Raw genomic sequence first — 111,780 nt, 5'->3', positions numbered from 1 at the left:
GATCGCATCAGCCGTTTCGGCCATCTGCTGGACAATGCCCCACAGTTGCTGATTAAAGCCTATCTCTACGCACAGAAAGGGGAGTACAGCGAGGAAAATCTGTACGCACCATTTTATCTGTGGAACAGCAGCGCCGGCATGAGTGACTTTCTGATCGGTGAAGGTTTTAAAGGCCTCAGCCGGGCCTTTGGCTGGCCACAAGTCAGGCAATGGCTGCCCTGGGTGACGCATTTTGACCGCCTGCGACTCTCTCAAGCTACCTGCGCCACTCGCCAAACATGGCCGATTGCGCCCTATAGCGATCTGAACGTACTGCAACAACGACAGTGGGTGGCTCCCGGTGCTCTGGCCAGCATCGTTGCGTTTGACCCTACCTTATGGCAGTTAGTACGGCTGGATTTATGGCAAGCACTACCGACAGAGATCGCGCCAAACGCCCAGTGTTACCGTATTGGCCACCTTTCCACTCCCTTTGACCACACAGCGCCGCGGGTTGACAGCCTGACTTGATATTGATAATCATTATCAATATTGAGTTTTCAATCAGGATCGGCAGGATGCGGATCCTTAAGGCCAACCGCTATGTCACAGCCACCGATCACACCTTACACCACCGCTTGCTGCATCGTTGGCGGCGGCCCCGCCGGGCTGATGCTCGGCTATCTGCTGGCCCGGGCGGGGATAGAGGTCATAGTGCTGGAAAAGCACGCCGATTTCCTGCGCGACTTTCGCGGCGATACCATTCACCCTTCAACGTTGGAAATCATGCATCAGCTTGGCCTGCTGGAGGAGTTGCTGGCACTGCCGCACCAGCGCGCAGAAACGCTGCATGCCGAAATCGCCGGGCGTGACATTACGCTTGCCGACTTCACCCACCTGCCGACGCGCTGCAAATTTATCGCCTTTATGCCGCAGTGGGAGTTCCTTAACTTTCTGGCGGAAAAAGCCGCCGCCTTTCCTGCGTTCAGCCTGATCAAATCGGCGCAGGTACACCAGTTATTGTACGATCGCGGCCAGGTCTGCGGGGTGCTGGCAGATACGCCGGAGGGTCCAATCCGCGTCCGCTGCCAACTGGTAATCGGCACTGACGGACGTAACTCGGTGGTACGCGAACAGGCGGCACTCAGCAGTCACAGTTTTGGTTCGCCGCGCGATGTGCTGTGGATGAAGATCGCTAAAAAACCCGGCGATCCAGCCTGGTCGATGGGTCACACCGGGCCAAAACAAAACTTCATTATGATCGACCGGGGCGAATACTGGCAGTGTGGCTATTCAGTCGACAAGGGCAGCTTCGAGGCGATCCAACAGGATGGGCTGGAAAAGTTTTTGCTGCATCTCGCCGAGGTCGCCCCCTTCCAGGACCACCGCCTGCAGGAGATCCTCAGTTGGGATCAGGTGAAATTATTAAGCATTCGTATCGATCGACTGGATCAATGGGCCAAACCGGGCGTGCTGTGCATTGGCGACGCCGCGCACGCCATGTCGCCGATTGGCGGCGTCGGGGTGAATCTGGCGATTCAGGATGCGGTTGCTACCGCCAACGTGATTATCCCTCCGTTACGCAGCCACAGTTTGCAGCTCAAGCACCTGTTGCGCGTGCAAAAACGCCGTAATTTCCCCACCAAAGCCACCCAGTTTCTGCAAATAAAAATGAGCCAGCGCAGACCGAAAAAACGCCGAGGTGGCAGCGGATCCAGTCTGATGACCCGCGTCGGTAACAGCCGCTGGCTGCCACGCTTATTTGGTCGGATTATCGGACTGGGATTCCGGCGGGAATCGCCGAAACATCTTGCAGATTGAGGGTTTGCTGCGGTCAAAAATACGTAATGGGCAGAATCGATACATTAATCATCTTCCAGCAGGGTAATACCCATTTTATCCATGCTGCGCTCCCGCCTTTTCTATAAGAGCGGCATGTAACACCGCAGCAGGATCTTGCTTCATCAGATCTTTGGGTTTTTTACCCTCCAACCAGCTATTGGCCGTGCCCATCCAGCTCGCAATCGACCAGGCGCTGGTGCTGTCACCAAAAACGGTCAATATGTCTTTGAGGATTTTTAGCGGCTGGTAAGCCTCATCCAATGCATAAGCCGGATAGCGGTCGTGCCCCTCAACGTTGATCGCAAAAATCTTCCCGCGTTGCTTCCAACCGTTTGGGCCTGCGCTACGGTTGCGATTTTTAAAACCTGCCCGGTCAGAGAGTTCGGTTGATGTCAGCCAGTTGGCATCTGCCAGAAGGTACTGGCGAAGGTCCTGTTTCCTTTCTTCATTGCGGGCCTGAAACTCGGGAAAACCGGCAAAGATACTGGCGGCAGGCATAGCGTTATCGACATCCACTCGGGCCGCCGGTATCTTCCCTGTTGCAGACTTGGCGACCCTATCCCAGGCAATCTCCAGCATTTGCATCGCCGCTTTGGGATCTACTGCAGGATCATTGATCATGTCGGTAAGCTTTTTTCTCAGGGCGCTATTGCCGGCGTCATTGTTACGATCCGAATCGGTGGTATGAGCATCGGGATCAATTTCAATCACCAAAAATCGCGCCGAAGGCTTACTTGGCTTAAGCTGTTGCAGCTGATCGGCAGTAAGCATTTGCATAACAGTACGATGTCCCTGACGACGATGGGTTTGCTGTTTGAGTGTCATACTTCCTCCGGCATGCAGATATTGCGTATATTGAGTATATCTCGTATGCATTGGGTTGTCTAAATCTTCACCAGTGGTGGTTCCCTTTCAGGTTGGCCGCCGTTTCTCATTTCTTACCAAGAGGTCCCTATGTTCAGTATCCGCCAGGCTTTGAGCGGTGATTTAGCGCAGGTTCGTGATGTGGGTATTCGCAGCTATCAGGCCCATTTTGGCGAACTTTGGCACCATAAAGAGGAGTTGGACGCTTTTCTGGCGCAAGATTTTGCGGTTGAGGCATTGGAACAGACGCTGCGGGACGCGGACGTGTGCTGGCTACTGGCTTATGAAAATGACAATTTGGTGGGCTACGCACGGCTGAATTTCAACAGCCTGCTGGCGCCGACTCAAACAACCGGTGCCGAACTGCAGAAAATCTATTTCCTGCCGGAATATGCCGGCCGAGGTTATGGCCAGCACTTTTTTGAACACGTACAGCAACGGGCGATCGAACGTAAGCAACAAACGCTGTGGCTGGAGGTGTTGCAGCGCAATACCAGCGCCCAGCGTTTTTACCAGCGCCAGGGGCTGAGTATTTGCGGTGAAACCTGCTACACCAGCGCCCAGGGTTCCATCGGCATCTGGTATATGTCAAAACCGCTGTAACCGCTAGCCCGGAAACTCCAGCGCGCCGGTCAGATCCCCTAGCGGTTTTTGGCTGCGCGCCGCCATCGCTTTTACTACCCCAGGGAAATTGGCAAACAGGTTATTGAAGCTGCGATTTTCGGCGTAGATCACCACCACATTTTTCACATGACGCCGCAGTTTTATTAAAAAATCCTGCGGCTTTATCGGTTAGCGGACGTCGCGTTGCAGCATCAGAAATATCAGCGCCAGCGTATTGGGCACCATGTACAGCATCGCACCCAGTTGCACCGCCAGCGGGTGTTCCTTTGCCTGCCAGGCCATAAACCAGTCGCCTGCGACTACCATAAAACCGAGGCCCCACACCGCGATCGCACAGAGCGCGCCCAGCATGGCCCAGGCTTTCCCCCTGGCAAAAGCCGCGTAAGAATGGCCCAGATGTTTCAACATCAGCACCACGCCAAAGGCCGCGGCGATGCCGGCCACAGACTCCAGCAAAGTGATCATCGCCAGCCCAACCTGCCCGGCCCATTCAACGCTGATAGCACGCCACATTAATCCAGGAACCTGATAGGTATCCTGCATGGCCAGCAGCGGGGCCACGGCATGTTGGGCAGTCCCGGAAAAATCGGCGGTATTGTTCAGCAGACTGAAGATCCCCCAAAGAGCCGGGAACAGTGACAGGACGATACAACCCAGACGTGACATAGTGATTTCGTTCATAATTATCCCTAATTTATGGTGATGTAAAACCCTGGATTCCTTGTATTGCAGCAGTTTAACTCAGGGTAGCTAAACGGCCACTACCGTTCCACCCAACAAAGTGTTCTGAGAATCATTGCCCTTTCACTGCCCAGCCTTGAACCTTATATCGCCACCAGCCCGCGCACGCCGTCTTGCTCCATCGCGCTGCCTGCACCGCGCTGGACGATACTGCCGCGCGACATCACCAGATAGCGGTCCGCCAGCTCGGCGGCAAAATCATAAAACTGTTCCACCAGCAGGATCGCCATATCCCCCTGGGCCGCCAACTGTTTAATCACTGCACCGATCTCTTTGATCACCGAAGGCTGGATCCCCTCCGTCGGCTCATCAAGGATCAACAGCTGCGGTCGGCAGGCCAGCGCACGCCCAATCGCCAACTGCTGTTGTTGCCCACCGGAGAGATCGCCGCCGCGCCGATCTTTCATCTGCAACAGCACCGGGAACAGTTCATAGATATGAGCCGGTACCTTGCGCGCCTGGCTGCCGGAAAAACGTGCCAGCCCCATCAGCAGATTTTCTTCCACCGTCAGGCGACCAAAGATCTCACGCCCCTGCGGCACATAGGCCACCCCGGCCTGCACCCGTTGGTGTGGTTTTCTGCCGTTAAGGCTTTCCCCCTGCCAACTGATGCCGCCGCTTTTGGCCGGGATCAGCCCCATCAGGCATTTGAGCAACGTGGTTTTCCCCACGCCGTTGCGCCCCAACAGACAGGTCACTTCGCCGATATGAGCTTCAAACGACAGGCCGCGCAAAATGTGGCTGCCACCGTAATATTGATTCAGTTCATTCACTTGCAACATAGCTGCTCCTAGCGCCCTAAATACACTTCGATCACCTGCTCGTCGGCCTGTACCTGCGCCAATGAGCCTTCCGCCAACACCTGGCCCTGATGCAGCACCGTGACGTGGTCGGCAATGGTTTCGACAAACCCCATGTCGTGCTCCACCACCATCAGCGAATGCTTGCCCGCCAGCGAGCGGAACAGTTCGGCGGTGTACTCGGTTTCCGCGTCGGTCATACCGGCCGCCGGTTCATCGAGCAGCAGCAGGTGCGGTTCCTGCACCAATAGCATGCCAATTTCGAGAAACTGTTTTTGCCCGTGGGACAATAACCCGGCGGGACGATAGCGTTCATGGCCCAGCCGCAGGGTTTTCAGCATTTCATCGATACGGTCGCATTGTTCGCTGCTCAGTTTGGCTCGCAGGCAGGCCCATACCGACTTCTGAGTTTTCTGGGCGATCTCCAGATTTTCGAACACCGTCAGCGCCTCAAACACCGTGGGCTTTTGGAACTTGCGACCGATGCCGGCCTGGGCGATCTGCATCGGATCCAGCGCGGTCAGATCGACGGTTTGATCGTAAAACACCCTGCCGCTGTCCGGCCGGGTTTTGCCGGTGATCACATCCATCAGCGTGGTTTTCCCCGCGCCGTTTGGCCCGATCACGCAGCGCAGTTCACCCACACCGATCTGCAACGACAGATCGCTCAGTGCACGAAAACCGTCAAAACTGACGTTGATCTTGTCGAGCAGTAACACCGGATCGGTTTGCTGGCGATATTTATCGGCCGGTAGCGGCTGGGTGAACAGTTCGTCGGTCATTTGCAGCGAATTCATTGTGATTTCCCTCTGCGCAGCAGGCCGATAACCCCTTTCGGCAGGAACAGCGTAACGATGATAAACATCAGGCCAAGAAAGAACTGCCAGTATTCCGGAATGGCCATGGTGAACCAGCTCTTGGCGCCGTTGACGATACCCGCCCCCAGCAGCGGCCCCACCAGCGTGCCGCGTCCGCCGAGCGCCACCCAGATGGCGGCTTCGATCGAGTTGGTCGGCGACATTTCGCCCGGGTTGATAATGCCCACCTGCGGCACATACAGCGCCCCGGCCAGCCCGCATAGCACCGCCGATAGCGTCCAGACAAACAGTTTGAAGCCTTTCGGATCGTAGCCGCAGAACGTCAGGCGGTTTTCCGCATCGCGCACCGCCGTTAGCACCCGGCCGAATTTGCTGCGTGCCAGAGCAAAGCCGATTGCCAGACTGACGGCCAGCAGCAGCACCGTCGTCACGAACAGCGCCACCCGCGTGCCGGTGGCGGTGATCGGAAAGCCCAGCAGGGTGGTGAAACCGGTAAAGCCATTGTTGCCACCAAAGCCGGTTTCGTTACGAAAGAACAGCAGCATACCGGCGTAGGTCAACGCCTGAGTCATGATGGAGAAATACACCCCTTTGATCTTTGAGCGGAAGGCGAAGTAACCGAAGACAAAGGCCAGCACGCCGGGCACCAACACGATCAAACACAGCGCCCAGGCGAAGTACTGGGTGCCGCTCCAGAACCACGGCAATTCATTCCACGAAAGAAACGACATAAACGCCGGCAGGCCATCGCCCGCCGCCTGGCGCATCAGGTACATGCCCATGGCGTAGCCGCCGAGGGCGAAAAACAGCCCGTGCCCCAACGACAGCAGCCCGGCGTAACCCCATACCAGATCAAGCGCCACCGCCACTACTGCATAACACAAAATTTTACCCACCAGCGTCAGGGTGTAAGTGGAGATCGCCAGCGGATGGTCTGCCGGCAACAATGCCAGAAACGGCATGATCAACAGTACCAGCAACGCCAGCCCGCCGATGCCCAGCGCCAGTCGGGGTGCCTTCTGCAGGCCGGTTACAGTCAATGGTTGGCTCATCAGTCAATCACCCTGCCCTTGAAGGCGAACAGTCCCTGAGGACGTTTTTGAATAAACAACACGATCAGCGCCAGGATCAGGATTTTACCCAGCACGGCCCCAATCTGCGGTTCAAGGATTTTGTTAAGAATACCCAGGCCAAAGGCCGCCACCACGGTCCCGGCCAGTTGGCCAACGCCGCCGAGCACCACTACCAGGAACGAGTCGATGATATAACCCTGGCCCAGCTCCGGCCCGACGTTGCCCAGCTGCGACAACGCCACTCCGCCCAGCCCGGCAATGCCGGAACCCAGGCCGAACGCCAGCATATCGACGCGGCCGGTGGGTACGCCGCAGCAGGCGGCCATCGCACGGTTTTGCGTCACGGCGCGCACGTTCATACCCAAGCGGGTTTTGTTCAGCAGCAGCCAGGTGAGCACCAGTACCAGCACCACAAACAGGATCACCGCGATCCGGTTCCACGGCAGCACCAGATTGGGCAGTAACTGAATGCCGCCCGACAGCCAGGCCGGGTTGGCAACCTCCACGTTTTGCGCGCCAAATAGCACCCGAACACATTGGATCAGCACCAGGCTGATGCCCCAGGTCGCCAGCAGGGTTTCCAGCGGCCGCCCATACAGATGGCGGATCACCGTCCGCTCCAGCGCCATACCTATGCAGGCGGTGATGCCAAACGCCACCGGCAACGCCACCAGCGGATACAGTGCCAGCCACTGCGGCGCAAACTGCTGAAACAGCCCCTGCACCAGATAGGCCGAGTAGGCACCGAGCATCAGCATTTCGCCGTGCGCCATGTTGATCACCCCCAGCAGGCCGTAGGTGATCGCCAACCCAAGCGCCGCCAACAGCAGGATCGAGCCAAGCGACAGGCCGGTAAACGCCTGGCCAATCAGATCGCCGATCATCAGCCGGTGTTTCACGCTGGTCAGGCTTTTCAACGCCTCGGCTCGCACGGCGGCGTCCGGTTCATGAGCGGCGTCGGTCATCGCCTGCAGCCGCGTCTGGGTTTCCGGCGCACCCGAATTGCCGAGCAGCCGCACAGCATTGAGGCGCACTTTGGCATCGGCGTCGCCCAGTTGCAGATTGGCCAGCGCGATGCTCAACGCCTCATGCACCCGGTCGTCTTTTTCCTGCGCCAGGCGCTGGGTCAACAGCGGTAACTGGCTGTTTTTCGCCTCCTGCTGCAGGGCCTGCGCCGCCTGTAAACGCAGCGCCGGATCTTCACTGACTAGCTGCTGTGCCGACAACGCGTTGGCAATCAGGATCCGCAGCCGGTTATTCAGCCAAAGCTTCTTCGGCGTACCGACCGGGGCAGCGCCACCCTCCAGTGGCTGATAGCGATCGCCCTGCTGGATAAAGGCATGTTTGGCCTCGTCGATCATCAGGTTTTCCTGCTTTAACGCCTGCAGTAACGGCAAACGCGCAGCGTCCGGCGCGCTCGCCCACGCCTGCAATAATTTGGCCTGCTGCGTACGGTTGGCCGCAGCAAAATCATCGGCCAGCCCCGCCTGCGCGAACATGGGCAGGCAGCACAGCAATAACCACAGATGCCTGAGATGGCTTAAAGATAAAAGTTTCATCAGATGTCTCGTCGCAATAGGGCATGGCTCAGTCAGCCCCCGCCGTAACGGGGCCGGGCATTCTTGCCTAATGCTTGTCAGTTAAGGTGATCATGTTCCCTCTCCTTTGGGAGAGGGTTAGGGTGAGGGGATGCACTCCGACACTAGCCCCTCACCCCGGCCCTCTCCCTCGGGAGAGGGGGACGCCCACTTAAACAACGTCATACATTTTTAGAACTTTGCTTAACTGACCGGCATTAGGTGTTACTTGCCGCCTTTTACCGGGCTTTCCGACTTTTTGTCGTTGCCGGCAATGTACGGGCTCCACGGCTGGGCGCGTACCGGAGCATCGGTTTGCCACACCACGTTGAACTGGCCGTTGCCTTCAATCTCGCCAATCATCACCGGTTTGTGCAGGTGATGGTTGGTAGCATCCATAGTCAGGGTAAAGCCCGACGGCGCGGCGAAGGTCTGCCCGGCCATCGCCGCACGAACCTTGTCAACGTCAGTGGTACCGGCCTTCTCGACCGCCTGCGCCCACATGTGGATGCCGACATAGGTGGCCTCCATCGGGTCATTGGTCACGGCGGTAGCGTAGTTCGGCAGGTTGTGCGCCTTGGCATAAGCGCGCCATTCGCTGACGAACTGCTTGTTGGTCGGGTTATCCACCGATTCGAAGTAGTTCCAGGCCGCCAGGTTACCCACCAGCGGTTTGGTGTCGATGCCGCGCAGCTCTTCTTCCCCTACCGAGAAGGCGATCACCGGCACGTCGGTGGCCTTGATGCCCTGATTGGCCAGCTCTTTGTAGAAGGGGACGTTGGAATCACCGTTGATGGTGGAGATCACCGCCGTTTTGCCACCGGCAGAGAATTTCTTGATGTTGGCGACAATGGTCTGGTAGTCGCTGTAACCAAACGGCGTATAGACCTCTTCGATGTCTTTATCCTGAATGCCTTTCGAGTGCAGGAAGGCACGCAGGATCTTGTTGGTGGTACGCGGATAAACGTAGTCAGTGCCCAGCAGGAAGAAGCGTTTCGCCGATCCGCCGTCTTCGCTCAGCAGGTATTCCACCGCCGGGATCGCCTGCTGATTAGGGGCCGCACCGGTATAGAACACATTGGGCGACATCTCTTCCCCTTCGTATTGCACCGGGTAGAACAGCAAACCGTTCAACTCTTCAAACACCGGCAACACGGATTTACGCGATACCGAAGTCCAGCAGCCAAACACTGCCGCCACCTTGTCCTGGCTCAGCAACTGACGCGCCTTTTCGGCGAACAGCGGCCAGTTGGAGGCGGGATCCACCACCACAGGTTCGAGTTTTTTACCCAATACGCCGCCCTTGGCATTGATGTCATCAATGGTCATCAGTGCCACGTCCTTGAGCGGCGTTTCAGAAATGGCCATGGTGCCGGACAGCGAACTCAGGATGCCGACCTTGATGGTATCGGCAGCCTGCACGCTCCAGGCCATCCCCATACCGACCATGCTGGCAGACAGCGCGAAAGCTTTTATAAAGTGACGACGTTGCATAGTTCAAACTCCTGATGTGTGTTGGAAAACAGGTTCAGAAAAACTCACGTAGGACTGTCTGGTAGCTGGAGGCGGGCTTGATGCAACATATGCAGGGTTATTTTTCTGACCTCAGCCTTACTGACGGCAATATGGTTACTGAGCAGCGTTTGCGCCTCCCCGGTTTGCTGTTGCAGGATCGCCCGCAAAATGGCGGCGTGTTCGTTATAGGTCGCCTCCACCCGGCTGCCCTGGGTGAAGTCCAGCCGACGAATGATGCGAATTTTCTCGGTCAGGTCGCGATGAATGCGTGCCATTTCGCCGTTGCCCGCCGCCGCCACCAGCGCCATATGGAACTGTTCGTCGTGCAGCGAAACGGTTTTGCCGTCTTCCAACCGTGGCTCGTCGATCCAGAAACTGCCGAGCGCCTCCAGTGGCAACGACACTTCATCCATTGGCCGCGCGCACAGCCGTTTAACCGCCTCACACTCCAGCACGATACGCAGGTCATACAGCTCCTCGAAGTAGGCAAAATCGAACGGTCGCACCTGCCAACCGCTACGGAAATGCACTTCGACATACCCCTCGCGCTCCAGCCAAAACAAAGCCTGACGTACCGGCGTGCGGCTGACGTCCATGCGCAGCGCCACTTCGTTTTCGCTAAAGCGATCGCCCGGCAGCAGCTGAAAATCAAAAATATCGTCCTTGAGCTGCAGGTAGATGCGCTCCGCCAGCCCCTCCGGCCGTGCCTTGTTGCGGTTATTGGTGATTTGCATCGCATTCCTCTCTGCGGGCGCAGCCTGCCGCGCCCCGACAATTAAACAGGGTTAACTGGCGTGCTCCAGCCACAGCAGGGCGTCGCCCGGCCCGACCGACCGCCCCTGCTGACAACTGATGCGTTTGATGATCCCGGCGCGCGGCGCGGTGACCGCCAGCTCCATTTTCATTGCCTCCACCACGATCAGTGGCTGGCCGGCTTCGACCTGCTGCCCTGGCGTCACCAGGATCTTCCACACGCTGCCGTTCAGGTCGGCGCTGACCAGATAACCATCAACCTCTTCTTCATCGTCCTGTGGCGGCAGCAACTGGGCCTCGGCTTCGCCCTCCTCTTCCTGCCAGCGCGTCACTTCATGGCTGAACGCCTGCTGCTGGCGCTGCTGGAAGGCGCTGATATCTTCGGCGTTGTCCGCCAGGAAACGGCTGTATTCGGCAAAATCAAACTCGCTGTCCTCAATACGGACCTGCGCGCGCCCTTCGCGGAACGCCTCGCGCTGCTCATCCAGCTCCTGTTCGCTGACCGGATAGAAACGCACCTGATCAAAGAAGTGCAGCAGCCAGGGTTCACCGGCGCTGAACTGCGGATTTTTGAGGAATTTGTTCCAGATCGGCAGCGTGCGCCCGACCAACTGGTAGCCCCCCGGTGAGTCCATGCCATAGATGCACATGTACATGCCGCCGATGCCGACCGTGCCTTCGGCGGTATGGGTACGCGCCGGGTTATATTTGGAACTGAGTAGCCGGTGACGCGGGTCAATCGGTACCGCGCAGGGTGCGCCGAGGTAAACATCGCCCAGCCCGAGGATCAGGTAACTGGCATCAAAAATGATGTCGCGCACCTGCTCACGCGTGCTGAGCCCGTTGATACGTTGAATAAAATCGACGTTGTTTGGCAGCCAGGGCGCGGACGAACGCACCGTCTGTTGATAGCGTTCCACCGCCCCCAGAGTGGCGGAGTCTTCAAACGCCATTGGCAGGTAAACCGTGCGCGTCGGCACCTTCAGTTGGCTGACATCGCCCAATGCCTGTTCGCGTGCCAGCAAGCGCGCCAATAAATCGGCCTGGCCCAGAACGCGGCTGTCATAGCGGATCTGCAGCGATCGCACGCCGGGTGCCAGCTCCTCGACGCCGGGGATCGCGTCCTGCTTGAGCGACTGCATCAGCAGATGAATGCGTAGTCGCAGCGCCAGACTGAGCACGTTGTCGCCATATTCCAGCAAAATGTAGCCGTCACCGGCCTGGCGATAGACCACTGCCGGGCGGCTGTCGGTCGCCGGCAGTGCCGCCAGGATAGCGGCAGAAACCGTGGCACCCGGCGTCAGATCCGGTGCCGGCAAGGTGATGGCCTTCACCGCCGCCAGCGCTTCGATACTGCCAAGCTGCGCCTGTTCCAGCGATTGCGCCTGTTTGAAACCAATCGGATGGAAGCGAATGCGATCGCCTGGTTTCACCTGGCCGACCTTCCACAGCTCGGCCCTGGCGATGGTCACCGGGCAGACGAAACCACCGAGGCTCGGGCCGTCACGGGTGAGGATCACCGGAAAATCACCGGTGAAGTTAATGGCACCGATGGCGTATTCACAGTCGTGTACGTTGGACGGATGCAGCCCTGCCTCGCCGCCGTCCTGCCGCGCCCACTCCGGTTTTGGCCCGGACAGGCGCACCCCCAGCCGGTTGGAGTTGTAATGCACCTGCCATTCAGTGGCGAAGAAACGGTCGATCGACTCCGGGGTAAAGAAGTCCGGTGCGCCGTGCGGCCCATACAGCACGCCGATGTTCCACAGATTGCCGTACTCTGGGATCAGGCTTTCATCCATCGCCTGCGGCGCGGCAATCGGTGCCGGCGTGGTGGTCGCGGCCAATGCTGGTTGCGACACCGCCAACATATCCGCCACCCGCAGGGTCCGTCCGGCGTGACCGCCAAACTGCCCCAGGGCAAAGGTCGAACGGCTGCCCAGATACACCGGCACGTCAAAACCATTGCGCACCGCCAGATAGGTGCGGCATCCGTGCCGGGCGCGGCCCATCGTCAGTACCTGCCCGGCCCGAACCGCCACCGGCTGCCAGTAATTTAGCGCTTCGCCATCCAAATCTGCCGGGCAGTCCGCACCGGTCAGCGCAACAGTGGCGTCGCAATGGAAACGCAGGGTTGGCCCCTGCAGGGTAAACTCCAGTCCGGCGGCGCTGGGATGATTGCCGACAATGCGGTTGGCCAGCCGGAAAGCAAAGTCGTCCATCGGCCCGGACGGCGGCACGCCAATATCCCAATAGCCGACGCGGCCGGGATAATCCTGCACGCTGCTGTAAGTGCCCGGTTGCAGCACTTCGATACTGCTGGGCTGGAAGCGGAAACTGTCCAGCATGCGGGTCCACACGCTACCGGTCTGGAACTCCGCGGTGGCAATCACCTGCCGCAGGTAATCCAGATTCGTCGCGATGCCGTGCAGCCGGGTGGCATCCAGCGCCAGGCGCATTTTCTCCAGCGCCTGTCGGCGATCCTCGCCGTGAACAATCAACTTGGCGATCATCGGGTCGTAAAATGCCGACACTTCACTGCCGGTGGCGACCCAACCGTCCACCCGTACCCCATCAGGGAAATGCACCTCGGTCAGTACGCCCGGGCTGGGCTGGAAGTTTTTCAGCGGATCTTCGGCATAGATACGCACCTCAATCGATGCCCCCTGCGGTGGGCGTTGCAGCGCCGCCCAGTCCAGCGCATCCCCCGCCGCCACCTGCAGCATGCATTCGATCAGGTCCAGCCCGGTCACACTTTCAGTCACCGGATGCTCCACCTGCAGACGGGTGTTCACTTCGAGGAAATAAAACTCGTCGCGCGCGGCGTCGTAGATAAACTCCACGGTGCCGGCGCTGCGATAATTAACCGACGCCCCCAGTGCCACCGCCGCCTGATGCAGCGCCTGACGGGTGGCCGTCGGCAGGTTCGGTGCCGGGGTCTCTTCCACCACTTTCTGGTTGCGGCGCTGCAATGAGCAGTCGCGTTCGCCGAGGGCCACCACCCAGCCCTGGCCATCACCAAAGATCTGCACTTCGACATGACGGGCCTGATCGACAAAGCGCTCGATAAAGGCCCCAGAATCGCGGAAGAACTGCTCACCCAGCCGTTTCACGCTGTCGTAGGCTTCACGCAGGGCGGCTTCGTCATCGCAGCGCGTCAGGCCGATACCGCCACCCCCGGCGGTGCTTTTCAACATCACCGGATAGCCAATCTGTCTGGCGGCGTTGACCGCCTGCTCAACGCTGTCCAGCAGGCCAGTGCCCGGCGTCATCGGCACCTGCGCCAGCGCCGCCAGCTCACGCGCCCGGTGTTTCAGGCCGAACTCGCGAATTTGTGCCGCCGTCGGGCCGATAAAAGCGATGCCCGCCGCTTCGCAGGCGTCGGCAAACTCAGCGCTCTCGGAAAGGAACCCGTAGCCGGGGTAGATCGCCTGCGCGCCGGTTTCTGCCGCCGCCGCCAGGATCTTGTCGATACACAGGTAGCTGTCGCTGGGTTTTTCACCGCCCAGCGACACCGCCAAATCGGCTGCGGTGACGTGCGGTGCATTGCGGTCGGCGTCGGAATAAACCGCCACGCTGGTCACTCCCAGGCGTTTCAGGGTGCGGATGGCGCGGCAGGCAATTTCGCCGCGGTTGGCAATCAGTACGGTAGAAAACATGATCAAGCCCCCTTCAGGCTGGCGACATAATTGCGCCAGCCGCCAAATTCAGTGATATCCGTGGCCCCCTGCAGCGCCCAGGGTTCGCAGATAAAGCCTTTCACCCGGCGACCATCCGCCAGTAACAGCGTGCCGATACCCAGCGGCGCCGGGATCTCCGCCACCAATTCGCCAAAACGCGCCAGCGGGATTTCCCACAGTTCCACGCGGATTGCGGCCCCCTGCTCGGTTTTGACCAGCCCCGGTTTTGGCGGCTGAGTATTGGCCAGCGCGTACAGCCGGTAGCAGGGTGCGGTGGTGGTTTGCTCCAGCAAAATCGCGGCACGCTGAGTGAGCTGGAAATTCAGCGGCATCCCGCTGAGGTGAGCGCCGACTACAGCTACCTGCACGTGCTGAGCCGACGGCGTCAGTGAATTCAGCGGCGGTAGCGCGCGACCGGTCGCACCCAACGGCAGAGCCTGAGCCTGTTGCCAGCGCAGACCGAAGGCCGCCAGCGCCCGATCGTGCCAGGCCGGAGCCACCAGCGTGATACCGGCAGGCAGGCCGTCGTCGCGCATCGGCGCAGGCAGTGCCAGCGCGCTCAGATCGGCCAGGTTGGTGAAATTGGTGTAGGTGCCAAACTGCGAGTTGAACAACACCGGCTCCTGCTCCATTTCCGCCAGTGTGCGAATGGTCGGTGAGGTCGGCACCACCAGTGCGTCGAAGGGAGCCAGCCGTTGTTCAATCTGCCGCGCCAGCTCGGCACGCAGATATTCCGCTTTGTAGGCGTCACAGGCGCTGTACTTCAGGCCGTTATTGACGATGCCGCGCACCACCGGATTAATCGCCTGTGGATTGGCACTCAATATCTTCTCTACCGCCACGGTGCGTTCCGCCACCCAGGGGCCGTAATAGAGCTGATCCGCCAGAACGCGGAACGGGGTAAAATCGAGGGTTTCCAACGTTACGCCGCAGCCTTGCAGCTGCTCCAGCGCCCGTTGAAATGCCTGCTCGGCCTGGGTATCGCCGAAAAATTCGAGCTGTGCCGGTACCGCAAAGCGGGGGGCCGCGGGAAGACTCGCCGGGGCGGTATGGGGATTGATGCGGGAATAGGCATCGGCAGCGTCATAGCCGCCGGCCAGTTCGGCCACCAGCGCAGCGTCTGCCACCGTCAGGGCGAATACCGACACCGTGTCATTGAGCCGACAGGCGGGTACCACGCCACGGTTCGACAGCCAGCCCTTGGTCGGTTTCAGGCCGACAATATTGTTGAATCCGGCCGGGACGCGCCCTGAACCGGCGGTATCGGTTCCCAATGAGAACGGCGTCAGGCCGCGCGCCACCACCGAGGCCGAGCCAGAGCTGGAGCCGCCGCTGACATAGCGACTGTCGAAACTGTTCACCACTGCGCCGTGCGGCGAACGGGTGCCGACCAGGCCGGTAGCGAACTGATCGAGATTGGTTTTACCGATCACCAGCGCACCGGCGGCGCGCAGATTGGCGACGACGGCTGCATCTGCCGTCGCCTGATAGGCAAACTCCGGGCAGGCGGCGGTAGTCGGCCAACCGCCGACATCGATATTGTCTTTAACCGCAAAAGGCACACCAAACAGCGGCAGGCGGCTGATGTCCCCGGCGACGGCTTCAAGCCGTTGGGTCAGTTGTTGGTACTGCCCCTCCAGTTGTTCAGCGCTGGCAAGGTACAGCCAGGCATTGTCATCCGCTGGCAAATTGGCCAGCAAGGCAACCAGCGTGGTACGCACGCAGGCCATGCGCTCGCCGGCCGGGTGGGTATGATAATGATGCTGCCATTCGCTGAGGGTGAAACCGCGTAGGCTAACGGACTGAGTCATTGGCAAAATTCCATCTGGTACACAAGATGGGATTCATAGAGCAACCGGCGTGCCAATTTTTAATCGGCTGATTTCAATGAAATATAAGAAAAACTTATAGTAAAACGGTAAAAACCTGCACCAGCCGTGGGCAAATGGCGAACAAAAAAGGTGCACTAAATAGCATTATGGCGATATGCCAAAATGGATCTCATTAATTAACCCTAAACTCTATGCGTATAATGGAATACCCATTTACGATTAATCAGAAATCATTAGCCTGTGGATATAATAAATTATTTAGTTACTAAACAATGTGATTGTCTGATTATTCACACAAAAACACAAAAGAATAATGAATTGAATCATTCACCAAAAACAACAATTAAACACTAATAAAAATCAATAATGCAAAATTAAAAACCAATAAATAATGGGCATATATTTATAACATAATGGAATTAAAGAGCCTTACCATCAACCCGGCCACCTTAATATAGAAAACTTTACACAAACACTGCTTATCATTGGCAAAGTGATTGGACTAACCTTGGACAGAAGTTTTTTGCTAGTGGCGACGGCCTGCACGTCAGCGCCGAACTTTCTCGCTGCCAAATCCCCTGACCCAAGGAGCTTTCATGACAACGATTAATCATCTGCTGGTAAAAAACCGCAGTTGGGCAACTCAGCAACAATCCCGCGATCCCAATTTCTTCCCGCAGTTGGCACAGGCACAGAAACCGCACATTCTGTGGATTGGCTGCTCCGACAGCCGGGTTCCCGCCGAAACTATTGTGCGTGCACAACCCGGCGAGCTGTTTGTACACCGCAATATCGCCAACGTGGTCGAAGAGCAGGATGATAATTTGATGAGCGTGGTGCAATACGCGGTCGAACATCTGGAGGTCGGGGCCATCGTGATTTGCGGGCATTACGGTTGCGGTGGGATCCAGGCGGCCCTGAGCAGCCGTAACACCCCCAGTAAGGACTCACTCACACGCCGTCTCAATTCGCTACGTGCCAAACTGGAGCCACATTTGCCGGCTGAGACCGATACCCATGACGACGACCTGAATAAAGCAGCCCACGCCAACGTACAGCTCCAGCTCAATACCCTCAGCAAAACCCAGTTAATACAACGCGCCTGGCGACACAATGCCGGGTTGACGCTGGTCGGTTGTATTTACGACATGCATACCGGATTTTTAAACGTACTGGAACAGCGCAACGCTGCCGGGAGGGTGACATGAATCGTGCCGATCTGCGTTTTGACCTGCCCGCCGGGCTGGTGGTGTTTCTGGTCGCCCTGCCGCTCAGTCTGGGCATTGCACAAGCCAGCGGCGTACCGCCGTTCGTGGGCCTATTGACCGGAGTGATCGGCGGTATTGTCGTCACCCTGCTCAGCCCTTCCCCCTTTTCGGTCAGCGGCCCGGCCGCCGGACTGGTGACCATTGTCACCGGTGCCATGTTGACGCTGGGTGACTTTTCCACCTTCTTATTCGCCCTGCTATTGGCCGGCATACTGCAACTGGCTTTCGGCCTGCTGCGCGGCGGCAAACTGGCAGCACTGATCCCCGGAGCCGTGATCCACGGCATGTTGGCCGCCATCGGCATTTTACTGATCCTGCAACAGTTGCCGCTGGCAATGGGCTATCCGTCCGGGCATGGTCTGAGTGAACCCCCCTCCACCGAGCAACTACGTGGGGATATTGCCCCAGCGGCGGTCATGCTTACGCTGGGTGCACTGCTACTGATTGTTTTTTGGGGGAAGTCATCGCTCAAACAACGCCTGCGGCTGACGGCATTGCCTGGCCCGCTGGTCGCGGTGCTGTGGGGTTGTCTGTTTGTCTGGCTGGGCCAGAAGATTTGGCCCGCCATCGGCACGCTGCCACGAATTGAATTACCGGCGGTCGACAGCGTTGAAGCGCTGCAAGGGCAATTTTCGCTACCCAACTGGCAGGCATGGCGTAACCCGGCGGTCTATCTGGTAGCCATAACTTTGGCGATTGTTGCCAGTCTGGAAACCCTGCTGAGCCAGGAAGCGTTGAAAAAGATGGCGCCGATGATGCCGGAACCGTCACCCGATAAAGAATTGCGCGCGCAGGGGGTGGGGAACTGCATTAGCGGGCTGCTGGGCGGCCTGCCGATTACCGCCGTCATTGTGCGTAGCTCTGCCAACGTGCAGGCCGGTGCACGCAGCCGGGTATCTATTCTGCTGCATGGCGTGCTGTTGTTGCTCAGCGCCTTGCTGTTTGCCGAACTGCTCAACAGCATTCCATTAGCCAGTCTGGCTGCAATCCTGATCTACACCGGTTTTAAGTTAGCGCACCCGCGTATTTTTATCACTCTGTGGCGTCAGGGACTGCAACAGTTCGTCCCCTTTGCTGCCACCCTCGGCGGTATTCTGGCGTTTGGCATGCTGGCGGGTATAGCCATCGGCCTGGTCGCGCAACTGCTGTGGAGCCTGTACCAAAGTAATCGTCACGCCCTGCGACTGACCCGCTACGACGACCATTACCTGCTGCAGTGCCAGCAAAATCTGACCTTCCTAAATAAGATGCGGTTGAAGCATTTGCTGGGGCAGATTGAGCACAACAGCACGGTGATTATCGATTGCGAGGGGATTAATTATCTGGACGACGATATCCGCGCGATGCTCAACGATTATCGTCAAACGGCGGCGGATAAACAGATCAACATCAGTCTGCATCCACCGAGCAACATTCTGGTACGCAATATCTAAGCTAAAACGGCGCCGGGGATAACCCCGGCGCCATAACCGGAAATCGGCAATACGACTGAACTGGCCTGCCAGATAAAATACAGTTTGGAACGCAGCTCCCATTGATTAAGCGGCTTGGCTTTGGCGACATAATCAGTCATTTTCTTTTAAACTGAGATGATATTTCCGCAACGGTATAACCAACCGTCCTTAAATTTACGCTCACCGAGCATCACACTCTGATAACAGGCGACATAAAATAGCAACGGTAAAATACATTCTCTTTAGCACAAGGATCACTGTTACGTTATCAATGACCTTTGTAACACAGGAACCAGAACATGTTATATTTGTGTTTAAATTAAAAACGTGAAGTTAAAAACACCGATAATATCGACATCAGACTCAACCAAAAATTAATCGCTAAAGTTTTAGCGCAGCCTGCCGAAAACAAACAGCACTTCTCGCGGCAAAAAAATGCTATTTGCCGCACTGGCATCTCATTGAAATTTCAGGTTGTACTATGTTTGAACGATTAAAAATCTCCCACGGATTAATGGGGATTTTAACCCTGTTCTGTATTATTCAGATATTCTCCGGCGCGTGGAGCATTCTGGATGCCTCCGGTACCAATAACCGCCTTACACAAATATCCTCCGGCTTTAATCAAATCATGGCAATGGATAATGCCTACGCTTCCGTTACCGAACTCCGCGAAGAAGTGCTTAAAGACGCACTGATGCTCACCACGCAGCCGCAAAGTAACGATACCAAAAAGTCCCTTGGTGAACTTCGTCAGCGCCTCGCAGAGGTGGATAAACTGATGGAAAAATTTTATCGGCTGTCGCTGTCTGAGCAGAGTGAAAACGAGCGCACCAAGAACGTCAAAAATCTGTATGAAAAAGCGCGCGGCGATCTGCTTCAATTAATTGTCAGCCTGGAAGATGGTGATATCCCCCGTTTCCAGTCAATTATGCACAATAGCTCGTCAACATATTTTATGTCTGCGCTTGATGATACTTCGGCCTACGTTGCCAACGATATTATTACTCCAGCAGCCGCTGCGGCACAGACCAGCTATCGCCAAATGGTGCCTTTATCGCTTGCGTTCATTTTCATCTTTATTCTGCTGACCGGTGCGGTTCTGGTGTGGATCAGAAAATATGTGCTGAACAAGATTAATCAGATTATCGACTATCAGGCCGAAATTTCGAACAGGAATTTGGATATTGAAATTAATGCCGGTGGAAATAACGAAATAGGCCGACTGATTAACGGTCTCATCAATATGCGTAATGAGCTGGCTAATACCGTCTGCACCGTCCGGGCAGGAACGCAAAATATTTATACCGGCGTGCAGGAAATTGCAGCAGGTAACAACGACCTTTCAAGCCGCACAGAAGAACAGGCGAGTTCGCTGGAAGAAACGGCGGCCAGCATGGAGCAACTTTCTGCTACGGTGAAAAACAACGCAGACAGCGCCGCTGCTGCCACCTCATTGGTGAAACGTGCTTCGCAAAGTGCGATCAACGGCGGTGAGATCACGCGCAAAATGGTCGTCACCATGAGCGATATCGCCGATAGCTCACGCAAAATTGGTGATATCACCAGCGTCATCGACGGCATCGCCTTCCAAACCAATATATTGGCACTGAATGCCGCGGTGGAGGCGGCTCGCGCTGGTGAACAAGGCCGCGGCTTTGCCGTTGTCGCCGGCGAAGTACGTAACCTTGCTCAGCGCAGCGCTCAGGCGGCCAAAGAGATTAAAACGCTGATTGATACATCGGTGCTGCGTGTCGATCAGGGCAACGATCTGGTGGAAAACGTGAGCGGAGCCATGACGGAAATTGTTACCGCCATCGGTCAGGTAACGGAAACCATGCAAGAGATCTCAAGTGCTTCTGAAGAGCAGAGCCGTGGAATTGCACAAATTGCGCAGGCAGTTAACGAAATGGATAAGGTGACCCAGCAGAACGCCGCTCTGGTCGAACAATCGGCTTCCGCCGCCAGTGCGCTGGAAGATCAGGCCAATCACTTGAATCAAACCGTCTCCCTTTTCAAACTCGCCACACACGCGTCCGCCGGGGCCCACGTTCAGCCACCGGCGATAGCCGCACCGAAAGTGGTTGCTGATGATAACGGTGAGAATTGGAGCCGTTTTTGAGGCGCTAATAGATAAGATTTGAGTTTGATTTGTTGGCACCGTGCAGGTTTCGTTTACCTGCCCCGCCTAACGGCACTGATGGGTTAACGTCGCTGGTAGAGCAACGCCAACAGAATGTTGGCGTCAGATTGCTGACAAAGTTCTTTGCGCTTAAAAGTCTTGATTTGGGGGCTAATAAAAACAAAGGATTATGTCTTCTGATTTACCCCAAACATCCGAAAACCACGTTTTTCGGGTGTTTGTCATCAGACTAACGCCAACAGAATGTTGGCGTTGGAAAGCCGGTGCCATAAAGAGCGGCGTGACTTATGCGCCGCGCAGGCGTTGCGCTAACCCTTTGAGGAAATAGCGCAGCATCTGATCGCCACAAGGGCGGAAGTTTTTGGTGCCTTCTTTGCGGAACAGCGCGCTCAATTCCGGCTTGGAAATACGGAATTCCACGGCGGTGAAGATCTGGTGCATGTCGGTATCTTTCAACTCGAAGGCTACACGCAGTTTTTTCAACACCAGATTGTTGGTGATTGGCAGCTCCACTTCCGGCGCCGGGAACTTGTCGTCCTTGCCACGTTTGAAGAACACCAGACCGTTCAGGAAGTGCGCCATCACTTCGTCAGGGCAGTTTTCGAACCCCGGCTCGCCTTCCTTGATGACGTAAGTGCTCATTGCCGAGACCGCAACGTCGAAATTATCCAGCTTGATAATCTCAACCATTTTCGCGTCGTTGATACCCAGCATGTAGCGCACGCTGCGCAGCACGTCATTGTTGATCATAGAATTGCCTTTAGCTTGTAAACCGGAAGGCGCGCACATTGTAATACCCTATACTGCTACGCCTTGAATATGTGCGGCAGTATAGGGATCAGAGCGGGGTTTCTCAATCGATTTGGCTTTTTTGCTGATACAGCGGGATGTCTTCGCCAATAATGTATTTATTGCGCAGGATGGATGACACTTTATCCATTATCATCACCACCACCACCAGGATCAGGGTGATAAACATCACCACGTCCCAGTTCCACAGCCGCATGTTCTCCGCATACACCAGGCCGATACCGCCGGCACCGACAAAGCCCAGCACCGCCGCAGATCGGGTGTTGGATTCAATCTGGTACAGGCTGAGCGCCAGAAAAGTGGGGAACGACTGGGTAAAGATACCGTAACGGTGCTTTTGCAGACCGTTGGCACCGACCGCCGTCAGACCGCGGCTGGGGGATTTATCCACCGCTTCATGCCCTTCGGCATAGAGTTTGCCGAGTAGCCCGACGTCCTGCATGATAATAGCCAATACCCCGGCCAACGGCCCCATGCCAACGGCACGAACGAAAATCAGCCCCCAAATGGCCATGTCGATACCGCGCAGGATATCCAGCAAACGGCGCACCAGCACCGAAATCGGTCGCAACAACGGCGTCGACATCACGTTGCGTGCGGCAAAGAACGACAGCGGCAAGGCGATCAACGAAGCGGTAATGGTGCCGGCAAACACGATGCCGATGGTGATAAATATCTGCTGGAAATAGTACATAAACGGCCAGTTAACGAAATCATGCCAGACAAACATACGCATGAAATAACGACCAAGCTGATGACAGCCGTTAATAAACTGCGGCCAGGCTATGCCAAAGAACTGGAAGAAGAACAGGTAATACAGTGCGATAGCCGCTGCCACAATGCCGATGGTGCGCAGGTAGCGGCGTTGCTGTGAGAAGATCTCCGGGTGCTGCTGTTTAAGCGTTTGCAGCTTTTCCGTCGAAATAGTGGGTGCCGTTATCATTTTTTCCCCTCCACGACGCGTTTGCGCAATTCACCTGAGGTGTAATCCAGCAGCGAAACTACCAGGATAATCAGCAGCAACGTCATGCTGACCTGATCATAGCGATCGAGCTTGATATTGGTCATCAGCTCCTGGCCAATACCGCCCGCCCCCACCAACCCCAGAATGGTCGACTGGCGGAAGTTGATTTCCAGGCGCATAAAACTGTACGACAGAAACACCGGCTTCACCTGTGGCCACATGCCAAAACGCATGCGCTGTAACGGCGTCGCTCCGCAGGCCGTCAGCCCGCGCACCGGCTTGTTGGAGGCGGTTTCAATCGACTCATAAAACAGTTTGGTCAGGCTGCCAATGGTGTGCAGCGCCAATGCCAGAAAGCCCGGAATGGCCCCGATACCGAACGCCATCACGAACATCACCGCCCACGCCAGCTCCGGCATGGTGCGTAAAAAGGCCACCAGCGTGCGGATCGCCATGCGCAACGTTGCCGGGCTGTGGGTGTTGTTGGCCGCCAGAAACGCCAGAACGCCCGCCACCAGCACCGAAAGAAGGGTCGCCGCCAGCGCCAGTTGCAGCGTTTCCCAGATCAGCGGCAGTTGAATGTTCAGCCGGTAACCCCAGTAGGCCAATGACCCCTCGGTGTGCCCGTCAGCGAACAGTAAGCGCCAGTGTAATGTCGGGATGGTTTCTGCCAGATAATCAAAGAAATGAGGGATCGACAGCCACACGGTGTGCAGGTTGAACTCGGCGATATTGCCGGCGCCCAGGTAGAGCGCCACCAGACCGAGCGACCAGATCAGCGTCTCACGCTTTTGCTTGCTGCGGATTTGCTGGTAATAGTGCGCAAAATCTTTATTCAAAATAGGTTTCCATCTTATGGAACAAGGGGTTCAGCACGCTGAACCCCTTTGAATCGATCAGGACGTAATCCGATGATTAACGGTCGCCTTTGGTCAGCTCACGCTTCATATCGATGATGTTCTGGTATTCCGCCAGGGTGGTCTCGCCGATGTGCTGTTTACCGCCCATCGCTTTGATAAAGCACTGGTGATCGTCCTTATCCAGCTTCTTGATCGCGGTGACGACTTTGGCTTTAAACTCTGCCGGCAGCGCGTTGCTCACCAGGATTGGGCCGTTCGGGATCAGCGGCGACTGCCAGATAATGCGGATCTGCTTCATCAGGTCCGGGTGATCCATACGGATCATGCGGGTGAACGCGCCGCTGGTATAACCGGTGTTGTAGTCGCCGATCATCGACGCCCAGGTCACTGCACCTTCAAACTGACCGTTCAGTACGCCGAGGACGTCCTGCTCATGGCCACCGGAGAAGGTCACGCTGGAGAAAGTATTGTTGTATTTGTTGTCTACCGTGCCGCCAAACAGTTTCTTGAATTCCTGGTTCGGGATCAGGAAGCCGGAGGTAGAATCCGGATCGGCGAAGCCCACGGCCTTGCCTTTCAGGTCTTCCAGCTTTTTATATGGGCTACCGGCTTTAACGATCACCACCGAGTGGTAACCACGGGATTGGTCGACGTCATCAACCGCGATGCCGACGATATCCACCGCTTTCGGATCCTTGATGTACACCGAGGCAAACGACGACGGTGACATGCTCAACACCAGGTCGATCTTGCCGCCCAACAGGCCCTGAATGACACCGGAATAGTCGGAGGAGTTACGCAGCTTCGTGTCAACGCCAAGTTCCTTGTCCAGGAACTGTTTAACGCATTGGTTATCACCAATTTGCTGGGTAGCGTTTTGCCCGCCGAGAATACCCAGATTCAATACTTTGGGTGCGTCCGCTGCAGTAGCGTTAAATACCATCATCGCGCCGGCCATCAGGGTGGTCAGACTCAATACTTTTTTCATTACGCTGCCTTGTGTGTAAAGGTAAAAGTGAAGAAATACTCAATGGATTTGATTGGCTTCCTCGCCATACAGCTGGTGCAGTATCCGTTCGTTCAGTTGCGACGGATGACCGTCAAACACAATTTTGCCCTGGGCAATACCAATCACCCGGGTGCAATATTCTTTCACCAGTTCGACCGAGTGCAGATTCACCATCACCGCAATGTCGTTTTCACTGACTTTTTGCAGCGCATCCATAATGCGACGGGTGTTTTTCGGATCGAGCGATGCCACCGGCTCATCGGCCAGCAGAATTTTGGGGTTTTGCATCAGCGCACGGCAAATCGCCACGCGCTGCATCTGACCACCGGACAGGTTCTCGGCGCGCTGCAACGCATGCGGCAGCATATTGAGCCATTGCAACAGTTCGATGGCGCGGGCGCGGTCGGCGTCATCAAACAGTTTGAAGAAGGATTTCAGGGTAGAAGTGTGGCTCAGACGGCCCAACAGCACGTTGGTTATCACGTCCAACCGTGGTACCAGGCAGAAGTCCTGGAAGATCATGCCGCAACGGGCACGCCACTGGCGCATTTGGCGGGCGCTCAGTTGTGCGATGTCCTGTGCCACACCGTCATCTTCAAAGTGCAGCATCTCGCCGCAGCTAGAAGGAATGGTGCCGTTCAGGGTGTGCAACAGAGTAGATTTACCGGCGCCGGAACGGCCGATCACCGCGACGAATTCGCCAACGTGCAGGTCGAAGTTGATATCGTCCAGCACTCGTTGCTGTGATTTATAAGCTTTGCCCAAGCCTTTTACCGATAACACCTTGCGGGAGGATAGCGGTTGTTGCCCTGGAAAGTCGGTGGTTGCTAGTTTTAACTGTGCCTGACCCATATGATTTCTCTGGTTTCAGTGGCTAATCATTATGGGCACCTATTAACGAATAACTTTGTGACAACGGGATGATGGTTTTATGGCCGGGAAATGACGAATGCCGTCATTTCCCGCCGGGGTTAAAAGCGAATAAGGCCTTTAATCAGCTGCTGGTTATTGATCACCTGTTCTTCATAATGCTGCGCCAGGCTGTCGAAGTCGAACTGGTGGGACAGCATCATCCGGGCGGTGATCGCCCCTGCCGCCATCAAACGGCCGACCTTGGCGAAATCCTCTTCGGTCGCATTGCGACTGCCCATCAGGGTGGTTTCTTTTTTATGGAACTCGGGGTCCGAGAATTGCAAATCCCCCTTGAACAGCCCAACAAAAACGATGCTGCCGCCGTGACGGATCAGGTTGACGGCATTGTTCATCGCCTGTCGGCTGCCGGTGGCGTCGATCACTTTCGCCGCCAGCATACCGCCGAACTGGCCACGCAGTCGGGCTTCAAACTGCTCGTCCTGCGGATCGAGCGTCGGCAGTTGCAGCACCTGCTCGACATGCCGCCGCCGTTCGGCGCTGGTATCAACCACCACCACCTGCGCCCCGTCAGCCTTGGCGATCGCCGCCACGCCCAGGCCGATGGGCCCGGCCCCCACCACCAATAGCGGATCGTCCGGCGCTATGGCCGCACGGCGAACCGCATGAGCGCTGATGGCAAACGGCTCAATCAGGGCCGCGGCCTCTGGCGCCACGTCGTCCACCGCCAGCAGGTTGCTGATCGGCACGCTGAGATACTCGCAAAAGCCGCCGTCCTGATGTACGCCAATCACCGAAATATTCTCGCAGCAGTTGGTTTTGCCACTCTGGCAGGCACCGCAATGATGGCAGGCAAGATAGGGCATCACCGTCACGCGCTGCCCTACCCGCCAGCCAGCCGTCTGACTGCCGAGGCTGACAATTTCGCCGCATATTTCATGGCCCAGGACCCGCGGATAACTAAAGAAAGGTTGCTGACCGGACCAGGCGTGAATATCCGTGCCGCAAATGCCCACGGTAATCATTTTGATCACCGCTTCGGCCTGCGCAGGAATAGGTGCCGGACGCTGCTGATAAATTAATTTCGTTGGTTGCTCGAGAACTAATACTTTCATTTTTTTATAACCTCCCCTTTATTTATGGGAAGAGTTATTAAATAAAAGCGCCGCCAGGCATGAAGTCGGAAGCGAGATCTGTGAAGCAGTACAAAATAAACCGCTTTAAATTGGTTTTAAATAGATAAAAAACAGCCGAGGCTCGCATGAGCAGAACCCAGAACCTGCGCCACAATGTGGTTAACCAGATGATTGACGGTATCAATAATAACCACCTGCGCTCGCCGCTGCCGTCCCAGGCCGCATTGGCCGAAATGTACAATATCAGCCGCACCACAGTGCGCCATACGTTGACGCATCTGTTCCAACGTGGCGTGCTGGAAAAGGTCGGCGACGACTATGTGATTTTACGCCAGCCACAGCCGGAAGACGGCTTCGACTGCCAAAGCCCTTCCCTGGACGAACAGGGAAAAAGGTTCGAAAAAGCGTTCTACCAGATGATTAATCAGAAGCAGCTGCGCGCCGGGGACAGCTTCAGCGAGCTGCAACTGGCGCGCGCGGTCAATGTAAGCCCGGTGGTGGTGCGGGAATTTCTGCTGCACTTCAGCCGTTACAATCTGATCGAAAGCAGCAAGCGCGGGCAATGGCGTATGAAGCAGTTTGACCAGCGTTATGCCGAACAGCTGTTCGAGCTGCGCCAGATGCTGGAAACGCACGCCCTGTCCCACTTTATCAATCTGCCGGCGCATGACCCGCGCTGGCTGCAGGCCAGGGAACTGCTGAGCCGCCACCGCCAATTACGGGAAGACATCAGCGACAATTATCGCCTGTTTTCCCAGTTGGATCGCGACTTCCACCTGCTGATCCTTTCCGCCGCCAATAATCCTTTTTTCAATCAGTCGCTGGAGATCATTTCGGTGATTTTCCACTTCCATTATCAGTGGGATGAGACCGATCTTAAACAGCGTAATATCATTGCCATTGAAGAACACATGACCATTCTCAGCGCGCTTATTTGCCGTAACGATCAGGAAGCCATCAACGCGCTGCACCGCCATTTGGATACCGCCAAACAGTCGATGATCCGCTCACTCAATCAGACCATCGCCTGAGCCACAGGGTGTTTTTAATCGATAAAAAACACCCTGCCGTCATTTAAAACCGATAAAAAGCAGCAAAATACTGGCTGTCGCACGGAACCGTAACAAAACCCACCGCCTAAAATATTTCGCCCTCTAGGCTTACTGCCGACCACCTGCTAATACCTTCATTAAGACACCACCCAGGGGAATACCCGGAATAATAAATATTATTAATGCGAAATTCTGGAGGATGAAATGGAAAGAAGTCATACGATTAATACCGGGAAGGAACAGGGTGAACCCTATTCCGATCACATAATTCCGATGCCGCCGGAGGGAATGCTGGTTCGTTCGGCCAGAATTAAAAAAATTCAAACCACGGCCATGTTGTTGTTATTTTTGGCAGCCATAATCAACTTTCTTGACCGCAGTTCGCTCTCGGTGGCGAACTCCACCATCCGGCAAGAAATGGGGCTGAGCGGTACCGAAATCGGCTTGTTGCTGTCGGCATTCTCCCTGGCCTATGGCATCGCCCAGTTGCCCTGCGGCCTGCTGCTGGATCGTAAAGGTCCACGCATCATGCTGGGGATCGGCATGTTTGTCTGGTCGGTATTCCAGACGCTGTCCGGCATGATCCACAGCTTTACCCAATTTATCTGGGTACGTATCGGGCTGGGAATTGGCGAAGCCCCCATGAACCCGTGCGGCGTAAAGGTGATCAACGACTGGTTCAATATCAAGGATCGCGGCATGCCGATGGGTATTTTTAATGCCGCTTCGACCATCGGGCTGGCAATCAGCCCACCGATCCTCACCGCCATGATGCTGGCCTTCGGTTGGCGCGGCATGTTTATCACCATCGGCGTATTGGGTATCGCACTGTCCATCGGCTGGTACATGCTGTACCGCAACCGACAGGACGTCAGCCTGAGCGCTCAGGAACAGGCCTATTTGAATGCCGGTAGCGTCAGCGCCCGACCTGAACCGATGAACTTTCGCGAGTGGCGAGCGCTATTCAGGAACCGTACCATGTGGGGCATGATGATTGGCTTCAGCGGCATTAACTACACCGCCTGGCTGTACCTGGCCTGGCTGCCGGGTTATCTGCAGACCACTTACCATCTGGATCTGAAAAGTACCGGGCTGCTGAGTGCCATTCCGTTCCTGTTTGGTGCCGCCGGCATGTTGTCGAACGGTTTCGTCACCGACTTTTTGGTACGTCGCGGCATGGCACCGCTGAAAAGCCGCAAAATTTGCATCGTCGCCGGTATGTTACTGTCCGCTTCCTTTACCGCCGTGGTCGCTCAGGCCACCACCACCTACAGCGCGGTATTGTTAATCGGCATGGCGCTGTTTTGCATTCACTTTGCCGGTACCTCCTGCTGGGGCCTGATCCACGTGGCGGTGAATTCACGCATGACCGCTTCGGTCGGCAGCATTCAAAACTTCGCCAGCTTTATCTTTGCCTCATTCGCGCCAGTGGTCACCGGTTGGATCCTGGATACCACCCACTCTTTCAGCCTGGCCCTTACCCTCTGCTCCTGCTTTACCGTCATCGGCGCGCTGTCGTATATCTTCGTGGTTAAACACCCGATCGTTGACAGCGCCGCCTGACGCTCACCCAACAGAGGGCTGGCACTCAATTGAGGGTAAAGAAATCCAGCCCCAATGCGGCCTTCACCTGCCCCAGCGTTTGCCGACTGACCTGGTCGGCGCGTTGGGTCCCCTGACGCAGAATGCGCAACAACTCGCCCTTGTCGGCCAGGTATTGCGCCCGACGCGTGCGGATCGGCTCCAGCAGGCTTTGCAGGCAATCTTCCAACAGGCGTTTGATTTTCATGTCGCCCAACCCACCACGGCGATAGTGCGCCTTCAGATCCGCCACCAGCGCGGCGTCCTCGCAGAAAGCATCCAAATAGGTGAACACCATGTTGCCCTCCACCCGGCCGGGATCCTTGATATTCAAGTGGCCCGGATCGGTAAACATGCTCATCACCGCCTTATGCACCTGATCAGCGTCGGCGCCCAGGGTGATGGTGTTACCGCGCGACTTCGACATCTTGCCCTGCCCGTCCAGCCCCGGCAGACGGCTGACGTGACTTAACAACGGCTGGCACTCCGTCAAGACCTGTCGGCCGACAATGTGATTGAAACGCCGCACAATCTCGTTGGTTTGCTCCAGCATCGGCAGTTGGTCGTCGCCGACCGGCACGTGGGTGGCGCCAAAGGCAGTAATGTCCGCCGCCTGGCTAACCGGGTAGACCAGAAAGCCGGCCGGCAGGCTGCGGGAAAAGTCTTTTTCCATGATTTCACTTTTCACCGTCGGATTGCGTTCCAGCCGCGCCACGCTGACCAGGTTGAGATAATACATGGTCAGTTCGGCCAGCGCCGGCAGCGCGGATTGCAGGCAAATCGTGGTCTTCTGCGGGCAGATACCGACCGCCAGATAGTCGGCGACCAGATTAAGCACGTTGGTGCTGATTTTTTGCGGATTATTGCCGTTATCGGTCAGCCCCTGCAGGTCCGCCACCAGCACCGTTTGCTGATGGTGTTGTTGCAGCTCAACGCGCTGGCGCAGTGACCCGACGTAGTGACCCAAATGCAGGGAGCCGGTGGGACGATCGCCGGTCAGAATGGTATAGCTCATTGCCTTGCTCCTGAAAGTAAATACACCACCGGATCAACGCAATAAAAATGCCGCCAGAACCGGCGGCATTGAAAAGAGGTGTGAATACCCGTGCCGCCTTTAGAAGAGGCGCCACCAGGACTGATTGAGTGTGGATTGCATCGGTATATTCATGCTTTTAAGGTATCCCCCAGTATGGGCGTTGTCAATCACCGCAGGTTGCCAAATTCAGCGCCTGTTCAGCGGCAATACGACAAAAAGCGTCAGTCAGCGGTGAAGCCGTGCGCCACGCCAGCGCCAGCGTATAGGCTACCGGGCTGCCTGTGCCGCTCAGTTCACGGAACACCACGCCGGGGGATTGCAGTCTTGCAAACAGGGCCGGCATCAACGCGATCCCCACACCGCCCGCCACCAGCCCGCCGATGGTCTGCATCTGCCGTGCCTCCTGCACGATACGCGGACTGAATCCCGCCACCGCACAGGCCTGCAGGATCGCCGTGTGCATACCGGGGCCGTAATGCGCCGGAAACAGCACCCAGGGTTGATCGGCCAGGCTGCTCAACGTCACTTGCTGCTGCGTCGCCAGCGGGTGGTTTTCCGGCAATGCCAACACCATGCGATCGAAAAGGAAAGGCAAGATCTGCAAGCCCTCTTGCGGCGTTACCGGCAGCACCACCATGCCAATGTCGGCGCGGTCATCGCGCAGGGCGATCAATTGCTCGGCGGTGGTTGCCTCCTGCAAATGAAACTCCGCCTGCGGATGCGCCTGACGAAACTGCCGCAGGATGCCCGGCAACAGAGCGTTTACCGTGCTGTCGACGAAGGTCAGGCGCAGCGATTCGGTCAGACCGCGTGCCGCACGGCGGGTATTGCCGAGGGTGCGTTCAAACTGCGCCAGCGTTCGCCGCGCCTCAATCAGAAACACTTGCCCTGCTTCGGTGATCCTGGTGACGCGGTTGCCGCGCTCCAGCAGCAGCACGCCCAGCTCCTGCTCAATCTTTCGGATAGCGGCAGTCAGCGGGGGTTGTGCCATATGCAAGCGCTCGGCGGCGCGGTGAAAGCTCATTTCTTCCGCGACGGCAATAAATTGCCGCAGTTGGCGTAGTTCAATCACGCAATACCTTTTTCGTATTTTGAAAGCATAAATAGAGTATTGGATGTATCAATAGCAAAAGCCAATACTTTCCCGACCGCACAGTGCTGCGCCATTCCGGTGCACCCGGCGAGAAAGGAGAGCAGTTATGACGCAACGTACAGCGATTGTTACCGGCGGTTCCAGCGGTATTGGGCTGGCCATCGCTCAACAACTGGCGCAACAGGATTACCGCATCGCCATCGTGGCGCGCGACCCGCAACGCCTGCAGCAGGCGGCGCAGCAAATTGGCCCCGCTACCCGCTACTATTCGGCGGACCTGAGCCGCCGTGGGCCGGTGGAAGACGTCGTCGCCCAGTTGGCAGCCGATCTCGGCACGGTGGATGTCCTGATTAACAACGCCGGATTTACCCGGGTGATTGCCGCCGATACGCCGTTGGCGCAGGCCGAACAAGAATGGGACGCGGTGATCGAAGGGAACCTGAAAAGTACCTTCCTGTTTACCCTGGCGATGTTGCCACACCTGAGCAAACCGGGCGGCCGCATCATTAATCTGAGCTCAATTGCCGCCCAATGCGGCAGCGGCAGCGCGGGTGCATTAGGTTATTCCGCCGCCAAAGCCGGGGTGCAGGGTTTTACCCTCAGTCTGGCACGCGAACTTGGCGAGTTGGGGGTTACCGTCAACGCCATTGCGCCAGGGTTTATCGCCGATACTCGCTTCTTCGGCGCCGGGCTACCGCAGGATCGCATTGACGCCATTGCCGCTGAAACGCCGATGGGCCGCACCGGCCGGGTGGAAGACATCGCCAGCGCCGCACTGTGGCTGGCGTCAAAAGAAGCCTCGTTCGTCACCGGAACCATCACCTCGATTAACGGCGGTGCACGGGTCGGGTAAGAAAACAGAGCTGGCCAAGGTGGCAGCACGCAGGGCGGGATTGAAATAACGTTAGCGGGCCCAACGCATATATCGGGCCCGTTTTTTATCTGGCGATCAGAAGTGAATTTCCGCCGTCGGCAGCGCGTTGATCAACACGCCGTAGCTTCCAATATTCGATAGTGTGGCGTTGTGATGGGCGCGGATCTGCAAGCCAGTCGCGTGGGCTTTGTCATGACTGGTATGGGCGTCGGTGACCAGCGTCACCGGATAGCCTAACCCGGCGGCACGACGAGTGGTAGTGTCGACGCAAAACTCGCTGGAGTAGCCGCAAACCACCAGGTGCGAAACAGCGTTAGCCACCAGTAACGGCCCCAGTCCGGTCCGCAGGAAGGAGTCCGGCGTGGTTTTCTCCACCCGATGATCGCCGTCTTTAACTTGCAAACGGCCGTCAATCTGCCAGGCATCGCTGCCGTGCGCCAGCTCATCGTCCGGAGTCTGGTGCTGGATAAAAATCACCGGTACCCCAGCCCGACGGGCAGCAGTGCTCAAACTGTTAATGCGATCAATCGTCGCTTCGGCGTCGGCCGGCGGCGGCGTAAATAACCCTTGCTGCACATCAATAATTAACAGAGCGGACGTCATGATAACTCCCGTGAATTTAATCGGCGATCAGCATAGCGGTTGGCGCGGACGGAAGATATGGTCAACGCCCTGCTCACGCAGTTTATTCACCAGATCGTGACCACCATTCGGCGTAGCGTGCGCCAGCAGGCGCTCGGCCTCAAATACCGGGCTGGCCCAGAAGATATTCACCGGGTCGCCATACTGTTTCGGCAGGTTTAGGTGCTCGCTATACGGGTAAAACGACGAGGAAAGCACGTAGCCCTCATAACCCTGCGGAGCCACCTCAGATTCCAGAGTATGACCTTCGCCAAACCAGGTAATCTTAGCCCATGGCGCATGGGCGAACCCGGCCAGTGCGCTGGCCATCTGCACCGCGTTCTCTTCGGTCATGTACTGCCCGTCGATGGCGATGCCCATTTCCATGCGGCGGTAACGGGAAGCGTCGTCGTTGAACAGGATCTCTACCCACGGCATTGGGCGGATACTGACGCCCATGGTGAGAAAATAGTAGATGCCGTCGCGCTCATGTTGGGTGATGGCCATTGGTGGCCACTTGCCCTGATCGATCGCGTAGTATTTCACCGAAGGGCCAAAATGCTGATCGTAAATCGCCTGATAGTCGTTCTGCATTTTTGGCCATGGGTTACCCTCTTCCCGCTGCCAACTGCGCCAGAACTGGCGGGTGTTTTCCGCCAGCGCATACTGGGTATTGGTGGAGGCGGAACCCAGCGGATAAGCCAGTGGACTTTCCTTGATGCAACTGGCGGAATAACACACCGAGTGGTCGATATACAGGCTCCAGCCGGGGATCACCGCCAGCAGTTGGCCGTAATACCACAGCGCCGCACCGTCGTCACTTTCCGTCCAGACTACCATCAGCCCTTCCGGGTTCAGTGGCGCTTCCCCCTCCAGATTGCGGCAAAACTCGGCTGCCAGCATCGGTGGCTGTCCCAGTGCCAATGCCGCACTGTCTTCCTGCTGCGGCGCGGCCGCCAGGTTACGCAGCCAGCAAGCACGCACCTGAAAACGTTCGCTATTTTCTTCTGAAGGATAAATATAAAAATAGGCAGCCCGACTATCTTGCTGAACCACCGCCACCAGCGTCTGGTTCTCATTACTGACTTCAGCAAGTACCTGTGACTCGTTCATATAACCTCAAATAGGGTCAAGGCGCAGAATAACGCTGCACGCTAAATAAAATGGAAATTGGCTTTTGCCCAGTGTAAAGCGCATTAGCGGTCGGATCACCCGTAAAAGTCTCAAAAGTGTCCCTAAACATTGGGTTATTGGTAAGAATTATAGCGTGCGCGGGTTCAGACTGGTCGGCCAATTCGCCGTAGTGCACGTTGATAGGAGCCGTTGCGCATCGAGGCTCGCAACACTTTACCTACGCCACCGACACCGGCGCGCACCAGTTTTTGCCGCAGGACGCCGGGAGAAAAACCAAACTGCTGCTGCGCCCACTCCGGTAGCAGATCTATGCCCGCCTGCATCACCAATATGCCAAAAGGTCGTGCCAGCACGCTCGGTGCCGGGGCCGCCAACAGAATACGAGCCACTTCCTGCGTGCGCTCATCGCACACCAACTGCGACCGCATGCGCTGCAGGTAATCCTCGACCGCCGCGCAAGAGATGGGGATATCGCGTGCCCCCAGAGCAGCGGCGACTCGCGCCGTCTCACGGTAATAGCCGTCCTGCTGTTCGCGGGAAAGATGCGGATTGCGGTAGCGTAAATGGCTGGCTAAAAAGCAGCTGCTTTCCACCACGTGCACCCAGGTGAGCAAGTCAGGATCGCTGGCAGCATAAGGCCTGCCGTCGCTGCTGACGCCGTTGACCCGCAGGTGAATGGCTTTGACTTTGGCGATCAGCCGTTCGGCCTCGGCGGTGGGGCCAAAGGTGGTGACGGAGACAAACTGGCTGGTGCGGCGCAGGCGGCCGAGCATATCGTCGCGGAAATTGGAATGATCCCAGACGCCGGCCAGCGCCAACGGGTGCAGCATCTGCAGCAGTAAGGCACTGACGCCCCCGCACAGCATGGTGGTGAAATCACTGTGTACCTGCCAAATGACCGACTGCGGCCCATACAGGCCCGGATCGCCCGGCGGGTTTTCAAAATCAACATCGCCAAGCGCCAGCCCGGTCAGGCCGATCACCTGTTTTTCTATCGCCGCACGTATCACTTCCATCCTGACTGACCCCCTTTATCGCCTGGCGGCCAGTGTAACATGCAGCGGAAGGCCGCTTTTAACTCTGCGGGTCGCGATCGCCCAGCAGCACAATCTTGCCGGCAAAGCTGCGATCCTCCAGCCGGCGGTGAGCGGCCGCCCCTTCACTGAGCGGGAAGGTTTCGATATGGGGCACGGCAAACTCGCCGTTCTGCCAACTGCTGAACAGACGCTCGGCCCTTTCTCGCCTTGCCCCGGCGCTATTAAGGTAGGTCCAGAGGTCGCCACCGACCACGCCTTTGGAATCCATCATCAGGTCGTAGGCGGAAATAGCGGGTGCTTCGCCGCCTGCCATGCCGAAAGTGACCACCCGACCGCCGGGACGCAGCGCGTCGATGCTCTGTTGCAGCGTGATGCCCACCGAGTCAAAACCGTACTCAACGCCACCGTCGGTCAGGGCGGCAATTTGCACGACCCAATCCTGCTGATAAGTGAAGGCTGCCGCTGCGCCGTTGTTCAGTGCGATCTGCTGTTTGTGCGCCGAAGACACCACGGCGTAAACCTGTGCGCCACGCGCCACCAGCATACGCGTCAGAATTTGTCCGACACCGCCCGCCGCTGCATGCACTAAAGCGCGATCGCCCGCTTTCACCTGCACGCTGTCATTAATCAGGTACTGTGCCGTTAGTCCCTGCAACAAAATTGAAGCTGCTTCGACGTCGCTCAGTGCCTGTGGCAGCCGCAGTGCATGCTCCACCGGCACGTTGATTCGCGTGGCGTGGCAGAATGGGACATCAGCGAAACCAATTCGCTCCCCCAACTGCCAGCCATCGACCCCTTCACCCACGGCGATAATGGTTCCCACACCTTCGTAACCGCCGATATGTGGCGGGTTGCCGTGCAGCACGTAATTGCCCTTGCGGCGGTAGATATCAGCGAAATTCAGCCCGGCGGCCCCCATGCGCACCTGCACCGCACCCGCCGGTACCACTGACGTCGGCAGCTCAAGGTATTCGAGCACGTCCGGCCCGCCAAAATGTTTAAACGCTAATGCGTGCATGTTGCTGCTCCGAAAAGTTTCCGCCAATAACACACTGACGGTCGATAGAATGATTATCGCAAAGCGCTATAATCAGGAGAAGTGGCCCACAGAGCATTCAGAAAACACCAGGGGTTTATAATGGACCGATTAACCAGCATGGCGGTGTTTGTGCGGGTAGTGGAAAAAGGCAGCTTCGTTGCCGCCGCCGAGGAGATGGCAATCTCCCCGACCATGGTCGGCAAACACATCCGCTACCTGGAGCAACGGCTGAATGCGCCGCTGCTGAACCGTACTACCCGCAGACAAGGGCTGACCGAAACCGGCCGGGTATTCTACGAACGTTGCCGCCGCCTGCTGGCCGACGCCGATGCCGCCGAAGCCAGTGCCCGGGCGCTATTGAGCTCCCCCAGCGGCCTGCTGCGCATCAGTGCCCCCGTCACTTTCGGCAACCGCGTACTGACGCCGATCCTCACCGAGTTCCTGCAGCGGCACCCGGAGGTAGAAGCGGAAGTGGTGCTGTCGGACCGCAAGGTAGACTTGATTGAAGAAGGCTACGAGGCGGCGTTTCGCATCGGACCGGTGGCAGACGATGGCCTGGTGGCCCGCGCCCTGCCCGATTACCGCATGACGCTGGCCGCCTCACCGGACTATCTGGCCCAGCAGGGTGTGCCAACCCAGCCGGAGCAACTCAGCGCACACAGCTGCTTTGGTTTTAGTCAGTGGGACGGCAACCATTTCTGGCGCTTGCAGGGACCAACGGGGGAAATCAGCGTGCCGGTCAGGCCGCGGCTGCGGATGGACTCTGGCGAAGGGGTACGTCGGGCGGCGCTGGCCGGTTTCGGTATCGCGCAGCATGCCTGCATGCTGCTGGATGAAGATATTGCCAGCGGCCGATTGGTCCGGGTGCTGCCGGATTATTCACCGCTATCGCGGCCAATGCATCTGGTCTATCTGCCCGAACGACGGCAGTCCCCCAAGCTGGAAGCTTTTATCGCCCTGACCGTCGCCAGACTCTGGGGCCGCGTTTAAAATAAGTAAATCAACACAGGAGTTTCCATGATCACTATCCGAGCACGCGCAGCACAAGACAATGCGCAACTGGCGGAGATTTGGCAGCGTTCGGTACGCGCCACCCACCATTTTCTCACCGAAGAGAATATCGCCCAACTCTACCCGTTGGTGCTTAACGACTATTTGCCGGCAGTTGACGTTTGGGTTGCGGAAGACCAGCCCGGTCATCCCTGCGGTTTTATCGGGCTAAGCGGCAATAAGGTAGAAATGCTGTTTATCGATGCGGAGCAGCGTGGCAAAGGCGTCGGCAGAGCGCTGCTGGCCCACGCCGAAACGCTGCATGATGAGTTGCAGTTGGATGTTAATGAACAGAACCCGCAGGCCAGCGGTTTTTACCGCCACTACGGTTTTGAAATTACCGGCCGTTCGGCACTCGACGGTCAGGGCAATCCTTTCCCGCTGCTGCACATGAAGCTCGACAAGCGTTAAATGCAATAAAGCGGCCAAAGCCCCGTTGGCCGCGGTTTCACCATCACCTCTGCTCATCACTTTATATATCAAATAAGAATATCTAATAGAATCTATATTCTTCCTGTCACTATAAACCCCCGGTAGGATTGCCCTGTATTCACCAGCAACAGATATCCCGCCTGCCCTTATTCCAGGAAGCCGAACACTGCCTGGCGTTACGCACCCTGGGCGGAATTCTGTGACGTATTAATAAGGATCAACTTCGCTATGATCGTTCTTTCGAACGTTTGCAAAACTTTTGACAGTGCACAGGGCCGCGTCGTCGCGGTGGAAGATGTCAGTCTGGCCGTTGAAGCCGGGCAAATCTACGGCATTATCGGCTACAGCGGAGCGGGTAAAAGCACCCTGATCCGTTTGCTTAACGGGCTGGAGGCACCTACCAGCGGCAACATTCAGGTCGAGGGGTTCAATATCGCCGGAGCCAGAGGCGACCAGTTACGCCAGGCACGCCTGAAAATCAGCATGGTGTTTCAGCATTTCAACCTGCTGTGGTCACGCACCGTCAGCCAGAATATTGCCTTCTCGATGCAAATAGCCGGCGTACCCAAAGCGCAGATCAACCCACGCGTGGCAGAGCTTATCGCACTGGTTGGCCTGCAGGGGCGTGAGGGTGCTTATCCGTCGCAGCTCAGCGGCGGACAGAAACAGCGCGTCGGCATCGCCCGCGCCCTGGCCAATAACCCTGGGGTATTACTGTGTGATGAGGCCACCTCAGCGCTCGATCCCCAGACCACCGACTCGATTTTGGATCTGCTGCTGGATATCAACCGCAAACTGAACCTGACCATCGTGCTGATCACCCATGAGATGCACGTAGTGCGCAAAATTTGCCACCGCGTGGCGGTGATGGAAAACGGTCGCATCGTCGAAGAAGGCCCGGTGCTCGATGTTTTCACCCGGCCGCAGCAGCCGATTACCCAGCAGTTCGTTAAACAGGTTTCGCAATATCAGGAAACCGAGGAAAACTTTAACCCTTTACTGGCTCAGCATCTGCCGGGCGCAATTTTCAAGCTGACCTTTGTCGGTGTGCAAACCCATCAGGCGGTGATTTCCGACGTGATCCTGCGCTACAAGGTGAGCATTAACATTCTGCACGGCAAAATCAGCCAGACGCTGAACGGCTCCTTTGGCGAGCTGTATATCCACGTCGAAGGCAACGACCTGCAAATCGACAGCATGCTGAAATTATTGAGAGAACAACAAATCGCCGTTGAGGTGATTAAACATGATTGAGTCATGGTTCCCTCATCTGCGTATTGACCAGTTGCTGAACGCCACCTGGGAAACCCTGTACATGACCGGCATCGCCGGGTTGGCCACGCTGGTGCTTGGCATCGTACTGGGCGTACTGCTATTTCTGACCTCTCGCGGCCAACTGTTGCAAAACCGCGCCGTCTATTCGCTGATTTCAGTGCTGGTCAACGTATTCCGCTCCATCCCCTTCATTATTCTGATCGTGCTGCTGATCCCGTTCACCAAGACGCTGATCGGCACCATTTTGGGGGCCGATGCCGCGCTGCCGGCGCTGATTGTCGGCGCCGCGCCCTTCTACGCCCGGCTGGTTGAAATTGGCCTGCGCGAGGTGGACAAGGGAGTCATAGAGGCGGCACGTTCCATGGGGGCCAAAACCAGCACCATTATTTTCCGCGTGCTGCTGCCGGAGTCTTCCCCGGCGCTGGTTTCCGGAATTACCGTCACCCTGATAGCACTGGTGAGCTACACCGCCATGGCCGGAGTGATCGGCGCTGGCGGGCTGGGTAATCTGGCCTATCTGGAAGGTTTTCAACGCAATCACGGTGACGTGACGCTGGTGGCGACGCTGACGATCCTGCTGATCGTTTTCGTTATCCAGTTCATCGGCGACACCATTACAACAACGCTCGATAAACGATAAATAACCAAGGAATAATGATGATGAAAAAGCAAATAATGATGCTGGCTTTCGCCTCACTGACCGCGTTGAGCTCCTTTGGCGCCGCCGCGGAAACTAAACTGGTGGTGGGCGCGTCCAACGTGCCGCACGCGGAGATCCTCGAGCAGGCCAAGCCGATTCTGGCGAAGGAAGGCATCGATCTGGTGATCAAACCTTTCCAGGACTACATCCTGCCGAACACCGCGCTGGCCAGTCACGATATTGACGCCAACTATTTCCAGCACGTGCCCTACCTGAATTCGGTGCTGAAGGACCATGCCGGCGATAAGAGTTACGACTTTGTCAGCGCCGGGGCCATCCATATCGAGCCGATCGGCATTTACTCCAAGAAATATAAAAGCCTGAAAGATCTGCCGGACAACGGCAAAATCATCATGCGTGATGCAGTGGCGGAAGAAGGACGCATTCTGTCTATCTTTGAAAAGGAAGGCGTGATTAAGCTGAAACCGGGCGTGAGCAAGGTCGATGCTCGCATTTCTGACGTGGTGGATAACCCGAAACACCTGAAGTTCCTGGCGAACGTGGAAGGCGCGCTACTGCCGCAGATGTACAACAACGATGAAGGCGACGCGGTGGTGATTAACGCCAACTACGCCATCGATGCCGGACTGAACCCGACCAAAGATCCGATCGCGGTCGAAAGCGGTGAAAACAACCCGTATGCCAACATTATCACCGTGCATAAGGCCGACGTGAACAAGCCGGAAATCGTAGCGCTGGTGAAAGTGCTGCACTCCAAGGCGATTCAGGACTTCATCCGTCAAAAATACCAGGGCGCGGTGATCCCGGTTAACCAGTAATGCCCACTCAGGCCGCAGCAATGCGGCCTGATTTCCTGGCGAGTGCCCTTCCCTAGACCTTATTACCCACCTGACTCAGCCGCGGCCAAACCAGCATCAATGCATCGAGCAAGCGATATAAATCCTCGCGGCTGGCCCCTTCACGTGCCTGAACCGACATCCCTTCAATGGTACAGACGATATATTTCGCCAACAGCGCAGTATCGGTTTTCGCCAATAACTCCCCCTGCTGTACCTTGCGGTCAAAACAGGCTCGCAGGCTGGCTTCATTCGAATGATGTTTTTTACGCAGCATCTCGGCAACTTCATCGGAAGACGAAGACAGCGCCGCAGAGGCACAGACCATAAAGCAGCCGGACGGCGTATCCGGGTCGGTAAACACCTCCGCTGAAGAGCGAACGTAGGCCTCAACGATTTCCGCTATCGGCAAATCCCGCTCCAACAATTGATTGGTGCAGGTGGTGTATTTTTGCAGATATCGCTCCACCGCCGCGCGGAACAGCCCTTCCTTGTTACCGAACTCGGCGTACAGCGTTGGCGCTTTGGCACCGGTGACTTCTACCAGATCGGCCAGCGACGTAGAGTCATAACCGTGCCGCCAGAACAGATCGAGCGCGCTGTCCAGCGCACGGTCGCGATCAAACTGCTTCGGTCTGCCACGCGTTTTTTTGGCGCAGACTTCTTCATTGATACTCATAGACCCTCTCTTATCCCGCTCCGCAGCAGGGCTTGGCAATTAAATTAACGATCATTATAAAAAAATATTGCGCTGCCGTCGAGAAGCGATTAACATTTAGTTATCGATCGTTAAGTAATTATGACGACAAAGATTAACCAACCCAATTTACGCTTCTGATATAGGAATTAACATCATGAAAAACTTAAAAATTACTCTTGCAGCTATCGCACTGGCCTCTGCTTCTTTCGGTAGCTTCGCCGCTGACCTGGTTCACAACCAACCGGCAGATCAGCAAAAACTCGGCGTGATCACCGTCAGCGGTGCTTCCGATATCAGCTCGCTGGAAGCCGATTTGGCAGCCAAAGCAGATGCAGCCGGTGCAAAATCATTCCGCATCATTGGTGCCGGTGGCAACAATCAACTGCATGGCACCGCGGTAATCTATCAATAACAATAAGTTAATCGTCAATTACCCGGCTGGTAGTGAACGTTACTTCTCCGGTTAACGACTAGAACAAAAAAATTAATTAACGAACACTAAAAAAATAGTTGCAAAGCGCCGAAGTGGCGTCTAACATTAAATTATCGATCGTTAATTAATTTAACGACCCCAATAAAAAACTTTGTACAGAATACCAAGATAGGAAATAAGACTATGAAAAACCTGAAAATCACCATCGCCGCCATCGCACTGGCTTCTGCTTCATTCGGTAGTTTCGCCGCCGATCTGGTTAACGCCCAGCCGGCCAATCTGCAAAAAGTCGGTGTGGTTACCGTTAGCGGGGCTTCCGACCTGACCAGCCTGGAAAATCATCTGGCTGCCAAAGCGGATGCCGCAGGTGCCAAATCATTCCAGATCATCTCAACTACCGGTGACAACAAGCTGCACGGTACTGCGATCATCTACAATTAATTGCTGAATCAGCAATTGTGCAAAGAGGCGGCCCTGGCCGCCTTTTGTTTTATTGCCCCGCCGAAAATCGTTCTGCTCCACAAGTAGTATTCAGTCGTTTTGCAAATCTTTCAGCATATAGATATCGCAGCCGTGATGGCCGGTATTGCCACGCTTTTCCGTCAGCAAAGTGAAACCCAGCGCATGATATAACCCCAGCGCTTCTTTGAGTTGCTCGGTGGTTTCCAGATAGCAGTAACGGAACCCCGCCGCACGTGCTGCTTTCAGCGCCTGCACTACCATATAGCGCGCCATTCCCAACCCCCGTACACAGGGTTTAAAAAACAGTTTTTGCAATTCACAGTATCCGGCATCTCCCCCCTTCAGAGGTGCAATGCCTACGCCCCCCACCACCTCCCCATGTTGTTCCAGTACCCAATACTTACCGCCGTTATCCTGGTAAACACCGGTCAGGCGATCCAGATCGGGATCATGCAGACTGACGCCTTCCATTTTATCCATAGCGTACTCGCGAAATACGCTACAAATAATGCCGGCCATCGCGGCGTCATCACTCTGGGTTATCGGGCGTACCAGCAAAGCGGCATCGCGCTGCTTGCGTGCGCTGCGTAATGCCGCAGTCATCTTTTTCATTGCCGCTGTCGTTGCGGCCAATTCATCGTCGTCCAGCTGCGCCAACGCGTCTTGCATAAAACCGTCGGCGTTGGCTTCAATTGCCGCCAGCGTTTTGCGTCCCAACTTGGTCAGTTGATTCAGGTTATGCCGTTTGTCATGCGGATAATCCACCGCTTCAACCATGCCTGCGGCAACCAGGCTGCGTACCGCCCGACTGGCGCTGGCCTTATCGATGCACAGTCGGGCCGCCAGTTCGGTAATGCCCAGCGGCAATCCATTGACCTCAATCAGAATGTGGATCTGCAACGGCGAAAAACGGGTCCCGTTACTTTGTTTATTCAACATGCCCAACTCTCTGACCAGGTTGCGCGACAATGCTCTGAAATCTCTGATGTTCACAATCGATGTCCCCGTTGGTACCAGCGCTGAAACACATCACTTAGTTGATAGTGTTACCTAATATTTATTACCATAACGGATTTTTAAGCGGCGTGAAATCTCAACCTGACGAGACACCTGCAGCAATCTGTCGCCTCATGCAGAATTAAATTCTTTACTGAATTAAATTTACAAAATAAAAAACCGTAAAATATATACTTTATAAATAATAAACCCATCAAAAAACGGATAATTCAGCAAACCAGATAAAATACGAATGATATCCTTACACAATCCATTGTATTTGAATGAGTTATTTAATCCCCAATAGCGCCAATTATGTCGATATTCAGTTGTATTTTGTTACATATCCATGGCAGGATTGCCCCGTTTAAATAGCACCTATTATTTCCCCTGCTGTTTAAATTCCTGGCGCAAAACGGTCTGTCTTGCGCGCTTTTATAATCATGGAGAGATTGTATTCCGATGAAAAAATCACTCGTTGTCTGCTCAGTCGCCCTTTCTGTCAGCATGCTGGCAGGCTGTGCTACTGAATCCTCGCGCTCTCTGGAAGTGCCTAAAGTGGCGTCCTACAACACCAATTACCAAGGCCAGCGCAGCCCTATCTCCGTCGGCAAGTTCGATAACCGCTCCAGCTATATGAACGGCATCTTCTCCGATGGCGTGGATCGCCTGGGTAACCAGTCCAAAACCATCCTGATCACCCATCTGCAGCAAACCGGCCGCTTCAACGTGCTGGATCGCGCCAATATGGATGAGTTGAAAACCGAAGCCGGCATTAAAGGCAAAACCCAGACGCTGAAAGGTGCCAACTACGTGATCACCGGTGATGTTACCGAGTTCGGCCGTAAAGAAGTGGGGGATCACCAGCTGTGGGGCATTCTGGGACGCGGTAAAACGCAGGTGGCCTATGCCAAGGTCAATTTGAATGTGGTCAACGTACAGACCTCAGAAGTGGTTTACTCCACCCAAGGTGCCGGCGAGTACCAACTCTCCAACCGTGAAATCATCGGCTTCGGCGGCACCGCCAGCTACGATTCCACCCTCAACGGCAAAGTGTTGGATCTGGCCGTACGCGAAGCGGTCAATAACCTGGTTGCCGGTATCGAAAGTGGCGCATGGCGCCCTGCTAACTAACGGAATAGAAGCAGCAATATGATAACTAAAAAAATGGGTGGGGCGCTGTTCGCAGCGACCCTGCTGGCCGGCTGCGCCGCGCCAAAAACGATCTACAACTGGGATGGCTACCAAACCTCGATTTACCAATATTACCAACAGGATGGTCAAAGCCCTGAACAACAGATTTTGACGCTAAAAGAAATTGCCGAAAAATCTCGCGCCAAGAATAAAGCCGTGCCGCCGGGCCTGCATGCACAACTGGGGTTGCTGTACAGCAAAACCGGCAATACCGGCCAGGCAATGACCGAGTTCAATACAGAGAAAACGCTGTTCCCGGAATCAGCGCCGTTTATGAATTTCCTGATGGCCAAGGATAAAGGGAGTTTTAAATGAAGCGTGCATTAGCTTTCTTCAGTATTGCTGTCACCCTGCTGCTGAGCGGTTGCGCCAAACAAACTGCTTACGATTATGCGGCGTTCCACGAGAGCAAACCGAAATCAATCCTGGTGCTGCCACCGGTCAATCAATCGCCGGATGTCAAAGCCAGCCACAGCGTCCTTGCCAGCACCACGCTACCGCTGGCTGAAGCTGGCTATTATGTGCTGCCGGTCGCCGTGGTTGAGGAAACATTCCAGCAAAACGGTTTGACCAATGCCAATGATATCCGCGCCGTCAGCATCCAAAAGTTGCATAAGATCTTCGGCGCTGACGCAGTACTGTATCTGGACGTCACGCAATATGGCACCAGCTATATAGTGATTAACAGCGAAACGCGCGTCACCGTAAAAGCCAGGTTGGTCGATCTGCGCAACGGCAAGCAGCTTTGGGCCGGTAGCGCCACGGCATCCAGCAACGAAAATAACAACAACTCCGGCGGCGGTCTGCTGAGTATGGTGATCAGCGCCGCTATCGCGCAAATCGCCGATACCATCAGCGACAAGGGCTTCGATGTCGGCGCTATCGCCAATACCCGCCTGTTATCGGCAAACGGTCAGAACGGCGCCATTTTGTATGGCCCGCGCTCGCCGCATTACGCCAGTCAGCGTTAATCCTCCAGGGCGGCACATGCGCCGCCCAAACCGAGTTTCCCTTTTGTCAAAACTAGCCCATGCTGTAACAGGATGGATGAGCCACGGCTCATTTCGCACCTCTTTCTGGCAATAGGGCGGCTTGCTCATGACGAAAAAAACTACCTTGCTGCAGTTTTTCCATTGGTATTACCCGGATGGCGGTAAGTTATGGCAGGAAGCCGCCGAACGCGCCGCGCAAATTGCGCAGTTGGGCATCACCGATCTGTGGCTGCCCCCCGCTTATAAGGGGGCTTCCGGCGGCTATTCGGTGGGTTACGACAGCTATGATCTGTTCGATCTGGGCGAGTTTGATCAAAAAGGCAGCCGTGCCACCAAATACGGCGACAAAGAAGCGTTGGCAAACGCCGCGACTACGCTACGCGACAACGGCGTACGGGTGATTTATGACGTGGTTTTCAACCATAAGCTCGGTGCCGACGAAAAAGAACAGGTGCATGTCTACAAGGCGGACGCCAACAACCGCAACGATATCAACGGCCAGGGCTTCGACGCCCTGGCCTACACCCGCTTCACTTTCCCCGGCAGACAAGGCACCTATTCCAAATTCATTTGGGATTACAAATGCTTTGGCGGGGTTGATTACGTTGAGCAGCCCGATGAAAAAGGCGTGTTCAAAATCGCCAATGACTACGGCGACGACGGCTGGAACGATCAGGTCGGCGACGAAAAAGGCAACTACGATTATCTGATGGGGGCCGACGTCGAATTCCGCAACCCGGCGGTGGTGGAAGAGCTGAAATACTGGGCGCGCTGGCTGCTGGAAACCCTGCCCTGCGATGGCTTCCGGTTGGATGCCGCCAAACACATTCCGGCCTGGTTCTTTAAAGAGTGGGCTGACCACGTGCGTGACAGCGCACAGCGCGATCTGTTTATTGTCGCCGAATACTGGTCGCACGATTTGGCCGCGTTGCAACAGTATATTGACCTGGTCGAGGGCAAAGTGATGCTGTTCGACGTAGCCTTGCACCTGAAGTTTCATCAGGCATCGAAACAGGGAGACGGGTTCGACATGGCGCAGATTTTCACCGATACCCTGACCGCGGCCGATCCGGCCCATTCGGTCACGCTGGTCGCCAACCACGACACGCAGCCGTTACAATCGCTGGAAGCACCGGTCGAACCCTGGTTCAAGCCGCTGGCCTACGCCCTGATCCTGTTGCGCGAACAAGGCGTGCCCTGCGTGTTCTATCCTGACCTGTACGGTGCCAGCTATAAAGATAAAGGCAGCGACGGCCAGGAATACCAGATTGATATGCCGGTCATCCCTGAGCTGGAAAAGTTGATTCAGGCGCGACAACGCTTTGCCAACGGCGTGCAAACCGATTATTTTGATGATAAAAACTGCGTGGCCTTCAGCCGCAGCGGTACCGCCGACGCCCCTGGTTGCGTAGTGGTACTCACCAACGGGGCTGAAAGTGGCAAAGCGGTTTCGCTGGGCACTGAACTGGCACATAAAAACTGGCGCGACCTGCTCGGTAACCGTCAGGATGAGGTCACCACCGACGAACAAGGGAGTGCCACTTTCCCGGTTAACGGCGGCAGCGTCAGCGTTTGGGTACTGGCAGAAACCCTGTAGCGGGTGCGCCGTTACGATCATGTATCGCAGCGGCGGCAAACTAAATTTTGCCTTTCGGGTCTAAATTGAGGTAACACCTTAGCAAACCATTCACACCGGAGCCTAAATAGGGTACAAGGCTGCATGAAAATTCCAAAACGACTCCAGCCATTGGTAGATGATGGTTTAATCGACGACGTCATTCGCCGTTTGAAAAGTGGCAAAGAAGCCGACGTCTTTATCGTGCGCTGCGGCGAAGAGATCCGCTGCGCCAAAGTTTACAAAGAAGCAGACAAGCGTAACTTCAAGCAGGCAGTGAACTATCAGGAAGGCCGCAAGGTGCGTAACAGCCGCGATGCGCGTGCCATGAGCAAAGGGTCGAAATTCGGTCGCCAGCAGCAGGAAGAAGCCTGGCAGAACACCGAGGTCGACGCGCTGTACCTGCTCGCCAAAGCGGGCGTGCGTGTGCCGCAACCGGATATCTGTCTCGATGGGGTGCTGCTGATGGAACTGATCACCGACGAAGATGGCCTGGTAGCACCACGTCTGAGCGATGTTACCCTGACGCCGGAACAGGCACGGGCCGATCACGCACTGATGATGAATTACGCAGTGCGCATGCTGTGCGCCGGTCTGGTACATGGTGACTTGTCGGAGTTCAACGTGTTGATGGACAAAGATGGGCCGGTGATTATCGATCTGCCACAGGTGGTGGATGCCGCAGCCAACAACCACGCCAAAAGCATGTTCGAACGTGATATCAACAACATGTCGCATTTTTACGGCCAGTACGCGCCGGAACTGCTGGGCAGCAAATACGCCAAAGAGATTTGGGCGCTGTATCAGGAAGGTAACCTGACGCCGGCTAGCGTGTTGACCGGCAAGTTTGTCGAAAGCAACAAACACGCCGATGTCGGTTCAGTGCTGGAGGAAATCCAGGCGGCCAGCGAAGAACATCAACGCCAGTTGATGGCCCGCAACGAAGAAGATTAAAAGCCCCCCGGTCATCTCTACGTGGCCGGGGCTTATTCAATCCTGAAGACAGCCAAACACATTAAAAATCATCATCCGCATTCCCTCCCACGCTCATTTTACGCTATAACAAGCTAGCCCTGTCGTCTCTGAAAGGAAAGTTCATGACCGCTACCGCGCCGCAATTCTGGCGTGATCCGCAGCTCCCTTTTGTGGAAGCTCGCGCCATTGAAGATGGCCGCAAAGTTTGTTACGCCCTGCATAGCCATGAAATTTTCTCCATCGGTGCTATCACCGGCGGTACCAGCATTTATATTAACGGCCACCAACAGCGGCAGGTCAGTACCGGCGACGTGGTGATCATTAACCCGCAGCAGGCCCACGCCTGCAACCCCATCGGCGACCAGCGCTGGTCATACATCATGTTTTATATTGATGCCACCTGGCTGGGTAATCTGCAGCAAGAGATCGTCGGGGGCGACGGTGGTTTTATCCCATTTGATCAGGTCATCAGCCGTGACCCTGCCCTGTTCAATGGCCTGAACCGGCTTTATTCCCTTTTGATCGACCCGCAGCATTGCCAGTTGGAAAAACAAATCGCCCTGGTGGAATACTTCACCGAGCTACAAATCTGTCAGGGCAATGTTCGCCTGCCTGCCGCCGAAGCCGAGCATCCGAGACTCAAGGCGGCGGCGACCTTTATCAGCCAACATTGCACTCAACCACTGACGCTGGAAGCCATCTGCCAGGCGGCAGCGCTCTCACCCTCCTACTTGATTCGCGCCTTTAAGCGACGTTACGGCATGACGCCGCACGCCTACCTGGTCAATCAGCGCATTCAGTTCGGCCATCGTCTGCTGAAACGCGGTTATCCGATCGCTGCAGCGGCCAGCGAAAGCGGCTTTGCCGATCAGGCGCACTTTCAACGCACCTTCAAACTGCTACTGGCTGCCACCCCCGGCCAGTACCAAAACCCGCGCTAAACGCCGTCGGCCAGCAGATAGCAGGCACTGGCCGCCAACAGCAACGCCATCAAACGGTTAAAACGCTGCACATTGCGAGCCTGTTGCAATACCCCGCTCAGCATCGCACCGGTGTAGGCCCAGCACGCCACCGAGGCATAGCAGATGACAAAATAAATCACCGCGAACTGCCATAACAGCAAGCGGTCACCGTCGGCGACAAACGCCCCCAGACTGGCCACCGATGCCAACCAGGCTTTAGGGTTCAGCCACTGCAACAAGGCGCCATACCAGAACGAAGGCGCTTGCGACGGGCTGCCATTGCCCAGCCGTCCGTCGTCAAAGGCCAGTTGATAAGCCAAAAACAGTAAAAACGCGATACCTGCCCACTGGATCACCTGAGTCAGCACCGGCCACAGCGTCAGTAACTGGTGCAGCCCCAGCCCAATCAGAATCAATAGCAGGGTAAAACCCAGCGTGGCACCAAAAACATGCCGCAGGGTAGCGTTAAAACCAAATTGCGCCCCGGCGCTCAGCGCCACGATATTGACCGGGCCGGGGGTGATGGAGGAGGCCAGCGCAAAAGCGGCCATCGAAAGATAAATATTCATTACGGGCACCTGAGAAAGAGTTCACAGATGCCAGACTGACGGCCAGAGTAAGCAATGTATTGAATAAAATTACCCTGGCGTACTGGCCTAACCCGGCATCAGGCCGATAAAGCTGGTTTTCTTGCGCGGCCCGGTCATCAACGCCTCCAGTTTTTCCACACATTGCAGATAGTGCGGCGTCTTTTTGTGGGCGGCGACGGCCTGCTCGTCCCGGTAGGCTTCATAGATATAAAAACGCGTCGGGATGGTTTCATCCTGCAACACGTCAAAACGCAGATTGCCCGGCTCTTCGATCGCGCCGAGATGATTGGCGCGGAAGACCTCAATAAACTCGTCGATTTTGTCCTGTTTAACGTTAATTTCTACCAGAGTGACGTGCATGGTGGCTCCTTGTTTCACCTTGAAGGTCTATACCCTATAGCTTTCCAACCATAGGTTTATTCCCGCTGATTTACCCCCCGCAACGGCAATTTTGCAGCACAGTTCACAAATCCTGCCGGCCTCGCCGTTTCCCCCATCGGTACAAAGTACAGGCCATCTATAGTTAAGATCCCAACCCCAGAGAGTGTGAGCTATGGATAACTATTTGATGGCGCTGGACGCAGGTACCGGTAGCATTCGCGCGGTCATCTTCGATCTAGCAGGCAATCAGATCGCTCAGGGCCAGGCGGAATGGCGGCATCTGGCGGTGCCGGGGGTGCCCGGCTCGATGGAGTTTGACCTGGCCCATAACTGGCAACTGACCTGCCAGTGCATTCGCCAGGCGCTGCAAAACGCCGGTATTTCCGGCCAGGCGATCCGTTCCATCGCCTGTTGCTCGATGCGCGAAGGCATAGTGCTTTACGATCGCGACGGCACGCCGATCTGGGCCTGCGCCAACGTTGACGCGCGCGCCAGCGAGGAGGTCAGCGAGCTGAAAGAGCTGCATAACCATAATTTCGAACGTGAGGTTTACCAATATTCAGGCCAAACGTTGGCGTTAAGCGCCATGCCGCGCCTGTTGTGGCTGGCGCATCACCGGCCGGACATTTACCGTCAGGCTGCGACGCTGACCATGATCAGTGACTGGCTGGCGAACATGCTGAGCGGTGAACTGGCGGTCGATCCTTCCAACGCCGGGACTACCGGCATGCTGGATTTGGTCAGCCGTGACTGGCGACCGGCGTTGCTCGACATGGCCGGGCTACGCGCCGATATGCTGTCACCGGTGAAAGAAACCGGCACTGTACTGGGGCACGTCACCGAGCAGGCGGCCCAACAAAGTGGCCTGCTGCGCGGTACGCCGGTAGTGATGGGCGGCGGCGATGTGCAACTGGGTAGCCTTGGGTTGGGGGTGGTGCATGCCGGGCAAACTGCGGTATTGGGGGGTACCTTCTGGCAACAAATCGTCAATCTGCCGGAGCCGGCCACCGATCCGGAGATGAACATCCGTATCAATCCGCATGTGATCCCGGGTATGGCACAGGCAGAGTCGATCAGCTTCTTCACCGGATTGACCATGCGCTGGTTCCGCGATGCCTTCTGCGCCGAAGAAAAACTGATGGCAGAACGGCTGGGCGTGGATGCCTACAGCCTGATGGAAGAGATGGCTGCACGTGTCCCCCCAGGGGCCTACGGAGTGATGCCAATCTTCTCCGATGCCATGCATTTCAAGACCTGGTACCACGCCGCGCCTTCGTTTATCAATCTGTCGCTCGACCCGGAACGCTGCAACAAACAAACGCTGTTTCGTGCCCTGGAAGAGAACGCCGCGATTGTTTCGGCTTGCAATCTGGAGCAGATCGCCCGTTTTTCCGGCGTACAGGCACGTTCACTGGTGTTCGCCGGCGGTGGGTCGAAGGGCAAGCTGTGGAGCCAAATTCTCAGCGACGTGACTGGCCTGACGGTGCGCGTGCCGGTGGTGAAAGAAGCCACTGCGCTGGGCTGTGCGATTGCTGCCGGCGTGGGAGCCGGGCTGTATGAGTCGCTGGCACAAACCGGCGAGCAATTGGTGCGCTGGGAGCTTGAGTATCAGCCGGATATGGCCAATCATCAGCTGTACCAACGACAAAAAGAAACCTGGCAGCAGGTCTATGCCGACCAGCTAACTCTGGTAGACCATGGCCTGACCACTTCGATGTGGAAGGCGCCGGGATTGTGAATCTGGTTTGGGCACAGCCTGCTGCGCCCATCACATAAGCTTATGCCAATTAAGCATTTTACCGGCCGATTGGCTGCCAACCGCCGCTATGCTTGCCTCGCGTGATTATTCCCCCACAGAAACAGTGTAACTACCGCAAACGGATTTATCCGCCGCCAATGCCTGCGTAAATTGTGATCTCTGTCACTCCGCGCCCTGAGCGCGGTTTACACCTTGAACTGGGACGAGCGGTATTATGCTGAATAATAATGATAAACCTGCACCATCAGCCTGGCTGGCGATTTTCTCACTGACGGTCGCCTGCTTTGTGATGGTCACCACCGAGTTTCTACCGATCGGCCTGCTAACCAACATCGCGCCGTCGCTGGATGTCAGCACCGGCAGAGCCGGCCTGATGGTGACCGTGCCCGGCATTATCGCGGCGATCGCCGCACCGGCACTGAGCCTGGCAGCCGGTCGGCTCGATCGTCGCCTGCTGATGCTGGCGCTGAGCGTACTGCTGGCCATCTCCAATCTGGTTTCCGCCCTGGCGGTTAACTTCCCCATGATGCTGCTGGGCCGCGTGTTACTGGGTATCTGCGTCGGCGGCTTTTGGGCTTTCGCCGCCAACTATGGCCGCCATCTGGTGCCGGAAGCCAGCCAGGGACGCGCCACCGCGCTGATCCTCAGCGGTATTTCGGTGGGTGCCGTATGCGGCGTCCCCGCCGGGGCCTTGATTGGTGACCTGTTCGGCTGGCGTGCCGCCTTCTTTGGCAGCGCGGTGCTGGCCGTCGGGGTATTGCTGGCGCAACTGCGCCTTTTGACCTCGGTCCCCCCTACTCGCCCGGTCACCGCACGCGATCTGCTGTTACCGCTGCGCCTGCCGATGGCACGTACCGGGCTGATTGCCATCGTGCTGTTGTTTATCGGCCATTTTGCCGCCTATACCTACCTGAAACCGCTGCTGCAACAGGTGTTTGTCCTCAGCCCGTCGGCGATATCACTGCAACTGCTGGCCTACGGTGCCATTGGCCTGCTGGGCACCTTCCTCGGCGAACGACTGGCTGAACGCAGCCTGCGTGCCACCTTTATCCTGATCACCGCCATGTTGGCGGCTATCCTGATTGTCTCGCCGTTCCTTAGCGGTATCGCCGGTGCCACGCTGATGGTGATGGTGTGGGGGTTGGCGTTTGGCGCCGTGCCGGTCTGCGCCACCAACTGGATGTTCGCCGCCGTGCCACAGGCACCGGAAGCCGGTCAGGCACTGCTGGTCTGCGTGATCCAGATTGCGCTGGCCTCCGGTGCGCTACTGGGTGGTGAAGTGGTCGACTGGCAGGGCGTCAGCAGCGCCATGCTGTTTGGCGGCGCACTCACGCTGTCCGCCGCGCTGGTTTTCGGCCTGACCTTGCGTTCCGGCATGATTGGCGCTAAACAGTCATAATCATTATTTATCTACAGAAACACACCCCGGCCTCTGCCGGGGTTTTGCACTGAGAGCGCTATGGATCATCATTTACTCGCTATCCGGGTGTTTAACCGCGTGGTGGAAACCGGCGGTTTCACCCGCGCCGCAGACTCGTTGCGGATGCCCAAGGCCACCGTCACCAAGCTTATCCAGAGTTTGGAAGATCATCTGCAAACCAAGCTATTTCAGCGCACCACCCGCAGCGTGTCGGTCACTGCCGAGGGCGAATGCTATTACCAGCGGACGGTAAAGTGGCTGGCGGAACTGGAACAGATGGAAGGCAGCATGACCGAGTCGCAGAGTGCGCCACAGGGCGTGCTGCGGATTGATGTCGGCGGATCCACCGCACGCCAACTGCTGCTGCCGGCGCTGCCGGACTTTATTGCGCGCTACCCGCAAATCCAAATTGATCTGGGCGTAGGCGACCGACTGATCGACCTGATTAACGACAGCGCCGACTGCGTGATCCGCAGCGGCCCGCTGGCCGATTCCAGCCTGATTGCCCGCCGGCTGTTCGAACTTGAATGGGTCACCTGCGCCACCCCAGCCTATCTGGCGCGCCACGGCACGCCGCAACACCCGTGCGATCTGGAACAGGGTTATCCGTTGGCGCACTACCGCCATGCGCTGAACGATCGCATCCAGCCGCTGCACTTTGTTGATCGGGGCAAGGAGATTGATATCCAGCACCGCTACCACGTCAGCGTCAACGAGAGCAATGCGCTGCTGGCAGCGGCATTGGCCGGGCTGGGCATGATCCAGACCTTCCGCTTTATGGCGCAGCCGCATCTGGACAACGGCGAACTGGTCAGCCTGCTGCACGACTGGCAACCGCCCTCGGAACAGATGTACGTGGTCTATCCCTCCAACCGCCATCTTAGCGCCAAGATGCGCGTGTTTATCGATTGGGCGATCGAGACCTTCAAATAAGCGAAAACTGCCGCTATAGTTGGCTGTCATTGGGCAAAAAACGAACCGAATCATGCATATTGAACAACTTTCTGCGTATCGCCAGCGCATTGATGAACTGGCTGCATTACTGCATCAGGAGTGGCAGGATTTCCCCCCGTGGAGCTGCCGCGAAAAAATCAGCCGGCGTCTTGAACAGCGTTGCGAACCGCAGCACCCTGGCATGGCGCTGTTGGCTCTGTCGCCGCAACAAGAGATCCTCGGCACTGCCAGCCTGATCGTTTACGAATTGGCGGATAAACCGGAGCGAAAGTTCTGGCTGGGTGAAGTCTTTACTTCCCCCCAGCACCGCGGTCAGGGGGTGGCTCGCCGCCTGATCGATCACTGCGTCGCCCACTGCCGCCAGCAACAAATCGCCGAATTGTATCTCTACACTCCCGATCAACAGTTGCTGTATCAAAAACTGGGCTGGCAACCGGTTGAGTTGCGGGAGGTTTGTGGCGAAGACGTGACGGTGATGTGCCGCACGCTGTAACCCGGCACGTTGTGGTATTATTTAGCGTATTATTGTTATCACCCGACGGGCAAACACCATGGCATATATCCCAAAAAACTACGCGAGGCTGGAGACCGGCTACCGCGAAAAAGCATTGAAAATCTTCCCCTGGGTCTGCGGGCGTTGCTCGCGCGAGTTTGTTTACTCCAACCTGCGTGAACTGACGGTCCACCATATCGATCACGACCACAGCAACAACCCGGAAGACGGCAGTAACTGGGAAATGCTGTGCCTGTATTGCCACGACCATGAGCACTCCAAATACACCGAAGCCGATCAGTACGGCTCCACGGTGATTGCCGGTGAAGACGCGCAAAAAGACGTCGGGGTAGCCACCCATAACCCGTTCGCCAATCTGAAGTCAATGTTGAAAAAGTAACCTTTTCCGCTCAGTCATCATTGGCAGCTTAATAACTTATTAAGCTGCCAAATTAAAAAAACTCTCTCCGCGCAGCCACTTCCCAGAGCATTCCTACTTACCCAGCTACTAAGTTAGCAGCAAAATAAGCTGTAAAGTTAACCGCATACTGGCTTGGCAAGCCGCCGTCGTTGGTGCATATTGTTCAAGCGTTGTTATTGTTAACCTGTTTAATTACCAACCCAATAAGTTGTTAACTTAATAAGCTATCAACTTAATAACTTGAGAGATGGCAGCATGATTGTTTTGATTGGCTCGCAAAAAGGTGGCGTAGGGAAATCGACCAAGGCGGTCAATATCGCCGGATATCTGATCCTCAAACAGGGCAAAACTGCCATCATCGTTGATGCTGACGATCAGAAATCAATCATGACCTGGTACAACGACCGTCAGAATGTCGAAGGCCTGCCGCATATCCCGGTGGTGGCTGCCTCGGGCAAAATCAAAGAGACGCTGTTGGAGCTGGATCGCCATTACGATTACGTGATTGTCGATACCGCCGGCCGCGACAGCGCCGAGCTGCGTTCCGGTCTGCTGGCCGCCGATCTGTTCCTCTCCCCCCTGCGCCCATCACAGATGGATCTGGACACCGTCGGCTATCTGTCGGAAATGTTTGCCACTGCGCAGGAATATAACGAGAAGGTGAAAGGCTACATTGTGCTGAACATGTGCCCGACCAATATCTTTATTAATGAAGCTAACGAAGCGGCACAGGTGCTCGGCGAATATCCGGAGTTGCAGCTGGTCAGCAACCGTTTGTGCGACCGCAAGATTTACCGCGATGCCTGGGGCGAAGCCATCACCGTGCATGAGGCGAATAACCTAAAAGCGCAGGCGGAAATCGAAAGCCTGGTGAAGGAGGTGATCCTGTGAAAAAACGCACCCCAAGCCAGCGTATGTCGGAAGACGAGTTCATCAACAGCGCCACTTCCCACACCTTGCTGGCCCCCGCGCCGGAAGCCAAACCGCAGGGCCGCAAACGCACTTATAAAGCTATTTCGGTCAGCCTGACCGATAACCACGTCGACGCCATTGATGAAATCATTGTGCAGGCAGCACGAAACGGCGTGGTGCGCATTACCCGCTCCGACATTATCAAGCTGGCGATCGACGGCCTGGCCGAGAAGAGCGAAGACCACCTGCTGCAACTGCTGAAAAAACTGTAATAACCTCACAACCTGCCAACTTGATAAGCTACTAACCTATTCTGTTGGCAGGTAAAAAGCCCTGTTCCCTCAGTATCCCCTGCCCCTGCTCCGCCAGAATAAATTCGGCCAAGGGCTGCGCTCGCACATCCAGCAGGCACAGGCCATAGTCCGCTTCTATCGTCAGTGGAGTGGGTAACTGGCGCACCAACAATTCGGGATAGCACGCCAACGCTGCACCATAGCTGGCGTAACCGAGGAAAATATCCGCCTGTCCGCTATTGAGCAGGTACTCTGCCGCCAGTCGATGTGGCGGCAGCGGCGCGGAGTTCGCCCCGCCTACCAACGCCAAAGCCCGCTGCTGCAAAGCGACGCCCTGCCCCGGTGCCAACAGCTCAATACGCTCGAACAGTTGCTGCGCATAGTCGCCGGAAGGGTCAGCGCCCGGCGTTGACGTCGCCACCCGCCACCGTGAGTCCCGCAGCACTTCCAGTAAGGGACGATCCGTTAACCCGGTAATGTTTCGTACCGTGGCGCACAGCCTATTCCGGGCAAAAAGTTGCACCTGTGACGATAAGCGCAAATCCACCAATCGCTGCGGATGCGCCAGATTGGCCGAAGCGAAAATATGCGGTCGCTCCCCGGTTTCGATTCGCTGGCGCAACAGGCCCGCCGGGCCAAATACCGTCTCCACCGCTGCACCGGTTTGCACCTTAAACGCGGCCAGCAACGGACCCCATGCCCCGCGCAAGCTACCGGCGGCAAACAGCAGAATATTACTCATTTTCACGCTCCCGTTGGCTGCGATACACCGGCACCAGGGTTTCGAACTGCCGACCGTCAATTTGCAATGCTACCCGCTCAATCGTTAAATCGAACAGCGGCGACAGGCTTTCGGCCGTCAGCACCCTGGCGTAAGGCCCAATCTGATGTTGTCCTGCGGCCCCTAACAACAGGGCGCGATCGGCCACTGCGTGAGCGTGGTTGGGCTGATGGGTAGAGAACATCACCGCCATCTGCCGCTCCCGTGCCAGCTGCGAAATCAGGCTCAACACCCGGTCCTGATGATGTAAATCCAATGCCGAGGTCGGCTCGTCCAGCATCAACACCTCGCAGCTCATCGCCAGTGCGCGGGCTATTAATACCAATTGCCGTTGCCCGCCGGACAGGCTGCCAAATTCACGATCGGCAAAGCCCAGCATATCCAGCGAATGCAGCGCCTCTTTCGCCAATCGGTGATCCTCCGCCGACGGGGTACGGAACAGACCCACGTAACGTGCCCGCCCCATCAGCACAATATCCAGCACCCGATAAGCAAAGGGAGCGCTGAAATGCTGTGGCACAAAGCCGATACCCTTGCCACGTTCAACCGCCCCCTGCTGCAGGGGTAAGGTGCCGAGCAGCAACTGCATCAAAGTGCTCTTGCCACGCCCGTTGGGGCCAAGCACCGCCAGCACCTCACCGCGCTGTAACTGCAGATCCAACCGGTTAAACAACGGGGCCTGACCGGGCCAGCCAAAGCTCAAATCCCTGACCGTCAATAGCGTCTCAGCCATGCCAACCTCTCAGTTGCGCCCGGCGCAACAGCAACGCAAACAGCGGCGCACCAATCAGCGCAGTCAGGATCCCCAATGGGATTTCGCTGCTGCTCAAGGTACGCGCCAAATCGTCTATCAACACCATATACAGCGCCCCCAGGCACATAGAGGCAGGCAGCAGGCGACGATGATCCGGGCCGACCAGCAACCGGGCAACATGCGGTATCACCAACCCAACCCAGCCAATGCTGCCACTGACCGCCACCTGCGCCGCGACGATGGCGGCACACAGCGTCAAAATCAGCCAGCGGGTTCGTTCGACATTGATGCCCAATCCTGCGGCGTCCTCATCTCCCAGCGACAACAAATTAATACGCCAGCGCAACGCCATCAGTAACCCACCGGCCAGCAGCAACGGCAGGAACAGCATCAAAAGTTTGTTATCGTCGGCGGTCGCGAAGCTGCCCAGCAACCAGAACACGATGCTCGGCAGTTTCTCTTCGGTATCGGCCAGATATTGCAGCAGGCTGACGCAGGCGGAGAAAAAGCCACTGAGGATCACGCCGGCCAGCACCAGCGACAGAATATTGCGCCGGGCGATAGCGCTGGTAATGGCAAAAATCAGCAGCAGGGCCGCCATGCCGAACACGAAAGCGGACAGCAACAGCGCCGCCATCGGCAGGCTGAGTAATATCGCCAGCGTGCCGCCAAATGCCGCACCGGAGGAGACGCCGATAATATGCGGATCCACCAGCGGGTTGCGAAACACGCCCTGCAGCGCCGCGCCGCACAGGGCCAATGCCGCCCCGGCACCCATCGCCAGCAACACCCTGGGCACGCGCACCCCGAGGATCACCTGACGTTGTACCTCATCAATGCCACCGTGCGGACCGGTCAGCGGCTCCAGCAGGATCATCACGCTGTGAGTCGCCGATACCGGGTAGCGACCAATGCCCAATGACAGCAATGCGCAGAGCAACGTCAGCAGGATAAGCCAGCCCAGCCTCATGGCTCACTCTGGCAGCAGCTACTGCGGTAATACTGCCGGTAGTAGGCATCCACCCGCTGTTGCAAATTAACGTCGCCGAACCGCTGCGGATAAAGCTTTTTCGCCATCCACAATTCGCCCAGCGCCAGCGCTTCCGGCATCGGGTAACCCCAGGCCTTGGCGTATTCCGGCATCAGATAGACGCGCTTATTTTTTACCGCATCAATCCCCTGCCACTGCGGTGAATTGAGGATTTGCTTTACCACCTCGGGGTAGCGCTCCTGTACGAAAATCACCGCCGGGTTCCACTTCAGCACGTCCTCAATCGACACCTGCTTAAAACCTTTAATCTCCTTCGCCGCCACGTTGAGCGCCCCGGCATGCTGCATCATCAGCCCGGTGTATTTACCCGACCCGTAGGTGGTTAAGTCAGGGTTAGCCATATAGACCCGCACCCGCTGATCCTCCGGCAGGTCGCGCAGCCGGTCCGTCACCAGCGCCCGCTGCTGGAACACGTCCTGGATCAGCGCCTCGGCCTGTGGCTGGTGGCCCATTACGCTGGCGATCAGGCGAATGCCATCCTGCAAACCCAGGTTATAAGCCTGATCTTCATCTTTCAGCACCGGGTTCATTTTCCCCGCCTGATCCGCCGCCTCGCGGCGCAGTGAAATGGCCACCACCGGGATACCGGCCCTTTCAATCTGGGCAATCATTTCCGGCGGCGCATAGTTGGCCACAAACACCACCTGTGGATGCAGGCTAAGCAAACTTTCGATATTTACCGAGGTAAGATCGCCCGGCATCGGCATGTTCGCCAACCCAGGTGCCAGGCGCAGATAATTCGGGCCCAGTTGCTTCTTCCAACTGCTGAGCACGCCAACCACCTGCGGCAGAGCATCGAGCTGCACCAGCAGGTTCAGCGTCTGGTGTTGCAACACCACCGCGCGGGTGATGGTATCGGGCAGCGTGACCTGTCGGTTGAGTTGGTCGATCACCTGACGATCCGCCTGCGCGACACAAGAGAAAAGGACAAAAAGCAGCAACAGCCATGGGAAGCGTTTCAACATGGGGATTTCCGGTGAGTTATCGTTATATACAAAATGATATAGCGATAGTCATGGCGAAACAATCAGCGGGATCAACGATTGAGGAAATGAGGGGAGATAAACAAGAAGTGTTGGCCTTGCACGCCAACAAAACCCTCCCCCGCGGTAGCGAGAGAGGGTCATCAGATATTACTTCAGCGTAAAGCTCTGCGCCTGTACGTCGTCGGAATCCAGACCGACAAACACATTAAACTTGCCCGGTTCCGCGCCCCATTTCAGGCTGGCGTTATAGAACTTGAGATCCTCTTCGGTAATAGGCAACTCCACCTTCTGCGCCTGCCCCGCTTTCAGCATCACCTTTTTAAAGTTACGCAGCTCTTTCACCGGGCGGCTGACCGAAGCGGTCACGTCCTGCAGATACAACTGCACCACGGTGGCACCATCATATTTACCGGTGTTCTTGAGCGTGACGCTGGCAGTGATCTTGCCGTTGCGCGCCATCGTCGGGCTGGAGAGTTTCAGATCCGACAGGCTAAAGCTGGTGTAGCTCAGGCCATAACCAAACGGATACAGCGGGCCGTTCGGTGAGTCGAAGTAGCGGGAGGTATATTTACCCGGGTTTTCCTTGCCGAACGGACGGCCGGTATTCAGGTGGTTGTAGTACATCGGGATCTGCCCGACAGAACGCGGGAAGGTCATCGGCAGCTTGCCCGACGGGTTGTAGTCGCCAAACAGTACGTCGGCCACCGCATTGCCGCCCTCGGTGCCGCTGTACCAGGTTTCCAGCATCGCATCCGCCTGCTGACTTTCCCAGCTCAGCGCCAGCGGTCGGCCATTCATCAGCACCAGCACCAGCGGTTTGCCGGTTGCTTTCAGCGCGGCGATCAGATCACGTTGGCTTTGTGGAATGGTAATGTCGGCGCGGCTGGAAGCCTCGTGAGCCATGCCCTGCGATTCCCCCACCACTGCCACCACGACATCGGCTTTCTTCGCCGCCTGCACCGCTTCGTCAATCATCTGCTGCAGTGGACGAGTATCAAACGCCACCGCCGGCTCATATTCATTCAGATAGTTGATAATGCCCTTGTCCTGAGTGACGTTGGCGCCCTTGGCGTAGAGGATTTTAGCCTTGTCGCCCACCGCACGTTCCAGACCCTCACGCAGGGTGACCGACTGTTTAATCACTCCGGCCGCCGACCAACTGCCCATCACATCACGCTGGCTGTCGGCCATCGGCCCGACCAGCGCAATGGTCGCCTGCTTGCTGAGCGGCAGCGTCTGCTTGTCATTCTTCAACAGCACCATGGTTTTACGCGCAACCACGCGCGCTTCGGCACGGTGCAAACGGCTTTCGGCGTTAGTGTCCTGCGGATCGGAACCGACCGGCCCCAAGTGGGTGTAAGGGTCTTTAAACAGGCCCATATCATATTTGGTATTCAGCACGTCGCGACAGGCACGGTCGATGTCACTTTCCGATACCAGCCCGTCCTTCACCAGCCCCGGTAGGTATTGGTCGTAATATTCGTCGCTCATGCTCATATCGACGCCGGAGGTAATCGCCAGGCGCACCGCATCGCGCGCATCTGCGGCCACGCCGTGTTTGATCAACTCTTTAATCGCACCGTGGTCACTGATGGTGATGCCCTTGAAGCCCCACTGGTCGCGCAGCAAATCTTTCAGCAACCAGGGGTTAGCGGTAGCCGGAATGCCGTTTATCGAGTTGAGCGAGACCATCACCCCACCGCTGCCGGCGTCAACCGCGGCCTTATAAGGCGGCAGGTAGTCCTGGTACATTCTCAGTGGACTCATATCGACGGTATTGTAATCGCGGCCGCCCTCGGTGGCACCGTACAGCGCGAAGTGCTTCACGCTGGCCATGATTGAGCCGGGCTTGGACGGGTCGCCGTTTTGATAGGCATCCACCATCACTTTGGCAATTTTGGATACCAGCCAGGTATCTTCGCCGAAGCCTTCCGAAACCCGGCCCCAGCGTGGGTCGCGGGTGATGTCGACCATCGGCGAGAAGGTCATGTTCAGGCCGTCATCGCTGGCTTCCTGCGCAGAAACCCGGCCGCTGAGAGCGATGGCTTCGAGATCAAAACTGGCCGCCAGCCCAAGGCTGATCGGGAACACGGTGCGTTGGCCGTGCACCACGTCGTAGGCAAAGAACAACGGAATTTTCAGGCGGCTGAGCTGCATCGCCTGATCTTGCATGGCGCGAATATCCGGCCGAGTGACGGTATTGAAGATGGCGCCAATCTGCCCCTTGCTGATGCCGTCGCGGATCGCCTCTTTCGGGTTATCCGGCCCGACGCTGATTAAGCGCAACTGGCCGATTTTTTCGGCCAGCGTCATCTGTTTCATCAGGTTGCTGACAAAGGCGTCGCGCTGCTGGGCATTAACGCCCTGGATCACGGCGCTTTCCTGCGCAAAAACCGGGCTGATGGCCAGACCGGACAACATACTCACCACACAAAGCCATTTCATATTTTTTAATCTCAGGCATGTTCCCGCCGCAGGCGGCGACGGAGATGATTTATCAATGTGAAAAGGCAGTGTGCCATACTCCTTTTCGGCGCAGAAATAATTTGTAATGTTAAAAGTTACAAGCTGTTAGCGGAGGCTGCTCGATAATTTTGCAGCCGGCTACGGCTTTGCGCCGCTTCATCGCTGAGGAAATTGACCAGTTCGGTTAATGCCTGCGGCACCACCGCCCGTTCAGGATAGACCAAATAATAGGCTGCGCCGCTGGCCACGCTGAGCGGGAACGGCGTGACGATACGCCGCGCCTGGATATCTTCCTCCAGCAGACACAGGTCGCCGATGGCGATGCCAAATCCCTGTAACGCGGCACTCATCGCCAGATCCAGCGTATCGAAATGCTGTGCCTTGCCGGAGGGCAATACCTCCTGCCCCACCGCCTTCAACCACAGTAACCAATCGCGGCGATCGCGCGTGGGGTGCAGCAGGGTTTTATCCGCCAGATCGGCCGGCGTGGGTGGACGTGACAAGTCGGGCAGGTAAGACGGTGTGCAGACCGGCGTAAGAATTTCATCGAACAGGTGATGCACCCGCAATTTTTTGCCCTGTGGCTGACCGAATACCACCGCGGCATCAAAATGTTCGGCGCCAAAATCCAGCCCGTGCGACACCGAGGCGGTTAGCTCAATATGCATTTCCGGCCGTTCATTTTGCAGCCGGATAATGCGCGGCAGCACCCAGCGCATGGCGCAGGTCGGGCACTTGATGCGCAGAGTGCCCGGTTGCGCCCCAACCCGAGCCAGTGCCTCATCCAACTGCCCGAGCGCCTGCTGCACCGGTGCCAGCAACATCGCGCCCTGCGGGGTCAGCGTCAGGCCGCGCGCCCGTCGGCTGAACAACGGGTAACCCAGTTGCTGTTCCAGCCCGAGGATCTGCCGACTGACCGCGCCCTGCGTCAGATGCAGACTTTGGGCGGCATGGGTGAAATTAAGCCGCTGGGCCACCACCACAAAGGTTTTCAACACGTCGAGCGAAGGTAAGGATAACGACATAGTTAGCTCCTTTAGATGCCAGAAAATGGTCGGGACGAATATATGCGTCCCCTACGGCGATCCCGCATGGTAGGGGCGCTGCATGCTGCGCCCGTGGCGATGAGCAGAAGATAACAGCCATGATCTCTGTGCATGGCGAGTATGACAAACTTTCCCTTGTTGGCCCACCCTCCGTGATGCTTAATCAAGCGATATCTCCCCCATTTCCCTGGAGCCACTCATGCAGAGCGCCTGCTCACACCGCTCGAAGTTGCCGGACGTCGGCACCACTATTTTCACCGTTATCGGCCAGCTTAGCGCCGAACATCAGGCGTTGAACCTGTCGCAGGGCGCACCGAACTTCGCCTGTGAACCGCAGTTGGTTGAAGCGGTGGCGCAAGCCATGCGCAACGGTCATAACCAGTACGCACCGATGAGCGGCGTGGCGGCATTACGCACCGCGCTGGCGGATAAAGTTGAACGTTTATATGGCGCACGCTATGACGCCGACGAAGAAATCACGGTGATTGCCAGTGCCAGTGAAGGATTGTATTCCGCCATCAGCGCGCTGGTGCATCCGGGCGATGAGGTGATTTATTTCGAACCGGCGTTCGACAGCTATGCGCCGATTGTACGTCTGCAAGGCGCTACGCCGGTCGCCATCAAACTGTCGCTGCAGGATCTGCATATTGACTGGGACGAAGTCGCCGCCGCCATCAACAGCAAAACGCGGATGATCATCGTTAACAGTCCGCACAACCCGACCGGCAGCGTGTTTGGCGAGCATGACATCGAACGGCTGACCGCCCTGACGCGCAACACCGATATCGTCATCCTGTCCGACGAGGTTTATGAACACGTGGTGTTCGACGGCGATATCCACCACAGCATGGCGCGCCACCCACAGTTGGCAGAACGCAGCGTGATTGTGTCGTCGTTTGGCAAAACCTATCACGTGACCGGCTGGCGTGTCGGCTACTGCATGGCGCCGGCAGCGTTGATGGACGAGATCCGCAAGGTGCATCAGTTTATGGTGTTCTCCGCCGATACGCCGATGCAGTACGCCTTCGCCGAGGCGCTGGGCAATCCGCAAAGTTATCTGGGTCTGGCAGACTTCTATCAACAAAAGCGTGATTTACTGGCGAGCGCGCTGCAGGATTCGCGCTTTGAATTACTGCCCAGCCGTGGCAGTTTCTTTATGCTGGCCCGCTTTAGCGGTTTCAGTAACGAAAGCGACAACGATTTTGCGGTGCGCCTGATCCGCGAAGCCAAAGTTGCGACGATCCCGCTGTCGGCGTTTTACAGCGACGGCACCAACACCGGCATCATCCGACTGAGTTTTGCAAAAGACAATGAGACCCTGCTGGAAGGCGCACGCCGTCTGTGTCAGGTATAAGAAATTTATTTTTGCTTTGACCATGGGAAAAGGGCTCCAACTATGAAATCACTGAAAACGTTGATCGCCGCAGGCTGCCTGCTGGCCGCCGGTTCCACGCTGGCGGCGGAAAACACCCTGCGCTTCGGGCTGGAAGCGCTGTACCCACCGTTCGAATCCAAATCGGCCAGCGGCAAGCTGGAAGGTTTTGATATCGATCTGGGCAACGCGGTGTGTGCCGCCGCCCAGTTAAAATGCAGTTGGGTCGAGACCTCATTCGACAGCCTGATCCCGGCGCTGAAGGCGCGCAAGTTCGACGCCATCAATTCGGCGATGAACGTCACCGACCAGCGTCGTCAGGCAATAGACTTTACCGATTCAATCTATCAGGTACCAAATCGCCTGATCGCCAAGGGCGACAGCGGCCTGCTGCCAAACGCCACCTCGCTGGCGGGCAAGCATGTCGGCGTGCTGCAAGGCTCGATTCAGGAAACCTACGCCAAGGCCCACTGGGCGCCGCAGGGTGTGGACGTGGTGTCCTATCAGGATCAGAACCAGGCTTATCTTGACCTAACCGCCGGGCGGCTCGACGCAACGCTGGTCATGGCACCGTCAGGCCAAAGCGGTTTCCTGGCGCACCCGGACGGTAAGGGTTTCGCCTTTGTCGGTGATGCGGTCAGCGACGACAAAATCCTCGGTGAGGGCATTGCCTTCGGCCTGCGTAAGGGTGATGACGCGCTGAAGAAAAAACTGAATGAGGCGATCGTCAAAGTGAAGCAGCAAGGCACCGTGAGCGAGCTGGCGAAGAAGTATTTTGGCGATATTGACGTGACGGTGAAGTAAGAAACCAGCTTCAATCGCCATTGACTATAAAACAGACTGAGCAGTTTGTAATCAAACAAAACACCGGGTACACTGAAAAAAGGATGACAAGTATGTGCGACACAGCTCTCTTTTAGAGCCGATAATAGAAGAACCAGGCCACCAACCTGGTTCTTTTTTTATGCCCGCTTACCGGTCAAACACCGAGCTGTTCAAAGCGCGATCCTGCTGATGGCGTTCCATCGCCAGCTCAATCAGGCGAGTGATCAATTGGCTGTAGCTGACACCGCTGGCGGCCCACAGTTTGGGATACATGCTGATATTGGTAAAGCCTGGCAGCGTGTTGATTTCGTTGATCACCACGTTGTTGTCCGGCGTCAGAAATACATCGACGCGCGCCAGCCCGAAACACTCCAGCGCCCGAAAGGCTTTTAGCGCCACGTCGCGGATTTTATCGCTCACCTCCGGTTCTATCGCCGCCGGCACTATCACCTGAGCACCCTGCTCATTGATGTATTTGGTGTCGTAAGAGTAGAAGGCGTCACTCAGCACGATTTCGCCGCACAGGCTGGCCTGAGGTTCGTCGTTGCCCAATACCGCGCATTCTATTTCACGACCGACAATCGCCGACTCCACCAGCACCTTATGATCGAAGCTGAACGCCAGCGCCACCGCAGCCTCAAAACCGGCGCGATCCTCTACCTTGCTGACCCCCACCGAAGAGCCCTGGTTGGCCGGTTTAACAAACAGCGGCAGCCCCAGACGTTCGCTAAGCTGCTCAAAATCGAATTTGGCGCGATTGCTGCGGGTCAGCGTCACAAACGGCGCTATCACCAGCCCGGCATCACGCAGCAGGCGTTTGGTCACGTCTTTATCCATGCTGACCGCCGAACCCAACACGCCGGCACCGACGAACGGCAGATTAGCCATTCGCAACAGCCCCTGCAGCGAACCGTCCTCACCCAATGTGCCGTGTACGATCGGGAATATCACATCCAACTGGCCCAGTGCGCCCTGGCTGCCCGACTCGATCAGCTGCTGTTTCTCCTGACCGGGGATCAGCGCCACATTTTTATTTGAGCGGTTCAGCGCGATCAGCGCCGGGTTTTCCGCATTCAGCAGGTAATTGGACGCATCGTTAATGTGCCATTGCCCCTGCTTGTCGATCCCCAGCAGCGTGACGTCAAACTTCTCTTTGTCGATTGCATCCACAATGTTTTTTGCCGACTGCAGCGAAACTTCATGCTCCGCCGATTTACCGCCAAAGATCACCCCAACACGTAATTTGCTCACGCCCTAAATCCTTCTGAAAAATCAGTGCAAAAAAGTCGTTTATCACAATAAACGCATTGCCGGGCGGCGACAATCATTGTGACCAAGAATATTCCCATGCCACAGAAAGCAAAATTTGCAGCATCCAAACCATATACACTCCGTATATAAATCACTAATGGAACAGACGATGGGCATTGTGAAAATTTCTGACGCGCTGCATGACGATCTGCGCCTCGCCAGCCTGACGATGACGCGTTCGATCAACGCGCAGGCGGAATACTGGATCAAGATTGGCATGTTGGCGGAGTTCCATCCGGAACTGACCTATCCCCAACTGGTAAAAAAAATGATGAAAGATAACGCGCTGACGTTGAAGGAGATTGTCGGGTGAAAGAGATTGTGATCAAAACGCCGGAACAGATTGCCAAAATGCGTCACTCTGGCGCCCTGCTGGCGCAGGTGTTTGCTATGCTCGATCAGGTGATTGTCGAAGGCATCTCCACTATGGAGATCAACGACCGCGCCGAGGCCTTTATTGTCAATGAGCTGAAATCGCGCCCGGCCAGCAAAGGGCAGTACGATTTCCCTTATGTGCTCAATACCTCAATTGACGACGTTATCTGCCACGGCATTCCGTCGGTCAGCAAAACCTTGCGTTCCGGCATGATTGTTAACGTCGATATTACGCTGGAAAACGACGGCTATATCGCCGACTCCAGCAAGATGTACTGCATCGGCCAGACCACGCCGGTGGCCAAACGCCTGGTGAACAACGTGTATGAGTCGTTGTGGCAAGGCATCCGGGCAGTAAAACCGGGGGCGACGCTGGGTGATATCGGCCATGCAATTCAGCAGCACGCCGAACAGGCCGGCTACAGTATTGTGCGTGAGTACTGCGGTCACGGTATCGGCCGGGATATGCACGAAGAGCCGGCGGTGCTGCACTTTGGCCAACCGGGAACCGGTATGGTGTTGCAGGAAGGCATGGTGTTTACCATCGAACCGATGATTAACCAGGGCGACCACCGGATTAAACAGAAGAAAGACGGTTGGACGGTGGTAACGCGCGACAAGAAACTTTCAGCCCAATGGGAACACACCGTGGCAGTCACCGCCGACGGCGTGGAGATCCTGACGCTGCGGGACGAAGAACGCCAGGCCGGTTTTGCAGAGCGTTATTAAGCCACCAGACTAGCAACCTAATAAGTTAGTAATTCAATTCATACCCTATAGCTTTCAAGTTGCAGCTAGGCGGCCAACTCGCTCATCCCCAGGCGCTTACTCGAGTAAGTAACTGGGGTGAGCGAGTGCAGATAACAACGCTGCAGCTTGAAAGATGACGGGTATATTCGAAGGGAGATCGGCATGACACAGTCCAACCAGGCATTTCTCAATCAGCTGAAAAGCATCGTCGGCGGCCCACAGTTGCTGACCGGCGAACGCAGCACCGAACGCTACCGCAAAGGCTTCCGCTCCGGCGTTGGCCAGGCACTGGCGGTGGTGTTTCCGACCAGCCTGTTGCAGCTCTGGCAACTGCTGGAGGCCTGCGTCGCTGCTGACAAAATTGTCATCATGCAGGCGGCCAACACCGGCCTGACCGAAGGTTCAACCCCCAGCGGCAACGACTATGACCGCGATGTCGTCATTATCAGCACCCTGCGCCTCAACCACGTGCAGGTGCTGGATAACGGTAAACAGGTGGTCGGTTTCCCCGGCAGCACCCTCAATCAGCTGGAAAAATTGCTCAAACCTTATGGCCGCGAGCCGCATTCGGTAATCGGCTCCTCCTGTATCGGTGCGTCGGTGATCGGTGGCGTGTGTAATAACTCCGGCGGTTCGCTGGTCAAGCGCGGCCCGGCCTACACCGAGATGGCACTGTACGCCCAGTTGGGGGAAGACGGCCAGCTGCGGCTGGTAAACCATTTGGGGATTAACCTCGGCGATACACCGGAGGAGATCCTCACTCGCCTAGAGAAAGGCGATTACCGGCCGGAGGATGTCGAGCACGGCGAACTGCGTGCTTCCGATAACGAATATGCCAGCCGGGTGCGCGACGTCGATGCCGATACGCCTTCCCGGTTTAATGCCGACAAGCGCCGCCTGTACGAGGCCTCCGGCTGTGCCGGCAAGCTGGCGGTGTTTGCGGTACGGTTGGACACCTTCGAGAAAGAAGGCAAGGAACAGGTATTTTATATCGGTACCAACGATACCGCCGTGTTGACCGAACTGCGCCGCCATATGCTGAGCCAGTTCGACAACCTGCCGGTGGCCGGTGAGTATATGCACCGGGATATTTTTGATATTGCCGAAGTGTACGGCAAAGATACCTTTATGATGATCGACAAGCTCGGCACCGACCAGATGCCAAGCTTCTTCACCCTGAAAGGCCGTATGGATGCCAGCCTTAACAAGCTGCCATTACTGCCGCACAACCTGACCGACCGGCTGATGCAAGGCCTGAGCCATCTGGCCCCCAGCCACCTGCCGAAACGGATGAAAGACTACCGCGAACGCTTTGAACATCACCTGCTACTGAAAATGGCCGGTCCGGGCGTTGAAGAAGCGCAGCAGTACCTGAAACAGTACTTTGCCCAGGCCAACGGCGAGTTTTTCACCTGCACCCCGGACGAGGGCAAGAAAGCCTTCCTGCACCGCTTTGCCGCCGCCGGTGCCGCCGTGCGTTACCATGCGGTGCATGCCGACAAGGTGGAAGATATTCTGGCGCTGGATATCGCGTTGCGCCGTAACGACACCGACTGGTTCGAAACCCTGCCAGCGGAAATCGACAGCCAACTGGTGCACAAGCTGTATTACGGCCACTTTATGTGCCACGTATTCCATCAGGATTATGTGGTGAAAAAAGGCGTCGACAGCCACGCATTGAAAGAGAAAATGCTGGCGATCCTCGACCAGCGCGGCGCGGAGTACCCGGCGGAACATAACGTCGGCCACCTGTACCCGGCCAAGCCCGATCTGCAGGCGTTCTACCGCAGCGCCGACCCGACCAACAGCTTTAATCCGGGCCTGGGCAAAACCAGCAAGCGGAAAAACTGGTCCGACAATTAACTTCGTCAGGCCTAAAAAGCAAAAGCCCCCCACGCCAGAGCGGCGTGAGGGGCAATATCAAAACAGAGTTTAGAATAACCAGGAACCATACCCCCACAGCAATACCGTTACCCCCAGCAGCAGCTCAAGCAGCAAGATGCCGATGGCAAAGGTAGAGCTGGAGAAGATAAACCCTTCTTTACTGTCGATATTCAGGAAGTGCGGGATACCCAGATTCAGCAGATAGCCCGAATAGCACAGGCCAATCACGCCGACAAACAGGCACAGCCACACCACGGGATACAGCGCCACGATACCGCTAAGGAACATTGGGGTAGCAATATAGCCGGCAAACACCATGCAGCGATGCAGACTCGGACGCACTTCATAACGCCGTGCCATCCAGTGGATCACTTTCCCCATGATCGCCACCCCCGCCAACATCAGCAGGTAGAAAGCCACCGCGGTATAAGATGCGGTGAACATGTCGAGCCGGATAGCCTGTCCTTCGCCGGAGAGCCAGCCCAGTTGGGTGGTACCGATAAAGGCGCAGACAACCGGTATCAACGCCAGCAGCAGTACATGATGGGTGTAAAGGTGCGAGACGCTTTCATTCTCGCTTTTGATCTGTTCGAACTCGGTGCTTGGATGCGCCAGAAGTCCCCAAACATGACTAACCATGAGACACCTCCTCCATCGCCGTAGGTCGCGCTCGGCGAACGAATTTATCCCTCTGACGGATTGCTACCCGTACGAGGATTGCGGCCACGGGGCTCTCTCCCCTGTACTAATTATAGTCTTTCGCTGAAAAAACGTTCGGAAAGCACAGACGTGGCGACGGTTTGTTTTATAATTCCCCCCTGCGTCACTGCCGTGAGGAATGTCATGTCATCCGCCATTCGTGTTCTTCAGGCCGGTATTGTCGATGTCGACGCCGGCCAAAATGTCACCCTGGTCCAGCCCTGCAATCTGTATGGCTGCCGACTCGGCGATGGGGTGTTCGTCGGGCCCTTTGTCGAGATCCAAAAAAACGTCAGTATTGGCGCCCGCAGCAAAATTCAGTCACACAGTTTTATCTGTGAATATGTCACTATTGGCGCGGACTGCTTTATCGGCCACAACGTCACCTTTGCCAACGATCTGTTTAAAGATGGCGCGCCCAATGCCGATGCCAGCAGTTGGGGCCGCACGCAAATTGGCGATGGTGTTTCCATCGGCTCCGGTGCCACGGTGCTGGCGGTGGAAATCTGCAGCGGTGCGGTGATCGGTGCCGGTTCGGTGGTCACCAAAAATATCACCCGTAAAGGGATCTATGCCGGTAACCCGGCGCGTTTGCTGAGGGAGCTTGCACCATGAGCCAGGCGATCCAAATTGCCCCGGTCAGCCGTTTACCCGACGGCTACCTGACCAGTTGCGACTTTAGCTTTCACATTGCCCACTACGCCCAGCCGGTTTTTGATGCGCCGGTCGCTAGTTGGCCATTGCTGCCGGTTACCCCCTTTCGCAAGAACTACCCGCTGGCCCCGTTCGTCAACGATGAAAGCGACACCTTTCTGGTCCGTCATCGCGGCGAGCCGGTCGGCCATATCACACTAAGCAATAACTGGAACGGCTATGCGCTGATTGAAGAAATCGTGGTCAGCGCCCACGTGCGCCGCCTGGGGGTTGCCAGCGCATTACTGGAAACCGCCCGACACTGGGCGCAACGCCACGAAACCGCCGGGCTGATGCTGGAAACGCAAAACACCAATCTGCCCGCCTGCCACTGTTATCAACACTTTGGTTTTATCCTTGGAGGCATCGACCACCTGCTGTATCGCGCCCAACCGGACATCGCCGATCACGAAATCGCCCTGTTCTGGTACCTGCCGTTCAACAGTGAAATCGGTTATTAAGTGTTAACCGAACGTTGAGGCTATGTTTAAGCATTGCCCCTCCAGGCGATAGTGAGAGCTGTTATCATTTTCGCCATCACGTGCCAAAACCATCGGAGGGGAAAATGTACAAGGTTGTTTCATTGATATTGGCTATTGCGCTCAGCGGCTGTGCAGATAAAATTCCCGTTGGGCAAACGCCTGAACCCATAATTACCCCACCCGCAGATCTCAAGGCCAGCATGGATAACCAGACGTTAAACAAACTCAATCAGCTTCTCGCCCTGCGTGCCGCCGCGCCGACAGAGCAGCAGCAGGATAGCGGCCAGATGATCGATCTGCTGTCCCGGCCCTTCCTCGGTACGCCTTATGTGGCCAACATGCTGATTGGCTCGCAGAATACGCCGGAAAAACTGGTGATCGACTTCCGTGGTTTGGACTGTTTTACCTATATCGATTACGTCGATGCCCTGCGCCAGGCGAGCAGCCAGGCAGATTTTGTCCAGCGGCTGACCCATATCCGTTATGCCAGTGGCGAAATCAGCTTCCTGCAACGCAAGCATTTCTTTAGCGATTGGTCACACCAGACCAAAACCAACGTCACTGATATCACCGCCACACTCAGCCCGCATACCGTAACGCTGGTGAAAAACCTGAACCAAAAGTCAGACGGCAGCAGCTATCTGCCGGGGCTGAAAAACGTTCAGCGCAGTATCACCTACCTGCCCAGCGATTTTATTGACGACAAGGTACTGGCCCAGTTGCGCACCGGCGATTACATCGGCATTTATACCCATTTGGCCGGGCTGGACGTCACCCATACCGGCATCTATATCATGACCGAAAACGGCCCGGTGCTGCGTAACGCCTCTTCACGCAAAGAAAATATGCAGGTGGTGGACTCGCCCTTTATGGATTACGTGCTGGCCACGCCGGGCATCGTGGTATTTCGCGCCAAATAATAAGGGTGCACTAAAACTTCCTGTTATTAGTTAGAAGCCTTTGTGCTGAGCAGGTGTTTGACTTCCCCACGGGTTCAGGCTTAGCTAGCAGCACAAAACCAACTGATTTCATTGTTTTTTTCAGGGAGAAGTCGATGTCCAAAAACTGGCGTTATACCCCACTGCTGGCGGCGTTCGCCGCCGTACTGGCGCTACAAGGCTGCGACCAAAAAACCGATCAGAATCATATCAAGGTCGGGGTCATCAATGGTGCAGAGCAAGACGTGGCGGAGGTGGCTAAACAGGTGGCCAAAGAGAAGTACGGTCTGGAGGTTGAACTGGTCGGTTTCAGCGGTTCGCTGCTGCCCAACGACGCCACCGACAAAGGCGAACTGGACGCCAACGTCTTCCAACACCGGCCGTTCCTCGAACAGCAGAATAAAGATCACGGCTACAAGCTGGTGGCCGTGGGCAATACCTTCGTATTCCCGATGGCCGGCTATTCGAAAAAAATCAAATCACTGAAAGAACTGCAGGACGGTGCGGTGATTGCCATCCCGCTGGATCCCACCAATCTCGGCCGCGCACTGCTGCTGCTGGAGAAAACCGGTCTGATCACGTTGAAACCGGGCAAAGGGCTGCTGCCAACCTCGCTGGATATCAGCGCCAACCCGCATAACTACAAGATTATGGAACTGGAGGGCGCACAGCTGCCGCAGGTGCTCGATGACCCTAAAGTCACCATCGCCGTCATCAGCACCACTTACATCAACCAGACCGGTCTGACGCCAACCAAAGACGGCATCTTTATCGAAGACAAAAATTCGCCGTACACCAACATCATCGTGACGCGTGAAGACAACAAGGATGCGCCGAACGTGCAAAACTTCATCAAGGCCTACGAGTCGGATGAAGTGGCCAAGGCCGCCGAGAAAATCTTTAATGGCGGCGCGGTAAAAGGCTGGTAACTCAGCAGGTTGTTTGCGAGCTCTTGCGTAGGAGCTCGCATTTTTAATCTTCTCCTCCCATAGACTCCTACCAATACCTTTCTCCGGCCTGGCAACAGACTCATTATTACCATTCAGTTCGGTCAGATAGTTTTTGCGTAACAAGGAGAGTTTACATGCCCATCAATTTTGCCCCTAAGGTCGGGGAAATACTCGAATGCAACTATGGGAATTATCCTGCACCTATTATCCCTACGCATCTGCCTCATTTTTATAATGGCCGCATTCCACCAGAAATGGTGAAGAATCGACTTATCGTCGTACTCAATGGCAAAATCAATGGTAACGCCTGTATCGTTGTACCTCTGTCGACCACCAAAGATATAAACAAACTTAATCTGGGTATGCATATTGAGATCGCCGATGCAGTCATTGAAGATATGCGGTTCTTTCACCCACAAACGCGTTGGGCCAAGGGCGATTTGGTGCAACAGGTGAGCCGCCAACGCCTGAGCAGGCCGCGTAAACAACGCGGATTTCTCGTTCAATGTTTACACCGTGACCTGGTTGCCGAGATACAACGAGCGGTAATCAAATCAATTAATGCGCGAACCCTGCTGCCGATATAACACCCAATGTGTTGACAAAACAAACAAATCGGGCAACACTGCTGCCGTAGCCGAAAAAGGCCCTATGCTATACCTTCCCTTTAAGGGATCCGCAAAGCCCAGCCATAGCGCTGGGCTTTTGCCATTCAGAGCTTCCCCCCGAAAATATCCTCTCCTCTATTGACCCTCACGCCACGTCAGGCTTTAGTATTCCTGCACGCACAAGGGAGGAGTACACCATATGTTATTGAAAGTTGGCGAACTGGCCCGCCGTTCCGGCATCACCGTCAGGACGCTGCATTATTACGACAGCATTGGTTTGCTGGTTCCTTCTGCGCGTTCCGATGCCGGCTATCGCTTATATAACCGGGCTGATATTAGCCGCTTGCACCATATTCAGGCGCTGCGCCGAATGGGGATCCCGCTGGCGGAAGTCGGGGCAATTCTGGCACGTTCGGGGATGACGCTAACGACGGTGATTGAGCAGCAAATTGCCATGCTGGAGCAGCAACTGTCCCAGACAGCCGCACTGCGCGATCGTTTGCAACAGATGCATGCACAACTCACCGCCGGAGATGAGCCGGAACTGAACGACTGGCTGACGACATTGGAGTTAATGACCATGTACGACAAATATTTTACCGCAGACGAGCTGGCGCAATTGCCTTTCTATCAGGCCGATCCCATGCGCAATCAGGAATGGGGCGATCTGGTCGCTAGCATGCGCCAGTTGATCGACAGCGGCGTCACGCCGCAAGCATTGGAGGCGCAGACTCTGGCCCGGCGCTGGATGCAGATGCTGGAACGCGATACCGCTGGCAACCCGGCGTTTCTCACCCGGCTTAACGCCATGCATGCCGACGAACCCTCCATGCGTGAACAAACCGGCATCACCCCGGCGATGACCGACTACGTGACCCGGGCCTTTGCCGAAACCAAGTTATCAATTTATCAAAAATACCTGTCGGAGGAGGAATACGCCCATGTGCGCCAACACTATTTTACCCGCTTGCAGGAATGGCCAGCGCTGATCGCCCGGTTCCACCAGGCGCTGAATGACGGCGTACCGCCGGAGTCAGGGCAGGCGAAACAGCTGGCGGCGCAATGGCTTGAGCTGTTCCAGTCCTATGCCGGTACCGATCCTGCAACCCAGATGAAAATTCGCCAGGCGATGGAACGGGAACCCACGCTGACTGAGGGCACCTGGCTGACCCCGCCACTGTTAAGCTATCTGCAGCAGGCGGTGGCGCAGTTGATGCGCGGCTGATCTCGCTCAGCCCAGGTTATCCACCAGCCGGGTGATGCCCGCAACGTCCGCATAACAGTCGAGCAAAAACGCCGTCACAGCGGCAATACCCGGTGCATGACGAATATCGTCATGCACCGTTAGCCAAATCTCACGTTGGAGCGAGCGCGGCCCTGCCAAACGTTCGAGCCCCAGTTCCTGCCCGACGAAATGTGGCAGCAGTGCAATACCCGCCCCCGCCTCCGCGGCCGCTGCCTGGATCATCAGATCATTGCTGCGCATGACCAGCGATCGCCCGCCAGCCTGTTCCAACAACCATTTTTGCTGGACCGACGCCGCCCGCGAGTCGTGATAACCGATAAACCCCCATTCCGCTTCCGACGTTGCCTGCAAATATCCCGCATTGGCATACAGACCAAACTCGACGGTGCCAATCTTTCTGGCGACCAGATCGCTTTCACTGGCTCGACTCAGGCGAATGGCAATGTCCGCTTCCCCACGCAACAGCGAGACGTTAGTCGTATCCGCCAGCAAGATAAGCTGTAAATCGGGATAACGCCGCTGCAGTTGAGCAATACGCGGCGCGATCAGTTTCAGCCCCATCACCGGCGGCACGCTCAGCGTCACTTCACCCGCAATGCCCTGCCGGCCACTGAGCGCCGCACGGCTGACCGCAAAGGCGTTGAGCGTCATGCTGTCACCCTGCGCGGCGATGCGCTGCCCGTCGACGGTCAATAAATAGCTGCGCGGGCGGCGATCCACCAGCTTTAACGACAACGCCATTTCCAGACTGGCAATACGTCGGGCGACGGTTGCGTGATCCACCTTCAAACTACGGGCGGCACCCGATAGCGACTTTTCCTGCGCGAACACCATGAAATAGTGCAGATCTTCCCAATTGAACATGGGCGTTTTCTCACATCTAAAGTGAACATATAGGGAATATTACCGCAAAGAGTTATGGCGCAAACTGTTTTCTGTTTATTCCGACACCACAGGAAATCATAATGAAAACCTCGCTGCCACTGGCCTATCTGGGCGTCATTGTCGCCACCTTTTTCTGGGGCACCAACTTTAATGCCGGTGCCTATATCATCGCCCATCAGCCACCGATCACCGCCTCTATCGAGCGTTTCAGTTTGGCAACGCTGGCGCTGTTCGTGTTCTTCGGCCTGCGCGGGCAGCTGCGCCTCTGTACGCTGAGAAACAACTGGCAGGCCTATCTGGGGTTGGGTGTACTGGGTTTCACGATCTTCAATCTATGCACCTTTTTCGGTCTGCAATCCACCACACCGGTCAACGGCGCACTGATCCTGGCTATTACGCCGCTGTGGACGCTGGTATTTAGCGTATTCTGGGAGCATGAAAAACTGAACGCATCCCGGGTTACCGGCCTGTTAGCCGGTTTTATCGGCGTGGTATTGGTGATCACCCAAGGTCGTATCCAAACGCTGTTGCGGCTGGAAATCAGCCCCGGCGACGGCATTATTTTACTTGGCAGCCTGGCCTGGGTCTTGAATATGGTGGGCACCCGCCGACTGGTGCATAACGCCACCGCCATCGAAAACACCAGCTACTCAATGCTGTTCGGCACCCTGGTCCTGCTGCCATTGGGATTTATCTTCGAGCATCCACTGCAAAACCTGGCCGCAGCCAGCCTCAATGTCCATGCCGCCGTGGTTTATCTGGCACTGTGCGGGTCACTGCTGGCCTACTTGCTGTGGTTTAACGGGTTGGAAAAAATCGGTTCGGTTCGTACCGCGATTTTCTTTAATCTGGCGCCGGTATTCACCATGCTGGTGGCGACGCTTACCGGTACCGCCCCCAACGTTTGGCAGTTGGCCGGGGCGGCCTGGGTGATCCTCGGCGTACTGTTGGCCTCCGGCGTATTAACGCGCCGGACACAACCACGATCGGCTGGCGAGCAGTCATAGGTTTTTCTTATATTCAGCATAAGAAAGCCCAATTTACCTTGTCGGCGGGCGCGGCGCATAATGTGCTTATCTTATGATTTTCAAGGTAAACAGGAACCGTTATGACCCTTTCCGCCCCGTTAATGCTCACCGATGCCACGGCAGACGACATGGCCGCCGTGCAACAGATTTACACCCATCATGTGTTGTACGGCGCCGCGTCGTTTGAAGAAACGCCACCGACGTTGGAAGAAATGCAGCAGCGTCTCAGCAAGGTACAGGAAGCGGGTTTACCCTGGCTGGTCGCCAAGCAAGCCGATCTCGTGGTGGGCTATTGCTATGCCACGCCTTATCGGCCGCGCCCGGCCTACCGGTTTACTGTGGAAAACTCCGTCTATATCGCCGAGGGTCAGCAAGGGAAAGGTATCGGTAAAGCGTTGTTGTCCGCACTGATCGCACGCTGCGAACTTGGCCCTTGGCGTCAAATGCTGGCTACCGTTGGCAATGCCAAAGAGAATCAGGGTTCGCTGGCCCTGCATAAGAAACTGGGGTTTAGCAGCGTAGGCACGCTCAAGGCGGTGGGTTTTAAATTGGGCGAGTGGCGCGACACCCACATAATGCAACGCACCCTGGGCGAAGGTAGTGATGGGCTGCCGCACAATGGATAAACCGGGTGCAGAAGATGCACCCGGTGAAATTATCAGGCTTTTAAACGGCCACGAATGGCACCGAGAGCCGAAACCACCAGCAGCACCACGCCGCCGGCAATCAGGCCAAACACCACGTTGAGCAAAGCAGGAATAACCCCTTGCAGGATCTGGCCGAAGGTCGGCACCACGGTGGCATAGGACGCCCAGTCCTCAAACAGATGATGCACCGGCGGCAGCCCGTGGGTCAGGATACCGCCACCGACCATAAACATGGCGATGGTACCGACCACCGACAGGGTCTTCATCAGATAAGGCGCGGCGCTGACGATGCCGCTGCCGACAGAACGGGCTAACGCGCTGCTTTTACGGCTCAGATACAGCCCCAGATCGTCAAGTTTGACGATGCCGGCCACAATGCCGTAAACCCCCACCGTCATCACCAGCGCAATGCCACACAGCACGATCACCTGCTGGCTGAAGGTCGCTCCCGCCACGGTGCCCAGCGTAATGGCAATAATCTCGGCGGACAGCACAAAGTCAGTCCGTATTGCTCCCTTCACTTTGCGTTGTTCGTAGGCCGCCACGTCTTCATTGGCGTCCAGCGCCTCTGGGTTATCCTCCCCGGCCTGCTTTTTGTGAGTCAGGCTATGAAACACCTTCTCAAAGCCTTCGTAGCACAGGTAGGCACCGCCCACCATCAACAGCGGCGTAATTGCCCAAGGGGCGAATGCACTGATCAGTAACGCCAGCGGCACCAGGATCGCCTTGTTGATAAACGACCCTTTGGCCACGCTCCACACCACCGGCAGCTCGCGATCGGCCTTTACCCCGGAAACCTGTTGCGCATTCAGCGCCAGATCGTCCCCCAGTACCCCGGCGGTTTTTTTCGCCGCCATTTTGGTCATCAGCGAGACATCGTCCAGCAGTGAGGCGATATCGTCGATTAACGTCAGTAAGCTACTTCCGGCCAAAGCGGTTCATCCTTTTCATATTCACGGGTCTGGGTCTGTTTGCAGAGCCCCATTCTACGACATTAACGATTGTCGATTTCTAAATGAATATTTTAGCGGAGAATCGCCGATTGCGGGTAGCAGCAGACGGGTAATAAGAATGGCTGGGTTATCGACCTTATCATTTTGGCCAATTAACCCAGCTCAGGTTTAGAACCGGTAACGCATACCCAGGGTGAATTCGTTAGACACTAGGCGAGCTTTCATTTGCTCATCCTTCAGCCCACGAGCATTGGCGAAATCGTTATAGCCGCTCTCAATTTTCCCCATATCAACGTAGCGATAACCCAGGTCGATGTTAATGCGCTCAATAGGCGCATAGCTAACCCCTGCGCCTATGGCGTAGGTCAGGTTGCTTTGCGTGCTTGAAGCATATTCACGCGCCGGGTTGCCCTGCCAGCCACCCGCCTTGATTTTACTGACGCCAAGCCCGGCAGTGCCATAAAGTGAAATATTATAGCCCAGCGCATAGTCGCGATAGACATTGAACATCAGCCGTTGAACGTCGGTTTGCAAATGGTTAAAACTGCTGGGGAAGGTGCTGGAACCACTGGTGTATTCGGTTTTCTGTTTGAAAGTGTATTCACCCTCAGTCCGCCAGCCGTTGCCGAACTGATAGCCTGCGGCAATCGCCGCACCTCCCAGATGTTCTTTCTCCTTACCGCTGACAAACTGCCCAACTCCCGGGCGGCTGCTGGTGTTCATTTCTTTGGCGCGTTGTTCAATTTGCAGATATTTTGCCGAACCATAATAGCCAGCCTGTGAATCGTCAGCCATAGCGCTACCGGCCGCCAGGATCAGTGGCAACGTAAATAAAACAGGTTTGATGTTCATTGCGATTTCTCGTCGAAAAAATATCGATAAAAGAATTAACCCGCGTTCAGGCTATTTTGGTTATTTTTCAACGCCTCAAGCGCACATTGCTGGTCAAGATCGCCACCCGGCGCGCCACCGACGCCAATAGCGCCAATAACCGCGTCGCCGACTTTCACCGGCACACCACCCGCCAGTAACAAGAACCCAGGAATGTCACTCAGGTTGGCCGCCCCGGCGTTGGCCTGGGCAGTCTTCATCACGTTTTCCGTAGGGTTTTTGGTGCTAAGGGCGGCAAACGCCTTCATGCGGCTAGCTTCCACCGTATGCGGACCGGCGTTATCCATTTTTTTGATGACGAGGGGAATACCGGCGCGATCAACCAAGGTAACGGCGACGTTATAGTTTTTCGCGCTACAGGCCGCAATAGCGCTTTGCGCCAGCTTATCGGCCAATTCGAGGGAGAGATTTTTTTCGGTCAGCACACCGCTGGCCATACCGGCAAATGACGCCATGCCGCTCAGTAAAATGACGCTGGAAATAATACGTTTCATACAGGCTTGCTCCTTACTAGTCCCTTGTGGATATAAGGGATAATAAAAGGTGCAACAGCCGCAAACTATTGGCGTGATTACCTAATGGCTTAGGTAGTTATACCTAGAGCCGGTTTAAAACTGGCCCAACATCGCCCATGGCCAGGCGCATTTACCTTTTTTTCAATAACGCCAACTCACCATATTCATTCATCAGTTTGGGCAGCGAATTGACATCCAGTTTGGCAAAAATATTGGCACGGTGCGCCTCGACCGTACGCGGAGAAAGTGAAAAAACGCGGGCTATTTCTTTGCTCGCACTCCCCTGCATAATCTGCTCAAAAATATCATTCTCGCGCGCGGTCAAGGTAGCGAGACGGCCCTGCATCAGCCGTATTTTCTGTTGTCGCTCCTGCAATTTCTCCTGCAGTTCCAATGCACTTCCGACCGCTTCAAACAATAAATCGGCGTCGATGGGTTTGGTCAGAAATTCGAAGGCACCGTTTTTGAAGGCCCGGCGGCATAAATCAATGTTTGCATGCCCGGTCATGATGATCACCGGGATAACCAGCCCCTGCTGCTGCCACTCATCGAGCAGCGTCAGCCCGGTTTTACCCGGCATTCGGATATCCAGCAGCATGCAGCCGGTTAAGCCATGCAATTCACCGACGCTTTGTTGAAAAGCCAGCGCACTGTTATAGGTTTTGATCTGCCAACCGACGGTACCCAGCAGGGCGCTGAGCGAAGAGAGAATGGCCGGTTCGTCATCAATAAGATAAATAGTTTGGTTCATCCTTGCTCCTGAGATTGTATCGGCAGCCAGAGCCTGAAACAGGCCCCCCGCCCAACGATATTCGATACCTCAATGGTGCCGTTAAGGCGCTGGATCAGCGTGTCCGTCAGGGCCATACCCAGTCCAATACCGTTGGCGCGCGTAGTGAAAAACGGCATGAAGACATGCTGCAAGGCTTGTTCGGTCAACCCCGGGCCACCGTCGGTGAAGGTCAGTGAAATACCCTCATTGGTGGCGGAGGCTTCCAGGTTTATCCAGGCCGTACCGGTCGCGTTGTTATCCTGCGCCTGAATCGCGTTACTGGCGATGTTATGCAGGATCTGTTCTATCCATAACGGCGGGGCAAACAGCGAAGGCAAACTGTCCGGAATACGGTTGCTGACCTTGACCTTTTTTCCTCTGATTTCATGGTCCAGCAGCGTCATCACACGGGCCCAGAGCGCTCCTAAAGCGACAGGCTGATACTCGACCCGTTCGCTGGTCAGCCTCCGGCGGAACTGCTGCAATAACGCATCGGTGCGCTTAATCTGTACCACGGCGGCCTCAAGCAGTTGCGGTAACTGCTCGGTGTTTTGTTGCCGTAGCAACAGCAGAGCGGTTTGGTTATAGCTTAAAATCGCGGTGAGGGGTTGGTTTAGCTCATGGACGATACCGGCGGTCAGTTCCCCCAGGGTATTGAGCCTGGTGAGTTCGGCATAATGGGCACGCAAATCGGCAATATCACGCCGGCGGCGGTTGGCGCGATATTGGTTGATCAGATACAACACCAGTCCCCAAAAAATCGCGGGGGAAAGGATGACGGGCCAGGGCAGCCCAGCCCAATTTGGGTTGTCTCCGGCGGCGAGCACAAAAGGCTGCGACGAGCTGGCAATCGCCTTGTCCCATTGCCAATAGTAGGTTGTCTCCGCCATGCCCTGTTCAAATAACGTGCGGTTTTCCCAGCGCAGCACCAGGTGCCGGAACTCGCTTTCCCCGACCAGGCCGCTCATCAATTTGTTCAGGTCGATCAGTAACGATTGCTTACCGGCATTAAGCCAGTAACGCCCGTGCTGCTCAACCACGATAGTCCGCCGCGGCGCAATGCCGGGATGCGAGCGCCAGTGAATAATTTGCGGAAAGACTCTCTGAACCTCTCGGCTATATTGGCTGGCCGGCAATAATGGGATAATGGCATCATGCTGCGACAGTTTCACCGTTACATCGCGATAAAGAATGCGAAAATCAGCGCTTTTTTCCTCGTATTGCTGCTGTAAAAAATAGGCGGCCAAACCACCGTTGGAGAGCAGTGTCAGCAATAACCACCCCATTATCTTGAACATAGCCAATCCGTCCCCCGAACCAATCCTATGAACGCTTAATAACACAAAAGAGTTCGCGCGGGTATCGCCGTCCCCCGAGGATCAACATCATTCCTCGTTGGGCAGAACACGACCGCAGGTCCAAATTCGGACCCCGTTTTTGATGAAACAGCGACCCGTTGCTGCTTCAATATCCATCATTCCCCCGCAGACTTGCCCTGTTGCGGCCAAACCTGCAGGGAAAATTGACTCAGCCCAAAAGAGGATGACTTATGTTCTGTAAAACAACGATCCGAACACTGGCCCTGATCATTGGCTTGTTGAGCGTTATTGCCACCGCGGCAATGGGATTTGGTTCCGCCGTCGAAACCTATGGCTGGGCGTTCAACCAAGGATACAACCCGGTTCACCTTGAACATTGCCCGATGATTGCCGGCACGGCACTGCTGTTGGCGACTTTCGCGTTCACCCTGTTCAATAGCCGAAGAATGCAATGATCGCGTGGCGAAAACAAAAAAGGTGGGCTATAGATAAACCACCCTAATGAACCAGAATTCAAGGATGTATGATGATAAAAAGAATAGTTTTAATCACTGTCTCGACATTGTTATTTTCATGCCATGTTTTTGCTCAGGACAATGTTATTCCCGGAGTTGAAAAACAATTCATTAATGTCGTGAACAGTGCAGCGACCAAAGCGAACACAACGCATAATAATGTGTATCGCGCTAATACAAAATTAGCTCGTGATAATGCAATCTGCCAAACGCTGAACGGCCAACCCATTAAACAGTGGGTCGGTCAGGTGGAAAGCAGCCAAATTAATGGCCATGAAGATGATTTCATACGGATAAAACTCGCCGACCACATAACCGTTCAATCGGCCAAAATACCGACATCATCAGGTAAGCTGGAGAATACGCTACCGCCAAACATTGCAGCCGAAAAACTTAAAATAGGTGACAAAGTGACCTTTTCCGGAAAATTTGCCCCGGGAACCAATGCCTGCATCTGGGAAACCAGCGTCACTTTGGATGGCGGCTTGTTTAACCCTAACTTTGCCTTCAAGTTCGACAATATTTCTGCAATGCCATAAACACCAACAATATGCCTCGGGTTAATATTGATTTAATTTTAAAATTAATAATAAACCCCGAGGCTTTTATCCTGATCAAACCACATCCCCTGCCGGTACATTAAGCTGCCAGGACAAACCGAATCGATCGTTTAGCCAACCGAAGCGTGCGCTGAAGCCATAATCATCAATCGGCATCAGCACCTTGCCGCCTTCTGCCAGACGGGTGAAAACCCGGTCAAGTTCGGCTTCATTGGCCAGATTAACAAACAGGGATATTGCCGGGGTGAAGCTGAAATCATGGCTGATTGGGCTATCGGTAAATACCAGACTCTGCCGATCAAAGTCGATGAACGCCTGCCTGATACGCAGTGGCCCATCATTACTGTCATCATAATGTTGCACCTGCTGAACCTTGAAACCGGCGAACAACTCACTATAAAGATCAATAGCCTGTTGGGCATGGGCATTACCCTGGAACATGACAAAAGTGGAAACCTTGCTCATGGGATGCTGTCCTCACGACGATAGAGTATTCATTAATGATAGCGGATGGATTAGCACCGCGGCTCTACCCAAGGTAATTGGAGATGTTGCTGACGGCAAGGACAAGGCGGCTTTAGGGAGAGACGCGGCCTGCAGAAAAACTCCGCAGGCCGCAGAGCGGGTTATTCGGTTTCGTTCTTCGCCAAACGGGCATCTTTCTGACGGCGGTAATCACGGGCCGCCGCAGGGATCGGCGTCACCTTACCGGTTTCGATCCAGGTGCGCAGGCGGTTGGCATCGGCGAAATGGGTGTACTTGCCAAAGGCGTCCAGCACCACCAGCGAGACCGAACGGCTACCGATCATGGTACGCATCGCCAGGCAGTGTCCCGCTTCGTTGGTAAAGCCGGTCTTGGTCAACTGGATATTCCATTTCTGGTTATATACCAGATGGTTGGTGTTGCGGAACGGCAGCGTGTAGTTCGGATCCTTAAAACTCGCCATGCGTTCGGTAGTGGTGCTGAGCTGGCCAATCAGCGGATATTGCTTGGTGGCAATCAACAGCTTGGTCAGGTCGCGCGCGGTCGAAACGTTATGAATCGACAGCCCGGTCGGCTCCACGTAACGCGTGTTGGTCATCCCCAGCGATTTGGCTTTGGCATTCATCGCTTTGATAAAGGCGCCGTAACCGCCCGGATAATGATGCGCCAGACTGGCGGCCGCACGGTTTTCCGACGACATCAATGCCAATAGCAGCATATCTTTACGGCTGATTTCACTGTTCAGACGAACGCGCGAGTAGATCCCTTTCATCTCCGGCGTCTGATGTATGTCCACCGACAACATTTCATCCAGCGGCAGATGGGCGTCCAACGTGACCATCGCGGTCATCAGCTTGGTGATCGAAGCGATCGGCACCACTTCATCCGGGTTACGCGCATACATCACCTTGTGGGTCTGCATATCCACCACCATGGCACTGCCGGAAGCCAGTTCAGGCTCGGCGGCACGGGTGACCGCGTTATTTTCGCTGGCCAGCGCGCGCGGCGCGATGCCTGCTCCGGCCTGCAAAGCGAGCAGGGTTAGTACCAAAACACGTATTTTCACATGCATTACTCTGTGACGAAGAAGATGAAGGTCTTATTTGGCCGAATTATATGTGAGGGATCTGAAGTTGGCACTGGGATTGTGCAAGCCGATTTGTGACAAATTCTGTCGAACAAAAAATTGCGCAAACCGCGAGCGCTCTGGGATAAGCGCCCGCGAGAGAAAAGTTACAGCGCCGGCTGCCAGGCCGACTGCGGCAACAGATATAAACCGGGCTGCTGCCGGGCACCGTCACCGACAATATGACCAATGCCCGCCGCCATCACTGCCAGCGTCACGTCAAAGGCATTCAGGCTGTCGCCGTAGCCCGCCGTCAGGTTGAACATCGAGCCGTTGGCCAGTAAATACAGGGTTTTATCTTCCAGTTGGTAGGCGTTTACAAACGGCATAGGCTCGCTGTGCGGCAGGTTTTGCAGGAAGCCAACGTCAATTTCCGCCGTCACATGACCCACATTGAGAATGAACACCCCGTCCTTCGCCTGCTGCAGATGCCGCGCCGACAGCACGTTTTTTGCCCCGGTGGCGGTAGCAATCACATCGGCCTGGCTTACTGCGTTGGCAAGACTGACCACTGCCCAGCCGTCATAGCGTGCCTGCAGCGCCCTCGCCGGATCGATTTCTGCCACGATCACCTGCCCGCCGTAGGCTTTCGCCGCCGCCGCGACGCCCTGCCCAACCAGGCCATAACCTATCACCAGCACGCATTTTTCATGCAGCGTCAAATGGGTGGTCTGGAAGAAAGTGTGCCAGGCGGTCAGGCCGACCATATGGCGGTTATGCAGCCCTTCTTTTACCGGCAGATCATCCCAGTTGAAGATCGGATAGCGCGGCGCCATGCCGTTCAACCTACTGATGCCGGAACCGGTGGCCTCCAGCCCGGCGATAATTTGCGGGCCATCGACTGACTGATGCAGACGGGTGGTCAAATCCGCCCCCATTTCGCACAGGTGGGTCGGCCCCCAGGCCAATGCGCGGTCGAACGATGCCGACCAGTCGGCGTCGCTCATGTCACGCCAGGCGTGAGCCTGTGCTCCGCGGCGCTCCAGCCAGGCCACCACGTCATCCTGTACCGTGGTCGGGTTGCAGGTGGTCAGATAAATCGCCGCGCCCTTGTCCAGCAGGCCAGCCACCAGCGGTGCCATTTTCAAATCCAGATGCATATTGCACGCCAGCCGTACGCCGCTTAAATCCGGCAACGCCGCTACCGCTGCCCGGGTGCGTGGCATATGGCGCATCGCCCAGTCCAGTTCGCTCTCAAAATCCTGATACATCTGTTGCTCCTCTACGGCTGCGTCGCGCCGACAGGGCGCGGCTGACTGACTGAGAGTATACTGACCCTTATGTATTAAAGACATAGGGGATCAGGATGGCGGATTTGGCCCACTACATTACGGATTACGGCTACTGGGCGCTGTTTATCGGCTGCCTGGCCGAAGGCGAAACCATCACTCTGCTGGGGGGGATTGCCGCGCACCAGGGGTTACTGCATCTGCCCTGGGTGATTGCGGTGGTGGCATTGGGGGGCACACTAGGGGATCAGATCCTGTATTTCCTCGGTCGGCGCTTCGGCGGAAAGGTGATTTCACGCATGAAGAGCCAAGAAAAGCGCATTGAACGCGCCAGAAAACTTATTGCCCGCCACCCGATGTTGTTCGTGATTGGCGTGCGGTTTATGTATGGCTTTCGCATCATTGGCCCGGTGTTAATCGGTGCCAGCAAGCTGCCGCCGTCGCGCTTTGTCCCGTTGAATATTCTGGGCGCCATCCTGTGGGCAACAATCTTTGTGTTGCTGGGCTATTTCGGCGGTGAAGCTATCGCCCGGTTTATCTCGGGCTTCGACAAACGGCTGACCAGCGTGCTGTTCTGCGCACTGGTGATCGCCGTTATCTTGCTGCTGCGATTTTGGTGGCGCCGCCGCCATGCCGACTAGGATTATCGGTTTAGGCCGTGGGATTATTCCGCTTGCGGCCTGTCCCGCATTAACGCCACCAGTTCATGGGCGGCCTTCTCCAGCGGCCTGTTTTTCAGCCAGATCAGGTGCATCGGCAGGCGCAGTTCGTTTTTGGTGTTTTTGAATTTCAACCTGACCAGCCGTTGCTGCGCCAACAAGGGCGCGGTCAACGATAGCGGGAAATTCCCCCAGCCCAAACCGGCCTCCACCATGCTCAGCGCCATCGGCAGGCTGTCGGTACGCCAATAGGACTCCGCCACCTGCGGCCGCAAATCGGTAATCGGCAAATCGCGGCTGGCCACCATAATCTGCCGTACGTTAACCAAATCTTCGAGAAACAGCTCGTCTGCCACTCCGTTCAGCGCCGGGTGTGAAGGTGAGAGCGTAGCAACCAGTGATTCAGCGCCGACAAAGTGGAACTGCTCCTGGCTGTTGATATTGAGCCCGCCGAACGCCAGAGCAACGCCAATCCTGCCCTGATGCAGCATATGCAACACGTCGTCCTGCGGGGCGGTCAGCACTTCGATATTCAGCAACGGGTAGCGTTCCGCCAGCGTTTTGACCGCAGCCAACAGGCCGCTGCTGTTGATGTCCGAGGCGACACCGACCGACAGAGTGCTTTCCAGCCCCTGGGATAATTCGATGGCGTGGTTCTGTAGTTGTTTTAGCTGATCGGCGATCAGCCGCGCATGCGGCGCCAGTGCCAACGCCAGCGGGGTGGGCAATGGTTCCCGGTGTGAGCGATCAAACAACTGAAACCCCAGTTCCGCCTCCATGTTGGCGATCCCCATGCTGACCGCCGAAGGGACACGCCGCAGCGAACGGGCTGCAGCGGAAAACGACCCGCGATCCAGTACCGCCAGAAACAGCTCAATGTTATCGCTGGAAAAGTTCATTGCATCACCTGTCAGCAAAACTGACAGCTCCTGACTTTTTCTATCAATATGATTGACGGTATCTTACTCGTCAGACGGCAAAAGGTCACCCGACCATCAAGCCAAAATTCAGTCAGGAGATGAGTAATGCAAGGCGTTAAACGCAAACTGGTGTATGTCACCGCCTATGAAATTATCGGTATGGCGATCTCCGCACTCGGGCTGGCATTGCTTTCCGGCACCGCCCCCAGCAGTACCGGGCCGTTGGCGGTGATCATCACCACCATCGCAGTCAGCTGGAACTTCATCTATAACTCACTGTTTGAGCTGTGGGAAAGCCGCCAGGCAACGCGTGGCCGTACGCTCAAGCGCCGTATTTTGCATGCCATAGGCTTTCAGCTGACGCTGGTGATGTACCTGATCCCGCTGATCGCCTGGTGGATGGGAATTACGCTGTGGCAGGCGCTGCTGCTGGATATGGCGCTGATCGTCATTATCCCGTGCTACACCTTTGTGTTTAACTGGGCGTTCGACAAAATATTCGGTTTGCCTGCGTCGGCCCTGCCGGTCGGAGAATCAGCCTAAAATCGCCCCCTTCCCATGATGTTCTTCGCCTGTGGCAATATCGCCGCAGGCGAAGTGAAGTTTATTACCCCACCTTTTTTCTCATCGCGAATAAATAAGCAAAATCCCCTGTAGTTTGCACGGTAATTATTATTATGTGATTTTCATCACCTTTTATTACTCGTTATTTCCGTCTTGATAAAATCAATCATCTTATTGAATAATATGTTCTTTTGTATATGGAACAAAAAATAAACACACTTGTTCACGATTTATACGCAGGATTTTTTGCCACATTTCCAGAGAAAAGGTAGCATGCCTCGCCGTTATTTAACGGCAGCTGTTCATATAATATACGCTATGAATTTCATTGCTGAAGATCGAAACACGACGGGTATAAACAACAGAATGATGCCATGACCTCATTCTCATCACGGTTGGTAGTAGCAATCGTTTGCTCCGAAGCTGGAGCAGGATAATTTTACAGACGGGTAAAACAGGACGAACGATGCAATCACAAAAAAAATCGGCGCATGAGCAACATGCAGCCAGAAGACGATGGTTAGACTCCCACGAATCCGGTTATCACAAAAGCATGGGCAACCGGCAGATTCAAATGATCGCCATCGGCGGTTCAATAGGTACCGGCCTGTTCCTCGGCACCGGCGGCCGGCTGGAACTGGCAGGGCCGGCGCTGGCGCTGGTGTATCTGGTCTGCGGTATCTTCTCTTTCTTCATTCTGCGGGCATTGGGCGAACTGGTTTTACACCGCCCTACCAGCGGCAGCTTTGTTTCTTACGCCCGCGAGTTCCTCGGTGAAAAAGCCTCTTACGTCGCCGGCTGGATGTATTTCCTCAACTGGGCGATGACCGGTATCGTCGATATCACGGCGGTAGCGCTGTATATGCACTATTGGGGTACCTTTGCCGATGTGCCGCAGTGGTTGTTTGCCCTCTGCGCCCTCGGGGTGGTCGCCACCATGAACATGATCGGCGTGAAGTGGTTCGCCGAAATGGAGTTCTGGTTCGCCCTGATCAAAGTGGTCGCCATCGCGCTGTTCCTGGTGGTCGGCGTGGTGTTACTCGGCACCGGCACCCCGGTGGCGGGCAACACCACCGGCCTGCACCTGATTACCGAAAACGGCGGCATGTTCCCGCATGGCCTGCTGCCTGCGTTGGTGCTGGTACAAGGGGTGATCTTCGCCTTTGCCGGGATTGAGCTGATCGGCACCGCCGCCGGCGAGTGCAAGGATCCGGCCAAAATGCTGCCGAAGGCTATCAACAGCGTTATTTGGCGCATCGGCCTGTTCTACGTTGGTTCGGTGGTGCTGCTGGTGTTGCTGCTGCCGTGGAACGCCTACCAGGCGGGCCAAAGCCCGTTCGTCACCTTCTTCAGCAAGCTGGGCGTGCCCTATATCGGCACCATCATGAACATCGTGGTGTTAACTGCCGCGCTCTCCAGCCTGAACTCGGGCCTGTACTCCACCGGCCGTATTCTGCGTTCGCTGTCGATGGGTGGCTCGGCGCCGAAATTTATGGCCAGGATGAGCAGCCAGCAGGTGCCTTACGCCGGGATCCTGGTGACCTGCGGTATCTACGTGATCGGGGTGGTATTGAACTATCTGGTACCTTCACAGGTGTTTGAGATCGTGTTGAACATCGCTTCGCTGGGCATTATCAGCTCCTGGGCATTTATCATCGTCTGCCAGATGCGTCTGCGTAAGGCGGTGCGTGAAGGCCGTGCCAAGCCGGTTACCTTCAAGATGCCTGGCGCACCGGTCACCTCCTGGCTGACGTTGGCGTTCCTGCTGGCGGTGGTGGTCATGATGGCGTTTGACTACCCGAACGGCACCTGGACCATAGCAACCATTCCTGTGCTGGTCGTGCTGCTGGTGCTGGGCTGGTTTGGCCTGCGCAAGCGCGCGCAGGAAGTGAAACTGGAACAGCAGGCGCACGAAGAAGCCCATCACTGAGTTTTTAAACTGCCCCAACCGGGGTAATGCTTGTAAGTTAAGGTGATATGGTTCCCTCTCCTTTGGGAGAGGGTTAGGGTGAGGGGATACATACCAACGCGAAAGCCCCTCACCCCGGCCCTCTCCCTCGGGAGAGGGGGTCGCCCACTTAAACAACGTCGTACATTCTTATTCAGAACTTTGCTTAACTGATCGGCATTCCCCCAACCGGGGCAGTTTTATTCTCCTTACACCCGGCCGTAAAAGGTCATTCTGGCGCTTTCCGACAGCGCGATATCCGGTTGTGCATTATAAGCCAGCACCACCAGCATGCGGGTGATGTCACCTTCGGTCGGCGTGACCCGATGCATGGCGTTGCGGCCACGGAACAGCACCAAATCCCCCTCTTCCATCGCCAACGGCTTCACCGCTCGTTCACCGTCCAGCACCTGGGAAACCCCGGCGTAATTCATCTCGCCGCGGTCGGCATCGCGCAGGTTTTCCACATATTCAAAGCGTCCACCGGCCTGCGGTTTCTGGATCAACAGCGTGATGGCGAACGACGAGTTATCGAAATGCCAACCCAGTTCCTGCCCGCGATGGGCATAGTGCAGATTGATCGACGACAGGCGATCGGCGTAGGGATACAGACACTGTTCTTCCAGCACCGCGCAGAGAAAATCGCGGAACGGCTGCGCGTCATACAGTGTGCGCAGCGGTGATTGCGGTGGGATCTCCTCATCGGTAATGCAGCCCTTGGACGAGACCACCAGCCGGTTGCGTGCATGATCGGCCGGCAGCGTTTCATCCTGCGGCCTGAGATAGACGTTATGCTTGTTGGCGGCATAAAACGCCGCATGGCTGTGCTCCGCCCCTTCCAGACGGATAGTCGCCAGCGCCGCCGCCGTCAGAAAGCCCGGCAGCACCAGCGCCCCCGCCGTATCCAGCGTAGTTTTGCATTGCGCCCGAAAGGCCGGATCACCAATCGGGTTGGCGGTTAAATCAACGATATGAGCAAGTGGCTGCATCAGAGACTCCTTAGGCATAGCGGCCGGATAACCCACTGTAGCGAATGCCGGATTGCCGTAATAACAAAAATACGTTAAGGATGAGCTAACCATTTCTTAGCGATAAGCGCCATGAGCCCAACTTCCCGTCCCCGGCTGCCCAAACTGAACGCCATTCTGGCGTTTGAAACCGCCGCCCGCACCGGCAGCCTGGCCAAAGCGGCAGACCACCTGGCATTGACCGCCGCCGCCGTCAGCCAACAGATCCGCCAGCTTGAGCAGCAGCTGGGTATTGTGCTGTTTATCCGCGCTAAAAGCGGCGTGACGCTGACCGAGCAGGGAGCGGACTACCTGGCCTACGTGCAACAGGCCTTCGAAACGTTGCGCGTGGCACAACAGCATGTCGATCGCCAGCGGGGCAAGGAAACGCTGACGGTATTCGCCTTGCCGGCATTGGCGTCAAAATGGCTGAACCCGGCGATCGGCGATTGGCTGGCCCGGCATCCACAGGTGGATATCCGCCTGCATGCCACCCATGCCGAAGTCGATTTCGCCGCTTCCGCGGCGGACTTTGCCCTGTGTTTTGGCGATCAGGACTACCCGCTGTTGGAAAAAGTGCGGCTGTTTCAGGACTGCGTGCAGCCGGTTTGCAGCCCGCAATTGCAGGCCGGCGGCGACTGGACCCAACGGCCGCTGATCCATGTAGATTGGGGCAAGGAAAGTCAGTTCCTGCCGGGCTGGCATGACTGGTTCAGCGCCGCCGGGTTGCCGCCGCCACAGCGGCGTGGCCTGACCTATAACCTGACCTCACTGGCGATTGACGCCGCGGTCGAGGGCCACGGCATTTTGCTTGGCCAGCAGCGGCTGATCCAGCGCGAACTGGCCAGGGGGACGCTGGTGCCGCTGGCAGAACCGGCACTGCCGCTCAGCAAGCCCTACTACCTGGTTTATCCGCAACGCACGCTGGACAAACCCAAAGCGGCGGAGTTTCTCAGATGGTTGCAAAGCATCGCGCCAGTGGACAGTGACCGCTAAAGGCTGCAGCAGCCACTACCCGGCTTTGGACATCATCTCGCCCAGCAGCAGGTTGGTCGCACGCGGCAGGTAAACCTCGTTGCCCGCACCGGGGGTCAGCGTCAGTTCACCAATGTAGATTTGCTCGCAGGTGAGATAGAAGTCGACGCGGCAATAGTCCAAATCTGCCGCAACGGCTTTCGCCACCCGGATCATTTCATCCCAGAACGCCGGTTTTTCATACAGTGTATTGACCTGCGGGATATCCGCCTGGGTAAAGAAGCAGTGATGCGCATGCTCGTCCAAAAACTCCAGTGAAGTCGGCTCAGGCCCGCCACGTAACAGCTCTACGAATAAATAGGCGTGGTTACCGTTAAAAACATGCACCTTGTAGTCAATCAATTCACCTGCCGTTTCTATATCCAATAGCTGTTCGACGATAATTTTCTGCGGGATACTGTCGTAGTGTTTTTCGCGAAACCTTTTCCAATAGGTTATTTCAGACCATTCATTAAGAATCTTCGCAATATCGGTAAAAGTAACTTCATTTTTATCTTTGACTATCTTGACCTGTTGCGAAGCATTATTGGTTTTGATAACAAACGATTGAGGCAATGAAAGGTAATCTTGTTCGGTGAAATTATCACTGATCATAATGATGGGGGTTAGGTACTTTTCCGATACCCGCTGTGAAATATAGTCTCTGACTGCCACCTTATCCGCTAACATACTGAAATCACGGCATGGATAGCGCATACGCCGATAAATTTTCTCTGAAAATGCCTTGGGGGATTTGAAGTTAATCCAGGCGCCATGGGCAAGATAGTGGCTGACTTGATAATAGATAAAATCGGGCGCGGCCCGATAGAGTCGTTTTGCGAGTTTTCTCATTCTTCTCTTTCTTCCATGAATCTAGCATAGGGATAAATGCTGCTGACATTCCGATTATTGCATCTTAATTATAAAACCCTGTGGGTCATTCCTTACAGAGGGTAAGGAAATAATCGGATGATTCCTATTATAAGATGCGACAGGGAAAGTCCCCATGAAATTAAAATTCATAGATATCAATATCGTGAGAAATGCGTTTTGGATGATATCCGAAAAAATGGTGTCTATCCTTGGCGTCATTTTTATCACCGCCTATATGGCGAGATATATCGGCCCGGAAAGCTTTGGCAAAATCACCTTTGCCACCGCGATTTTCGCCATTACTCAAACGCTGGCGCTGCTGGGCTCTGATACCGTGCTGTTCAAGCGGATTAGCCGCAACCCGGCCTCGGGAACGGCATTGATGTTTTCCACCAACCGGCTGCGTCAGGGCTGCTTTGTGCTGTTCTCTGCGGCAATATTGATTTACACCGGGCTACGGGAAGATTTCATTACCTTCTACTTTTGCGCCGCCACCTTTGTCGCCAGCTTCTTCTCACTCAGGGACGTTTTCACCATCTATCATGATGCCCGGCTGGAATCGCGCTTCAATACTCTGGCCAACGTCAGCGGGCTGGGCAGTGCGCTGCTGGTGCGTTATCTGATCGTTTATTTTGATCTGCACCTGTATTACCTGGCGATCCCGATCGTGATGGTTTATTTGATCCCCTACCTGATCCGCCACCATATCTATCACCGCCGAAATCCGCGCTTTGTCGCACCAGGGCGCGTTCGCCGCAAATACGTGCGCTATCTGCTCGCCAGCGGCTTGCCCCTGGCGGTTTCCAATGTCTCCATCGCCATCTACACCCGGCTGGCGCAGCTGTTCCTGATGTGGTTCGTCTCCGCCGAAGCGCTGGGCATTTACTCCGTTGCCATTACGCTGGCCACCGCCTGGATGTTTGTCACCGATGCGGTTATCACCTCATTTTTCGCCAAAATATTCGCTTATCAGCGCGATGATGCCATGCGCACCGCCGCCAAACTCAATGGGCTGGTGCTGGCGATTGCCGCCGCGATCGTCGCCGGCATCTTTTTGCTCGGCAAACCGGTGATTGTGCTGCTGTACGGCGAGCAGTATTTAGCGGCTTACCCGGCGATGGGGGTGTTGGCGGTTGCCACCCTGCTTTCCGCCCTGGGCACCCTGGCCTACAAATACATTGTGATTTTCTCCGGCTACGGCTTCTTGTCGAAGAAGATGTTCCTGGTATTTATCATCAATATTCCGCTGTCGTACTGCCTGATCCGCCAATACGGCATGATGGGCGCGGCCTACAGCACCCTGCTGACCGAATTGTTGTCGCTGACCCTCCTCAACTACTTCTTCCGCCGTGGCACCGTATTGCAGATGCACCTGCGCTCGCTCAATCCTTTGACCTATATCCGGCGACCGGTTAGTCGCATCAACGGCTAGCTCTCCAGCTCGACCACCCTTACGTACAGGGCCGCAAGTAGCGACAGGTCAATCAACATGGCAAAAGCGTAGGGAAAACCCGTTATTCCGCTAAAACTCGATTGGATCAGCAGGACAGCCGCAACCGCAAGGCCACTCCCTGCAATCAGCAGCGCGCGTCGGCGCAGTCCATGGCCGTCGTTGTGGGTGCCTCGACGTATCGCGGCGCTGTAAACCATTCCCTGACCCAAGCCGCAAATAGCCATTGCAGAAAACAGCTGCAGGTCATTTGGCAGACCATGCAATACCAGGATCAGCAGCAAGGTGCCGACGGCACTGATGACAAACCCATGGCGTACCAGGCTGAGGCGACTTTTGCTCTGGAACACTTTCAGCTGCATTAAAAATACGGCCAAAACAAAGGCAATACTCAAGCAGGCCAGCAAAGCGATCAGCAGCAGCGGGTTCTCCAGCGCATAGAGTTTCAGTAACAGTGCAACTTGCGCTACCAGCCCACTGACTAAAAGAATACCGGCATTGGTTTGCGCCTGCTGTTGCGCAGACGCGGCAAAAGGGACGGATAAAGGAGACGTGCTCATAATGATCCTCACTATATAAAAGCGGCGATAGAAAATTTTTTTCATCCTTACAAGGAGGTATGTTGAGCCTATCGCATATATAATCAGGCAATCAAAGTCAGAGTTTTCACCCATGGATGAAAATAACTCATCATGCAATCTTCCCGTTTACCGCCGCTGGGCGCACTGCGCGCCTTCCATGCGGTTGCCAATTGTCTTAGCTTCAAGCAGGCTGCCGGGCAACTGAATGTCAGCGCCACCGCGGTCAGCCATCAAATCCGTTTGATTGAATCCATGCTGGAATGCCGCGTGTTCGAACGCAACGCACAGGGGGTGAAACTGACCGAGGCCGGACACTTGCTGTATACGGGCACGCAATCCGCCTTTACCGCCCTGGAAGAGTCGGTAAAAAAAATTGATCAGGCCAGACAACCTCCGGCGCTAACCATCACCACCACCTCGAACTTTTTGACCAATTGGCTGGTGCTGCGCCTTGAAAGCTTTAAGGCGCAATTTCCCGAGATTGATTTACACCTGCATACCAGCGTGCAAAGCGTCGACTTAACGCAGCGTACCGTCGACGTAGCCATACGTTATCGTGAAACCGCTGAAATAGGCCTTCACAGTACCTTGCTGTATGAGGATCGGTTTATTGTGGTTGCCAGCCCGGCACTGGCCTTGAATACCCTGAGCGACCTGCACCGCACGACGCTGTTTCACGTCGAGAACAGGCATGTTCCTGCCGAAAGCCCTGACTGGAAACACTGGCAGCAAGGTTACGGGCCGGAGAATCTGAATATTTCAAGAGGCCTGTATTTCAGCGATGAAACCCATGCGCTGCAAGCCGCCGTGGCAGGGCAAGGGGTGGTTATTGCCAGTAAGTTGCTGGCAGAGGATTTAATAAAACGCAAAATGCTGGTGGCACCGTTCGATCTGTCTTTACCCGGCGCGAATTATTATCTGGTGACGCTGGAAGACACTGCCGATCGCCCTGACGTCGTGTCATTACGCGACTGGATGCAGAAAAATATGCACCCCGGCACGCTGGAGTAAGGACTTATTGGCTGAGCCTGGAGCTTAATGCCAATGCAGCACCACGGCACCGGCCAATACCGTTAACACGCCCAGCCACTGTAGGGCGGCAAGGCGCTCACGTAGCAGCAAAGCGCCCAGCAGCGCGGCAATACCGCCAGACAGGGTGCTAAGCACCGTTACCACCGCCACCGATCCGCCACCGGCCCCTACGGCAAAGGCGCTAAAGCCCCCCAGGTTGAGCAAACTGGCGGCCAGCAGTAGCCCACCCTGCCGCCAGCCGGGGCGTGCCACCAACGCACGCCGGTTAGTGCTCAGCGCCAGCAGAGCCGTCAGCCCCAGCGTATAGCCGAGCCACAGGCTGACACTCGGCCCCAGTACCGGCAGCGTGTATTTCCCCTGCAGCCAAAAACCGGTGCCATAACAGCACGCGGCGATCAGCGCGAAGGCTATCGCCGGTAAGGTCGACGAAGAGTTTTCCGGCTGCCGCGCAGGGCTGACGGCGGTCAGCATCACCCCCAGTAAACAAATAACCAGCCCCGTCAGCGTCAACGCCCCCAGACGTTCGCCACTTAGCCACGACAACAGCGTGGTAACCGCACCGTAGCTGGTGACCAGAGGGGCCACCATCGCCGCCTTGCCAATAGCGAAGGCCTGCGACAGCGCCAGTGAACCGCCTACGATCAGGGCAGCGGCCAGCAATGCCAGCCCCCAAACCACGCCGGAAGTCGCAAAGACAGGAACCACCGTTGCCGGTAATAAGGCAGTAAAAATCACAAAGCCAATCGCCTGCGAAAAAAATACCGCCCTGCGCACCCCCACCGATCGGGCGTTGATACCGACCAAAAAATCCGTGCCGCCCCAGCACAGTGCGGCAGCCAGCCCCATCACAATGTCCACACGATACTCCCGTCGAATATTTGCCCTAAAAGTAAGCAAAAAATCACTTGTGGAACATCGATAGATTGGCAATATGGTTGAATGAAACTCAAGCTGAACGCTCAACCTCGCCTGCCCTCCCTGAAAGCCTTGCACACTTTCGAGGTGGCGGCGCGCTGCGCCAGTTTTACCGAGGCAGCGGAGGAGTTGAACGTCACGCTGGGGGCGGTCAGCCGCCAGATACGTCACCTGGAAAATGAGCTGGGCGTCGAGCTGTTTCACCGCAAGGGGAACGCGGTGGCGCTAAACGACACCGGCAAACAACTGGCCATCGACGTGACTCGCGCACTGACGTTGCTGCAAAAAGCCAGCGATCGCGTCCGGCCAGAGCAACAGCAAACGCTGAAGCTGACCTGCACGCTGGGCATTGCCAGCCACTGGCTGGCGGCACGACTACCGGCACTGCGCCGTGCCGATCCTGATGTTTCACTGGTGCTGGACGCCAACGAAAGCCTGCGTGACCTGGCCAATGGCGAAGCAGACATCGCCATCCGTTACAGCCCCACCGCCAATCCGCCGCCACACTCCCGCGAGCTGCTAGCCGATACCTTCGCGCCGCTGGCAAGCCCGGCCTTTCTTGCCGCGCACCCTCGTCGCATTACGGCCACCGATTTGGCGCTGTCGCAATTGATCCACTCGCCGTGGAAGGATGGACAGAAGATGGGCATAGCCGGTTGGCAAGACTGGTTCGCCGCCTTTGGCGAAGGCACCCCGGCACCGCGCGGTATTCTCACCTTTAACAGCGTCGGCCATGCCCTGCAGGAAGCGATAGAAGGTAACGGCATCGTACTCGGCAGCCTGGCAGTCGCGCAGGATGCCCTGGCCACCGGCAAGCTGGTTCGGGTCTTTGGCGACGACCGACAACTGCCCGCCGCCTACCACTACCGCCTGTGCTGGGCGGACAGCGCGTTCGTTAGCGCCACCACCCGCCGCTGGGTGAATCTGCTGCTGCAGGCGGCAGACCAACCCCCGGCGTTCTGACGCAGCACGTATTGCGCCCACAGCAGTGAAAAATCCAACTATTTTATAATCAATTTTTTTGCTGCGAGACAAACCGTGGACAGACAACGCTACCTGCAACATATTGGATTCGCAGGCATCCCCAAGCCCGACCTCCTGACGCTGCAACAGTTACACCGCTGCCATATGCTGAGCGTACCCTTTGAGAACCTGAGCATTATTTATCGCCAGGGGATTCATCTGGAGGAACCGGCGCTGTTCAATAAAATTGTCGAACGCAACCGCGGCGGCTTTTGCTATGAGCTGAACCGGCTGTTTGCCGCGCTGTTGAAGGACATCGGCTTTAACGTGCAGTTTATTTCCGGCGAGATCCGCGCACGCGACGGCAGCTTCGGCGCGCCCTTCGACCATATGGCACTGATGGTGGAGCTGGATCAGCCGTATCTGGTGGACGTGGGGTTTGGTGATTCGTTCCTGACGCCGCTGAAGATCACCACCACCGAGCAGCAACCGCAGACCAGCGGCACCTTCCATTTAGAGCAGGAAGGCGAGACCTATTACCTGGAACGCAGAAACGGCGATAATCGCTCGCATGCCAAAACCCTGTACCGCTTTACCCTGCAAGCCCGTGAGCCAAGTGAGTTCGACGGCATGTGCCACTACCACAGCACCTCGCCGCAGTCGCATTTTACCCAGCGGCTGGTGTGTTCGCGGCCAACGGAAAATGGTCGGGTGACTATCAGCGAGAACAAACTGATTATCACCGAAGATCACCAACGCCATGAATCGACGCTGCATTCCGAAGACGAACGGCGTGCTGCGCTGATGCGGTATTTTGGTATTGATCTGGAAAAATGAAACTCTCAGGTTGGCTAGCGTTTATCCCGATGGAGGCAGCCAACCCAGAGGGGCATGAGGAAACAAGATTAATCTAACCCACGCTAGGTGGGTTTATTATGGCTAACGGCAGATCACCCGGGCAATGTCCTTCGAGTTGGTCAGCGCACGCACTTCGCCGAACAACTCGGTGGCCTCGGCATACTCTTTGCGCAAATACCCCAGCCACTGTTTAATCCGCGCCACGTGATACAGGCCGGTGTCGCCCTGTTTTTCCAGGTGAACGTATTTTTGCAGCAGTTGCACCACCTGCGGCCACGGCATGCGCGGTTCGTTGTATTTCACCACCCGGCTCAGGTTCGGCACGTTTAATGCGCCGCGCCCCAGCATCACCGCATCGCAGCCGGTGGTTTGCAGGCAGTCTTGTGCGCTCTGGTAGTCCCAGATTTCGCCGTTGGCGATCACCGGAATGGTCAGCCGCTGGCGGATCTCGCCAATCGCCGCCCAGTTAATGCGCTCGGCCTTGTAGCCGTCCTCTTTGGTACGGCCATGCACCGCCAATTCGGTGGCGCCCGCCTGCTGCACCGCATCGGCAATTTCAAAACTGCGGCTGTCGCTATCCCAACCCAGCCGTATTTTTACCGTTACCGGCAAATGGGCAGGTACCGCTGCACGCATCGCTTTGGCGCCCTGGTAAATCAGCTCCGGGTCTTTGAGCAGCGTCGCCCCACCGCCGCTGCCGTTAACCAGCTTGGATGGGCAACCACAGTTGAGGTCGACACCGTAAGAACCCAGTTCCACCGCGCGAGCGGCGTTTTCTGCCAGCCATTGCGGGTATTGACCGAGCAATTGGATGCGAACCAGCGTGCCGGACGGGGTGCGGCTGGCGTGATGCAGTTCAGGGCACAGGCGGTAGAAAGACTTGGCAGGCAGCAGTTGATCAACCACGCGCAGGAATTCGGTGATGCACAGGTCGTAGTCGTTCACTTCGGTGAGCAGCTCACGCACCAAAGAATCGAGAACGCCCTCCATCGGAGCCAATAATACGCGCATGTTCACCCCTGCTAAAAAAGACGCGCAATGATACGGGGGAATGCCCGCAGCAGACAAGCATCTGGGGGGAATAAAACCGCGCTACGCCAATTGACGCAGCGGAACACCGGCGATAAAGGCCTCGATGTTTTCGATCGCTTCGCGGAAATAGATTTGATAGTTGCTGTCGGCCACATAACCCAGATGCGGCGTCGCCAACACGTTGGGCAGTTGGCGGAAGATGTCGTCACTCGGCAAGGGTTCAACCTCAAACACGTCCAGCCCGGCACCGGCGATCTGCCCTTGCTGCAATGCGTCAATCAACGCGCTGCGATCGACAATCGCCGCACGCGAGGTATTGATCAGATAAGCGGTTTTCTTCATCGCCTGCAGCTCTGGCCGGCCCACCAGCCCACGGCTACGCTCACTGAGCACCAGATGAACCGAAACAAAGTCGCTCTGTTCAAACAGCGCCTGTTTGGATGCTGCCAGCGTCACCCCCACCTCGGCGGCCCTTTCTGCCGTCAGGTTTTGGCTCCAGGCCAGCACCCGCATACCAAACGCCTGCGCCACCACCGCCATTTGGCTGCCAATCTTGCCCAACCCCAGCAGGCCCAGCGTCTTGCCCTGCAGGGTCACGGCAACCGCTTGCTGCCACGGCCCGTTATTACGCAGGCCATGATTTTCCACCAGTAAATGTTTTGCCAACCCCAGCAGCAGTGCCCAGCTTAGCTCCATCGGTGCTGCTGAGCCGCTGGCGGTGCCGCAGACAATAACCCCGCGCTGTGCCGCCGCCGCCAAATCAATAGAGGCATTGCGCATGCCCGAGGTGATCAACAGTTTTAGCTGAGGCAAACGCGCCAGCAGCGTGGCGGTGATTGGCGTGCGTTCACGCATAATCACCAAAATATCGCAGTCCTGCAGATGCACGGCCAGTTCCGCTTCATCACTAAAATGTTGACCGATGCTGAACACCTCAACCCGATCTCCGAGGGCAGACCAGTCGGCCATGCTGAGCGCGACCTGCTGATAATCATCAAGAATGGCACATTTTAGTTTCATCTTCGGCTCCGGGATTAGGCAAAATCAGTCGGCACGCACGTCAACCAGCACCGGGCAATCGGCGTTCTCAATCACCAGGGCGCTGTGTGACCCATTCAACAAACGTCTAAAGGGGGAAAGATGGCGTCGCCCCATAATAATCATCGTCGCATTCAGCTCTTTCGCCTGGGCAACTATGGTTTCTGCCGGTTCACCGGCCACCACCCGCCCACGCGCATTGACCCCTGCCGCCTGCAGTTCGCTCAGCGCCCGGTGCACCACGGTCGCGGCGGCCTGTTGTTCATCCTGCGCGCAACCGAAATCTGCCGGATCTTCACCCGGTTCAATTTCAAACGGCCCCGTCATGGAATAGCTAAGATCGACACAACAAAGCACCACTAGCGCCGCCTGTTGCGCCAACGCCTGTTCGCCAGCCAGTGAAATGACCTTACGAGCATTAGCGGAATTATCAACCGCAACCAACAGCGTTTTCATTATCTTCTCCGGTTAATCTCGCGACGCCACCTTGCCAATCTCATCGATCAACGCGTCTTTGCACTTAAGGATCTCCTCGCGGAAGCGAGCTTCATTCTTGGCCAAACGGGTGCTGGGCACTAACAGACTGATGGAGAAACGCCCCAGAATGGTGTCGATAGCCACCGCCATGGTAGAGACGCCTTCCAGCGTTTCTTCCCGATCGAAGGACAGGTCGGTACGGCGTATTTCGGTCAGGTGCTGCAGCAGTGCCGGAAAATCACGCACCGTCAGATCCGTCACCGCCCTATAGGCCTCACCCAGTAAATCCCGGGCCGCATCGTCGCTGTTCAACGCCAGCAGCGCTCGCCCGCCGGAGGTGCTGTACAGCGGCAGATTCATGCCGATGCGTGGCACCACTCGCAGCTCACGATCCGCCACAATGTAGTGCACTACCGCCAGTTGCAAACCGCTGGCGCGCCCCAGCGATACCGTCTCGCCGGTGGCGTCACATAAAGCCTGCAACCAGGGGGTCGCAATTGACACCATTTCGGTATGTACACTGGCAATCAGCCGCAGCAACGACGGCCCGAGGCGCACACCACCGGCACCGCCGCGCACCAATTGCACGGAGTCCAGCGCGTTGACGATACGTTGCACGGTGGAGCGCGGCAGATCGACCGCCAGCGCTATCTCACCCAGGCTCATGCCATTGGGCTTGGCGCCCAGCGCATCGAGGATTTTAGCCGCACGGGTAATGACCTGAATACCGCCGGTTTTTTCATCATCACAACATGTTGAGGGTTCGGACATGGAAGGCTCTTTTCCTTGCTTTTGACCACACTGTAACATTTTTCCGGTCAGGCGGCACGATGTACCACATTGCAATACAGTGCATCACAATGTAGCATGCGTCACAATGTATCGCTATGCAATACAGTGCATCGTAAGTTTCGTTTCTGGAGTCATACTATGAATGCTCAGCCTGCGCCTGCCGTCGCTGCGCCGCATCCTTTTACCCTGCGTCTGGCTGTGGGGTTGGTGGGTGTGCTGATTGCCGCCCTGACCTCAGGACTCAATGATCGCATCAGCGATTTGGCGCTGGCGGATATCCGCGCGGCTATCGGTATCGGTTTCGACCAGGGGAGCTGGATCACCTCGGCCTATCAGGCCGCGGAAGTGTCGGCCATGATGGTGGCCCCCTGGTTTGCCGTGACCTTTTCGCTACGCCGTTTCGCCCTGGTGATGATCGGCGGTTTTGCCGCCGTCGGCGTACTCCAGCCGTTAACTGCTGATCCCACGCTGTTTATTGCTCTGCGGGTGGTGCAAGGCCTGTTTGGCGGGGCATTGCCGCCGTTGCTGATGACGGTGGCGCTGCGTTTTCTGCCCCCGACCATCAAACTTTACGGGCTGGCCGCCTATGCGCTCACCGCCACCTTTGGCCCCAATGTCGCGGCACCGCTGGCGGCGCTGTGGACCGACAGTCTGGGTTGGCAGTTTGTCTTTTGGCAGGCGATCCCGCTGTGTCTGATAGCCTCCTTACTGATCTGTTGGGGGTTGCCGCAGGATCCCTTGCGGCTGGAGCGTTTCCGCCAGATCGATCTGTTCGGCATGCTGACCGGTTGTAGCGGTATCGCGCTGTTGATCCTTTCGCTGACTCAGGGTGAGCGACTCGACTGGTTCAATTCCCCCTTGATTAGCCTGATGCTGCCGGTTTCCATTGCGTTGCTGGTGACGTTTTTAATCAACGAATGGTTCCATCCGTTGCCACTGTTAAAACTGCAATTACTGCGGCGCATCAATCTTTCTTATAGCCTGCTGACGCTGGCTGGCGTGCTGTTGCTGGCGTTGTCAGGCTCAATGCTGCCGTCGTTTTACTTTTCGCAGGTGGAGGGTTTTCGCACCGTACAATTTGCGCCGCTGGCGTTAGCCGTCGGCCTGCCGCAGTTGGTGATAGCACCTTTCATCGCCGCCCTGTTGAACCTGCGCTGGATAGACGCCCGTTGGGTGTTGACTATCGGTGCCGCGCTAATCGCCGTCTCCTGCCTGCTGGGAATGCAATTGACCGACGATTGGGCACGAGAAAACTTCTGGCTGATCCAAGGCCTACAGGCATTTGGCCAGCCGATGATGATTTTACCGGTGTTAATGACCTCTACCAGCGTGATCCTGCCACCAGAAGGGCCCTTCGCCTCGGCAATGTTTAACACCGTGCGCGGTTTTTCCGCCGTGGCGGCGGGCAGCCTGGTTGAGAATTTTATTAGCCACCGGGAGCAATTTCACTCTCATGTGCTGGTTGACCGGCTGGGTAATCGCCCGTGGCTGATGACGGCAGAGAGCTCAGAACACGCCAGCGGGGCTATGCCGCTGTTACCGGACGGCTCGGTCAGTTCAGCGGAAAATCTCGGGCATTTTTCGACGCTGGTAAAGCATCAGGCGGTGATCCTCAGTATCAGTGACGCCTACCTGCTGATTATTGGCTGCGCGCTGCTTTTGGTGTTGCTGACCGCCTGGTTGCCGAAGCGTGTCTATCCGCCGCAAACGCTCTTACCTCTAGTTCCAAAAACATCAGGATCATAACCATGAGCTTCACCCCTGCAAAACGAACCTTAACCCTGGCGTTGCTGCTGTTAATCCTGCTGGCGATTGCTTTTTTTGTCCGCTCATCGCTCAATCGCCACCATTTACGTACCGATGATGCGGTCGTAAGCGCCGATTACACGCTGGTGGCCCCCAAGATTTCCGGCTATATCCGCAGCGTCAACGTCAGTGACAACCAGCAGGTAAAAGCCGGTGAAGTTCTGGCCACCCTCGACGATCGGGATTACCGCGTGGCGCTGGAAACGGCGCAGGCCAATCTGCAGATTAGCCAGGCCAAATTGTCCAGTATTCAGGCACAGCTGGATCAACAGCAGGCCAATATTGCCCAGCAGGAAGCCGGCGTCAGCGCCAGCCAGGCCACGCTCAACTACGCCGGGCAGAACGCCGATCGCTATCGCCGGTTGCTGAAAACCGGCACCGCCACCGCTGATGAGCAGCAGAAATCGGCCTCCGTGATGCAGACCGCCGCCGCACAGCTAAAGCAGAATCAGGCGGCGGTGCTTTCGGCACGTAAAGAAGTTGGGGTGTTGCAGGCCAGCCGCAAACAGGCCGAAGCGAATATTGCCGCCTCGCAGGCCAGCGTTGATCAGGCGCGTCTGAATCTTTCCTATACCCAGATTATTGCGCCGATTGCCGGCAGCGTCGGCCAGCGCGCGGTACGCCAGGGTGCCTGGGTCTCCGCCGGTACGCGTCTGCTGGCAGTGGTGCCGCTACAACAGAGCTACGTGGTCGCCAACTTCCTGGAAACCCAGTTAGCCAACGTCTCTGCCGGCCAGCCGGTATCCATCACCGTCGATGCGCTGCCCGGCGTGACGCTGCGCGGCCACGTTGACAGCATCGCCCCGGCCACTGGCTCGACCTTTGCCGCCATCAGCGCCGATAACGCCACCGGCAACTACACCAAAGTGGTGCAACGCCTGCCGGTGAAGATCCTGCTGGAACCCAACCAGCCGGAACTGGCGCGACTGCGCGTTGGCATGTCGGTGGTGCCGGAACTTGAGATGCGCTGATTTTTACGTATAAAAAAGGCCACCCTAAAGGTGGCCTCAGACGGCTGACAAAGTCATTTGTAGCTAAAAGTACTGTTTTAGGTACTAACAAAAACAAAGGATTAAGTCTTCTGCTTTACGCCAAACATCCGAAAACCACGTTTTTCGGGTGTTTGTCACCAAACTAAGGCCACCCTAAAGGTGGCCTCAGACGGCTGACAACAGCGCAATTTACTCAGCCGGGCGGCTGCGCGGACGGCGCGGAGCACCTGAACGCGGCTTGCCATCACCCTGCGGACGAGCACTGCCGCCACCGCGGTTTTCACGCTGACCGCCATTGCCGCCACCGTTGCCACTGCGCTGGCCGCCACCGTTACCGGAGCGTTGACCACCGCCGTTGCCGCGTGGCGCACCGCGTCCACCAGCCTGACGGCCGTTGATGATCGGCTCGGCCTTGATGCTCGGATCCGGCTCATAGCCCGGCAGAGCAATACGCGGGATCTCACGTTTGAGCAGGCGTTCGATATCACGCAGCAGTTTGTGTTCATCCACACACACCAGCGAGATCGCCTCACCGGTACGTTCAGCACGACCGGTACGGCCGATGCGATGCACGTAGTCTTCCGGCACGTTAGGCAACTCGTAGTTCACCACGTGTGGCAACTGGTCGATGTCCAGACCGCGTGCCGCGATGTCGGTAGCGACCAATACGCGAATTTTGCCGTCTTTAAAATCGGCCAATGCGCGGGTACGCGCGCCCTGGCTTTTGTTGCCGTGGATCGCTGCGGCAGTGATGCCGTCTTTGTTCAGCTGTTCAGCCAGGTGGTTGGCGCCGTGTTTGGTGCGGTTGAACACCAAGACTTGCTTCCAGTCACCTTCGCCGATCATCTGGGACAGCAGTTCCCGCTTACGCTTCTTGTCAACGAAGTGCACGCTTTGCTCAATCTGCTCGGACGCGGTGTTGCGGCGCGCCACTTCAACCGATGCCGGGTTGTGCAACAGTTTGTTGGCCAGCCCTTTGATGTCGTCGGAGAAGGTTGCAGAGAACAGCAGGTTCTGACGCTTGGCAGGCAGTTTGGCCAGCACGCGGCGGATATCATGGATAAAGCCCATATCCAGCATGCGGTCTGCTTCGTCCAGCACCAGAATTTCAATTTTGGACAGGTCAACCGCGCGCTGGTGTTCCAGATCCAGCAGGCGACCCGGTGTTGCCACCAGCACGTCGACGCCGCCGCGCAGTTTCATCATCTGCGGGTTGATGCTCACGCCACCAAATACCACCAGCGAACGCAGGCGCAGGTATTTGCTGTAGGATTCGACGTTTTCGCCGATCTGCGCAGCCAGTTCACGGGTAGGCGTCAGGATCAACGCACGAACCGGACGGCGACCTTTGACCGCATGGTCATGCTTACTCAGCAGCTGTAGCAGCGGCAGGGTAAAGCCAGCGGTTTTACCGGTACCGGTCTGGGCGCTGGCCATCAGGTCACGACCTTCCAATACGACAGGAATAGCCTGGCGCTGAATTGGCGTAGGTTCGCGATAGCCCTGTTCTTCAACAGCGCGCAGAATTTCAGCACTTAAGCCGAGGGTTTCAAATGACATAAAGAGAAAAACTCCAGATCCCCCCTAACCTAACAGTGTTCGGTGCAGTTTCCTGGGAGGATTATCAGACGGGACATTTTGCATGACCACGAGGGATTGGCACAAACTGCAGTGCACCAAGCGGGCGAGTGTAGCAGAAGTCGAACAAGAAAACGCAAATTAAGTGACGCAGAGCACAATATGCCGACAATTCAGCCAAATCCGAAAAGATACCCTTAAATAAACCGCGGTCACTGATTGCATTTCGTGCAATCTGGCATAAAGTTAATCATATGATTGATTAACTTTTATGAGCGCCATCAATAATGCCAAATAATCAGACTGCCGGCCGAGCACGGGGCGAGCAAGCGCGTCAGCAGTTGATCGCCGCCGCCATCGAAATGTTCGGTGAATACGGTATTCAGGGGGCCACCACCCGCGATATTGCCCAGCGCGCCGGGCACAATATCGCCGCCATCACCTACTACTTCAATTCCAAAGAGGGCCTGTATCTGGCCGTCGCCCAGTGGATTGCCGATTTTATCCAGCAGGCGTTTCGCCCGCTGGCCGAAGAGATTGACCGCTTCTGGCAACTCCCGGAAGCCGAACGTCTGCCGGAGCACTACCTCGAACATCTGAAACGCGGCCTGCTGGCGTTCAGCGATCTGATGACTCAACCGCAGACGCTGAACCTGAGCAAAATCATGTCGCGCGAGCAGCTCTCCCCCACCGACGCCTATCCGCTGATCCACCAACAGGTGGTGGCGCCGCTGCATAACAAGCTTTGCCGCCTGCTGGCGGCCTACACCGGCATCGATCCGCAGTCGACCAAAATTGTGCTGCATACCCACGCGCTGATCGGTGAAGTGTTGTCGTTTCGCGTGGCACGGGAAACCGTCCGCCGACAGGCCGGTTGGCAGCAGATCGACACTGCCGAGGCAGAACAAATCAGCGAAGTACTGGCTGAACACATTGAGATTCTGGTTAATGGGCTGCGCCAACGCTATGGCGCGTATACCCTATAGCTTTCAAGTTGCAGCTAGGCGGCCAGCTCGCTCATCCCCAGGCGCTTACTCAAGTAAGTAACTGGGGTGAGCGAGTGCAGGTAACAACGCTGCAACTTGAAAGATGACGGGTATAAATTCAGGCAGGGAGAATTATGAATAAAAAACGCAGTGCCTTTTTGGTGGCGGTTGTTGTGCTGATCGCCGCGGCCGTTTACGGGGTCTGGTATTACCAACAGCATCAGGACAAACCGCTGACGCTGTACGGTAACGTGGATATTCGCACGGTGAATTTGGGCTTCCGCGTCGATGGGCGTCTGGCGTCGTTGACGGTGGATGAAGGCGATACCCTGCAACCGGGGCAATTACTCGGCAAACTGGACGACGCGCCCTACATCAACGCGCTACAGCAGGCGCAGGCTAACGTCGGCAGTGCCAAAGCCAAGTTGGCGCTGCTGATGGCCGGTTACCGCGCCGAAGAAATAGCCCAGGTACGTTCGGAAATGGCGCAGCGCCTGTCCGCCTTTAGCTATGCCGATAGCTTCCTGAAGCGCCAGCAGGGCCTGTGGGCGAAAAATGCCACCTCAGCCGACGCACTGGAAGATGCCCGAACCTCACGCAATCAGGCGCAGGCCAACCTACAGGCGTCGAAGGACAAGCTGGCGCAATACCTGAGCGGTAATCGTCCGCAAGAAATAGAAGAGGCCAAAGCCAATCTGGCGCAAAGCGAGGCCGCACTGGCGCAGGCCCAGCTTAACCTGCACGACACCACTTTAGTTTCCCCGTCGGCCGGCACGGTGCTGACGCGTGCGGTCGAGCCGGGCACCATGCTCGGCGCCGGTGGCACAGTGTTCACTTTGTCGCTGACCCGTCCGGTGTGGGTGCGTGCCTATGTGAATGAAACCAGTCTGAGTAAAGCGACACCCGGTACCGAACTGGAAATTTATACCGATGGCCGGCCAGACAAGCCGTATCACGGCAAAATCGGCTTTGTCTCGCCGACCGCTGAATTCACGCCGAAGAGCGTCGAAACCCCGGACCTGCGTACCGACCTGGTGTACCGCCTGCGGGTGATAGTGACCGACGCCGATGACGCGCTGCGCCAGGGGATGCCGGTCACCGTTCGCTTTGCCCAACCTTGAGGGAGCGGTGATGGAACAGGTCATTGAGCTTGAGGCGTTGGAAAAGCGTTTCCCGTCACTGGCAAAACCGGCTGTCGCCAGCCTGACTACCCGGCTGACCAGCGGCGCGGTCACCGGGCTGGTTGGCCCGGACGGTGCCGGTAAAACCACCCTGCTGCGTATGCTGGCCGGGCTGCTCAAACCCAGCAGCGGTACACTGCGCGTCGCCGGGTTGGATCCGATCGCTCAGGATCGTCAGTTGCATGCCATTCTCGGCTACATGCCGCAAAAGTTTGGTCTGTATGAAGATCTGACGGTGATGGAAAACCTGACGCTGTACGCCGATCTGCGCGGCGTCACCGGCGATCTCCGCAAGCAGACGTTCGATCGCTTGCTGACATTCACCGATCTCACCCGTTTCACCACCCGACTGGCGGGCAAACTTTCCGGCGGCATGAAGCAAAAACTCGGGTTGGCCTGCACGCTGGTCGGGCAACCGCAGGTGCTGTTGCTCGATGAGCCGGGGGTCGGCGTCGATCCAATCTCGCGTCGCGAGCTGTGGCGCATGGTGCATGAACTGGCCAACGACGGCATGTTGATCCTGTGGAGCACCTCTTATCTGGACGAAGCCGAACAGTGCCGCGAAGTGCTGCTGCTTAACGAAGGGGAACTGCTGTTCAGCGGCGCACCGAAAGATCTTACCCAGAGAATGGCCGGGCGCACGGTGCTGATCGCGCCACCGGCCGGTAGCCACCGCGCCCTGCTGCAACGGGCGATCTGCCTGCCGGCGGTCACCGACGGTGTGATCCAGGGGAAATACCTGCGGCTGATCCTCAAGCAAGGCGAAGATCATCGCCAGCTACTGCAGGCATTGGATCTGCCGGATGCCGAACTGAGCGAAGCGGAACCGCGCTTTGAAGATGCGTTTATCGATCTGCTCGGCGGCGGGCCAAACAGTAAATCGGCGCTGGCGGAGATCATGCCGACCGTCGAGGGAGAAAGCACGGAAACGGTGATCGAAGCTCAGGGGCTAACCAAGAAATTCGGCGACTTTGCCGCCACCGACCACGTGGACTTCAAAGTGCAGCGCGGCGAGATTTTCGGCCTGCTCGGCCCGAACGGTGCCGGTAAATCCACCACCTTTAAAATGATGTGCGGGTTGCTGGTGCCCACCGAAGGCAAGGCGCTGGTGCTGGGTATGGATTTGAAAACCAGCTCCGGCAAGGCACGCCAGCATTTGGGTTATATGGCGCAGAAATTCTCGCTGTACGGCAACCTGACGGTGGCACAAAACCTGAAGTTTTTCTCCGGCGTTTATGGCCTGAGCGGCAAGGCGCAGCGCGATAAAATCAGCGAGATGTCCAACGCCTTCAACTTTGGCCCGATCCTCAACCAGACGCCGGACTCGCTGCCACTGGGCTTCAAACAGCGGCTGGCGCTGGCCTGCGCGCTGATGCACGAGCCGGATATTCTGTTTCTCGACGAACCGACCTCGGGCGTCGATCCCCTGACTCGGCGCGAATTCTGGCTGCATATCAACGGCATGGTGGATAAAGGCGTGACGGTAATGGTCACCACCCACTTTATGGACGAGGCGGAATACTGCGACCGTATCGGGCTGGTGTATCGCGGTAAGATCATCGCCGCCGGCACGCCGGACGATCTCAAGCACCAGGTCGCCAGCAGCGATAACCCCAATCCATCAATGGAACAGGCGTTTATCGAACTGGTGCAGGGTTACGATCAGGAGGAAAAAGCATGAACAGTCAAACCGCCACCCGCGACGACAGTGGTTTTTCCTGGCGACGGCTGCGCGCGCTGTGCCTGAAAGAAACGCGGCAAATTCTGCGCGATCCAAGCAGCGGGCTGATCGCCTTTGTCATTCCCCTGATGCTGCTGTTTATCTTTGGCTACGGCATCAATCTGGACTCCAGCAAACTGAGGCTGGGCATCCTGATGGAACAGCAGAGCGAAGAGTCGCGTGATTTGGCCAACGCCTTTGCCGGTTCGCCCTACATCGAGCCGACCATCAGCGACAACCGTCAGCAGTTGATCCAACTGATGCAGGCCGGACGCATCCGCGGGCTGGTGGTGATCCCCAACGATTTTGCCCAACGTATGGCGCGGCCGCACGACAGCGCACCGATTCAAATTATCACCGACGGCAGCGAGCCGAACACCGCCAACTTTGTTCAGGGCTATACCCAGGGGGTGTGGCAAGTCTGGCAACAACAGCGCGCCACCGACCGCGGGAGCGAGGAAAAACCCTTAATCGACGTGCAGATGCGCTATTGGTTCAACCCGGCGGCCATCAGCCGGCACTACATCATTCCCGGCGCTATCACCATTATCATGACGGTGATCGGCGCTATCCTCACCTCATTGGTGATCGCACGCGAGTGGGAGCGCGGCACCATGGAGGCGCTGCTTTCCACCCAGGTGACGCGTACTGAGCTGCTGCTGTCCAAACTGGTGCCCTACTATTTCCTCGGCATGATCGCCATGGTGTTATGCATGGCGGTATCGGTGTGGGTGCTCGGCGTGCCCTATCGCGGTTCACTGCTGATTTTATTCGTTATCAGCAGCCTGTTCCTGGCCAGTACGCTCGGCATGGGGCTGCTGATTTCTACCATTACTCGCAACCAGTTTAACGCGGCGATGGTGGCGCTGAACGCCGCTTTTCTGCCGTCGATCATGCTGTCCGGCTTTATCTTCCAGATCGACAGCATGCCGGCCATCGTACGCGCCGTAACCTATATCATTCCGGCGCGTTACTTCGTCAGCACGCTGCAAACGCTGTTCCTGGCGGGCAACGTCGGTACGGTGTTGATGATTAACTTGCTGTTCCTGATCGCTTCGGCGGTGGTGTTTATCGGCCTGACGGCCTGGAAAACCCAGCGGCGGCTGGATTAAGGGGAATACGATGTTTCACCGTCTCTGGACGTTAATCATAAAGGAAATGCAGTCGCTGCTGCGCGATCCGCAGACCCGCGCCATTCTTATTTTGCCGGTTATTCTGCAGGTGCTGCTGTTCCCGTTCGCCGCCACGCTGGAGGTGACCAACGCCACCATCGCTGTCTACAGCGAAGACAGCGGCCATGCCTCGGTCGAACTGACCCAGCGCTTCGCCAAAGCCAAGGCCTTCTCGCATGTGCTGCTGTTGCGTAGCCCA

General features: G+C 56.3%; 113 protein-coding genes (2 of these 113 only partly in view). 59 read left to right on the top strand and 54 right to left on the bottom strand.

The window, feature by feature from the left end:
- Positions 1-510, top strand: partial view of a DUF4865 family protein gene (locus ACNT1W_RS09235; RefSeq protein WP_017892073.1) — the 3' portion only. Its footprint begins 60 nt before the window's first position; only the last 510 of its 570 coding nucleotides appear in the window; the start codon falls outside the window, past its left edge; it ends in the stop codon at positions 508-510.
- Between the two features lie 72 nt (positions 511-582).
- On the top strand, positions 583-1,800 hold the full coding sequence (locus ACNT1W_RS09230; RefSeq protein ID WP_419246681.1) for an FAD-dependent oxidoreductase: 1,218 nt from the start codon (positions 583-585) through the stop codon (positions 1,798-1,800).
- Positions 1,801-1,875: 75 nt separating this feature from the next.
- On the opposite strand, the gene ACNT1W_RS09225 is transcribed toward ACNT1W_RS09230, so the two are convergent.
- A complete protein-coding gene (locus tag ACNT1W_RS09225; protein ID WP_223272861.1) occupies positions 1,876-2,646 on the bottom strand; it encodes an MbcA/ParS/Xre antitoxin family protein in 771 nt (256 codons plus the stop codon).
- A gap of 129 nt (positions 2,647-2,775) precedes the next feature.
- On the opposite strand from ACNT1W_RS09225, the gene ACNT1W_RS09220 reads away from it, so the two are divergent.
- Positions 2,776-3,288 (top strand): GNAT family N-acetyltransferase, encoded by a 513-nt coding sequence (locus ACNT1W_RS09220; protein WP_419246680.1) that lies wholly within the window; start codon positions 2,776-2,778, stop codon positions 3,286-3,288.
- A 3-nt stretch (positions 3,289-3,291) separates the two neighbouring features.
- Here the strand turns inward: ACNT1W_RS09220 and ACNT1W_RS09215 are convergent, their stop codons facing one another.
- The 10 genes from ACNT1W_RS09215 to atzF all read right to left on the bottom strand — a co-directional run bounded on the left by ACNT1W_RS09215 (position 3,292) and on the right by atzF (position 16,074).
- Positions 3,292-3,435: a hypothetical protein gene (locus tag ACNT1W_RS09215; protein WP_419246679.1), complete on the bottom strand. Its 144-nt coding sequence runs from the start codon at positions 3,433-3,435 to the stop codon at positions 3,292-3,294.
- Between the two features lie 42 nt (positions 3,436-3,477).
- Positions 3,478-3,990 (bottom strand): DUF2165 domain-containing protein, encoded by a 513-nt coding sequence (locus ACNT1W_RS09210; RefSeq protein WP_261130408.1) that lies wholly within the window; start codon positions 3,988-3,990, stop codon positions 3,478-3,480.
- Positions 3,991-4,133: 143 nt separating this feature from the next.
- Positions 4,134-4,832, bottom strand: a complete 699-nt coding sequence (urtE, locus tag ACNT1W_RS09205; protein WP_115182972.1) for an urea ABC transporter ATP-binding subunit UrtE — start codon at positions 4,830-4,832, stop codon at positions 4,134-4,136.
- An 8-nt stretch (positions 4,833-4,840) separates the two neighbouring features.
- Positions 4,841-5,647, bottom strand: coding sequence for an urea ABC transporter ATP-binding protein UrtD (urtD, locus tag ACNT1W_RS09200; protein ID WP_419246678.1), 807 nt, complete (start codon positions 5,645-5,647; stop codon positions 4,841-4,843).
- Positions 5,644-6,720: an urea ABC transporter permease subunit UrtC gene (urtC, locus tag ACNT1W_RS09195; protein WP_419246677.1), complete on the bottom strand. Its 1,077-nt coding sequence runs from the start codon at positions 6,718-6,720 to the stop codon at positions 5,644-5,646. The genes urtD and urtC overlap by 4 nt, the downstream gene beginning before the upstream one ends.
- The gene (urtB, locus tag ACNT1W_RS09190; RefSeq protein ID WP_419246860.1) at positions 6,720-8,240 is read right to left on the bottom strand and encodes an urea ABC transporter permease subunit UrtB; all 1,521 of its coding nucleotides are present in this window, start codon (positions 8,238-8,240) and stop codon (positions 6,720-6,722) included. Before urtB ends, urtC begins: the two co-directional genes overlap by 1 nt.
- Before the next feature lie 303 nt (positions 8,241-8,543).
- Positions 8,544-9,812, bottom strand: coding sequence for an urea ABC transporter substrate-binding protein (urtA, locus tag ACNT1W_RS09185; protein WP_261098908.1), 1,269 nt, complete (start codon positions 9,810-9,812; stop codon positions 8,544-8,546).
- Between the two features lie 44 nt (positions 9,813-9,856).
- Positions 9,857-10,567, bottom strand: coding sequence for a GntR family transcriptional regulator (locus tag ACNT1W_RS09180; protein WP_218215752.1), 711 nt, complete (start codon positions 10,565-10,567; stop codon positions 9,857-9,859).
- A gap of 51 nt (positions 10,568-10,618) precedes the next feature.
- Positions 10,619-14,242, bottom strand: a complete 3,624-nt coding sequence (uca, locus tag ACNT1W_RS09175) for an urea carboxylase (protein WP_419246676.1) — start codon at positions 14,240-14,242, stop codon at positions 10,619-10,621.
- Between the two features lie 2 nt (positions 14,243-14,244).
- Positions 14,245-16,074, bottom strand: a complete 1,830-nt coding sequence (atzF, locus tag ACNT1W_RS09170; protein ID WP_419246675.1) for an allophanate hydrolase — start codon at positions 16,072-16,074, stop codon at positions 14,245-14,247.
- Between the two features lie 617 nt (positions 16,075-16,691).
- Here atzF and ACNT1W_RS09165 point away from each other — a divergent pair.
- The 3 genes from ACNT1W_RS09165 to ACNT1W_RS09155 all read left to right on the top strand — a co-directional run bounded on the left by ACNT1W_RS09165 (position 16,692) and on the right by ACNT1W_RS09155 (position 20,939).
- The gene (locus ACNT1W_RS09165) at positions 16,692-17,303 is read left to right on the top strand and encodes a carbonic anhydrase (RefSeq protein WP_115182978.1); all 612 of its coding nucleotides are present in this window, start codon (positions 16,692-16,694) and stop codon (positions 17,301-17,303) included.
- Positions 17,300-18,796: a SulP family inorganic anion transporter gene (locus ACNT1W_RS09160; RefSeq protein ID WP_261413144.1), complete on the top strand. Its 1,497-nt coding sequence runs from the start codon at positions 17,300-17,302 to the stop codon at positions 18,794-18,796. The genes ACNT1W_RS09165 and ACNT1W_RS09160 overlap by 4 nt, the downstream gene beginning before the upstream one ends.
- 502 nt (positions 18,797-19,298) lie before the next feature.
- Positions 19,299-20,939, top strand: coding sequence for a methyl-accepting chemotaxis protein (locus ACNT1W_RS09155; protein ID WP_419246674.1), 1,641 nt, complete (start codon positions 19,299-19,301; stop codon positions 20,937-20,939).
- Between the two features lie 306 nt (positions 20,940-21,245).
- Here ACNT1W_RS09155 and ACNT1W_RS09150 read toward each other — a convergent pair whose 3' ends face one another.
- The 6 genes from ACNT1W_RS09150 to ACNT1W_RS09125 all read right to left on the bottom strand — a co-directional run bounded on the left by ACNT1W_RS09150 (position 21,246) and on the right by ACNT1W_RS09125 (position 26,588).
- A complete protein-coding gene (locus ACNT1W_RS09150; protein ID WP_041418497.1) occupies positions 21,246-21,710 on the bottom strand; it encodes a DUF1456 family protein in 465 nt (154 codons plus the stop codon).
- Positions 21,711-21,813: 103 nt separating this feature from the next.
- On the bottom strand, positions 21,814-22,713 hold the full coding sequence (gene phnE, locus ACNT1W_RS09145; RefSeq protein ID WP_419246673.1) for a phosphonate ABC transporter, permease protein PhnE: 900 nt from the start codon (positions 22,711-22,713) through the stop codon (positions 21,814-21,816).
- The gene (phnE, locus tag ACNT1W_RS09140; RefSeq protein ID WP_419246672.1) at positions 22,710-23,573 is read right to left on the bottom strand and encodes a phosphonate ABC transporter, permease protein PhnE; all 864 of its coding nucleotides are present in this window, start codon (positions 23,571-23,573) and stop codon (positions 22,710-22,712) included. The genes phnE (ACNT1W_RS09145) and phnE (ACNT1W_RS09140) overlap by 4 nt, the downstream gene beginning before the upstream one ends.
- Before the next feature lie 76 nt (positions 23,574-23,649).
- Entirely contained in the window at positions 23,650-24,582 is a 933-nt protein-coding gene (gene phnD / locus ACNT1W_RS09135) for a phosphonate ABC transporter substrate-binding protein (RefSeq protein ID WP_012005844.1), read from the bottom strand.
- 39 nt (positions 24,583-24,621) lie between these two features.
- Positions 24,622-25,455, bottom strand: coding sequence for a phosphonate ABC transporter ATP-binding protein (gene phnC, locus ACNT1W_RS09130; RefSeq protein ID WP_012005843.1), 834 nt, complete (start codon positions 25,453-25,455; stop codon positions 24,622-24,624).
- A gap of 119 nt (positions 25,456-25,574) precedes the next feature.
- On the bottom strand, positions 25,575-26,588 hold the full coding sequence (locus ACNT1W_RS09125) for a zinc-binding alcohol dehydrogenase family protein (protein WP_419246671.1): 1,014 nt from the start codon (positions 26,586-26,588) through the stop codon (positions 25,575-25,577).
- Between the two features lie 146 nt (positions 26,589-26,734).
- Between ACNT1W_RS09125 and ACNT1W_RS09120 the strand changes: the two genes are divergently transcribed.
- Together ACNT1W_RS09120 and ACNT1W_RS09115 are read left to right on the top strand one after the other, a co-directional pair.
- The gene (locus tag ACNT1W_RS09120; protein ID WP_012005841.1) at positions 26,735-27,640 is read left to right on the top strand and encodes a GntR family transcriptional regulator; all 906 of its coding nucleotides are present in this window, start codon (positions 26,735-26,737) and stop codon (positions 27,638-27,640) included.
- A 225-nt stretch (positions 27,641-27,865) separates the two neighbouring features.
- A complete protein-coding gene (locus ACNT1W_RS09115; RefSeq protein WP_261413149.1) occupies positions 27,866-29,224 on the top strand; it encodes an MFS transporter in 1,359 nt (452 codons plus the stop codon).
- Positions 29,225-29,249: 25 nt separating this feature from the next.
- Here ACNT1W_RS09115 and trpS read toward each other — a convergent pair whose 3' ends face one another.
- Both trpS and ACNT1W_RS09105 read right to left on the bottom strand, forming a co-directional pair.
- A complete protein-coding gene (gene trpS, locus ACNT1W_RS09110) occupies positions 29,250-30,257 on the bottom strand; it encodes a tryptophan--tRNA ligase (RefSeq protein ID WP_261408291.1) in 1,008 nt (335 codons plus the stop codon).
- Positions 30,258-30,441: 184 nt separating this feature from the next.
- A complete protein-coding gene (locus ACNT1W_RS09105) occupies positions 30,442-31,350 on the bottom strand; it encodes a LysR family transcriptional regulator (protein WP_261434818.1) in 909 nt (302 codons plus the stop codon).
- A gap of 127 nt (positions 31,351-31,477) precedes the next feature.
- On the opposite strand from ACNT1W_RS09105, the gene ACNT1W_RS09100 reads away from it, so the two are divergent.
- Positions 31,478-32,224, top strand: a complete 747-nt coding sequence (locus ACNT1W_RS09100) for an SDR family NAD(P)-dependent oxidoreductase (protein WP_419246670.1) — start codon at positions 31,478-31,480, stop codon at positions 32,222-32,224.
- 96 nt (positions 32,225-32,320) lie between these two features.
- Here ACNT1W_RS09100 and ACNT1W_RS09095 read toward each other — a convergent pair whose 3' ends face one another.
- From ACNT1W_RS09095 to ACNT1W_RS09080, 4 genes are all read right to left on the bottom strand, one after another.
- Complete coding sequence (locus tag ACNT1W_RS09095) at positions 32,321-32,848, bottom strand: cysteine hydrolase family protein (RefSeq protein ID WP_419246669.1); 528 nt, start codon at positions 32,846-32,848, stop codon at positions 32,321-32,323.
- A gap of 27 nt (positions 32,849-32,875) precedes the next feature.
- On the bottom strand, positions 32,876-33,979 hold the full coding sequence (locus ACNT1W_RS09090) for a suppressor of fused domain protein (protein ID WP_012005835.1): 1,104 nt from the start codon (positions 33,977-33,979) through the stop codon (positions 32,876-32,878).
- Positions 33,980-34,143: 164 nt separating this feature from the next.
- Positions 34,144-35,016: an oxygenase MpaB family protein gene (locus ACNT1W_RS09085; RefSeq protein ID WP_017892046.1), complete on the bottom strand. Its 873-nt coding sequence runs from the start codon at positions 35,014-35,016 to the stop codon at positions 34,144-34,146.
- Positions 35,017-35,074: 58 nt separating this feature from the next.
- On the bottom strand, positions 35,075-36,055 hold the full coding sequence (locus ACNT1W_RS09080) for a quinone oxidoreductase family protein (RefSeq protein ID WP_419246668.1): 981 nt from the start codon (positions 36,053-36,055) through the stop codon (positions 35,075-35,077).
- 120 nt (positions 36,056-36,175) lie between these two features.
- Here ACNT1W_RS09080 and ACNT1W_RS09075 point away from each other — a divergent pair, with 120 nt between their 5' ends.
- The 5 genes from ACNT1W_RS09075 (at position 36,176) to ACNT1W_RS09055 (ending at position 40,312) form a co-directional block, all read left to right on the top strand.
- Complete coding sequence (locus ACNT1W_RS09075) at positions 36,176-37,066, top strand: LysR family transcriptional regulator (protein WP_419246667.1); 891 nt, start codon at positions 36,176-36,178, stop codon at positions 37,064-37,066.
- A gap of 27 nt (positions 37,067-37,093) precedes the next feature.
- Complete coding sequence (locus ACNT1W_RS09070; protein WP_419246666.1) at positions 37,094-37,537, top strand: acetyltransferase; 444 nt, start codon at positions 37,094-37,096, stop codon at positions 37,535-37,537.
- 249 nt (positions 37,538-37,786) lie between these two features.
- Positions 37,787-38,812, top strand: coding sequence for a methionine ABC transporter ATP-binding protein (locus tag ACNT1W_RS09065; protein ID WP_419246665.1), 1,026 nt, complete (start codon positions 37,787-37,789; stop codon positions 38,810-38,812).
- A complete protein-coding gene (locus tag ACNT1W_RS09060; protein ID WP_012005829.1) occupies positions 38,805-39,473 on the top strand; it encodes a methionine ABC transporter permease in 669 nt (222 codons plus the stop codon). Before ACNT1W_RS09065 ends, ACNT1W_RS09060 begins: the two co-directional genes overlap by 8 nt.
- A gap of 17 nt (positions 39,474-39,490) precedes the next feature.
- Positions 39,491-40,312: a MetQ/NlpA family ABC transporter substrate-binding protein gene (locus tag ACNT1W_RS09055; protein ID WP_390901838.1), complete on the top strand. Its 822-nt coding sequence runs from the start codon at positions 39,491-39,493 to the stop codon at positions 40,310-40,312.
- A gap of 52 nt (positions 40,313-40,364) precedes the next feature.
- On the opposite strand, the gene ACNT1W_RS09050 is transcribed toward ACNT1W_RS09055, so the two are convergent.
- Positions 40,365-41,009, bottom strand: coding sequence for a TetR/AcrR family transcriptional regulator (locus ACNT1W_RS09050; RefSeq protein ID WP_115182989.1), 645 nt, complete (start codon positions 41,007-41,009; stop codon positions 40,365-40,367).
- A 175-nt stretch (positions 41,010-41,184) separates the two neighbouring features.
- On the opposite strand from ACNT1W_RS09050, the gene bhsA (ACNT1W_RS09045) reads away from it, so the two are divergent.
- Together bhsA (ACNT1W_RS09045) and bhsA (ACNT1W_RS09040) are read left to right on the top strand one after the other, a co-directional pair.
- Positions 41,185-41,442 carry a multiple stress resistance protein BhsA gene (bhsA, locus tag ACNT1W_RS09045; RefSeq protein ID WP_012005826.1) on the top strand — a complete coding sequence of 86 codons (258 nt, stop codon included), beginning with the start codon at positions 41,185-41,187 and terminating at the stop codon, positions 41,440-41,442.
- A gap of 204 nt (positions 41,443-41,646) precedes the next feature.
- Positions 41,647-41,904: a multiple stress resistance protein BhsA gene (gene bhsA / locus ACNT1W_RS09040; RefSeq protein WP_012005825.1), complete on the top strand. Its 258-nt coding sequence runs from the start codon at positions 41,647-41,649 to the stop codon at positions 41,902-41,904.
- 90 nt (positions 41,905-41,994) lie between these two features.
- Here bhsA (ACNT1W_RS09040) and ACNT1W_RS09035 read toward each other — a convergent pair whose 3' ends face one another.
- Positions 41,995-42,864, bottom strand: a complete 870-nt coding sequence (locus ACNT1W_RS09035; RefSeq protein ID WP_223272862.1) for a bifunctional helix-turn-helix transcriptional regulator/GNAT family N-acetyltransferase — start codon at positions 42,862-42,864, stop codon at positions 41,995-41,997.
- A gap of 519 nt (positions 42,865-43,383) precedes the next feature.
- Between ACNT1W_RS09035 and ACNT1W_RS09030 the strand changes: the two genes are divergently transcribed.
- From ACNT1W_RS09030 to ACNT1W_RS09005, 6 genes are all read left to right on the top strand, one after another.
- Positions 43,384-44,055 carry a CsgG/HfaB family protein gene (locus ACNT1W_RS09030; RefSeq protein WP_012005823.1) on the top strand — a complete coding sequence of 224 codons (672 nt, stop codon included), beginning with the start codon at positions 43,384-43,386 and terminating at the stop codon, positions 44,053-44,055.
- Positions 44,056-44,073: 18 nt separating this feature from the next.
- Positions 44,074-44,430: a DUF4810 domain-containing protein gene (locus ACNT1W_RS09025; RefSeq protein ID WP_012005822.1), complete on the top strand. Its 357-nt coding sequence runs from the start codon at positions 44,074-44,076 to the stop codon at positions 44,428-44,430.
- Complete coding sequence (locus tag ACNT1W_RS09020) at positions 44,427-45,086, top strand: DUF799 domain-containing protein (protein WP_012005821.1); 660 nt, start codon at positions 44,427-44,429, stop codon at positions 45,084-45,086. Before ACNT1W_RS09025 ends, ACNT1W_RS09020 begins: the two co-directional genes overlap by 4 nt.
- A gap of 127 nt (positions 45,087-45,213) precedes the next feature.
- A complete protein-coding gene (gene amyA / locus ACNT1W_RS09015; protein WP_419246664.1) occupies positions 45,214-46,704 on the top strand; it encodes an alpha-amylase in 1,491 nt (496 codons plus the stop codon).
- Between the two features lie 123 nt (positions 46,705-46,827).
- A complete protein-coding gene (locus tag ACNT1W_RS09010) occupies positions 46,828-47,676 on the top strand; it encodes a PA4780 family RIO1-like protein kinase (RefSeq protein ID WP_261434825.1) in 849 nt (282 codons plus the stop codon).
- Positions 47,677-47,819: 143 nt separating this feature from the next.
- Positions 47,820-48,638 (top strand): helix-turn-helix domain-containing protein, encoded by an 819-nt coding sequence (locus ACNT1W_RS09005; protein ID WP_419246663.1) that lies wholly within the window; start codon positions 47,820-47,822, stop codon positions 48,636-48,638.
- Here ACNT1W_RS09005 and ACNT1W_RS09000 read toward each other — a convergent pair.
- On the bottom strand, positions 48,635-49,228 hold the full coding sequence (locus tag ACNT1W_RS09000) for a LysE family translocator (protein ID WP_017892037.1): 594 nt from the start codon (positions 49,226-49,228) through the stop codon (positions 48,635-48,637). The two genes, ACNT1W_RS09005 and ACNT1W_RS09000, sit on opposite strands and share 4 nt — an antisense overlap.
- 87 nt (positions 49,229-49,315) lie before the next feature.
- Positions 49,316-49,609 carry a (4S)-4-hydroxy-5-phosphonooxypentane-2,3-dione isomerase gene (gene lsrG, locus ACNT1W_RS08995; protein WP_012005816.1) on the bottom strand — a complete coding sequence of 98 codons (294 nt, stop codon included), beginning with the start codon at positions 49,607-49,609 and terminating at the stop codon, positions 49,316-49,318.
- 193 nt (positions 49,610-49,802) lie between these two features.
- Between lsrG and lsrK the strand changes: the two genes are divergently transcribed.
- From lsrK to ACNT1W_RS08960, 7 genes are all read left to right on the top strand, one after another.
- Positions 49,803-51,368 (top strand): autoinducer-2 kinase, encoded by a 1,566-nt coding sequence (gene lsrK / locus ACNT1W_RS08990; RefSeq protein ID WP_165366772.1) that lies wholly within the window; start codon positions 49,803-49,805, stop codon positions 51,366-51,368.
- A 235-nt stretch (positions 51,369-51,603) separates the two neighbouring features.
- Complete coding sequence (locus tag ACNT1W_RS08985) at positions 51,604-52,788, top strand: MFS transporter (protein WP_112364516.1); 1,185 nt, start codon at positions 51,604-51,606, stop codon at positions 52,786-52,788.
- Positions 52,789-52,848: 60 nt separating this feature from the next.
- The gene (locus ACNT1W_RS08980) at positions 52,849-53,742 is read left to right on the top strand and encodes a LysR family transcriptional regulator (protein ID WP_012005813.1); all 894 of its coding nucleotides are present in this window, start codon (positions 52,849-52,851) and stop codon (positions 53,740-53,742) included.
- 52 nt (positions 53,743-53,794) lie between these two features.
- Complete coding sequence (locus ACNT1W_RS08975) at positions 53,795-54,256, top strand: GNAT family N-acetyltransferase (protein WP_012005812.1); 462 nt, start codon at positions 53,795-53,797, stop codon at positions 54,254-54,256.
- Between the two features lie 58 nt (positions 54,257-54,314).
- Positions 54,315-54,656, top strand: a complete 342-nt coding sequence (yajD, locus tag ACNT1W_RS08970; RefSeq protein ID WP_004942039.1) for an HNH nuclease YajD — start codon at positions 54,315-54,317, stop codon at positions 54,654-54,656.
- Positions 54,657-54,932: 276 nt separating this feature from the next.
- A complete protein-coding gene (locus tag ACNT1W_RS08965; RefSeq protein WP_112364519.1) occupies positions 54,933-55,568 on the top strand; it encodes an AAA family ATPase in 636 nt (211 codons plus the stop codon).
- Positions 55,565-55,861: a hypothetical protein gene (locus ACNT1W_RS08960; protein ID WP_012005810.1), complete on the top strand. Its 297-nt coding sequence runs from the start codon at positions 55,565-55,567 to the stop codon at positions 55,859-55,861. Before ACNT1W_RS08965 ends, ACNT1W_RS08960 begins: the two co-directional genes overlap by 4 nt.
- A gap of 31 nt (positions 55,862-55,892) precedes the next feature.
- Here the strand turns inward: ACNT1W_RS08960 and ACNT1W_RS08955 are convergent, their stop codons facing one another.
- From ACNT1W_RS08955 to ACNT1W_RS08930, 6 genes are all read right to left on the bottom strand, one after another.
- Positions 55,893-56,624, bottom strand: a complete 732-nt coding sequence (locus tag ACNT1W_RS08955) for a substrate-binding domain-containing protein (protein ID WP_419246662.1) — start codon at positions 56,622-56,624, stop codon at positions 55,893-55,895.
- Positions 56,617-57,396: an ABC transporter ATP-binding protein gene (locus ACNT1W_RS08950; RefSeq protein WP_419246661.1), complete on the bottom strand. Its 780-nt coding sequence runs from the start codon at positions 57,394-57,396 to the stop codon at positions 56,617-56,619. The genes ACNT1W_RS08955 and ACNT1W_RS08950 overlap by 8 nt, the downstream gene beginning before the upstream one ends.
- Positions 57,389-58,387, bottom strand: coding sequence for a FecCD family ABC transporter permease (locus ACNT1W_RS08945; RefSeq protein WP_261408305.1), 999 nt, complete (start codon positions 58,385-58,387; stop codon positions 57,389-57,391). Before ACNT1W_RS08945 ends, ACNT1W_RS08950 begins: the two co-directional genes overlap by 8 nt.
- A complete protein-coding gene (locus ACNT1W_RS08940) occupies positions 58,384-59,433 on the bottom strand; it encodes an ABC transporter substrate-binding protein (RefSeq protein WP_419246660.1) in 1,050 nt (349 codons plus the stop codon). Before ACNT1W_RS08940 ends, ACNT1W_RS08945 begins: the two co-directional genes overlap by 4 nt.
- Positions 59,434-59,601: 168 nt before the next feature.
- Positions 59,602-61,899 (bottom strand): beta-glucosidase BglX, encoded by a 2,298-nt coding sequence (gene bglX / locus ACNT1W_RS08935; protein WP_419246659.1) that lies wholly within the window; start codon positions 61,897-61,899, stop codon positions 59,602-59,604.
- Between the two features lie 116 nt (positions 61,900-62,015).
- Positions 62,016-62,945, bottom strand: coding sequence for a LysR substrate-binding domain-containing protein (locus ACNT1W_RS08930; protein WP_261098926.1), 930 nt, complete (start codon positions 62,943-62,945; stop codon positions 62,016-62,018).
- A 220-nt stretch (positions 62,946-63,165) separates the two neighbouring features.
- Here ACNT1W_RS08930 and ACNT1W_RS08925 point away from each other — a divergent pair, with 220 nt between their 5' ends.
- Both ACNT1W_RS08925 and ACNT1W_RS08920 read left to right on the top strand, forming a co-directional pair.
- Positions 63,166-64,320, top strand: a complete 1,155-nt coding sequence (locus ACNT1W_RS08925; RefSeq protein ID WP_017892028.1) for a pyridoxal phosphate-dependent aminotransferase — start codon at positions 63,166-63,168, stop codon at positions 64,318-64,320.
- A 42-nt stretch (positions 64,321-64,362) separates the two neighbouring features.
- Complete coding sequence (locus tag ACNT1W_RS08920) at positions 64,363-65,142, top strand: ABC transporter substrate-binding protein (RefSeq protein ID WP_419246658.1); 780 nt, start codon at positions 64,363-64,365, stop codon at positions 65,140-65,142.
- Positions 65,143-65,310: 168 nt separating this feature from the next.
- Here ACNT1W_RS08920 and ddlA read toward each other — a convergent pair whose 3' ends face one another.
- A complete protein-coding gene (ddlA, locus tag ACNT1W_RS08915; protein ID WP_419246657.1) occupies positions 65,311-66,414 on the bottom strand; it encodes a D-alanine--D-alanine ligase in 1,104 nt (367 codons plus the stop codon).
- A 169-nt stretch (positions 66,415-66,583) separates the two neighbouring features.
- Between ddlA and ACNT1W_RS08910 the strand changes: the two genes are divergently transcribed.
- The 3 genes from ACNT1W_RS08910 (at position 66,584) to dld (ending at position 69,462) form a co-directional block, all read left to right on the top strand.
- Positions 66,584-66,787: a ParD-like family protein gene (locus tag ACNT1W_RS08910; protein ID WP_006324220.1), complete on the top strand. Its 204-nt coding sequence runs from the start codon at positions 66,584-66,586 to the stop codon at positions 66,785-66,787.
- On the top strand, positions 66,784-67,578 hold the full coding sequence (gene map / locus ACNT1W_RS08905; RefSeq protein WP_419246656.1) for a type I methionyl aminopeptidase: 795 nt from the start codon (positions 66,784-66,786) through the stop codon (positions 67,576-67,578). The genes ACNT1W_RS08910 and map overlap by 4 nt, the downstream gene beginning before the upstream one ends.
- A gap of 183 nt (positions 67,579-67,761) precedes the next feature.
- Positions 67,762-69,462, top strand: coding sequence for a D-lactate dehydrogenase (gene dld / locus ACNT1W_RS08900; RefSeq protein ID WP_419246655.1), 1,701 nt, complete (start codon positions 67,762-67,764; stop codon positions 69,460-69,462).
- A gap of 69 nt (positions 69,463-69,531) precedes the next feature.
- Here dld and ACNT1W_RS08895 read toward each other — a convergent pair whose 3' ends face one another.
- Positions 69,532-70,122, bottom strand: coding sequence for a Yip1 family protein (locus tag ACNT1W_RS08895; RefSeq protein ID WP_012005797.1), 591 nt, complete (start codon positions 70,120-70,122; stop codon positions 69,532-69,534).
- Between the two features lie 204 nt (positions 70,123-70,326).
- On the opposite strand from ACNT1W_RS08895, the gene ACNT1W_RS08890 reads away from it, so the two are divergent.
- The 6 genes from ACNT1W_RS08890 to ACNT1W_RS08865 all read left to right on the top strand — a co-directional run bounded on the left by ACNT1W_RS08890 (position 70,327) and on the right by ACNT1W_RS08865 (position 75,078).
- Positions 70,327-70,797, top strand: a complete 471-nt coding sequence (locus ACNT1W_RS08890) for an acyltransferase (protein WP_115183004.1) — start codon at positions 70,327-70,329, stop codon at positions 70,795-70,797.
- Complete coding sequence (locus tag ACNT1W_RS08885; protein WP_419246654.1) at positions 70,794-71,336, top strand: GNAT family N-acetyltransferase; 543 nt, start codon at positions 70,794-70,796, stop codon at positions 71,334-71,336. Before ACNT1W_RS08890 ends, ACNT1W_RS08885 begins: the two co-directional genes overlap by 4 nt.
- A 104-nt stretch (positions 71,337-71,440) precedes the next feature.
- Positions 71,441-72,277, top strand: coding sequence for a DUF1460 domain-containing protein (locus ACNT1W_RS08880; RefSeq protein WP_419246653.1), 837 nt, complete (start codon positions 71,441-71,443; stop codon positions 72,275-72,277).
- 134 nt (positions 72,278-72,411) lie between these two features.
- On the top strand, positions 72,412-73,224 hold the full coding sequence (locus tag ACNT1W_RS08875; RefSeq protein WP_012005793.1) for a MetQ/NlpA family lipoprotein: 813 nt from the start codon (positions 72,412-72,414) through the stop codon (positions 73,222-73,224).
- A gap of 155 nt (positions 73,225-73,379) precedes the next feature.
- Complete coding sequence (locus tag ACNT1W_RS08870) at positions 73,380-73,832, top strand: type II toxin-antitoxin system PemK/MazF family toxin (protein ID WP_218215697.1); 453 nt, start codon at positions 73,380-73,382, stop codon at positions 73,830-73,832.
- Between the two features lie 220 nt (positions 73,833-74,052).
- Positions 74,053-75,078: a MerR family transcriptional regulator gene (locus tag ACNT1W_RS08865; RefSeq protein WP_261408311.1), complete on the top strand. Its 1,026-nt coding sequence runs from the start codon at positions 74,053-74,055 to the stop codon at positions 75,076-75,078.
- Between the two features lie 6 nt (positions 75,079-75,084).
- On the opposite strand, the gene ACNT1W_RS08860 is transcribed toward ACNT1W_RS08865, so the two are convergent.
- Positions 75,085-75,963, bottom strand: a complete 879-nt coding sequence (locus ACNT1W_RS08860) for a LysR family transcriptional regulator (RefSeq protein ID WP_261136588.1) — start codon at positions 75,961-75,963, stop codon at positions 75,085-75,087.
- Positions 75,964-76,064: 101 nt separating this feature from the next.
- Between ACNT1W_RS08860 and ACNT1W_RS08855 the strand changes: the two genes are divergently transcribed.
- Both ACNT1W_RS08855 and ACNT1W_RS08850 read left to right on the top strand, forming a co-directional pair.
- A complete protein-coding gene (locus ACNT1W_RS08855; protein ID WP_419246652.1) occupies positions 76,065-76,991 on the top strand; it encodes a DMT family transporter in 927 nt (308 codons plus the stop codon).
- A 101-nt stretch (positions 76,992-77,092) separates the two neighbouring features.
- A complete protein-coding gene (locus tag ACNT1W_RS08850) occupies positions 77,093-77,638 on the top strand; it encodes a GNAT family N-acetyltransferase (RefSeq protein WP_112364280.1) in 546 nt (181 codons plus the stop codon).
- A gap of 32 nt (positions 77,639-77,670) precedes the next feature.
- On the opposite strand, the gene ACNT1W_RS08845 is transcribed toward ACNT1W_RS08850, so the two are convergent.
- From ACNT1W_RS08845 to ACNT1W_RS08825, 5 genes are all read right to left on the bottom strand, one after another.
- A complete protein-coding gene (locus tag ACNT1W_RS08845) occupies positions 77,671-78,591 on the bottom strand; it encodes a DUF808 domain-containing protein (RefSeq protein ID WP_115183007.1) in 921 nt (306 codons plus the stop codon).
- A 189-nt stretch (positions 78,592-78,780) separates the two neighbouring features.
- On the bottom strand, positions 78,781-79,464 hold the full coding sequence (locus ACNT1W_RS08840) for an outer membrane protein (protein ID WP_419246651.1): 684 nt from the start codon (positions 79,462-79,464) through the stop codon (positions 78,781-78,783).
- Between the two features lie 35 nt (positions 79,465-79,499).
- On the bottom strand, positions 79,500-79,997 hold the full coding sequence (locus ACNT1W_RS08835) for a GlcG/HbpS family heme-binding protein (protein ID WP_419246650.1): 498 nt from the start codon (positions 79,995-79,997) through the stop codon (positions 79,500-79,502).
- Between the two features lie 151 nt (positions 79,998-80,148).
- On the bottom strand, positions 80,149-80,769 hold the full coding sequence (locus tag ACNT1W_RS08830) for a response regulator transcription factor (protein WP_419246649.1): 621 nt from the start codon (positions 80,767-80,769) through the stop codon (positions 80,149-80,151).
- Positions 80,766-82,088: a sensor histidine kinase gene (locus tag ACNT1W_RS08825; protein ID WP_419246648.1), complete on the bottom strand. Its 1,323-nt coding sequence runs from the start codon at positions 82,086-82,088 to the stop codon at positions 80,766-80,768. Before ACNT1W_RS08825 ends, ACNT1W_RS08830 begins: the two co-directional genes overlap by 4 nt.
- A gap of 251 nt (positions 82,089-82,339) precedes the next feature.
- Here ACNT1W_RS08825 and ACNT1W_RS08820 point away from each other — a divergent pair, with 251 nt between their 5' ends.
- Together ACNT1W_RS08820 and ACNT1W_RS08815 are read left to right on the top strand one after the other, a co-directional pair.
- A complete protein-coding gene (locus ACNT1W_RS08820) occupies positions 82,340-82,564 on the top strand; it encodes a hypothetical protein (RefSeq protein WP_017892022.1) in 225 nt (74 codons plus the stop codon).
- Between the two features lie 71 nt (positions 82,565-82,635).
- Positions 82,636-83,163: a sugar kinase gene (locus ACNT1W_RS08815; protein ID WP_261280215.1), complete on the top strand. Its 528-nt coding sequence runs from the start codon at positions 82,636-82,638 to the stop codon at positions 83,161-83,163.
- A gap of 75 nt (positions 83,164-83,238) precedes the next feature.
- On the opposite strand, the gene ACNT1W_RS08810 is transcribed toward ACNT1W_RS08815, so the two are convergent.
- From ACNT1W_RS08810 to ACNT1W_RS08800, 3 genes are all read right to left on the bottom strand, one after another.
- Positions 83,239-83,649: a VOC family protein gene (locus ACNT1W_RS08810; protein WP_012005787.1), complete on the bottom strand. Its 411-nt coding sequence runs from the start codon at positions 83,647-83,649 to the stop codon at positions 83,239-83,241.
- 161 nt (positions 83,650-83,810) lie between these two features.
- Positions 83,811-84,740 carry a D-alanyl-D-alanine endopeptidase gene (gene pbpG, locus ACNT1W_RS08805; RefSeq protein ID WP_218215680.1) on the bottom strand — a complete coding sequence of 310 codons (930 nt, stop codon included), beginning with the start codon at positions 84,738-84,740 and terminating at the stop codon, positions 83,811-83,813.
- Between the two features lie 161 nt (positions 84,741-84,901).
- Positions 84,902-86,005 carry an adenosylhomocysteinase gene (locus ACNT1W_RS08800; RefSeq protein WP_261130587.1) on the bottom strand — a complete coding sequence of 368 codons (1,104 nt, stop codon included), beginning with the start codon at positions 86,003-86,005 and terminating at the stop codon, positions 84,902-84,904.
- A 95-nt stretch (positions 86,006-86,100) separates the two neighbouring features.
- Between ACNT1W_RS08800 and ACNT1W_RS08795 the strand changes: the two genes are divergently transcribed.
- Positions 86,101-86,664: a DedA family protein gene (locus ACNT1W_RS08795; RefSeq protein ID WP_012005784.1), complete on the top strand. Its 564-nt coding sequence runs from the start codon at positions 86,101-86,103 to the stop codon at positions 86,662-86,664.
- Positions 86,665-86,687: 23 nt separating this feature from the next.
- Here ACNT1W_RS08795 and ACNT1W_RS08790 read toward each other — a convergent pair whose 3' ends face one another.
- Entirely contained in the window at positions 86,688-87,581 is an 894-nt protein-coding gene (locus ACNT1W_RS08790) for a LysR family transcriptional regulator (RefSeq protein ID WP_115183012.1), read from the bottom strand.
- 126 nt (positions 87,582-87,707) lie between these two features.
- Here ACNT1W_RS08790 and ACNT1W_RS08785 point away from each other — a divergent pair, with 126 nt between their 5' ends.
- Both ACNT1W_RS08785 and ansP read left to right on the top strand, forming a co-directional pair.
- Positions 87,708-88,145, top strand: coding sequence for a PACE efflux transporter (locus ACNT1W_RS08785; RefSeq protein ID WP_012005782.1), 438 nt, complete (start codon positions 87,708-87,710; stop codon positions 88,143-88,145).
- Positions 88,146-88,632: 487 nt separating this feature from the next.
- Positions 88,633-90,096 (top strand): L-asparagine permease, encoded by a 1,464-nt coding sequence (gene ansP, locus ACNT1W_RS08780; protein WP_012005781.1) that lies wholly within the window; start codon positions 88,633-88,635, stop codon positions 90,094-90,096.
- Positions 90,097-90,323: 227 nt separating this feature from the next.
- Here ansP and ACNT1W_RS08775 read toward each other — a convergent pair whose 3' ends face one another.
- Positions 90,324-91,103 (bottom strand): 2OG-Fe(II) oxygenase, encoded by a 780-nt coding sequence (locus tag ACNT1W_RS08775; RefSeq protein ID WP_112364291.1) that lies wholly within the window; start codon positions 91,101-91,103, stop codon positions 90,324-90,326.
- A 111-nt stretch (positions 91,104-91,214) separates the two neighbouring features.
- On the opposite strand from ACNT1W_RS08775, the gene ACNT1W_RS08770 reads away from it, so the two are divergent.
- Positions 91,215-92,117, top strand: coding sequence for a LysR substrate-binding domain-containing protein (locus tag ACNT1W_RS08770; RefSeq protein ID WP_017892015.1), 903 nt, complete (start codon positions 91,215-91,217; stop codon positions 92,115-92,117).
- A gap of 15 nt (positions 92,118-92,132) precedes the next feature.
- Here ACNT1W_RS08770 and ACNT1W_RS08765 read toward each other — a convergent pair whose 3' ends face one another.
- Positions 92,133-92,987, bottom strand: a complete 855-nt coding sequence (locus ACNT1W_RS08765) for an ATP-grasp fold amidoligase family protein (protein ID WP_419246647.1) — start codon at positions 92,985-92,987, stop codon at positions 92,133-92,135.
- Positions 92,988-93,141: 154 nt separating this feature from the next.
- Here ACNT1W_RS08765 and ACNT1W_RS08760 point away from each other — a divergent pair, with 154 nt between their 5' ends.
- The gene (locus ACNT1W_RS08760; protein ID WP_261136601.1) at positions 93,142-94,440 is read left to right on the top strand and encodes an oligosaccharide flippase family protein; all 1,299 of its coding nucleotides are present in this window, start codon (positions 93,142-93,144) and stop codon (positions 94,438-94,440) included.
- Here ACNT1W_RS08760 and ACNT1W_RS08755 read toward each other — a convergent pair.
- Complete coding sequence (locus tag ACNT1W_RS08755; protein ID WP_261136603.1) at positions 94,437-95,018, bottom strand: hypothetical protein; 582 nt, start codon at positions 95,016-95,018, stop codon at positions 94,437-94,439. The genes ACNT1W_RS08760 and ACNT1W_RS08755 overlap by 4 nt on opposite strands.
- A gap of 132 nt (positions 95,019-95,150) precedes the next feature.
- On the opposite strand from ACNT1W_RS08755, the gene ACNT1W_RS08750 reads away from it, so the two are divergent.
- Entirely contained in the window at positions 95,151-96,050 is a 900-nt protein-coding gene (locus ACNT1W_RS08750) for a LysR substrate-binding domain-containing protein (protein WP_419246646.1), read from the top strand.
- Positions 96,051-96,074: 24 nt separating this feature from the next.
- Here ACNT1W_RS08750 and ACNT1W_RS08745 read toward each other — a convergent pair whose 3' ends face one another.
- Positions 96,075-96,929: an EamA family transporter gene (locus tag ACNT1W_RS08745; protein ID WP_419246645.1), complete on the bottom strand. Its 855-nt coding sequence runs from the start codon at positions 96,927-96,929 to the stop codon at positions 96,075-96,077.
- Positions 96,930-97,010: 81 nt separating this feature from the next.
- Here ACNT1W_RS08745 and ACNT1W_RS08740 point away from each other — a divergent pair, with 81 nt between their 5' ends.
- Both ACNT1W_RS08740 and ACNT1W_RS08735 read left to right on the top strand, forming a co-directional pair.
- Positions 97,011-97,949: a LysR substrate-binding domain-containing protein gene (locus ACNT1W_RS08740; RefSeq protein WP_012005773.1), complete on the top strand. Its 939-nt coding sequence runs from the start codon at positions 97,011-97,013 to the stop codon at positions 97,947-97,949.
- Between the two features lie 75 nt (positions 97,950-98,024).
- Positions 98,025-98,786, top strand: a complete 762-nt coding sequence (locus ACNT1W_RS08735) for an arylamine N-acetyltransferase family protein (RefSeq protein ID WP_012005772.1) — start codon at positions 98,025-98,027, stop codon at positions 98,784-98,786.
- Positions 98,787-98,888: 102 nt separating this feature from the next.
- Here the strand turns inward: ACNT1W_RS08735 and dusC are convergent, their stop codons facing one another.
- From dusC to ACNT1W_RS08715, 4 genes are all read right to left on the bottom strand, one after another.
- The gene (dusC, locus tag ACNT1W_RS08730) at positions 98,889-99,818 is read right to left on the bottom strand and encodes a tRNA dihydrouridine(16) synthase DusC (RefSeq protein ID WP_012005771.1); all 930 of its coding nucleotides are present in this window, start codon (positions 99,816-99,818) and stop codon (positions 98,889-98,891) included.
- A gap of 81 nt (positions 99,819-99,899) precedes the next feature.
- A complete protein-coding gene (locus tag ACNT1W_RS08725) occupies positions 99,900-100,859 on the bottom strand; it encodes a D-2-hydroxyacid dehydrogenase family protein (protein WP_419246644.1) in 960 nt (319 codons plus the stop codon).
- 24 nt (positions 100,860-100,883) lie between these two features.
- Positions 100,884-101,333, bottom strand: coding sequence for a universal stress protein (locus ACNT1W_RS08720; protein ID WP_017891990.1), 450 nt, complete (start codon positions 101,331-101,333; stop codon positions 100,884-100,886).
- A gap of 12 nt (positions 101,334-101,345) precedes the next feature.
- Positions 101,346-102,125, bottom strand: coding sequence for an IclR family transcriptional regulator (locus tag ACNT1W_RS08715; RefSeq protein ID WP_419246643.1), 780 nt, complete (start codon positions 102,123-102,125; stop codon positions 101,346-101,348).
- A gap of 159 nt (positions 102,126-102,284) precedes the next feature.
- On the opposite strand from ACNT1W_RS08715, the gene ACNT1W_RS08710 reads away from it, so the two are divergent.
- Together ACNT1W_RS08710 and ACNT1W_RS08705 are read left to right on the top strand one after the other, a co-directional pair.
- Positions 102,285-103,892 (top strand): MFS transporter, encoded by a 1,608-nt coding sequence (locus ACNT1W_RS08710; RefSeq protein WP_419246642.1) that lies wholly within the window; start codon positions 102,285-102,287, stop codon positions 103,890-103,892.
- A gap of 2 nt (positions 103,893-103,894) precedes the next feature.
- On the top strand, positions 103,895-104,923 hold the full coding sequence (locus ACNT1W_RS08705; RefSeq protein ID WP_419246641.1) for an HlyD family secretion protein: 1,029 nt from the start codon (positions 103,895-103,897) through the stop codon (positions 104,921-104,923).
- 210 nt (positions 104,924-105,133) lie between these two features.
- On the opposite strand, the gene rhlE is transcribed toward ACNT1W_RS08705, so the two are convergent.
- Positions 105,134-106,504 (bottom strand): ATP-dependent RNA helicase RhlE, encoded by a 1,371-nt coding sequence (rhlE, locus tag ACNT1W_RS08700; protein WP_012005765.1) that lies wholly within the window; start codon positions 106,502-106,504, stop codon positions 105,134-105,136.
- A 305-nt stretch (positions 106,505-106,809) separates the two neighbouring features.
- On the opposite strand from rhlE, the gene cecR reads away from it, so the two are divergent.
- From cecR to ACNT1W_RS08675, 5 genes are all read left to right on the top strand, one after another.
- The gene (cecR, locus tag ACNT1W_RS08695; protein ID WP_012005764.1) at positions 106,810-107,508 is read left to right on the top strand and encodes a transcriptional regulator CecR; all 699 of its coding nucleotides are present in this window, start codon (positions 106,810-106,812) and stop codon (positions 107,506-107,508) included.
- A gap of 134 nt (positions 107,509-107,642) precedes the next feature.
- The gene (gene hlyD, locus ACNT1W_RS08690; RefSeq protein ID WP_112364318.1) at positions 107,643-108,629 is read left to right on the top strand and encodes a secretion protein HlyD; all 987 of its coding nucleotides are present in this window, start codon (positions 107,643-107,645) and stop codon (positions 108,627-108,629) included.
- Between the two features lie 10 nt (positions 108,630-108,639).
- Entirely contained in the window at positions 108,640-110,370 is a 1,731-nt protein-coding gene (locus ACNT1W_RS08685; RefSeq protein WP_017891985.1) for an ATP-binding cassette domain-containing protein, read from the top strand.
- The gene (locus ACNT1W_RS08680; protein WP_419246640.1) at positions 110,367-111,521 is read left to right on the top strand and encodes an ABC transporter permease; all 1,155 of its coding nucleotides are present in this window, start codon (positions 110,367-110,369) and stop codon (positions 111,519-111,521) included. The genes ACNT1W_RS08685 and ACNT1W_RS08680 overlap by 4 nt, the downstream gene beginning before the upstream one ends.
- 10 nt (positions 111,522-111,531) lie before the next feature.
- Positions 111,532-111,780: the start of an ABC transporter permease gene (locus ACNT1W_RS08675; RefSeq protein WP_012005760.1), read on the top strand. Its footprint extends 858 nt past the window's final position; 249 of the gene's 1,107 nt are visible here — the first part of the coding sequence; it begins with the start codon at positions 111,532-111,534; its stop codon lies off the right edge, out of view.

The sequence above is a fragment of the Serratia sp. NFX21 genome (genome assembly GCF_048517035.1).
Taxonomy (GTDB): Bacteria; Pseudomonadota; Gammaproteobacteria; order Enterobacterales; family Enterobacteriaceae; genus Serratia; species Serratia quinivorans.
Note: the sequence above shows the minus strand (reverse complement) of the source record. Positions and strands in the feature narration are given on the sequence as shown.

Excerpts from the sequence above, each read along its gene's own strand:
- ACNT1W_RS09230 (WP_419246681.1), top strand. The coding sequence starts at position 583 with ATGTCACAGCCACCGATCACACCTTACACCACCGCTTGCTGCATCGTT.
- ACNT1W_RS09225 (WP_223272861.1), bottom strand. The coding sequence starts at position 2,646 with ATGACACTCAAACAGCAAACCCATCGTCGTCAGGGACATCGTACTGTT.
- ACNT1W_RS09220 (WP_419246680.1), top strand. The coding sequence starts at position 2,776 with ATGTTCAGTATCCGCCAGGCTTTGAGCGGTGATTTAGCGCAGGTTCGT.
- ACNT1W_RS09210 (WP_261130408.1), bottom strand. The coding sequence starts at position 3,990 with ATGAACGAAATCACTATGTCACGTCTGGGTTGTATCGTCCTGTCACTG.
- urtE (WP_115182972.1), bottom strand. The coding sequence starts at position 4,832 with ATGTTGCAAGTGAATGAACTGAATCAATATTACGGTGGCAGCCACATT.
- urtD (WP_419246678.1), bottom strand. The coding sequence starts at position 5,647 with ATGAATTCGCTGCAAATGACCGACGAACTGTTCACCCAGCCGCTACCG.
- urtC (WP_419246677.1), bottom strand. The coding sequence starts at position 6,720 with ATGAGCCAACCATTGACTGTAACCGGCCTGCAGAAGGCACCCCGACTG.
- urtB (WP_419246860.1), bottom strand. The coding sequence starts at position 8,240 with ATGTTCGCGCAGGCGGGGCTGGCCGATGATTTTGCTGCGGCCAACCGT.
- urtA (WP_261098908.1), bottom strand. The coding sequence starts at position 9,812 with ATGCAACGTCGTCACTTTATAAAAGCTTTCGCGCTGTCTGCCAGCATG.
- ACNT1W_RS09180 (WP_218215752.1), bottom strand. The coding sequence starts at position 10,567 with ATGCAAATCACCAATAACCGCAACAAGGCACGGCCGGAGGGGCTGGCG.
- uca (WP_419246676.1), bottom strand. The coding sequence starts at position 14,242 with ATGTTTTCTACCGTACTGATTGCCAACCGCGGCGAAATTGCCTGCCGC.
- atzF (WP_419246675.1), bottom strand. The coding sequence starts at position 16,074 with ATGACTCAGTCCGTTAGCCTACGCGGTTTCACCCTCAGCGAATGGCAG.
- ACNT1W_RS09165 (WP_115182978.1), top strand. The coding sequence starts at position 16,692 with ATGACAACGATTAATCATCTGCTGGTAAAAAACCGCAGTTGGGCAACT.
- ACNT1W_RS09160 (WP_261413144.1), top strand. The coding sequence starts at position 17,300 with ATGAATCGTGCCGATCTGCGTTTTGACCTGCCCGCCGGGCTGGTGGTG.
- ACNT1W_RS09155 (WP_419246674.1), top strand. The coding sequence starts at position 19,299 with ATGTTTGAACGATTAAAAATCTCCCACGGATTAATGGGGATTTTAACC.
- ACNT1W_RS09150 (WP_041418497.1), bottom strand. The coding sequence starts at position 21,710 with ATGATCAACAATGACGTGCTGCGCAGCGTGCGCTACATGCTGGGTATC.
- phnE (WP_419246673.1), bottom strand. The coding sequence starts at position 22,713 with ATGATAACGGCACCCACTATTTCGACGGAAAAGCTGCAAACGCTTAAA.
- phnD (WP_012005844.1), bottom strand. The coding sequence starts at position 24,582 with ATGAAAAAAGTATTGAGTCTGACCACCCTGATGGCCGGCGCGATGATG.
- phnC (WP_012005843.1), bottom strand. The coding sequence starts at position 25,455 with ATGGGTCAGGCACAGTTAAAACTAGCAACCACCGACTTTCCAGGGCAA.
- ACNT1W_RS09125 (WP_419246671.1), bottom strand. The coding sequence starts at position 26,588 with ATGAAAGTATTAGTTCTCGAGCAACCAACGAAATTAATTTATCAGCAG.
- ACNT1W_RS09120 (WP_012005841.1), top strand. The coding sequence starts at position 26,735 with ATGAGCAGAACCCAGAACCTGCGCCACAATGTGGTTAACCAGATGATT.
- ACNT1W_RS09115 (WP_261413149.1), top strand. The coding sequence starts at position 27,866 with ATGGAAAGAAGTCATACGATTAATACCGGGAAGGAACAGGGTGAACCC.
- trpS (WP_261408291.1), bottom strand. The coding sequence starts at position 30,257 with ATGAGCTATACCATTCTGACCGGCGATCGTCCCACCGGCTCCCTGCAT.
- ACNT1W_RS09100 (WP_419246670.1), top strand. The coding sequence starts at position 31,478 with ATGACGCAACGTACAGCGATTGTTACCGGCGGTTCCAGCGGTATTGGG.
- ACNT1W_RS09095 (WP_419246669.1), bottom strand. The coding sequence starts at position 32,848 with ATGACGTCCGCTCTGTTAATTATTGATGTGCAGCAAGGGTTATTTACG.
- ACNT1W_RS09090 (WP_012005835.1), bottom strand. The coding sequence starts at position 33,979 with ATGAACGAGTCACAGGTACTTGCTGAAGTCAGTAATGAGAACCAGACG.
- ACNT1W_RS09085 (WP_017892046.1), bottom strand. The coding sequence starts at position 35,016 with ATGGAAGTGATACGTGCGGCGATAGAAAAACAGGTGATCGGCCTGACC.
- ACNT1W_RS09080 (WP_419246668.1), bottom strand. The coding sequence starts at position 36,055 with ATGCACGCATTAGCGTTTAAACATTTTGGCGGGCCGGACGTGCTCGAA.
- ACNT1W_RS09075 (WP_419246667.1), top strand. The coding sequence starts at position 36,176 with ATGGACCGATTAACCAGCATGGCGGTGTTTGTGCGGGTAGTGGAAAAA.
- ACNT1W_RS09070 (WP_419246666.1), top strand. The coding sequence starts at position 37,094 with ATGATCACTATCCGAGCACGCGCAGCACAAGACAATGCGCAACTGGCG.
- ACNT1W_RS09065 (WP_419246665.1), top strand. The coding sequence starts at position 37,787 with ATGATCGTTCTTTCGAACGTTTGCAAAACTTTTGACAGTGCACAGGGC.
- ACNT1W_RS09060 (WP_012005829.1), top strand. The coding sequence starts at position 38,805 with ATGATTGAGTCATGGTTCCCTCATCTGCGTATTGACCAGTTGCTGAAC.
- ACNT1W_RS09055 (WP_390901838.1), top strand. The coding sequence starts at position 39,491 with ATGATGAAAAAGCAAATAATGATGCTGGCTTTCGCCTCACTGACCGCG.
- ACNT1W_RS09050 (WP_115182989.1), bottom strand. The coding sequence starts at position 41,009 with ATGAGTATCAATGAAGAAGTCTGCGCCAAAAAAACGCGTGGCAGACCG.
- bhsA (WP_012005826.1), top strand. The coding sequence starts at position 41,185 with ATGAAAAACTTAAAAATTACTCTTGCAGCTATCGCACTGGCCTCTGCT.
- bhsA (WP_012005825.1), top strand. The coding sequence starts at position 41,647 with ATGAAAAACCTGAAAATCACCATCGCCGCCATCGCACTGGCTTCTGCT.
- ACNT1W_RS09035 (WP_223272862.1), bottom strand. The coding sequence starts at position 42,864 with ATGTTGAATAAACAAAGTAACGGGACCCGTTTTTCGCCGTTGCAGATC.
- ACNT1W_RS09030 (WP_012005823.1), top strand. The coding sequence starts at position 43,384 with ATGAAAAAATCACTCGTTGTCTGCTCAGTCGCCCTTTCTGTCAGCATG.
- ACNT1W_RS09025 (WP_012005822.1), top strand. The coding sequence starts at position 44,074 with ATGATAACTAAAAAAATGGGTGGGGCGCTGTTCGCAGCGACCCTGCTG.
- ACNT1W_RS09020 (WP_012005821.1), top strand. The coding sequence starts at position 44,427 with ATGAAGCGTGCATTAGCTTTCTTCAGTATTGCTGTCACCCTGCTGCTG.
- amyA (WP_419246664.1), top strand. The coding sequence starts at position 45,214 with ATGACGAAAAAAACTACCTTGCTGCAGTTTTTCCATTGGTATTACCCG.
- ACNT1W_RS09010 (WP_261434825.1), top strand. The coding sequence starts at position 46,828 with ATGAAAATTCCAAAACGACTCCAGCCATTGGTAGATGATGGTTTAATC.
- ACNT1W_RS09005 (WP_419246663.1), top strand. The coding sequence starts at position 47,820 with ATGACCGCTACCGCGCCGCAATTCTGGCGTGATCCGCAGCTCCCTTTT.
- ACNT1W_RS09000 (WP_017892037.1), bottom strand. The coding sequence starts at position 49,228 with ATGAATATTTATCTTTCGATGGCCGCTTTTGCGCTGGCCTCCTCCATC.
- lsrG (WP_012005816.1), bottom strand. The coding sequence starts at position 49,609 with ATGCACGTCACTCTGGTAGAAATTAACGTTAAACAGGACAAAATCGAC.
- lsrK (WP_165366772.1), top strand. The coding sequence starts at position 49,803 with ATGGATAACTATTTGATGGCGCTGGACGCAGGTACCGGTAGCATTCGC.
- ACNT1W_RS08985 (WP_112364516.1), top strand. The coding sequence starts at position 51,604 with ATGCTGAATAATAATGATAAACCTGCACCATCAGCCTGGCTGGCGATT.
- ACNT1W_RS08980 (WP_012005813.1), top strand. The coding sequence starts at position 52,849 with ATGGATCATCATTTACTCGCTATCCGGGTGTTTAACCGCGTGGTGGAA.
- ACNT1W_RS08975 (WP_012005812.1), top strand. The coding sequence starts at position 53,795 with ATGCATATTGAACAACTTTCTGCGTATCGCCAGCGCATTGATGAACTG.
- yajD (WP_004942039.1), top strand. The coding sequence starts at position 54,315 with ATGGCATATATCCCAAAAAACTACGCGAGGCTGGAGACCGGCTACCGC.
- ACNT1W_RS08965 (WP_112364519.1), top strand. The coding sequence starts at position 54,933 with ATGATTGTTTTGATTGGCTCGCAAAAAGGTGGCGTAGGGAAATCGACC.
- ACNT1W_RS08955 (WP_419246662.1), bottom strand. The coding sequence starts at position 56,624 with ATGAGTAATATTCTGCTGTTTGCCGCCGGTAGCTTGCGCGGGGCATGG.
- ACNT1W_RS08950 (WP_419246661.1), bottom strand. The coding sequence starts at position 57,396 with ATGGCTGAGACGCTATTGACGGTCAGGGATTTGAGCTTTGGCTGGCCC.
- ACNT1W_RS08945 (WP_261408305.1), bottom strand. The coding sequence starts at position 58,387 with ATGAGGCTGGGCTGGCTTATCCTGCTGACGTTGCTCTGCGCATTGCTG.
- ACNT1W_RS08940 (WP_419246660.1), bottom strand. The coding sequence starts at position 59,433 with ATGTTGAAACGCTTCCCATGGCTGTTGCTGCTTTTTGTCCTTTTCTCT.
- bglX (WP_419246659.1), bottom strand. The coding sequence starts at position 61,899 with ATGAAATGGCTTTGTGTGGTGAGTATGTTGTCCGGTCTGGCCATCAGC.
- ACNT1W_RS08930 (WP_261098926.1), bottom strand. The coding sequence starts at position 62,945 with ATGTCGTTATCCTTACCTTCGCTCGACGTGTTGAAAACCTTTGTGGTG.
- ACNT1W_RS08925 (WP_017892028.1), top strand. The coding sequence starts at position 63,166 with ATGCAGAGCGCCTGCTCACACCGCTCGAAGTTGCCGGACGTCGGCACC.
- ACNT1W_RS08920 (WP_419246658.1), top strand. The coding sequence starts at position 64,363 with ATGAAATCACTGAAAACGTTGATCGCCGCAGGCTGCCTGCTGGCCGCC.
- ACNT1W_RS08910 (WP_006324220.1), top strand. The coding sequence starts at position 66,584 with ATGGGCATTGTGAAAATTTCTGACGCGCTGCATGACGATCTGCGCCTC.
- dld (WP_419246655.1), top strand. The coding sequence starts at position 67,762 with ATGACACAGTCCAACCAGGCATTTCTCAATCAGCTGAAAAGCATCGTC.
- ACNT1W_RS08895 (WP_012005797.1), bottom strand. The coding sequence starts at position 70,122 with ATGGTTAGTCATGTTTGGGGACTTCTGGCGCATCCAAGCACCGAGTTC.
- ACNT1W_RS08890 (WP_115183004.1), top strand. The coding sequence starts at position 70,327 with ATGTCATCCGCCATTCGTGTTCTTCAGGCCGGTATTGTCGATGTCGAC.
- ACNT1W_RS08885 (WP_419246654.1), top strand. The coding sequence starts at position 70,794 with ATGAGCCAGGCGATCCAAATTGCCCCGGTCAGCCGTTTACCCGACGGC.
- ACNT1W_RS08880 (WP_419246653.1), top strand. The coding sequence starts at position 71,441 with ATGTACAAGGTTGTTTCATTGATATTGGCTATTGCGCTCAGCGGCTGT.
- ACNT1W_RS08875 (WP_012005793.1), top strand. The coding sequence starts at position 72,412 with ATGTCCAAAAACTGGCGTTATACCCCACTGCTGGCGGCGTTCGCCGCC.
- ACNT1W_RS08870 (WP_218215697.1), top strand. The coding sequence starts at position 73,380 with ATGCCCATCAATTTTGCCCCTAAGGTCGGGGAAATACTCGAATGCAAC.
- ACNT1W_RS08865 (WP_261408311.1), top strand. The coding sequence starts at position 74,053 with ATGTTATTGAAAGTTGGCGAACTGGCCCGCCGTTCCGGCATCACCGTC.
- ACNT1W_RS08860 (WP_261136588.1), bottom strand. The coding sequence starts at position 75,963 with ATGTTCAATTGGGAAGATCTGCACTATTTCATGGTGTTCGCGCAGGAA.
- ACNT1W_RS08855 (WP_419246652.1), top strand. The coding sequence starts at position 76,065 with ATGAAAACCTCGCTGCCACTGGCCTATCTGGGCGTCATTGTCGCCACC.
- ACNT1W_RS08850 (WP_112364280.1), top strand. The coding sequence starts at position 77,093 with ATGACCCTTTCCGCCCCGTTAATGCTCACCGATGCCACGGCAGACGAC.
- ACNT1W_RS08840 (WP_419246651.1), bottom strand. The coding sequence starts at position 79,464 with ATGAACATCAAACCTGTTTTATTTACGTTGCCACTGATCCTGGCGGCC.
- ACNT1W_RS08835 (WP_419246650.1), bottom strand. The coding sequence starts at position 79,997 with ATGAAACGTATTATTTCCAGCGTCATTTTACTGAGCGGCATGGCGTCA.
- ACNT1W_RS08830 (WP_419246649.1), bottom strand. The coding sequence starts at position 80,769 with ATGAACCAAACTATTTATCTTATTGATGACGAACCGGCCATTCTCTCT.
- ACNT1W_RS08825 (WP_419246648.1), bottom strand. The coding sequence starts at position 82,088 with ATGTTCAAGATAATGGGGTGGTTATTGCTGACACTGCTCTCCAACGGT.
- ACNT1W_RS08820 (WP_017892022.1), top strand. The coding sequence starts at position 82,340 with ATGTTCTGTAAAACAACGATCCGAACACTGGCCCTGATCATTGGCTTG.
- ACNT1W_RS08815 (WP_261280215.1), top strand. The coding sequence starts at position 82,636 with ATGATAAAAAGAATAGTTTTAATCACTGTCTCGACATTGTTATTTTCA.
- ACNT1W_RS08810 (WP_012005787.1), bottom strand. The coding sequence starts at position 83,649 with ATGAGCAAGGTTTCCACTTTTGTCATGTTCCAGGGTAATGCCCATGCC.
- pbpG (WP_218215680.1), bottom strand. The coding sequence starts at position 84,740 with ATGCATGTGAAAATACGTGTTTTGGTACTAACCCTGCTCGCTTTGCAG.
- ACNT1W_RS08800 (WP_261130587.1), bottom strand. The coding sequence starts at position 86,005 with ATGTATCAGGATTTTGAGAGCGAACTGGACTGGGCGATGCGCCATATG.
- ACNT1W_RS08795 (WP_012005784.1), top strand. The coding sequence starts at position 86,101 with ATGGCGGATTTGGCCCACTACATTACGGATTACGGCTACTGGGCGCTG.
- ACNT1W_RS08790 (WP_115183012.1), bottom strand. The coding sequence starts at position 87,581 with ATGAACTTTTCCAGCGATAACATTGAGCTGTTTCTGGCGGTACTGGAT.
- ACNT1W_RS08785 (WP_012005782.1), top strand. The coding sequence starts at position 87,708 with ATGCAAGGCGTTAAACGCAAACTGGTGTATGTCACCGCCTATGAAATT.
- ansP (WP_012005781.1), top strand. The coding sequence starts at position 88,633 with ATGCAATCACAAAAAAAATCGGCGCATGAGCAACATGCAGCCAGAAGA.
- ACNT1W_RS08775 (WP_112364291.1), bottom strand. The coding sequence starts at position 91,103 with ATGCAGCCACTTGCTCATATCGTTGATTTAACCGCCAACCCGATTGGT.
- ACNT1W_RS08770 (WP_017892015.1), top strand. The coding sequence starts at position 91,215 with ATGAGCCCAACTTCCCGTCCCCGGCTGCCCAAACTGAACGCCATTCTG.
- ACNT1W_RS08765 (WP_419246647.1), bottom strand. The coding sequence starts at position 92,987 with ATGAGAAAACTCGCAAAACGACTCTATCGGGCCGCGCCCGATTTTATC.
- ACNT1W_RS08760 (WP_261136601.1), top strand. The coding sequence starts at position 93,142 with ATGAAATTAAAATTCATAGATATCAATATCGTGAGAAATGCGTTTTGG.
- ACNT1W_RS08755 (WP_261136603.1), bottom strand. The coding sequence starts at position 95,018 with ATGAGCACGTCTCCTTTATCCGTCCCTTTTGCCGCGTCTGCGCAACAG.
- ACNT1W_RS08750 (WP_419246646.1), top strand. The coding sequence starts at position 95,151 with ATGCAATCTTCCCGTTTACCGCCGCTGGGCGCACTGCGCGCCTTCCAT.
- ACNT1W_RS08740 (WP_012005773.1), top strand. The coding sequence starts at position 97,011 with ATGAAACTCAAGCTGAACGCTCAACCTCGCCTGCCCTCCCTGAAAGCC.
- dusC (WP_012005771.1), bottom strand. The coding sequence starts at position 99,818 with ATGCGCGTATTATTGGCTCCGATGGAGGGCGTTCTCGATTCTTTGGTG.
- ACNT1W_RS08725 (WP_419246644.1), bottom strand. The coding sequence starts at position 100,859 with ATGAAACTAAAATGTGCCATTCTTGATGATTATCAGCAGGTCGCGCTC.
- ACNT1W_RS08720 (WP_017891990.1), bottom strand. The coding sequence starts at position 101,333 with ATGAAAACGCTGTTGGTTGCGGTTGATAATTCCGCTAATGCTCGTAAG.
- ACNT1W_RS08715 (WP_419246643.1), bottom strand. The coding sequence starts at position 102,125 with ATGTCCGAACCCTCAACATGTTGTGATGATGAAAAAACCGGCGGTATT.
- ACNT1W_RS08710 (WP_419246642.1), top strand. The coding sequence starts at position 102,285 with ATGAATGCTCAGCCTGCGCCTGCCGTCGCTGCGCCGCATCCTTTTACC.
- ACNT1W_RS08705 (WP_419246641.1), top strand. The coding sequence starts at position 103,895 with ATGAGCTTCACCCCTGCAAAACGAACCTTAACCCTGGCGTTGCTGCTG.
- rhlE (WP_012005765.1), bottom strand. The coding sequence starts at position 106,504 with ATGTCATTTGAAACCCTCGGCTTAAGTGCTGAAATTCTGCGCGCTGTT.
- cecR (WP_012005764.1), top strand. The coding sequence starts at position 106,810 with ATGCCAAATAATCAGACTGCCGGCCGAGCACGGGGCGAGCAAGCGCGT.
- hlyD (WP_112364318.1), top strand. The coding sequence starts at position 107,643 with ATGAATAAAAAACGCAGTGCCTTTTTGGTGGCGGTTGTTGTGCTGATC.
- ACNT1W_RS08685 (WP_017891985.1), top strand. The coding sequence starts at position 108,640 with ATGGAACAGGTCATTGAGCTTGAGGCGTTGGAAAAGCGTTTCCCGTCA.
- ACNT1W_RS08680 (WP_419246640.1), top strand. The coding sequence starts at position 110,367 with ATGAACAGTCAAACCGCCACCCGCGACGACAGTGGTTTTTCCTGGCGA.